Genomic DNA, 84,700 nt, shown 5'->3' on the forward strand with positions numbered 1-84,700 from the left:
CTGAAGCAACGGCAGAGAAACCTAAAAATTCAAACCGAAGCGGTGGAGCGCATAAATCAAGAAAATCAGAAGCTTCAAAGCAAAATAAAAAACGCTGGTACTAAACCTGTCATTCGTACAAGTATATTGTAAATAAACTCTGAACACGAATTTTACAAATTGCACAATATTTAATAATTAAATTAGTGGCAATTTGTGAAATTCGTTTTTTATTTTTTTATACTTAATTCGTTTTTTGATTCGTGTATTAAGTAACTTATAATTTTAAACAACTTAACAGGTTCAAACGGTTTGATGATAATATCATTTATTCCGGATGAAATTGCTTCATCTGTTATCTCATCCTTATCAAACGCAGTCAACGCAACAATAGGTGTTTTTACATCTTTTAAACGAATTCTTTTTGTGGTTTCAAATCCGTTCATTAACGGCATATTGATATCCATTAAAATAAGATCAAACTCTTCCTGCTCCAATATTGCCAAAGCAGCAAAACCATCATCAACTACTTTACAGCTATAATTATTTTTTTCGATAATTTTCTTTGTCACTAATTGGTTGATCAGATTATCCTCGACTATCAAAATTTTATAAACTTCACTCGACGTTAAATCAACCTCAATTTCGTTTATAATATTCTTTGTCTTTTGAGGATCATGCTCAAAAGGAATAACGAATTTAAATGAAGTTCCTTCACCAATATTACTTTCTAAAGAAATAGTGCTCCCAAAAAGCCCTAACAATCTTTTCACAATACTTAATCCCAATCCCGTTCCTTGATAATCCTCATCTTTACGACCTACCTGAACGAATTTTTCAAAGATTTTACCCTGATCTACAGTTGCTATTCCAACCCCGTTATCTTTGACCAGAAAATCCAGAAAATATATTTTCCCTTCTATTTTATTCAATTTTACAACAATTTCAACTTCACCGTTTTTAGTAAATTTCAAGCCATTACTTACTAAATTCATTAAAATTTGAGCCAGTCGTAGTTTGTCTCCAATCAAATATTCCGGAATATCAGCGTCGATAGAGACCGATATTTCATTCTTGTTTTTTTGACATAAAAAAGAAAGAGAATTCTTGATCATCGTAATTTCATCTGAAATATTAAATGTCAAATTCTCTAATACGACTTTATTTTCCTCGATTTTATTAATTTGTAAAATATCATTTACCAGCGATAATAAATATCTGGCCGAAAATTTTAAAGAACTCAAATGCAGGCTTCGGGATAATTCTTTATGTTCTTCAAGCAGCATATTAGTAATACCAACAACACCGTACAATGGAGTACGCAATTCGTGGCTTATAGTCGAAATAAATTGCGTTTTGAGCAAAGAGGCTTCTTCAGCAATTTCTTTTGCTTCTAAAAGCTCTAAATTGTGTTTTTTCTTAAATCTGATATTTTTAACTAAAGTGATAATCAGAAAAAGAAGAATCAGCGAAATCAGAACAAACAAAATGACAATAATTCTGGATTTTTTCAGACTTTGAAATTGGGAATCTTTTTCACTTTCGATTTTATCAATTTGCCTTTTATATTCATCTAATTCAAGATTAAATCCTGCGATAGAAGCTTTCTTAAGCTTTTCCTGATTGTATAATTCTTCGGTAATTTTATTATAAGATTCGAGATTATCATAAGCTTCTTTATATTTTTTAAATTTCTTGAGAAACTTAGAATATTCTAAATGAGCATATGACAAATCTGATTTTTCACCGGTGTTTTTTCCTTGTTCAATGGCTTTTATAAAAAATGCATTTGCCGCATCATATTCATTTATAGAACTCAAATACATTCCGTTAAGCATATTGACAACAATCTCCGTTGACTCATCGCCGTACTTTTTCCTGCTACTGTTAACAAATTTCAAAAAAGAATACCCTGCTTTATATTGCCCGATATCAAAATATGCCCATGCTAAATTTACGTTTGTAAAATAAACCTGGTTCATTTGATTCATTTTTAAACTATAAGCAATTGATTTTTTATAGTAATCAATTCCTTTGTCAAATTGTTTTTTTTCGAAACAATAAATATTGCCCAGATTATTATGGAGACTGTATTTTATAGAATCATTATTTGTTCGGTTTGCGTAGAATAAACCTCTATTGTAAAAAAAAATGGCTTTATCAAATTCTGATAATTCACTATAATTTCCTGCAATAATTTTATATGATTTAGCAATTAAAAAATCATTTTTTGAAGCTGTAGCAAGATTTAGAGCTTTGCGTGAAGTAATTAATGATTTTTCGAAGTTAGATTCTTTATAATCATTCCATGCCATTTTTATCATCGCAGCAATTTTCTCATCTGTCATATTTTCAGATTGCGCAATTGCCGAATTGGCAAAACAATTCAGTAAAAAAAGTAACAGTAAAAAAATCCGCATTTGGGGCATAAATCGGCTAATTTCATCAAATATACGTTTAAAAATAAAAAAAAGCCGTATTTCATATAAAAATACGGCTTTACTTACTTTATTTAAATTTTACTCAGAATTTGAACTTTTTAATCTGAAAAATATAGCATATTCTAATTATTCAGAAGCAATATCTTTAGTTTCAGGAAGAGTATCTAAATCGTTATCATTTTCCCATTGCCCAACTACAGAAGTTGCCAATGCATTTCCTAATACATTTGTAGCACTCCTGAACATGTCACAAAAGTGGTCAATTGGTAAAATCAAAGCAATTCCCTCAATCGGAATTTTAAACATTCCGCAAGTTGCCGCTACAACAACTAAACTTGCTCTTGGTACTCCGGCAATTCCTTTACTGGTTAACATTAAAACCAATAACATGACCATTTGCGTTCCTAAATCCAGGTGAACGCCATAAAACTGAGCAATAAAAATACTGGCAAAAGTCATGTACATCATACTTCCGTCAAGATTAAACGAATAACCAAGAGGCAACATGAACGATACAATTTTATTTTTTACGCCAAATTCTTCTAATTCTTCTGTTAATTTAGGAAAAACAGCTTCACTGCTTGTTGTTCCAAAAGCAATTGCTAATGGTCCAATAATACGTTTTAATAACTCAGTCATTCTTCCTTTAAGGAAAATATATCCAACTGTAATTAACACAAACCACAAGGTACTTATCCCTATTAAAAATGATCCGAAGAATTTGAAATATGTAATTACTAATTCTTCTGCATCTCTAATGGCAAATACTCCCGCAATAGCTCCAAAAACTCCAATTGGAGCGAAGTTCATTACATAATTAACCATTTTTAAAACAATATGCGATACTTTATCCAATGCATTTATAACCGGTTTTACAGTAGATCCTAATGATGCAGCCGCTAACCCAAAAAAGATAGAGAATACCACAATTTGTAAAATCTCATTGGTTGCCATTGCCTCAAAAATACTTTTAGGAACAATGTGTTCAACAAAATTCTCAAATGATAATGTGGTTGTTTTAGCTGTAACTTCAGATGCCGCTGCCATATCAACATGTTCCAATTTCAAACCAACTCCCGGTTCTAAAACATTGACATAAAATAAACCAATTAATAAGGATATAAACGAAGCTGTAAAAAACCATCCAAGTGCCTTACCACCAATTCTTCCTACGGTTTTAATATCTCCTAATTTTGCAATTCCCACTACTAATGTGGTGAATACTAAAGGAGAAATAATCATTTGTACCAATCTGATAAAAATGGTTGCAAGCATTTTTATTTTATTACTAAAAGATACCGCTGCTTCTTGCGAAACCGAATTGTGCAATATAATTCCTAAAGTTGCTCCAAGCACCATTGCAATTATAATTTGCCCTGTTAATCCTGAAAGAAATGATTTTTTTTTGGTTTCTGTAACTTGCATTAATTTGTTTTGTTTTAGAATTAAAATACTAAGACCCTCACTGTCTTAATTTTTATTAATATGTTTTGTTGATTAAGTAAAAATCAGCCAAAACAATTGCCGCCATTGCCTCAACAATAGGCACAGCACGCGGAACCACACATGGATCATGACGTCCTTTTCCGGTCATGGGTGTAATGTTTCCTTTATTATCTAATGAATCCTGAGTTTGCATAATCGTTGCAACGGGTTTAAAAGCCACTCTGAAATAAATGTCCATTCCGTTACTGATTCCGCCCTGGATTCCGCCTGAAAGATTCGTTTTTGTCGTTCCATCAGGATTGTATAAATCGTTATGTTCGCTTCCTTTCATTTCAGAACCAGAAAATCCGCTTCCGTATTCAAAACCTTTTACTGCGTTTATAGAAAGCATTGCTTTTCCTAATTCGGCGTGTAATTTATCAAAAACCGGCTCTCCTAAACCAACAGGAACATTCTGGATCACACACGATACAACTCCGCCAACAGTATCTCCCTGTTTACGGATATCACGTATATATTCTTCCATAATTGCTGCTGATTTTTCGTCAGGACAACGAACAGGATTACTTTCTATTTTAGAAAAATCCAAATCCTGATAAGGTGTATCTAAATGAATTGGACCAACAGATGAAACGTATGCATTAATTTTAATTTCAGGTAACATTTGCTTTGCAATTGCTCCTGCTACTACTCTGCTCGCAGTTTCTCTGGCAGAACTTCTTCCGCCACCGCGGTAATCACGAAAACCATATTTTTGGTCGTACACATAATCGGCATGACTTGGTCTGTAATTGTCTTTTATATGCGAGTAATCGTCTGATTTTTGATTGGTATTCGGGATAATAAAACCTATTGGAGTTCCTGTAGTTTTTCCCTCAAAAATTCCGGATAAAAACTGAACTGCATCCGGTTCTTTACGTTGCGTTACAATTGCTGATTGCCCTGGTTTTCTGCGAGACATTTCAACTTCAATTGCTTCTAAATCAAGTTCAATTCCTGATGGACAACCATCTATAATTCCGCCTAAAGCTTCACCATGAGATTCTCCAAATGTTGTAACTTTATATAGGGTGCCGTAGCTATTTCCTGCCATTGTAATTTGTTTTGAGCAAATGTAAGTTTTATGAATTAAATTAAAAAATTTTACATTAGTATTATTAAATAAAGGTTGCGCCCTTTAAAAATCACAATTTATTAAAATTGTAGCCAAATTGATAACCTTTTGATAAAACAAATCGACTTGAAGTTTCTTTTATTTGTGGAACTTCAAAAAAAGAAAAATTGAAAAAACGAAATGTTGAATTGGTCATTCTTTCAGATGTCCATTTAGGAACTTACGGAAGTCACGCTAAAGAACTAAACAACTATTTATCAAGTATTAAACCCAAAACATTAGTCTTAAACGGCGATATTATTGATGCCTGGCAATTTAGAAAATCATATTTTCCAAAGGCACATTTAAGAGTCATTCAGCGTATTATCGGGATGGCTTCTAAAGGCACAAAAGTGTATTATATCACTGGAAATCACGATGAAATTCTTAGAAAGTTTAGCGACATGAACATGGGGAATTTTTCTTTGGTCGATAAATTAGTTTTAGAATTAGACGATAAAAAAGCATGGATTTTTCACGGAGACGTTTTTGACGCTTCGGTTCAGCATTCAAAATGGATTGCAAAACTAGGCGGATTAGGCTATGATTATTTGATTTTAAGCAACCGATTTGCAAATTGGTGTCTGGCAAAATTAGGACGTGAACCGTATTCATTTTCTAAAAAAATAAAAGCAAGCGTAAAAAAAGCAGTTAAATTTATTTCGGATTTTGAAACTACTGCAACTGATTTAGCCATCGAAAAAAAATACGATTATGTAATTTGCGGACATATCCATGAACCAAAAATAATCAATATAGAAAACAAATACGGATCTACATTATACCTAAATTCCGGTGATTGGGTTGAAAATTTAACAGCATTGGAATACCATAAAAAACGCTGGAAATTATACTCTTACGCCGAAAGCAATTTTACTGAAGAAGAAAATCTTTTTGAAATGGAAGATATCTTAACTTCACAACTAATCTCTTCAATAATCCTAAAAAAATAATTTCTTTCTTTATTCATTTGAGTATGATAATGCATGTTATACTTTAACCACAGCCTAAATGTGAATTATATAACAATTTTCAAAAATAGTATACGTTATGACTTTGTACACCAATGTACATTTGAAAAAAATTAATAACCATTTTTATGAAAAGAATTATTTTATCTGCCATTATGCTATTAGGATTAGCGTTTACGGCTCAATCACAAGAAATTTCAAAAAACGCTTTAGGTTTGCGTTTAGGAGACAATAACGGTTTTGGTGGTGAAGTATCATATCAATTAGGATTAAATCAAAAAAACAGACTTGAATTTGATTTAGGCTTTAGAAACAGTAGTGATGTAGATGCTATTAAAGCTGTTGCTCTTTACCAATGGGTTTGGAACATTGATGGAGGTTTTAACTGGTACGCTGGTGTAGGTGGTGGTATTGCTGCCTGGGATCATGACTACTATGCAAACAACAATAAATTTAACGACAGCGGAACATACGTGTTTGCTGCTGGAGATATCGGTATAGAATATAGATTTAGCGAAGCACCAATAACATTATCGTTAGATGCAAGACCAGAAGTTGGATCAGGATATTATGATGATGATAACTTTGGATTTGACGTAGGTTTAGGAGTTAAATTTAGATTCTAAATTAAAACTAAAAAATAATTGTAAAAGAAATCCTGTCGTTTAAAGCGACAGGATTTTTTTTGTTTGTAACATTGAGCGAAGTCGAAATGTAAACAAAGCTACACTAATGTCAAGCCAAGCAAATGCTATGTCAGGCTGAGCGGAGTATTGAAGTAGCAAGTTTTTTTTTTACCGCAAAGCACACTAATATTTTACCAATTGTATGTCTAAAAAACACAAAGTTCGCAAAGCTTTGTATTGATTTAGCTTTGCGAACTTTGTCTTTTCTGAGCAATTTATATAAAAAAAACTTTGTGCCCCTTGCGATTAAAACTGTTATTTGATAATAATCTCCTTTTTAGAATGTATTTTCACAACCGTGTAAGGATATGTAATGACCTGCATTGTCATTGCATCCGGCGCAGGACCATTTTCTTTTACTGTGATAATAATATTTTTGTCTGTTTCTTCGACTTTTTCAACGCTAATAGAATAACCTCCAGTACTTTTTTCTCCCATATTCAGGATAATGTAATTTGAATTACTAATATCATCCTGTTTCATTTTATCTTTCAAAAGCGGATCATTTTCCAGCATTTTGATTTCGTTAGGTTCCGTTAAAATTTCAAAAAACTTTATATTACCGCCACCATCAGATTGTTCCGTTAAAACTTCATATAAAATTTTCGAACCTGAACCTGAAGTTTTTTTTGCGCCACAAGAAACCAAAACAAAAACTATTAAAACCAGAATTGCTTTTTTCATCTACTATATTTTAAATTAAGTTTTTACTCTCTATAATCGTCAATTGCTCTTTGATATAAAGCTTCATATTTAGGCAGTATATTTATGATATCGAACTTTTTAGCTACTTCTAAAGCATTTGCTTTAAATTGTTTTAAAATAGTGTCGTCTTTAAGAATTTTAATAGCATTTGCAGCCATTTCATCTACATTTCCCACATCACTCAAATATCCTGAAAATCCATCAAAATTAACTTCCGGTAAACCTCCTGAATTACTCGAAATCACAGGAACTCCACAAGCCATTGCTTCTAAAGCAGCTAAACCAAAACTTTCTGTTTCTGACGGAAGTAAAAATAAATCAGTCAGACATAAAATTTTATCAATTTCATTACTATTTCCAAAGAAAATTACCTTTTCATAAATTCCCAATTCCATGCACAAAGCTTCTGCTTTTTCTTTTTCAGGACCATCACCAACCATCATTAATTTGGCAGGCATTTCTTTTTGGATATTATAAAAAATCTTAATAATATCCGGAATACGTTTCACCTTTCTAAAGTTACTGATATGCGTGATAATACGTTCGTTTTCCTTCGCCATTACAGAACGGTGACAAGGAGCCAGAGGATCTTTTCGCATTTTATCCAATTCAATAAAATTCGGAATCACTCTGATTTTATTCTTGATTTTGAACAATTTCAAAGTATCATCTTTCAAACTTTGAGAAACCGATGTCACATAATCTGATTTATTGATACTAAAAGTCACCGCAGGTTTATAAAACGGGTGATTTCCTACCAGTGTAATATCAGTTCCGTGAAGCGTTGTAATCATCGGAAGATTAATTCCTTCATTCTTAAGCATTTGCTTTGCCATGTAACCCGCATACGCGTGAGGAATTGCATAATGCACATGCAGCACTTCTATTTTATACAATTTCACCATATCAACCAATTTGCTTGACAAAGCCAATTCGTAAGGCTGATAATGGAAAAGAGGATATTCAGGAACGTTTACTTCGTGATAATGAACATTAGGATTCAAAAGTGCCAACCTAACGGGCTGACTATAAGTAATAAAGTGGATTTCGTGTCCGCGTCTGGCTAATTCAAGGCCTAGTTCTGTAGCAACTACACCACTTCCGCCAAATGTTGGATAACAAACTATTGCTATTTTCATGTATTAAATTTAATACTACGAAAGTACTCAAAAATAGCATTTAATCGAAGATTTACATTGTTAGATTTTTGTGAATATTAGATGTTACAGATTATTAGATTGTTAGATCGCAGACCAAATCTGATCTTTAGATTATCAGATTCTTAGATTTTTTTTATGCAGGATTTAATTTATAATCAGAGCGATCCAAAAGTTCAGCAAACAAAACAACTCAAAATTCATAACTAATAATTCATAATTTTTTATCAGTAGCAGAAAATTTATTTTCAAAATAAACATTCCACCCGCTGTCCGTTATATCTTTTATGGTGAACCCCACCATAAAAGGATATCACTCCCATCGGGGCTAAATTAGAGGTTTTTGTTTTCAAAAGACCCCCTCTTCAATAACCTTTGTCAAAGTAAAAAACTTTAACAAAGGTCTTTCGCAAAAGTTTTCGACAAAGCTGTCATTGCGAGAAACGAAGCAACCACATTAAGTTATTCTATAGTTTCTGTGTAGTCCCTACAGAACATTTGGGTTCGGTCGCTTTTTTTTCTACCAACATATAACTCCTAACGGAGTATAGTTTGTGTATATTTAAGTGTTTTGAAAATTGTCCAAAATTCATTTGCATCAAATCATTTGTATCAAATTCAATTCTATCAAAATATACCTCGTAGAGGTTAAATGTCGGTAGAAAAAAATATAACGCTCCGATGATAATTGTCGCGTAGGGACTACACATAATCCTATAATCTTAACTCAAAATAATGTTACATCTAGCAATAAGATTGCCTCGTTCCTCGCAACGACAAGTATGCTGAAAAAAGTAAACCCTACAGGTTTTAAAAACCTATAGGGTTAAATAGGTAAAAACAAAAAAAGCGCAAAATCTAAATTTTGCGCCTTTGATATTATATGAATTTCTCTTAGAAAAATCTGCTGTGCCAGCTATCGGCAGCAGGAACTTCCCAGGATTCGTTGTATTCTTCGATATTATTTACAAGATTATTAAAAACAATCGTATTCTCCGAAACCGATTTATCCTTAACCATTTTCTTAAAATCAATTAATGGCTTGTGAGCGATATGTTCACCAAGTTTAAAAGTAACGTTCATTTTATCTAACAAATCAACGTTATATTTTTTCTCTAAACTCTGAATAAATTCCACCGAACTATCTATGGAACATCCTGTAGCTGCTTGCACATCCTGATTTACAGCCAAAATAATGAATCGGTTGTATTTAAGTTCGTACGAAGCTTCTAAACTTGTTCCGTGGGCTGCCCAACCTTCAACAAAAGCTTTCAGGTCAGTTTCTATTTCAGAAAATTCTTCCTCAGAAAATTTTCTGTTTGATTGATAAATCCAAATTTTGGACTCACCAGGTAAATCTTCAAAAGGTATATACATTTTTAATTGTTGATTTTAGATTGTTGATTTTAGATTTGGAAGAGTTTAGGTTTCAACCTCTGTACCTCTGTACCTCTGAACCTTTGTAACTTTGAACCTTTGTAACTTTTGAACCTCAGATTAAAGATCCTGCGCATTAGCAATTAACTCAGCAATATCCATCACCTTCACTTGTCCTTCTTTTTCCTGATGTTTAATTCCATCGGTTAGCATTGTATTACAAAACGGACAACCCGCTGCAATAATATCCGGTTGAACTTCAAGTGCATCTTCTGTACGCAATACATTTACTTCTTTGTTTCCCGGTTCAGCATCTTTAAACATTTGTGCTCCACCTGCTCCACAGCATAAACCATTTGCTTTTGAGCGTTTCATTTCGACTAATTCAACATCTAGTTTCTGAATTAAATCTCTTGGCGCTTCATATACTTTATTGGCTCTTCCTAAATAGCATGGATCGTGAAAAGTTATTTTTTTTCCTTTAAACTGACCTCCTTCAACGGTTAATCTTCCATCATCAATTAATGACTTCAAAAATTCAGTATGGTGAATTACATCATACTGACCTCCTAATTCAGGATATTCATTTTTTAAAGTATTAAAACAATGCGGACAAGCGGTTACGATTTTTTTAGCTTCATATGCATTTAAAACCTCGATATTCATCATGGCCTGCATTTGAAACAAAAATTCATTTCCGGCGCGTTTTGCAGGATCTCCGGTACAACTCTCTTCTGTACCAAGAACTGCAAAAGAAACATTAGTACGATTTAATATTCGCACAAATGCTTTTGTAATTTTTTTTGCTCTATCATCAAAACTTCCCGCACAACCCACCCAAAACAAAACTTCTGGTTGTTTTCCTTCGGCCAGCATTTCTGCCATTGTTGGTACTACTAAACTTTCTGACATCTTCTTTTGTTGTTAAATCGGTTAATTGTTTATTTGGTTAATCGCTCTCATGAAGAACCTTTTTTTCTAAACCGTAATTTTATTGTTAAATCGGTTAATTCTTTATTTGGTTAATCGGTATTGAAAACAACTAATAAGACCAATAATTTAAAAAACCGAACTTTTTATTTTTTACAATCGGACAAACGGTTAAACAAATAACCAGTTAAACCATATTATTGTTCAATCGGTATTGAAACACACGAATAAACGATTAAACAAACAGCCAATTAAACTATCTTAATTCTCATTTTTCCAATTCAATCTGTCTTGCTGATTGTATTGCCAAGGTGCTCCATTATTTTCAATATTTGTCATCATTGCATTTAGTGACATTGGAGCAGCACTTTGTTCCATCACTAAATAACGACGCATGTCCATAATAATTGATAATGGACTAATATTTACGGGACATTCTTCAACACAAGCATTACATGAAGTACATGCCCATAATTCTTCGGGAGTAATATAATCGTTTAATAATGTCTTATTATCAGGAACAAAAACACCTTTATTAGCATCAATGTTTTTCCCTACTTCCTGCAAACGATCTCTTGTATCCATCATAATTTTACGAGGAGACAATTTTTTACCTGTTTGATTTGCCGGACATGCTGATGTACAACGACCACATTCTGTACAAGTGTAAGCATTTAGCAATTGAACCCAGTTTAAATCCTGAACATCACTTGCTCCAAATTTAGCCGGTGCAGCATTTGCATCAACCGGAGCCGCTGCAAATGGATCTGCATTTGGATCCATCATTAATTTTACCTCTTGTGTTACCGATGCTAAATTATCAAACTTCCCTTGCGGGTTTAAGTTTGCAAAATAGGTATTTGGGAAAGCTAAAAGAATATGTAAATGTTTAGAGAAGTACAAATAGTTCATAAAAACTAAAATACCTGCAATGTGCAACCACCAGAATACTTCAAACAATATTACGACCAATTCATTCGACATTCCGTTAAATATTGGTGCAATAAACTGACTTACAGGAAAACTTCCTGCCGTATGAAAGACTTTACCAGGAACGTTTTGCAAATGAAAATCAGCTGCATTCATCAGTAAAAACAATGTCATTAAAACCATCTCAAAATACAAGATGTAATTTGCATCACTTTTAGGAAAACCTTTTAAATCAGGATTAATAAAACGTTTTAATCGTATAATATTTCTTCTGATCCAAAAAACTGAAACAGCTACCAGAACCAAAAGTGCCAATATTTCAAATGAAGCAATTAAAATATCGTAAACTACGCCCAAATAAGGCGCAAAAATTCTGTGTGTACCAAATAAACCATCAATGATGATTTCAAGTAATTCAATATTTATGATTATAAAACCCAGGTAAACGACAATATGTAATACGCCCGCTACGGGACGTTTCACCATTTTAGATTGTCCAAGCGCAATCAAAGCCATATTTGCCCAACGTGCCTTTGGATTGTCTTTTCGATCTACATCGACTCCTAAATTAATGTTTCGGATAATTTTTTTTACACTCGTCGCAAAAAAACCAAAACCAGCTATCAGAAGTATAGCGAATAAAATATTGTCTAAATAACTCATTCTATAATATTAATTATTTTTTGTCAGTAGTTGAACTTGCATCTTCTGCCGGTGCAACGTATGGTTTATTTTTCTTTCCGAAAAGAGAAACATTTACATAACGCGTTGGATAAAGGCGAACATCCTGTAATAATAACTCCAGCTCTTTTGAAGTTTTAGAAAGGTTATTGTACAAGGCATCATCGTTTAATAATTTACCCGCAGTACCTTTTCCTGAGTTTAAGTTGCTCATAATACCATCTACTTTAGCCAAAGTTTTGTTCAGGTTTCTGACTGTTTTACCTAAATCAGCTTTGTTTAAAGAGTCCGATATTTTATTGAAATTGCTTGACATTTTATTAAAGTTTGTCACAACTCCATTAATTTGACCTTTATTAGTATCTAAAATAGAGTTTAAACTTCCTGAAGCTCTGTGAAATTGCTCCATTGTCTGGCTTAATTCTGCTAATGATTTTTTTAGATTTTCCTGTCCTTGCTTGTCCAAAACATTATTTAAGCCGGCAACCAGCGTATTAATGTTAAGAAGCATTAGATCTAATTTTTGCTGAATTGGCTCAATTTTACCTCCAAGAGATTCTGTTAATCCTAATTCTACGGCAGATTCAAGAGTCTGCCCGTCAACAGCAGGATCTTTATCTTCCAGATTAGGTAAAATCTTAATCTGTTTTCCGCCAATTAAACTTGGAGAATATAAAGATGCTTTACTTGTTTTTGAGATTGGAAAATCTGTTTTTAACTGAAGTTCAACTAATAATTTACCAGTTACTTCATTAATTGTGATTTTAGTCACTTTACCTACTGTAAGACCATTTATAGTTACAGGTGCAGATTGTGACAAATCCTCAACATTATTATATTCAACATATAATGTTTTATAATTTGTAAAAAGGTCCTTGCCTTTTAAAAAGCTATAGCCCCAAATAAATAATAAAATAGACGCAATGACTAATATAGCCGTTTTAATTTCTCTTGTTAGTTTCAAAATTCTAAGTGTTTGTACAAAATTAATATAAATATTCGAACTAAAAGCTATTATTTAATAGCGTCTTGAATATTGATTTTCTCTCCATCTTTATTTGCAATTAGAAAAGCAGCTCCATATCCTTTATTTTTAGCTTCTTCCAAATATTTTTTAGCAGTTTCATAATTGGAAGTTTCCTGATAGAAATATTTGTAAATATTGTTTTCATACAACATTGTTACATTTTTCAGGCCTTTAAAGTTTTTAGGTTCGAGTGGTGTTTTTTTAATACTGGCAATAAGCTGAACTTTGAAGAAGATTCCTTTTGGAGCATTTTTAGCCGCTGCAGCACTTTCTACCACCTTTGCTTTTACCGGAGTAGAGGTGTCTTTTGCTGGTCTTGCATCTGGCACTTCTGAAGCTCCTGAACCAAAATACTCTTTTTTATAACTAATAATAGCTTCGGCAATAGCTTTTGCGATATCGTCTTGCCCTTCTTCAGAATTTAAAATATTTCCTTCGGTAGGATTGGAAACAAATCCGGTTTCAATTAAAACTCTCGGCATATACGCTTTATGAAGTACCATAAAAGGAGCTTGCTTTACTCCGCCTTGTCTTAATTTTTTTCCAAGTTTTTCAAAATTATCTTCCACTTTGCTTGCCAGTGAGATACTATTATCTAAATATTCTTCCTGCATCAAAGTCATTCCAATCATTGATTCAGGCGAATTAGGATCGTAACCTTCATATTTACGTTTATAATCTTTCTCTAATGTAATTACCGAGTTCTCTTTTTTCGCAGCTTCAAGATTCGATGCTACTTTACTTAAACCCATTACGTAGGTTTCAGTTCCGTCAGCAGCCGTATTTTTGTTTGCGTTACAGTGAATTGAAACAAAAATATTAGAATTTGCTCTGTTCGCAATATTGGCTCTTTCGACCAAATCAATAAAAACATCTGTTTTACGAGTGTAGATAACATTGATATTTGGGGTGGCTTCTAAAATTTTACCAACTTTTAAAACAATAGCCAAAGCAATATTTTTTTCGATCCGTCCGCTATAAACAGCTCCAAAGTCATGATCACCGTGTCCGGCATCCAGTGTTACCTTAAAAACATTTGACTGGCTATAGGCACAAAAAGACAATATCGTTAGAAAAAAAGTAAATATTACTTTAATTTTGTTAAATATATTCATAAATCTAAAAGTTAATTTTAATAAAACGTAACACCTATAATTTTTACAATTGATTATTTTTGACAAAAAATTATATGTAAGTTTGACATGTCAAAAAACAAGCCATAATTATACAAAAATAGCATTTAAACCTTTGCATACAAACTTATTTAATATCGTTTTATTATCATTTTTCCTATCATTAGGATGTGGTAATTTATATTCGCAAGAGATAAAAAACAAAAAAAAGCCGTTACCTGCTGCAAAACAAACAGATAAACCTAAAATTACTGTTGCAGATAAAGCGCCGGCTCCAATTCTTGATACCATAAAGTTAGATACCGTTAAGCCTAAAAAGAATTTTTTAGATGCTGTTACGAAGTATAAAGCTAAGGATTATGCTAAATATGACAAGAAAGCAAGAACGCTGACTTTATATAATGAAGCGGAATTATACTATAAAGATGTCGAATTAAAATCCGGAATCATTGTATTAAATCTGGAAAAAGATGAAGTTTATGCAGGACGTATAAGAGATTCGGCAGGAGTTTTAACACAATATCCAAATTTTAAACAAGGGGCGAGTGAAGTTCAGCCGGATTCTATCCGATTTAATTTTAAAACTAAAAAAGCATTAATTTACAATTCAAGAACGGAACAAGGCGAATTTAAAATCAAAGCCGCGGTTACTAAAAAAGAAAATGATTCTGTTTACTTTTTAAAAGACGCGCGTTTTACCACTGCAAAAGATATTGACGATCCCGAATATTATTTCAGAACAAACAAAGTAAAATTTGTTCCTAATAAAAAAGTTGTTGTGGGTACCACTCAAATGGTTATTGCAGATGTACCTACTCCATTAATATTGCCTTTTGCCTTTTTCCCAATGACTAAGGAAAAAAGTATTTCAGGAATTATAATACCTAGTTACAACGACTCGAATACCAGAGGTTTTTCATTACAGAACGGAGGTTATTATTTCGCTTTAAGCGACAATTATGACTTAACGGTTTTAGGAGATTATTACACAAATGGTAGTTACGCCATGCGATTTGAATCAGCATATGCAACAAGGTACAAGTATAGGGGAAACATTAATATTCGTTACGAAAATCTTATTAACAGTGAACGCGGTTATCCTGATTATAGTAAAGAAAAGATTTATAATATTCAGTGGTCACATTCAAAAGATACAAAATCAAATCCTAATTCAAGTTTTTCTGCTTCTGTCAACATGGGTAGTAGTAAATACTTTAAACGATCTATTAATCAGGCAAACGTGGGATCGAATTTAAATAATACTTTAAATTCGTCTATCTCCTATAATAAAACTTTTAACACCATTCCACAGGCGCGTTTTTCATTAACCGCGACACATTCACAAAATACGCAGACAGAGCAAATTCAAATGACTTTGCCGGCTTTGCAAGCGAGTGTGGATCGTGTATACCCGTTTGTAGGGAAAGATGGCGTTAAAAAAGGTTTCATAAAAAATATCAACTTACAATATAATTTAAGCGGAAAAAATAATTTCACCACAACCGATTCATTATTTTTTAAGCCACAAATGTTTAAAGATGCACAAATAGGTATGCAACACAGTATCCCTATTAGTACGAATTTTAAAATATTTAAATATTTTAGTGCGGGAGCATCCACAAACTTTCAGGAAACCTGGGTTACAAAAACTATTGACCGAAATTATGATATAGATCAAAGTAAGGTTGTTGACAAGACCGTAAATGGATTTGACGCATACAGAACTTATAATTTCAGTACGAATTTAGGAACTACTATTTATGGTACTTTTAACTTTGGAGATGATAAAAGAATCCAGTCGATTCGTCACGTCATGAGACCCACAATTACGTATTCATATACGCCTAGTTTTGACCAATATTACAACAATTATACGGTTGATGCTTCCGGAAGAATTTCTAATTATTCACGATTTGACGGTGGTATTTTTGGTGCTCCCGGAAAAAGTAATTCAAATATTGTATCATTTGCTTTAAGCAACACTTTTGAAGCTAAAGTAAGAGACAGGGACAGCACAAAAACAGAACCTAAAAAGATCATGCTGCTGAACAATTTAAACTTCAGCACAAGTTATAATTTTGATGCTGACGGAAAAGAAACTTTAGCGTGGCAACCAGTTCTTGTAAGTGGTGGAACTCAGCTTTTTGATAATAAGATGAATGTGAATTTTGGCGCAACATTAGATCCATACGCGATTGATAATGGCGGAGCCAGAATTAACACTTATAATATTGACAATGGCGGAAGTTTATTTAGAATGACTAGTGCTAATATGACTTTAAATTATTCATTCTCCAATAAAGGCGGAAAGGAAGAAAATAAACAGAGTGAACGGAATGGTGGTCGTAAAGATGATTTATTTGGAACAAATACGGATTTAAATGACAGCAGGAACAGTCAGTTTGCAAACGAAAAAGACGAGGATAAAGAGGATGTGATTACAGAATTTTTTAATTCTAAAATTCCATGGGATATGACAATGGCTTATTCATTAACATATTCGAATGTAAACCGGGAAAATAAGATCACAGGAAACTCTATTATGGTATCGGCAAATATGGACATTACGCCAAAATGGAAAGGCGGGGTTTCTACCGGTTATGATTTTGTGCAAAAAGGTGTTACGTTTACTCAATTCCGTTTTGAAAGAGATTTATTAAGCTGGAGAATGGCTTTTAACTGGACTCCACTTGGTGTTAACTCTAACTGGAATTTCTTTATTGGGATCAAATCCGGAATGCTTAGTGACATTAAATGGAATAAACGAAGCACTTCAAACCGATAAAAACATCATTTAAACCTTTAATTTTTTATCGTTATTATGGAATTAGATTTTCCAGATTTAATCTTAATTTCATGATTTCTATTAAATTATAATGCTTAAAGTTAATATTTCAAATCACTATTATTATGAAAAAAATCATTTTTACAGACAAAGCACCAGCTCCTATTGGTCCATATAACCAGGCTGTACTATCAGGAAATACGCTTTATGCTTCTGGTCAGATTGCTATAAATCCAGCTTCGGGAGAACTTATTACAGATAATATCAATGATGAAACTACTCAGGTAATGCAAAACATTGCTGCCATTTTAGAAGCTGCAAATATGACTTTTGAAAATGTTGTAAAAGCAACCATTTTTATTATGGACATGAATAATTTTGGAGCAATAAACACTATTTACGGTTCTTATTTTGACGAAAAAACCGCTCCTGCACGTGAAACTGTTCAGGTTGCCTGCTTGCCTAAAAACGTAAACGTTGAAATTTCTATAATCGCTGTACAATAGCGTTTAAAAATAATTGTGCCGTTGCCTCATTTGTAGCCAGCGGCACATTATGAACATCACATATCCTGACGAGCATTTTAATATCAACTTCATGAGCGTTTGTTACTAAAGGATCTGTGAACATAAAGACGATATTAATTTTTCCTTCTGCTACTTTTGAAGCAATCTGAGCATCGCCACCCATAGAACACGGAAGCATCTTTTTTACTTTAAATCCGGATTTTTCCGCATTTCTTCCTAGTATTCCTGTTGCAATAAGTTTTACTTTATCATGTTGAAGCGTGATTCCGTTTTTGATTAAAAACTGAATCATATCTGCTTTTTTATTATCATGAGCAATAATTGCAATTAAAGTTTGTTTTTTCATGATTCAGCGATAAATATTACATCAAATTTACATTAAAAAATGAAAGAATATAATTACAAGTAAATCAAAATCAAATATTTACCAATACAACAATAAAACCACTTCAATTCTATTTTTATAGTAAATTAATAAGCAATAAAAAACCGTTTCAATAATGAAACGGTTCTTAATATATTTAAAAATGTGAAAATCTATAATTGCAATGCGACAGCATTTAGTAATAACTGAGCCGAAGCTTCGTTTGTTGCTAAAGGTACATTGTGTACGTCACAAACACGAATAAGCATATTAATATCGACTTCGTGGGCATGGCTTGCAAGTGGATCTTTAAAAAAGAAAACCATTTGTGTTTTACCTTCGGCTACACGCGCAGCAATTTGCGCATCACCTCCCATTGGTCCTGAAAGCATTCTTTTTACTTTAAATCCGGCATTTACTGCTTTACTTCCGGTGGTTCCTGTTGCAATCAGCCTAATATTTTCCTGAAGCAATAAGGTTTTGTTTTTGTTTAAAAACTGAACCATATCTGCCTTTTTACCATCGTGAGCAATAATAGCAATTTCCATATTTACTTTTATTTATTGATTAGCAACATGATAAGCAATCAATCCGTCAATAGGTCTTCTTAAAACATTTCCTAATTGAAGTTCGTATTTATCAAATGTTTCCTGTAATTCATCTTTCAGATAAAAAGCAATAGAACCTACAAAATGAACTGGAACTTCTTTGCAATTATCAAACTGCTTGATATAGTTTTTCACGAAAGATTTCATCCCTTTAAAGATGATTTTTCTGCAAAACTCAGTGTCTTTATGTTTGATTAAAAACTTAGCGAAAGTGGCTAAATAAGCATTCGGATTTGGTTCTTTATATAACTTATTCTTGATAAAATCAGGATCTAAATCATATTCTTTTTCAAATTCAACTGCCAGTTCTTTAGGCATTTTATTGAAATAATATTTTCTGATTAATTCTTTTCCAAACACATTTCCACTACAGTCATCCATAACAATGTATCCTAATGACTGTACTTTTTGATGCAATACTTTTCCATCAAAATAACTACAATTAGAACCGGTTCCCAGGATGCTTACAATAGCTTCTTCTCCTTTTGGAGTAGTTGCATAAACTGCTGCGTACGTATCTTCGTGAACTTCAACAATAGCATTCACGAAATATTCCTGAAATATTTGCGAAAGCGCTGTTTTCATTCTGTCAGTTCCACAACCTGCTCCGTAGAAGAACAAATGTGTGGCATTTTTTTTATTTTGTAAGATATCAAAACGGTCGTTCAATCGTTCAAGAATATCCGGAGCGTCAAGAATTTCAGGATTTAATCCTAAAGTTTGTGTCGTGAATAATACTTTTCCATTATCATCAATTGCAATCCAATCGGCTTTAGTAGATCCACTATCAACTATTAATTTCATTTTATTTAGTTTTTGGATTAGTTTTCTTTAACTAAATAAAAAGTGTATTTTTTACATTAATTAAAGACGTAACAAAATAAGAAAATCCCGTTATTTTGAGATAACGGGATTTTGCAAATATATATACTATTATTTCAAACCTGCAATATGCACAGATAAATCAATTAATTTAGAAGAATATCCGTACTCATTATCGTACCAAGATACAAATTTGAAGAAAGTAGAGTTTAATCCAATTCCAGCAGTTGCATCAACGATTGAAGTTCTTTTATCAGAAATAAAATCTTGAGAAACAACAGCATCTTCAGTATATCCTAAGATACCTTTCATTGTAGTTTCAGAAGCCGTTTTCAAGACAGCAAGAATTTCCTCGTAAGTAGTTTCTTTTGCCACTTTTACAGTTAAATCTACTACAGAAACGTCAGCAGTAGGAACACGGAAAGACATTCCAGTTAATTTTCCATTCAAAGATGGGATTACTTTTCCAACAGCTTTTGCAGCTCCTGTAGAAGATGGGATGATGTTGATGCTTGCAGCACGTCCACCTCTCCAGTCTTTTCTTGAAGGACCATCAGCTGTCATTTGAGTTGAAGTTGTAGCGTGTACAGTTGTCATTAAAGCTTCTTCAATTCCGAAGTTATCGTGGATAACTTTAGCTAAAGGCGCTAAACAGTTTGTAGTACAAGAAGCGTTAGAAACTACTAAATCTGTAGCTTTTGCAGTTTCGTGGTTTACACCCATTACAAACATTGGAGCATCTGCAGACGGTGCAGAAATAATTACTTTTTTAGCACCACCTTTTATGTGCTCATTTGCAGTTTCGATAGTTGTGAAGATACCAGTACATTCTGCAACTACATCAACATCAACTTCGTTCCATTTTAAGTCAGCTGGATTTCTTTCAGCAGTAATACGGATATTTCTTCCGTTTACGTAAAGTTTTCCTTCTTTAACTTCTACAGTTCCGTTGAAACGACCGTGAACTGAATCATATTTTAATAAATAAGCTAAGTGATCTACATCTAACAAGTCATTGATTGCAACAACTTCTACATTATCTCTGTTGAAAGATTCTCTAAAAACGATTCTTCCGATACGTCCAAATCCGTTTATTCCTAATTTTACTTTTGACATTTTACTTAATTTTTTTGCTTTTGTTTTTATTACACTAATAATTAAAGTCTAATTTCCTCACAATAAACTTCTTTCCTTTTAAACTTTTTATTTATTATGTTGACATGATGTCAGACACTCTCAATAATTCTCTATCAATTTCTGATTTACCTTTAATTGCTTGTTCAAGAGGCGTTAAAGCCACTTTATCAGCCTGAAGACCTACCATATAATTTGATTTACCTTCAATTAAAGATTCTACTGCTTTTACACCTAGACGGCTTGCTAAAACACGATCAAAACAAGATGGAGAACCACCGCGCTGCATGTGTCCTAAAACTGATACTCTTACATCGTACTCCGGTAAATTAGCTTCAACGTAATCTTTTAATTCAAAAACGTTTTTACCAATTTTATCTCCTTCGGCAATAACTACTATACTGGATGATTTTCCTGAAGCTTTACTTTTTTGAAGAGAGTCAAGTAATCTGTCTAAACCTAAATCTTCTTCAGGAATAAGAATTTCTTCTGCACCAGCACCAATTCCCGCATTTAGGGCAATATGACCGGCATCTCTACCCATAACCTCTACAAAAAACAATCGGTTATGTGAACTTGCGGTATCTCTGATTTTATCAATACAATCCACAACAGTATTCAAAGCGGTGTCATAACCTAAAGTATGGCTTGTACCAAAAATATCATTATCAATTGTACCGGGAATTCCCATAATAGGAAAACCATATTCTGAATTAAAGATTAAACCTCCGGTAAAACTTCCGTCACCACCTATTACCACAAGAGCATCAACTCCGGCTTTAATAAGATTATCGTGTGCTTTTTTTCTACCTTCCGGGGTTCTAAACTCAACCGAACGAGCTGATTTTAAGATCGTTCCACCTTTGTTTACAATATTATTTACGCTTCGGGGACCCATTTCCTTGAAATCACCTTCGATCATTCCCTGATACCCTCTATAAATTCCTATGCATTCTATATTATGATAAGCGCATGTTCGAACAACTGATCGTATTGCGGCGTTCATTCCAGGTGAGTCTCCTCCCGATGTCAGAACACCAACTTTTTTTATTGTTTTTGGCATTATTTAAGTATTAAAGTGTAAAATTAGCAAACATTCACCACTTCTCAGGTTATGTTTGTAATAAATTAATAATATATGTTAAATTCAAACGTTTTCGTTAATAAGTTTTTCGATAGCAAAAAATTCATTTAAAATAATAAAAGGCACTTTTTTTAATTAAATCCTTAAAATTAACAATACTTAAATGAAGTGTTATAAAAATTTAGGTTTTTAATTTTTATCAAAAATTAACGAGCCGCTAAATTTAGCACAAAAAAAACCATTCGATGCAACGAATGGTTTCTTTTAAATATTTTTAACAAAATTGACTAAAAGTCATTGTCCGGAATTAATCCTTCATTATTATTTTGTGGCGGTGGTTTTTTCTCTTCTTCCTTTTTTTCAGGTACTTTTTTGTTTTTATCCGCATTCTTTTTATTAGAGAAATTCACAAAATCAGGATTTAGATAGGAGTCCTGCAAATCATCTGAAGAACTTTTTACTGCTTTTTCTAATTTATGGTTTTTAAATAATTTATTAACCAGTTCACTAAAAGTATCAAAATCCACTTCATACGAAATACCAACTCCTTGTGTATAACCAATTCCCTGACCTATATAATTGATATCATTTTCCTTATTAAATAAACGAAGATTCATTGATCCGTCTTCATTTACTCTGTATAATACTTCGATATCTCCCACAATAGCGGACTCGTTAACGCCTCCAATAGGAACTCCCAGTTTTCCGTTTATCGTAATTCTTTCATTCACCTGAGACGTTATATTTGCCACAAACTGACCATCAGCTTCCTGACCAATTCGTTTATCTGCAGATATAAAATTCAAATCAATATTTATTTTATCATTGTCAGATTTGATGATTCCGCCTAATAAACTTGCCGCAGTTTCTGCAAATGTTCCTGACAAATCACTTTGATTAAAACCATCCGGACTCATAAATGATCCTGTCGAAAGTAAATACAAAGCCTGAGTTTGTCGAACATCTTTATCATCTAACTTGTATTGAATCTCAGATTTTAAAACGTTACTTACAGATGGAAACTGAATATCAAAATTAGGTTCAGGACTTGTTAAATCTCCTCTTAAACCAATTACAACTTCTACCGGTACTTTTTTATTGAACGATGAATTTTGTAATAATACCGCAGGATTTGCAGATGTTTTATAAACAGCCTCAAGATTCAATTGCGCTTTCATTGGGTTTCCTTCCCAAATAATAGAACCCCCTTTTTTAACCGCGAATTTTTTATCAATTAAACCACCGTATTTAAAATTATAAGTTCCTTCGTATGCCTGGAAATCTCCCCACATATTAAATTTACCCAGCGTATTTATCTTAAATAATAATGATCCGTATCCTTTTCCTTTCATACCATGTCCGGAATTTCGATCTAAGATTACTTCAACCTCTGCATCTGGCGTGATATCAAAATCAAACTCTAATTCAAGACCGTTATAGTTTTTGGTTTTTTCAACAATTCCATTCGCTAAATTGTATTTCTCTTTTGGCGTAACAAAATGAATCCAACTGCTTTCACCCACACTTTGGGCATTATTAATTGGAATTTTAACCTCCGTTCCTTTCTCAGATTTGGCATCTACTTTAATAAACAAACTTTCCGTAGGACCTTTTATACTTGCTGTACCATTAATAAATGCTGTACCAAAATAAGCCGCATCTTCACTATCTTTTGTATCAAGCGCCAATAATCGTTTAGATGTAATGGTTAAATCCAGCTTCCAATCGCTAAAATTATGATGTTCAATACTTCCGTTAAGCAAGCCTTTGGTTCCGTATTTGGTATCTGTTAATTGATTGTTTCTGAATAAAAACTTTTCATCTGTTAAATCAATAACCGTTCGATCGCTTAATTCATAGTCAGTATTAAGATATGGAACTGTCATTCCGGCTTTTTCAACATATAACCTTCCGTTGATTTCCGGTTTTTTAAGATTCCCCACAACGGCGGCATTTCCGGAAACGGATCCTCTTACATTCGATAAAACATTACCTCCAATTGTTCCTAAAGTTGCCAGATTAAATCCTTCGAGTTTTAGATTTAAATCTAAAAAAGTCTCTTTGTTTTCGACAGCAAAAGTTCCGCTTGCCCTGAAGGATTCCGTAAAGCCGTTTTGAATAGACGAATTTATTGTGAATTTTTTAAAGCTTTCATCTCCCGAAATATCAAAATTCAGAGTTCCCAGATCTACTTTATTCAGGTTGAGATGATCAATCACAATAGACGCCGTGGGCTGGTAAACATCCTTATTCTGTTTGTAATTTATGTTTCCGTTCAGATTACCATTAAACACAAACTTGGAATTTAATGGCGTAATTTTATTAATATCTACATCTTCAAAATTGAGGACTATATCCTTATAATCGTTTCCTTTTATGACACCATTTAAATCGATTTTCTGATTTTCATGTGATAAAATAATATTGTCTATCGTGAAATTTTTAAAGAACTGGTCAAATACAATCTGATTATCTGCCTGATCATTTTCGTTTAAATACCATAAATAGTCTTTAAACTTCATTTCAGATTTCTTAATTCCAACTATATTATTTTTGTTTTTATCAATAGTATGATACAAATCCAGATTAAAATAATCTTCTCCTTTTTCTCCTCCTTTAAACTCAGAACGAACAAATAATGTATCTTTTGAAGTTACGTTGATTAAGTTAAAATCACGAATTTTATAATAAGGCGTTTTGATACTGTCTAACTCCACAAAAGCATTGTAAAGCGGATTTTTATTGTCAATACTAATTCTGATATTATCAAATGTATTTTTAGCCGCAGTAATTTTTTGAGATTTAAACCTGAATTTAAATTCCTGTAAATCAGAGTCTATTTTACCACGAACTACCGTGCTTGAATCTATATTAATTTCAGGATATAACATTTCGACCACTTTGTCATAAACATGAAAATTGAATCGTAAAAACTGTCCTTTATTAACTTTATAAGGTTTATAGTTAGTATAAAGACTTCCCACAGAATTCATTACCAATTTTTCTAATTGTGCAAATTGAAATTTACCAACTATTTTACCATTTACAACATCTTTAGAATTAATGGTGATCGTTCGTAATCTGTCAGCATCAAAATTTGAGTTTACTATGATTTCATCAAAAGCATAAGTTGCTTTTGGGTTTTGGTAAACCGCATCTCTAATGGAAACATTTCCCTGCAAATTTTCAATAGAATTTCCGGTAAGTTCCACAACGGCGTCACCTCTAAATGCTGCAATAGAATCTTTAACTAATTTCAGTTTTCTTAAATCGGCATTTTCTACATTAATATGAAAATCATATCGGCTTTCGCGTTTACTCAAATCTACTAATCCATCAAATGTCAAACTTAAATTAGGATCATTTATAGAAAGTTGTCCTTTATAATATGGCAATTTGAAATTTCCGTTTACAACAATATTATTATAGGTGTAATTATTATATTCTAATTTTGCAATGTCTCCTTTAATAATTGTATTCAGGTATTTCTCTGTAAAACCAACGCCATCAACATCTAAATTTAAGGTTGTTCTGCCAATATCCTTTCTATTTAATAAAGCTCCAACATTAAAATTATCTAAGATTACATTTCCTGAATACGATGCTTTATCGATAAAATCGATATTTTTCATATGCAAATCGGCCTGACCGTTACCTATATCAGTAATCATTTTAAAGTTGGCTTCTAATTCCGTTGTAGAAACTTTTGTTTTACCAACGATATTAAACTTTCCAATTCTTTTAAGTTCTTTCGGAAGTTTTTTACCTAAAATCCCAGGCAAAATCACCACTAAATTATCATAACTTGAAATCAGTTTATCAAATTTGCCTTCCATGGCAAATTTTTGAGTTTTGGTTCCAAGAAGGTTTTTGAAATTAAGTGTTCCGTTGATTTTTGAACCATTCATATCGCTCAATCTAAGATTTCTTAAATTAAGATTATTCAATGTTCCTTTTAATTTTGTTTTAATTTTAAAGTGTTGGTTTTTACCCAATCCGTCATAAAAAAAACGAACATCATTTGATGCAATTGAAGCAGAATCAAGCGCAACATCAAACTTTACTTTATCAGTAAAATGAAGAAAATCTTCAATCTTATAATTCAAGATAGCCTTACCGTAAATCCATGATCTTTTGGTTTTTATCGCTAAATTTTCAACTTTAATCTGCTTTTTAGTATATGTTAGTTTTCCGGCAAAATTAGACACATATAAACCACGATGATCTAAAAATGAAAACCTGTGAATTATAGTGCTAACATCTGGTCCGTATAATTTAAAATCACTTATATAAGCGTTCAGCTTTGTAAAATCAAGAAACTTGGGTGTAGTTTTGTTTTCATCAATAACAGTAAAAATACCTTTAGATATGTAAGCGTTTTTGGCTGTTAGTAAAAAGCGTTTGGTTGATTTCTTTTTTTTCCCGGTCTCAAACAATTTAATAAACTTATTAATATTGTTTTCATTTTCGTTTTTATAGGTTTTCAGATTAAAAATCATTCCTGTTAAACGAAGATCTCCAAAAATTAAATCACCATCCAGCAATCTTTTGATACTTAAAATATCTGTGGTAATAATATCTGAATAAATTAAGGTTTTCTTGTGGTGGTCTAAAATTAAAACTTTTTTCAGTTTTACACCGCCAAAAAGGTTGATGGCAACTCTGTCAACGCTAATATTTGTTTTAAAATCTGTGTTTAAAGAAACCGTGACATATTTTGCAATTTTTGTTTGTACAACAGGCAATGCCAATGTAATAGCAACTACTAACAAAAGTAAAATCAACCCAATTAGGGTTCTTGAAATTATTTTCTTTACTTTTTTGATAGCTGCTTTTATTTTAGTTTTCTTTTAAATTTATTTTGAACAGACAAAGAACGACTGTTTTTGATAAAAATTCTTTAATTTTGGCATCTCCTTAATATATAAGAAAATCAAAATATTTGATTCGTCAAATATAATTCAAAATTCGTGCCTTTATATGCAAAATTCAGAGGTTTTTATTCTTGCCATCGAAAGTTCCTGCGATGATACTGCCGCCGCGGTTTTACATAACGACAAAGTACTCTCAAATGTTGTGGCAAATCAGTTAATTCACAACCAATATGGTGGTGTAGTTCCAGAATTAGCTTCAAGAGCACATCAGCAAAATATTGTTCCCGTAATTGATGCCGCACTTCACAAAGCAAATGTACAAAAAGATCAACTAACCGCAATTGCTTTTACGCAAGGTCCGGGCTTAATGGGCTCTTTATTGGTAGGCAGTTCGTTTAGTAAATCATTATCATTAGCATTGAAAATTCCGTTAATTGCTGTTAATCATATGCATGCGCATATTTTAGCTCATTTTATTGACGAAGAAGGTTTTGATAAACCTGAATTTCCTTTTCTGGCGTTGACAATAAGTGGCGGACATACCCAAATTGTGAAAGTAAACGGTTTTTTTGACATGGAAATTATCGGTGAAACCACTGATGACGCTGTTGGAGAAGCCTTTGACAAAAGTGCAAAAATTTTAGGACTTCCCTATCCGGGCGGACCTTTGATTGATAAATATGCCCAATTAGGAAACCCGAAGGCATTTGCATTTACTAAACCAAAAGTTCCTGGATTAGATTTTAGTTTCTCCGGATTAAAAACGGCGATTTTATATTTTATTCAGAAGAAAAAACTGGAGAACCCCCATTTTATCGAAGAAAACCTGAATGATATTTGCGCTTCTATTCAATATACGATCATCGAAATTTTGATGGATAAATTGAAATTAGCCGTAAAAGAAACCGGAATCACACAAATTGCGATTGGCGGAGGAGTTTCGGCAAATTCAGGAATCAGATCAAGATTAAAGGAAACAGAAGGGAAATATGGTTGGAAAACTTTTATCCCAAAATTCGAATACACAACAGATAACGCTGCAATGATTGGCATTGTAGGATATCAAAAATATTTATCAAGTCGTTTTGAAACTTCAGCAGTAGTTTCAAAAGCGCGAATTCAATTTTAATTATGCAATTATTTTACAATCCCGATATTGACGAATCAACCGAAAATTTTTATTTTGACAAGGAAGAAAGCCGACATATTATAAAAGTTTTACGCAAGAAAGATTCGGATATTTTACACGTTACAAACGGTTTAGGTTTGTTGTTTGAAACCGAAATTACGCTGGCTTCTGACAATAAATGCATTGTCAATGTTCTTTCTATTACAAAAGCCGACGAACCGAAATACCGTTTGCATTTAGCCGTTGCGCCAACCAAAATGAACGATCGTTTTGAATGGTTTCTGGAAAAAGCTACCGAAATTGGGATTCAGGAAATTACGCCAATTATTTGTGATCGATCTGAACGAAAAGTAATTAACAGAGAGCGTTTTGAAAAGATTATTCTTTCGGCAATGAAACAATCTAACGAGACGTATTTGCCTAAATTAAACGAAGCAATTTCATTTAAGGAATTTGTAAAACAAAAAAATGACGGTTTACAGTTGATCGCGCATTGCGAGGAAACGGATAAAAAATCTTTGAAGGATATTTTGAAACCGAATGAAAGCGTTACAATGCTGATTGGTCCGGAAGGTGATTTTTCTGAAAAGGAAATTGCTCTGGCTTTAGAAAATAATTACCAGCCGGTTACGTTAGGAAACACACGTTTGCGTACTGAAACTGCTGCGATTGTAGCGTGTCATAGTGTTGTGTTTTTGAATGAAACACCAAATTAATTAAACTGTATTTTGTAATTTCGACGGAGGAGAAATCACCCGCGGAATTCGACAAAGATTGAAGATTTTCTGTGCGGAGTTTCTAGTGTGATTTCTCCTTTCGCCGAAATGACAAAAAAACAAAATGACAAGAAAACTAAAAAACTAATTGTCAATCTTTGCGGAGTTTTTTGCGGAGATTTCCTTCGTCGAAATGACAAACAGGAGGGGATTACAAACATATAAATTATTATGAAAAAAATATTTCTTTTGTTTTTATTGGTTTCAGTTTCTTCTTTTTCACAGGAAATTGCTTTGCTAAAATACAGCGGTGGCGGTGATTGGTATGCAAATCCTACATCTTTGCCTAACCTGATTAAGTTTTGTAATGGAAATATTAATACCCGAATAAAAGCAAAACCTTCAACGGTTGAGCCAAGTAATCCTGATTTGCTTTCGTATCCTTTTGTGCATATGACGGGTCACGGAAATGTCGTTTTTAGCGATGCTGATGTAAGTAATCTTAGAAATTATTTAAACGGCGGTGGCTTTCTTCATATCGATGATAATTACGGAATGGATCAATATATCAGAAAGGAAATTAAAAAAATATTCCCTAATAATAATTTAGTGGAGATTCCTGCGAATCATGCTATATTTCAAAAACCATATCCATTCCCTAACGGATTACCAAAAATTCACGAGCATGACGGAACGCGCGCTCAGGCTTTTGGAATTTTTGTAGAAAACAAACTGGTTTTATTATATACGTATGAATGTGATCTTGGCGATGGCTGGGAAGATCCTGAAGTGCATAATGATACGGCTTCTGCAAGGGACAAAGCCTTAAAAATGGGCGCCAACATTATCAATTATATTTTTACTAATTAAAACTTAAAAAGTGCAGCTTACTCACGAAGAAAATCAATTTCAAAGAAAAACTTTTCCGATAACATTAGTTTGTGATCACATTTATTTTCAACAGAATATTGGTTCTCTCTTTAGAATTAGTGAAGCTTTTGGGGTTGAAAATATTATCTTTTTAGGAAAAGATATTCCGCTAACGCCCCGTAAAATTAATAAAACTTCAAGAAGCACGCATCTTCATGTGCCTCATACTATAATTGAAGAAACAACTGAACTTGTTGACTATTTAATTAAGAACAACTTTGAAATTATTGCGCTGGAAATTGCAAGCAATAGTAAACCCCTAAAAGAAGTTGTAATTCCTGATAATCAAAAAATTGCACTTTTAATAGGAAGTGAGATCGATGGAATATCAGATGAACTTTTGAAAATTTCGAACCAAATTGTGCACATAAATATGTTCGGAAATAACTCCAGTATGAACGTTGTACAAGCTGCAAGTATCGCTTTGTACGAATTTACTTCTTAATAAATAAACGTTAAATTTTTGTAAGAACGAGACAGCATAAGGGATTGTAAAATTCTCACAAAATAATTATTGTAAAAATTTTGTTACAATAATATTTTTGTTATAAAATTGCGGTATAAATAACCAAATTTAATATTTTATAACAAAAACCCAAATTATTATGAAAAATGTTCTTATTACCGCATTCGCAGCGTTAGTGCTGTTTTCTTGTCAAAATGAATCTACAGAATCATCTGATTCAAATGTAAGTGCAATTGCGCATCGCGGATGTGCATCACAGGAAGTTTTAGAAGCTCAATTAAAAGCTGATCCCACTTTAGCAATCAGAATGAATGAAATTGATGCTTTTACAGAGAAAGCCATATTAAGTGGTAAACTTGTTAACGGAAAAGTTCAAATTCCTGTTGTAGTTAATGTATTGTACAGAACAACTGCAGAAAACATTTCTAATGCTCAAATTCAAACCCAAATTGATGTCTTGAATAAAGATTTCAATGCATTAAACTCTGATTTTAATAGTGTCCCTGCCCTATTTTCTGGTGTTAAAGCAAATGTTGGAATTTCATTTGTTTTAGATCAGGTGATCAGAAAATCTACTACAAAAACATCATGGGGAACTAATGATGCTGTTAAAAAAGTGGCTCAGGGAGGTTTAGCGCCAACTACGCCTACAACAAAACTTAATTTATGGTCATGTACAATTGGTGGCGGAATATTAGGATATGCGCAATTTCCTGGAGGAGCTTCTGCTACTGACGGAGTTGTAATTGATTCTAAATATTTTGGATTATCCGGTGCTGCAAATGCTCCGTTTAACTTAGGAAGAACCGGAACTCACGAAGTTGGTCACTGGATGAATTTACGTCACATTTGGGGAGATGCAACTTGCGGAAGCGATTTAGTATCTGATACTCCTACACACAATACTGCAAATTATGGTGTACCGGCTTATCCACATTATAGCACTTGCTCAGGAACTCCTGTAGAAATGACTATGAACTACATGGATTATACTGATGATAATGGTATGTATATGTTCTCTAACGGACAAAAAAGCAGAATGGCTGCAATCTTCGTTACCGGAGGTGCAAGAGCAGCTTTTGGAATCTAAAAAAACAGATTAATAGAATAAATGGAAAGGCGGGATGATATCATCTCGCTTTTTTTTGTTTACGCTCAAATTTCAAAAAGCTTTTTCCTATATTTATATTCTAAAATTAAATCATGATCACATCAAAAATTATTTCTAACGGAATATTAAGGGCTTTAGCAACAATACTAATTGTTGGCGCTATTTTATTTTTTTTATACGAAATACAAACTGTTATTGTTTACTTATGCATCTCATTGTTATTGTGTTTAATAGCAAATCCGTTAGTGCAATTTTTAAAGACCAGATTAAAATTTGGTAATGGGCTCGCAGCGACCACAACTTTAATTGTGTTTATTTTAATGTTAGTAGGATTCATATTTTTATTTGTTCCTTTGATTATATCGCAGGCTAATAATTTATCTTTATTGGATACTCATAGTTTACAATTGCAATTTATGGAAGCGGAGCGCAATGTGGAAGCCTATTTTAATGTTCAGCATTTAGATTTTAATAAAGTATTAAAGGATTCTAAAATTACTTCAATAATAGATTTTAGTTATTTTACCGTTTTTTTAAATTCAATTTTAGGATTTTTGGCTAATATGGGTATGGGATTGGTTTCTGTATTCTTTATTACTTTTTTCTTTATTAAAGATCAGGATTCTTTTAAATTAAGTGCACGTAAAATTTTACCGGATAATAATGAAGATAAAATTATCAACTCAATCACTAAAATAAATCACTTTTTAACCCGATACTTTATAGGTTTGCTGCTTCAATTAACGGTTGTATTTATTTTGTATTTAATTGTTTTAGTGATTTTTGGAAATAAAAATGCTTTTGTAATTGCTTTTTTATGTGCCATTTTAAACATCATTCCATATATAGGACCAATAATAGGAACTGTTTTAGCGGGTATTTTAACGATGATTAGCATGATTGGAAGTGATTTTCAAACTGAAATCCTGCCAAGAACTATTTATGTAATTATAGGCTTTTTAGTAGTTCAGGCAATTGATAATAATATAAGTCAGCCCATAATTTCATCAAAAAGTGTAAATTCGCACCCGCTGGAAATATTCCTGATTACTTTAATCAGTGGAATTACTTTTGGGATTGTAGGGATGATTATTGCAATTCCTGTTTTTACAATGCTGAAAGTAATCCTGAAAGAATTTTTTCCTGAAAACAAAATTGTCTCCGTATTAACCGAAAGAATTTAGCATTGAACACTTCTATTTTAGACAAAAATATACAGGAATTTATTACTCAAAATAGTGGTGCATCAATTACAAAATTAGCGCTTCAAAAAAATCCGTTTCCTGAAATGGACTGGATTTTAATCTTAAATCAGATTGAAGCAAAGTCTAAGGCAAAAGAAAAATTACCAACCTGGTTCGCAACCGAAAACATTATTTATCCAAGTAAAATTTCGGTGGAGCAAACCTCATCTGAAAAAACAGCTGTTTATAAAGCTTCATTAATTTCAGGAGAAACTTTAATAGATCTTACAGGAGGTTTTGGCGTTGATGATTATTACTTTTCAAAGAAATTTAAAAGTATTGCGCATTGCGAAATCAACGAAGATTTATCGGCAATTGTAAAACATAATTTTGAACAGATTAAAGTGAACAATTGTACTTTTTATGCTGATGATTCTACGAATGTTTTAACCGAATCAAATCAAAAATGGGATTGGATTTATATTGATCCTTCGAGAAGAAATGATGCTAAAGGCAAAGTTTTCATGCTGAAGGATTGTTTGCCGAATGTGCCTGATTTGCTGGATTTTTATTTTGAAAAAGCTTCTTCAATTTTAATAAAAACAGCTCCGTTACTGGATATTTCGGCAGGATTATCCGAACTTAAATTTGTAAAAAACATTCATATTATCGCGCTTGAAAATGAAGTTAAGGAACTACTTTTTGAAATTCACAATCATTATTCTGGCGATATCACGATTAAAACGGCTAATATAGTAAAGGATAAAACTGAAACATTCGAATTTGTTTTGGGTGATGATTCCCTTTTTGCTTCGTATCATTTACCTCAGCGTTATGTTTATGAGCCCAATTCGGCTATTATGAAATCAGGCGGGTTTGATGAAGTCAGTGCTGTTTTTGATGTCAACAAACTGCATAAACATTCTCATTTATATACTTCTGATGAATTAATTGATTTTCCCGGGCGCAGTTTTGAAATAATAAAAGTGATTCCGTACAGTAAAAATGAGATGAAAACGGAACTCGCTAATCAACAGGCAAATGTCACTACGAGAAATTTTCCTGACACTGTGGAAAACATCCGAAAAAAATGGAAAATAAAAAATGGCGGAAATTTGTATTGTTTTTTTACAACTGATAAAAATGAGAGTAAAATAGTTTTAATTTGCAGAAAAATTATTTAAAATGAAACAACTAATTACGCTAACCTTTTTTTTATTAACCTTTACCGCTTTTGCCCAAAAACCATGTGAATACAGTGCAAATGTAACCGACTCAATTGGTACTTATAAAGTTACGAATGAATACCTGATGAGTGAAAAATACTTTGGTGGAACATTTGATTATATTTTCTTTTCGTTAGCAAAAACGGACGGAATGCCTACTTTAAATTTACAGCTGATCCAGAAAAGCAAAGATTTTATAAAAGCGAATTGCTTTGATAAAAATTCAAAAGTTTTTTTACAATTAGAAAACGGAAAAATAGTGACGCTAATCCATATGGACAGGGAGAGTTGCGGAACGCTTATTCATGACGAGAAAGGTTTTGATAATCGTATTAATACGGGAATTTTTATGTTCATGAAAGAAAATTTTGAGGAACTTAAAAAATCTCCAATTTCGATTATGCGCATCAAATACCTGACTACTACTGAGGATTATATCGTAAAAAGGGAATTAACATCTGAGCTGAACACTAAGGTTTATAACCCGAATACGTATTTTATGGAAAACATCAGATGTGTTGAATAATTAATCACATTTCCATTTTTGGTTGGAAACATTATCTTTTAATCCCGCTTTTAAATTATAATGCCACCACTCTGAATCAAATGAATTAAACCCATTTTTGATCATTATGCTTTTAAGATATTTTCTATTTGATTTTACATCATTAGAAAGCATTGTATAATTATGACTGGCACGAATACCAAAAAAGTCAAAAGGAGTTCCCATATCAACTTCTTTTCCATTTATATCGACTATAGAAATATCAACGGCTCCTCCTCTATTGTGGATGGAGCCTTTTTTTGGATCGGCGACATATTTGGGATTCGATACAATCTCCCACATTTTTTGCTGAATCGCTAAAGGTCGGTAACAATCATACAATTTGATTTTAAAACCTTTTTGCATAAAAGCTTTATTGGCTTTTATCAATGCCTGAACGGTTTTGTAACGCAACACACATTCGGCACAATCATAAACTTTTGCTTTCAGGAAATTATCTTCGGTCGCGTACTTCATGTCGTAGATAAAATCATTGCTGTAATCTTTTAAATTTACAAATGTAGTATCTGCAACTACTTGTTTAACAGAACTTGTATAAACCTCATTTTGAGCGTTTGCAAAGCATGTAAATAAAGTGATTGTGAACAATAGTAAAAACTGAATGTGTGATGTTGTGTTTCTTTTCATGGAAAATGTAATTGTATCCTGTAAATATAAAGATAAAAATCCTTGCAGAAAAAAGTCATGTTCTTTACTCTATTTCATACTTTCAAAATTCTTCAGATCAAGTATTGGTTACAATTCTGGTAATTTTCAATAAAAATTCTTTCGTTTCGTTTATATCAAAATGATTTTGCTTCATCCATTCAATTTGAAATTGAGCCGGAAGATATATTCCCCATTTTGAAACTTTTAATAATTCTGTATTTTTTTCTAATTCTTCTGTTATCATTTTATCAATAAGCTGAACGTTAGCACTTAAAAAATTTAGCTTAGATAAAAAGTCATCTTTAGAAATGTAAATATTAAATGAACTTTCCTGATCTTCCAATGCGTTTTTTATGTCTAAAATATCAAAAAGAAATTCTAATGTTCTGTTTGTTTTTGTTCCTGTAAAAGTAGAGAATACAAGTTTTTTTTCGGAAACTAATAACGGTCTTTCTGATTCGGTATTTTTTATAGCAAAAGTGGAGAAATCGCTTCTCATTTCGTCTAATTCATCCGCAGATTCTTCATTGAGTTCAGGATAAATTTTATCCTGATAAAGGATCTCAAACATTTTTTGTCTAATTACAGCATGAACCATTCCGCCACCTCCGGAAAATAAAGGTTTTTTACCATCGTTTGTTCGTATAACCTCAATTTTTTTCGCCTTGACATCAACAAATACAATCTTCCATATTTTTGCCGCCAGTAAAATATTTTCATTTTCTATAATTTGTGAACTTAACGGAATTTCACCTATTTTAAGACCTGCATTTACTACTTTGAAATTGTCTTCAAGTGTAAATGCACTATAGAAATCCCTGTCATTTACGATTTTTTCGCCTTCAATTCCTATTATAACTTCGTCTCTCAATTTTTCTATCAAATCGATCTCGATCAAATGATTTAAGATTTTTTCTATATCAAAAATTTCAATGTCATTGAATGCAAAGTTTTTCTTTAAAAGTCTCACCAACTCCCTATATTGAATACCGGAATGTCCTTTTGTAATCGACAATGCCTGATGTAATAAAAGATCATAAGCAAAACTCATTGATTCTTTAGGTTCTATAAAACCTTCTTTATACAAATGCCAACAGGCAAGTGATTGCAGTAAACTCCATTTGTTTGTGGCATATAATAACAGAAAACTTTTGGCGCCATCTCTACGTCCGCTTCTTCCAATACGCTGGATTAAAGATGCAATACTGTATGTGGCATCGATTTGTACAACCTCATCAACAGCCCCGATATCAATACCAAGTTCTAAGGTTGAAGTACAGGAAATGCAAAAATTTTGTCGGTTATTACTTTTCGCAAAAGATTCTATATGTTCTCTAACTTCTTTATCTACAGATGAATGATGTGAGAAATAATTGACATGTCCTTTTTGCCTATCTGAAATTTTCTTTAATTCTACTGCAACAACTTCGGCAAGTCCACGGCTATTGGGAAAAACAAGTACTTTGCGATCTTTAGTTTCCTGGTATAAATCGTCTATAAGAGCTGAGGGCAAATCTTTGGCATCTTTTTGAAAATACCTAAAATTTGCTTCAATTTCTTTTGATGCGCTATCTCTTAAAACCATGGTTTCTATAGTATTACCCGCAAATTTTTTAACTTCGACGTAATCTCCTAAAGTTGCCGAAAGACCAATTATCCTAAAGTTATTTTCATTTACATCTTGTAATCTGGACAAAAGAGATTTTAATTGTACGCCTCTTCCTGATCCGATAAAAGAATGAATCTCGTCTATAATTACAAATTTAAGATTCGAAAAAATATGCTTTACATTATAAGGTTTATTGACAAACATGGCTTCCAGGGATTCCGGTGTCATTAAAACGATTCCTGTTGGATCTTTTACTAATTTTTCTTTTGAAGTTTTATTGGCTTCTCCGTGCCATTTGACAACATTGACTTCTAAATTTTTGCACAGTTCTTCAACACGAAAAAACTGATCGTTTATTAAGGCGATAAGTGGCGAAATATACAAAACCTGAACGCCTCTGTCGTTAAAATTAACCTGAGATAAAACGGGTAAAAAAGCGGCTTCGGTTTTTCCTGATGCTGTTCTCGATACCAGAATATAATGTTTGTCTGTGGTTAAAATTCTTGTAATTGCAGCATTTTGAATGGGACGCAATTGTTCCCATCGTTTATCACGAATGTATTTTCGGATGGGTTCTGATAATAGTTCATACGACATTATATTTCTTCAATGCTATCAATTAAAACATCATGAGGTCTTTCATCTGAAATTTCGATATCTCCGAATAATTTGGATTTATCTAAATTTGGATTTTGCCTTAGGATATTTAGAATATTTAAGAAATCCCTAATTACCTCGCGCGGAGTTAAAAACTCAGATGCGCCTGGTTTATTAAACATTTCTTCCATGAAATTTTGGATATCATCTTCAGAAATGTTTGTGGTAACTTTGTAATTGTAATCAAAAATTGATTTTAGTTTTATAAGTAATACGAAAACTTCATTATGATCGAGCGGCAATAATTTAATTACAGGTTGTGCAAAATCTCTAATTTCGGCGGTTTCAAACTTATTGCTTTCTAATCTTGATTTTAAAGCATGATAGCTGAATAATCCTCTTCGTTCGTTTTCTAGAACTTCTTTTGTTCCGGCAAAATTGAAAAATAAATGACTGACTTTTCCCTGAAAACAATCATTGTAAATGCTTAAAATTTTCTCGTAATTTTTCTCTCTCATTACAGATGTCGAAATTTTATAAAGATTTATCGCTTCATCAAGATTGATCATAAAACCGCTGTATCCCATGCTTACAAACAGCTTGCAAAAGTTTTTAAGCATGTCATAATAGTTCAGGTCGTTTATGATTTCCCTTACTCCCAGATCTTGTTTTGCTTCGGTTTTTGTATGGTATTCACCTTTGAGCCACTTTAAGGCATTTCGTCTTAATTGTTCGTCATCTTTAATGTAACCTTCGTAATATTTCATTACAACGGTTCCAAAATCAAAACCTCCAACTTCGGTAATTTCGTTGATGGTTTTCATGATGTTATTCTGAATGAGGCTTAAATATTTTTCATCCCTGATATTTTCAAGTGCAATAGTATTATCCTGGGCCGTTTTTGAAACCACTTGTTCTATCCATTTTTCCATTAAAGTTGGTAATGCTCCTCCTTCTGGTTTTGTCTGGATCGCAATATTATCCATAATAGCCGAATATAGCGCAACGCCTTTCCCGTCATTAGAATAAAGTCTGTTATCCGGAGTAAAATCAGCATTTGTCACTACAAATTTTTGTTTCAAAGCAACGGTATTTAGCAAATGAAGCATGAATGATTTTCCGGATCCAAAATCACCAATCCAAAATTTCACCATACTATGTCCGTTTTTTACATCTTCCAGCGCGTTTACAAATGCGCTTATTTCTTCAGATCTTCCTACGGTAATATGCTGAACGCCAATTTTGGGTACTACGCCTCCAATTAATGAATTGATAATTGCTGTGGCTTCTTTTGGTTTAATATTCTCTATCATTTTGCTAGTATTCGGTTAAAATAAGTTTCGTTTATAATGTAAAATTCTTCGTCTTCTTCAATTAAAACATCGTCTAATGTTTCATAACAAATTTCATTAATGCTTTCTATCAATTGGTTTTTAAACATTCCTTTTGATCTTGCTACTATTTCAAAATCTGCCTGAAGAACAGATAGATTTGCTTTTGAAAAAAGGTCCAGAATTTCTTCCTGAATTTTGGTGAAATTTATTGATTCTTCAAAAGAGCTTGTTTTGGTTTCTTGTAGTTGAGGGATTATTTGCAATACTATTTCATTGTTTACGTCAGGCGTTTGAACTTCTGGTATTTCATCTTCATCACGCAAATATTCATTAAGCAGTTCAACGGTTCCGGAATGTTTATTATGCACTTCCTGAATGGCATTTCTGTCTAATTGTATTTTTTTTCTTTTGGCAGCATATACACCTGGAATCGATTTTAATGCTTTTTCTAAATTTTTATCTTGTACAAACTCATTAATAATACGTTGAAAATCATTTAACTGCTCGCTGGTTTTAAACAGACTTTTTTGCGCTGTCGTATTCAATTGTTTATTATCAAATTTTACCGAATTAAGATCATAATAGATGTAGTAGATGTACAAAGTAAGCGCGGCTTCTTTATCATAGCTTGCAATAAACTTTGAACCTTCGTAAAAAATATTTTCAACGGATGGATTATTTTTGTTTTGATTTCCTAAAGTAATAATCTCCTGAATAAATGTTTTTGAATCGGTTTTATATTGAATCGACAATTGATCAAACTTGATTTTCCATCGTGTTGTGTTTTGAGTATTCAGTTCAAAATCAGCTTTTTGATCCGGCTCATTTATCGTGGGAAGATAAATTTGCATTATCTTTTTTAATTTTAAAATAACCCTGTTATTGTATTCTTCAATAATTTCATCTGATGTATATTGTAAATCAACATTCAGTTTTCTTTTATGTCCAAAATTCTCCCGAACAGCATTTTCGCAGTATTTAAAAATATTAGAGTGAAGCTCATTCACAATAGTTTCTATGGAATATTTGTAATTACTGCTTCCTTTTCTGTAATTATAATGTTTGTAAGCAATACTGTCAGCCAGTTTATTCAGTTCAGCACTTAAAGATGAAGATTCTTTTTCGTACTTTTCTTCGATCTTTTTAATTACGTATAAATAAAACTTAACAACTTCTAAACCGCAAAATTCAATACTGAAAAAGTTGTTTTCAGGATTCCATAATTTGTTTAGCAATGCTACATCCTGATCGCTTAAATCAAGTTTTGCTCTAAATTGTGCGCCTAATTTTAAATAATCGTATCCGGCATAATCATCATAATAATTTTCCTCTTTCCTGATTCTTTCAACATCTTTATGCAAGCCATGTTCGAGTAATTTTTTAACCAGATTTGAAACACAATACGATTTAGTTTTAGGATGATAAGCCCGTAATTCTTTTAGTTGTTTTTCAAGCCGAATTGTATTCTTGTGATTATCATATTCATTTAAAAGATCAAATAGCAAAATAAATGCATAGTTATTATTGCCGTCCAGATTTGTGTAAATGCTGTTTAGAAAATTAAATTTATAGGTTTTATAGAAAACACGCTGCTGACTCGACGCAGAATTAATTTCAGAATAGGAATATACATTTTGATGTCCCCAATAGGGAACGCTGGAGTTTCTTGATAAATTATTTGAAAGGCTGTACGATTCGCCGGTAACATCAATAATAGAATCATCCATATGTGCTAAAATTTTAAATAATTATAATAAGTCGTCAATTATATCCGAAAAATCGAATTCGTGAATGAGCATAATTGTATGTCCGTCTTTTCTAAGATTTATGGCTTTTTCAACCTTTCTTCCATAACATGAAAATGAATTTCTTACTTATCAATATTGACAAATGTGATTCTTTTCTTTTTGTTTTTTTTACGGAAAACCATAATTTGACAAATAGTCAATACTATTCAAAAATATCATTACCAAGTTACAATCCACTACGTATATATACCTGATTTAATAAAAAAAGCCATTTATCTTTCGACAAATGGCTTTTAAACAGCATTATATTTAATTAAAAAATCACTTTTCTCGTCTCACTTTGGTTATTATTGAGCACTACTTTAACTACTAAAACCTGATTAGAGGATCTTAAATTATCAATCGTCAATTTAGAGTCGGATACGTTTCCTTTTTCATAGAGTAAGGTTCCTGAAACATCAAAAATGTAGACTTTATCAATAATCTGATTAGGAGTTTCAACATTTATCACTTTGTTTAAAGCTGATACTGTAATTGGATTTTTTAGTGATTTTAAAATTTCTGTATCTGTTGATGCTATTTTAGCAGATGACGATGGAATAATCGTTATAGATACAGGATTAAATCCAAAACAGAAATCTTCTACATAATACATTATACCAGAGTAAGTTCCTGCCGGAACATTTGCTGGTATATCAATGGTGTTTATTACTCCTCCTGCTGATGAAAAAGCAAAAGACGTATAACGTTGATTTACCAATAAAGCTGCATTGGCTGCTGAATCCCAAATAATAGAATATCCCTGCGGACTACCGGTAATTCCGGAATATGCTAATGTTGAATTTTGTAAATTGGCACTTGTAAAAACCGGATCTATTATTCCGGTTGTGGTAACAGTAGGAGATGCTAATATGTTTACAGTAAATGTAGTTCCCAAACTGCTTATGCCGCTTGCATTTTTTACCGTTATTGTGCCGGTATATACTCCTGCGATTGCTGTCTCAGGAATAAAAATCTTAACATATTCCTCAGTTAATACTTCATCAATAACAGGTACAAAACTATTTGCAGGAGATGAATTCCAAACAATACTATATGTTACAGGTGACCCGGTTGTTTCACTATAAAATAAACGAGTAAAGTCATCATTAGCATTTGTACAAATGTCTGCTGCCGAATCTGAAGTTGTTATGGTTGGCAAATCTCCCACTGTGACAGTTGTTGGCTCAGAATTTACAGCATCACAAACCCCACTTTTAACAACAGCTCTAAATTGAGTAGTTTCTGTTAATGGTCCTGAAGTATAAGTCGTATTTGTATTCACAATATCCGTCCATGTAGTAAACGGGCTTACTGAAGATTGCCATTTAATTACTGAACCTGTATGACCTGACAGTGTTAATAAACCACTTGTGCTTCCAGAAGTAATTGTTGTTCCGCCAGTAACTGTCCCACCAACTGTTGCGGGTAATATTGTTATAGATATTACTTGGGTCTCAAAGCAGTCCCCAAGGCCAATACTAATTGAACCCGAGTAAGTCCCAGCTGGAACATTTGCAGGTATAACAATTGTATTTATAATACCTCCACTTGGTGAAAATGAAAATAATGTATCAGATTGATCTACTAATAAAAGATCGTTTGCCTCTTCTCCCCAAACAATAGAATAACTTGTAGGACTTCCCGTAGTAGCAGAGTAAACTAATGTTGCATTTTGTGAGCTAGAACTTGTACATAACGGAGCAATCGTTCCATTAGTAGTAATTGTAGGTGGTGCAACTATATTTGCGCCAAAAGTTATGGGACTACTTATACAACCGTCTGCATTTTTTACAGTCACGGTTCCTCCATAATTTCCCGCAGGTGCTCCAGCTGGAACTGAAATATCAAGATAACCAGAAGGCAATGCCTGATCAGTAACTGCAGGAAAATCATTAGCAGGAGAAGAATTCCAAACAATACTATATGTTACAGGATTTCCTATCGCTCCATCGTAATTTAAAGAGGTATGTTGTTCATATATATCTGTACAAAAATTTACTACAGGATCTGGTAATACTATAGTTGGCGGTGGATTCAATGTTACAGTTGTTGCTTCAGAATTCTCCTCATTACATTCACCGCTTTGAATAACAGCTCTAAATTGTGTAGTTTCTGTTAATGCATCCGAAGTATAAGTAGGTTCTGTATTATCTATATCGGTCCATGTCGTAAATGGGCTTACCGAAGATTGCCAGTTAATAATAAATCCTGTATATCGTGACAGCGTTAATTCACCACTTGTATTCCCGGAACAAACTGTAGTTCCTCCGGTTACTGCCCCTCCAACTGTTGTAGGCGAAACTGTTAGCTTTATTGATCTCGACTCGAGACAACCTCCGTTACTTAGTGTCAATGTACCTTGATAAATTCCTCCCGGAACATTTGCCGGTATAACAATTGTATCTATATTTCCTGATTCCTGAAACGCAAATGGAGTATCAGGCTGATCTGCTAATAAAGCAGCATTTGCAGCTGAATCCCAATTGATAGCATAACTTGTAGGATTACCAGAAGAAAAACTATACTCTAGTGATCCGGTTTGCGAGCTGGTACTGGTACAAACAGAATACATTACACCAAATGTACCAATGGAAGGAATATCGTTTACAGTTACAGTAAAAAGAATACCTGAACTTACACAACCATCTGCATTTTTGACAGTTAATGAACCGGTGTAGGTTCCAACAGCTGTTTCTGCAGGAACTAAAATTGTAATATTCGAGCCAGATAAAGCTGCATCATTAATTGCCTCAAAACTATTTTCAGGAGATGAACTCCAAACAATACTGTATGTAATTGGTGATCCTGTCGTTCCGCTATAACTTAACGTTGTGTTTTGTGCACTAGGGCTTATACAAACAGACTGTGCAGTAGCATCTACAGTTATAGTTGGCGCTGGACCAACGGTTACAGTTGTAGCTGCAGAATTTGCAGGATCACAAAGTCCACTTTTTACAACCGCTCTAAACTGAGTAGTTTGGGTTAAAGATCCTGAAGTATAAGTTGTCGTTGTATTAGCAATATCTGTCCATGTTGTAAAGGGACTTATAGAAGATTGCCATTTAACAACGGACCCTGTATGACCTGATAATGTCAATAAACTACTTGTATTTCCGGAGCAAATTGAAGTTCCGCCGCTTACCGTTCCGCCAACTGTTGCCGGGGATACTGTTATAGTAACTGTGTTATTAGTCGAAATATTTGACGAGCAAGATCCTGAATCAAGTTTAGTAATGGTTATAGTACTGGAACCTGCCGAAGTAAGTCCTACTGCTGTAAATGTTCCTGTTCCAGCAGTTGTAACCGTCATATTAGCTGTTAATGCTGTAGCACTTGGATTGCTTCTGTTATACGTTACAACATAACTGCCAACAGGTAATGATAAAGCGCCTGACGAAATTGTTACTGTCGATTGGGCATCACTGATACAAGTATTTGTGGCCGTTGTTCCGCTAATAGTATAAGTAGGACAAGGCGGAATTGTGTACGTAATAACCACTCTTCCTGCTCCTCCCGTTCCTCCTGCCTGAGCAGTTCCTAAAGCAGAGTTTATTGCTCCACTACCGCCACCACCCGGAACTGATCCGGAGTTTCCCGGTGCGGTTCCTAAAATTAAACTCCCCACGGCTGCACCTCCAGCACCTCCAAAATTAGCACCATTACCTCCGGCACCTGATGTTAATAATATTGATAAAAGTGACCATGTATTACCATTTACACCACTAAAACCAGGAAGTTTTATCGTTCCTGCAGATCCTGCGACTGTGCCTCCGTTTCCTCCAATTGGTGTACCTCCTGCATTATTTGCTGCGCCACCAGCGCCACCTGCTGCAAAAAGTAATGATTCAAAACCTGTAATGGTAGAATTTCCGCCAGCCGTTCCATTCGCACCGGATGTTCCTGATGCCTGACCTGCAACAACTACATTTAAAGTTGTGCCAGGTGTAACGGTTAATGTATTGCTGGCATAAGCTCCTCCGCCACCGCCGGCTGCTCCCCTACCAAAGAGTAATCCTGCTCCACTGGCTCCTCCTCCGGAACCTCCTCCTCCCCAAGCATCAACAGAGATGCTGGTTACACCTATGGGGACAGTAAATGTTCCGTTTGTTGTAAATGTTTGTATGGTCTGAGACCATGATAACGTAATAATAAAAACGAGTAATAAAGATAATTTTAGTCTCATAATAATAAATTTTTAAATGATTAAAAAATGAATTAATTCTTTACATAAATTATGAGGAGGGTACTAAAAAGAAATTTTTTATGATTGTAGGATTAATCGATAAAATTTCTTTTTCTTGAGGGAATACATTTTACAACGTATTGAAAGGCAGTTATTTACAATTATTTTTGTCAAATTTAAAAGAAAATATTGTAAGTATATAGCTATAATTAAATATTTTATAATGTACTTCAACAGATTAAAGATGATTTTTCTTATAAATTTAACGCATTATATATCAATGCTTTATAAATATCAATTTATTACAAAAAACATACGAAAAGGTATACTATTAAAGGTGGATTTGAAGCAAAAAGTATTTTGAAGAAAAAATCCATATTAATTATTACTTGTTTTTTAAATTAGCTTTTAAGAAATATAATAGGCTAATAAAAACAAAACCCCGGTTTAATGACCGGGGTTCTTAAAAAATATAAATTTGAACCCGTTTGGGTGTAATTAATAAAAGTTCAATTAAACAGATAGTCCGATAGCTATCGGGACTAAGTGTTAAAAATAATTACACCCAACGGTTAAATTTGAGTTTTGTTTAAAATTAATCTTGTTTGATAAACTTTAAATCCTGTTCATAATTTGCAATTGCAATCAAAGCAGTATAAATATACTTTGTTACCAAAGCTCCCCCTTCAGTATTAATCAAATCAATATCATCTTCGGGCGTATGATATTGCGGATGTCCGCCTGTATGGAATCCTATAACGGATATACCAGCTTTGTAAAATGAAATATGATCCGATCCTCCCACTTCTCCGGCATGAATCACAGGATTAAGTCCGCTGTTATCTCCTAATTTTTTCATGAGTTCAACACCATCCGGAAAAGTTCCCGCACCGCCCATATAAATTTGTTTCTCGGCATTTAGCCTTCCTACCATATCCATATTCAGCATTACTTTTACAGCTTCTTTTTTGACTGGCAAATGATTTACAAAATACTTAGAACCTAATAATCCTTGTTCTTCTCCGCTAAAAGAAACAAAAATGATACTTCGTTTGAGTTTAACTGCAGATTTCGATAATTCTTCTGCCATACAAAGTAAAGCCGAAACTCCCGAAGCGTTATCATCTGCTCCGTTATGAATGGCGATAACTTCCTTATTTTTACTGCTTGATCCTTTTCCGCCCCAACCCCAATGATCGTAATGCGCTCCTATTACAATAAATTCATTTTTAAGATTGTGATCTGATCCCTCAATATATCCTACAACATTTTGAGTCGTAACTGTATCTGATTTGACTTTGTTGATTCCTTCTTTCACAAAAAGTTTAAAAGACTGGTAATAATTTCCACTGAATTCTTTTAAACCATATTTCTTAAAATATTTTTTAATGTAATCTGCTGCGTTATTATTCCCTTTTGTGCCGGGAAAACGTCCTTCCATTTTATCAGATGAAAGATATTTGTCGTGTTTGTAAAATGTTTTGGCATCAATACTATTTTGTGCATTTACAGCAACACCTGAAAATAGTATACTGATGAAAAAGGTTTTGATTTTTAAATTCTGAAAAGATTGCATTTTTTATTCTGATGTATTTTATAGATTATTTAAGTTCAAATATTTTATTCATTACGATCCATTTTTCGCCGGGTTTTGATTCGGGTAAAGCTTTTTGAAATTCCCACATTAATGTTTCCCATTCCTGCACTTTAGGATTTTGAGCATCTAATTTTGCCTTTTTTTCAAACGAAAAATCAGCATTTGCTTCTATAATCATAAACAAACGATCTCCTAAATTGTAGATTTCAAGATTACTAATTCCTGAATCCTGAATACTATTTTTGATTTCAGGCCAAACGTTCTGGTGCAGGTTTATATATTGATCAATTAAATCAGGATCGTTTTTTAAATCTAAAGTAAGGCAGTGTCTTTGCATAATTTCCCTTTGTATTATTAAAGTTGGTTACACAAGTTAGGAATTATTTCAAAACTTACTTAATTCAAATGCTACATGTTTAATATATTTTCTATTATAAGTATATAGAATATGAATTTTATGATCTGATGTTTCAATAATTGCCGGATAACTAAATTCACCTTCTTTTTGGTTTTCAAGATCAAATAACTTTTCCCAATTAACACCATCTTTAGAATATTCAACATCCAGAACATTTCTTCCATTGAACCAGTCTTTTCCAATCTTCAGCGGATTGTTTACTAATAAAAATGATTTATTATTTAAAGTGACAGCATCAACTCCTGAATTTGAATTGACAACATTAGTACTATCGGTTTTCTGCCAGGTATTTCCGTTATCATTTGACCAACTTGAAATCAGTTTATTATGTTTGCTTCTGGATAAAATTTGAATTTCCTTATCAGAATGAACTAAAAATGTGGGCTGAATAATTTCAAATTGTTTTTTGTCATTGAGAGCAATTTTTTTCCACGAATCTGTAGATTCAGTATATTTTTCTAAATGAACTCTCCATTTATTATCAGCTACACTTTCAGTACTGCTTCCGCATAAAATAGTGCCTAAAATTGTTTCAATAGGTTTGTTTCTAATTGGTCCAAGGATTCCGTCAGGAAGATATTTAGGTTTAGTCCACGTATTTCCATTATCTTTTGAAATTATCATAGCACCAAACCATTCTCTTGGATTTTTACCGACTTTATAAAACAAATACAAATTCTGACTTTTGCTTTTAAATAAAACCGGATTCCAGCAAGGCAAAGTATCATTTTGCCTTATTAATGGTGCTACAAGATTCTTTGGCGCAGACCATTTATTCTTTTGATAAACCGAAAAATAAATCCCGACATCTTTCGCACCTTCATATTTCCCTCCAAACCATGCTGCCATCAATTTATGAGGTTCAAGCTCTACTAATGTTGCTGCATGACTATTTGTTGTAATGGGTTGATCTGTAATAAAATTTTGGGTGATATTTATTGCTTTTGGTACTTGTTTTACTGATGAACAAGAAAAACTTAGTACAATTAATACAAGTAACGGATAATTAAATTTTGAAATCATTTTGTAAAAGTTAAACTGTTGGGAATGCTGTTTTTTAACACATAGAAACATAGTTTTGGTTGGTGCACAAAAGGCGTTTCACTTGTCTAAACGCGCATAGCTTTGTGATAGTGAATGAATCATTTTATTTCTATTTCTTTACAATCATAAAAACCTACGTCTCTATGTGTTAAGATTTATACATCGTTTTTCCGTCACGAATTCATGAATTATTATTTTATAAATTCGTGAATTCTTGGCGGAATATTATTACTTATTATATTCCTTTTTTAAACCTGCTTTGTGTCCTATAATCGCGTAGTATAAAATAAAAGCATAGCAAGGAAGCAAAATCCAATATCCTTCGGTTGCGGCATTTGCGGTTGATGCAACTTCGCTCATTCCCTGAGACAGCATATCTGCTTTATTCATATCGACAAGTTTTCCGTATAACGGAGGAATAATTGCACCGCCGGAAATCGCCATAATCAATAATGCCGAAGCTGTTTTTGTAAATTTACCCAAACCTTTTAAAGTCAAAGGCCATATTGCAGGCCAAACCAAAGCATTTGCAATTCCTAAAGCAGCAACAAATATAATAGAGGTGAATCCGCTTGACGCTACAATGCAGAGCGAAAGCAGAATTCCTAAAACGGCACTCGCTCGTAATGCCAAAGCCTGACTAATATATTTTGGGATTAAAAAAGCTCCAACTCCGTAGGTTATTACCATAGCCAATAATGTAAATGTGGTGAAAAATTTAGCATCGCTCGCCGGAAAACCCAATGCAATACCATATGCGATAATCGTATCTCCGGCAATTACCTCAACACCCACGTACATAAAAAGCGTTAAAACACCCAGCCATAAATGCGGAAATTGAAAAATACTTGTCTTTGTGGTTTCTCCTTCTTTAGCTTCTTCAATAGGTTCAGCTTCAACGTCAGGCAAAGGAGCTTTTCTAATTAATATTCCTAAAATAAATAAAACTATTGCCATTGTTATATAAGGTGCAACAACGCTGTCTGCCATGGTATCCAGTAATTTGGCTTTTTCGACCGTATTTACTAAACTTAGTTTTTCTTTGATTTCATCTATTCCGGATAATAAAATGGATCCAAAAATTAGCGATCCCAATGCACCTGCTATTTTATTACAAATCCCCATAATTGAGATTCGTTTTGCGGCGCTGTCAATGGGTCCTAAAATAGTAATATAAGGATTTGATGCTGTTTGCAATAAGGTCATTCCCGCACCCTGAATAAATATTCCGGTTAAAAACATCCAATATGTTCTGGCTTCTGCGGCTGGAATGAATATTAAAGCGCCAAATCCCATGATGAATAATCCTAAGGACATTCCTTTTTTATATCCTATTTTACCTAAAATATACGAGGCCGGCAAAGCCATTACGACAAAAGAAATATAGGATGCTGATGCTACTAAAAGTGATTGAGCTGATGTTAACTCATTTATGGTTTTCATAAATGGAATCAAAGCTCCGTTGATCCAGGTTACAAATCCAAAAACAAAAAATAGACTGGCTATAATTAAAATTGGAACTAATGTGTTTTTCTTCTTTTCAGAAGAGGGTGAAATTGTATTGTTAACCATAATATAGTGTATTTGAAGATTAGGCAATTATTAAAAATCTACATTGCCGTCTCTGGTTAAATGTTGTTTTTGGTTCAAGTATTAAAAAAAATCGCCACGAATTTCACGAATCAGCACGAATTAATTAGCGAAAATTAGTGTAATTCGTGGCAACATTTTAATCAATTTAATCATTATAATCTGTGGCTATAAAAAAATAATCAGCACGAATTAATTAGTAAAAATTAGTGTAATTCGTGGCAACATTTTAATCAATTTAATAATTATAATCTGTAGCTATAAAAAAATAATCAGCACGAATTAATTAGTAAAAATTAGTGTAATTCGTGGCAACATTTTAATCAATTTAATTATTATAATCTGTAGCTATAAAAAATAATCAGCACGAATTAATTAGTGAAAATTAGTGTAATTCGTGGCAAACATTTTAATCAATTGAATCATTATAATGTGTGGCTATAAAAAAATAATCAGCACGAATTAAATCGAAATTATTGTATAAAACAAAAGGAGAGTTACCTCTCCTTTTGTCAATTTTAAGTAACGAATCTCTTTATCTTACTTATTTTATTTTGTATCCCACCAAAGTTTTGTTCCTCCGGTATCAGGTCCGTTTAGTTTAACGATTCCGTCTGTAACAGCATCTTTGTTTGAAGAATATTCATTAGTTGTATAAATAATTCTTTTCATCAAACTTTTACCAACTCCTGCATCATTATTATCTGTGTTAAGTGGCGCATAAATTATTTTAGCATCACTTCGACGTAAGTCTGCCCAAGATTCCCAGGATTCAGGGAAAATAGCCAAGTATTTTTGAACCGCAATTTGAGTACGTTGGCTTGCAGCTGCCGCAGACCATGCAACCGGTAATTTCACAGGTATATCCAGTAAATCTAAAGTTGGATAAATTGTCAGTACATTTGGCAAAGTTGGCAATGTGTTTCCTGCAATGTAAGCGTTTATTGCCGCAGCATCTGTAATTCCCCATTGTGCTAACGAAGCTCTGATACCTGCCTCATATAAATCTTGTGCAGTTCCGCCCATGTTCCATCCATTCAAAGCACCTTCAGCTCTGCTGAAATAATTTTCTGAAGCCATAAATACCTCAATATTTTTAGTTTCACTAAGATTTCCTGCTGCACCATTACCCATAATGTCATTGTTAAAAGCAGAGAATTTAGTGGTTCCAAACTGATCTTCTAAACCTCCAATAGGCTGACCACGATAAACACCAGAATCAATTTTAGAGAACCATTTTGCTAACCTTGGATCATTATATCCCACAAGAATACTTTCCATAGAAGCTGTCATAGTATAACCCCAGCTATTTACAATCATGTTTAAATTGTTTGGAGTAATATTACTTGCTTTAAAGAACGCACCTTGCCCATTAGTTTGCATAACACCGGCAGCTACAGCAGCTTCGGCTTGTGATTTTGCTTTAGCAGGCTGAATATCAGAGATTCTTAAAGCTAAACGCAATCTTAAACTGTTTCCAAATACTCTCCAATTTGCAACATTACCAGCATACAAACGATCGTTAGGCTGAAATGAAGCAACTGTTACCATAGAAGAACCGCTTAATGTAGCATTAGCTTCGTCAAGTAATTTAAAGAAATCTTCGTAGATAAATTCTACGCTGTCATAAGGCACTTTTTCTTTTTTGTTACCTGCCTCTGTGTAAGGAATTGGTCCGTAAGCATCTACCATTTGGTTGTACATGAAAACTTTCCATATTTTAAGAATTGCCAAAGCTTCGGCATTTCCTTCAGATGCTTTTATAGCATTGTTTAAAGCTGGAACAGCAACGGTGTAAAATCTTGTCCATCCACGTGATTCATAACCATTTACGAATGCATTTCTTTCTGTTCCGTATCCACAATTTAGATATTGAATAAAAGTCGAAGATAAAATTCCTGTTGCAATACCCCAGGTTCCCTGATCATCAACACCCGGCGATGAATAAGAACCGTTGTGAATTCCGGCATAAAGCGCAGATGCAAATGATGGTCCTGCCATTGTAGCATCTAACTGATCTTCGGTAAGCGAATTAGGATCGGTATTTATTTCATCAAAGTCGTTTGTACAACTTGAAAAAACAGAAACCAGTGCTAAAGCAACTCCTAATGTTTTTATTTTAAAACTATATTTCATGATGTCTCTTTTTTTAATTAAAATCCGAATTTAACATTTACCCCATAATCTCTCGTTGAAGGAATGTTGAAAGATTCGATACCTTGCAAGTTTCCTGTACCTGCACCCGCTTCAGGATCAAAATATTTAGCTTTGTTCACAAAGAAGAATAAATTTCTACCTACTAATGAAAAGTCAATATTTGTAAAACCTGAATTTGCTAACATACGTTTTGGTAAAGAGTATCCAAATACAAGTTCTCTTAATCTGATGTTTGTTGCATCATAAATAAAAGGTTCTGCGATAGGAGTTCTTTGCCCAATTGCTGTCCAGTATTGTTCTGCGTTAATGCTTGTAGTGTTTTGAACATAAGTTCCTCCGGCAGCTGCCACAACACCATCAACAACAATTCCGCCTTCTCTTCCGGCAAGAGTAACATCACTTACCCCTAAACCAGCTTGTCTTGCCTGAGTGTATGAAATAACTTCACCACCAATTCTAAAATCAACAAGGAAACTTAAAGAGAAATCTTTGTATTTAAAATTATTTTTTAAACCTGCTGTCCAGTCCGGGTTAAAGTTTCCGGCACGAACATCAAAACTATTTGTCGCAAGAGGAATACCTGCACTGTTTACAATAATTTTTCCGTCAGGAGATCTTTGGAAACCTTTAATATATAAATCTCCATATTCACCACCCTGAATAACTTTACTTCTTACTAAACGTCCTTCACCAAGCACTAATTCTTCTCTTCCTCCGTAAATAGATTTTACTTCAGATTTGTATTCAGCGTAATTTGCTGTAATATCCCAAGAGAAGTTTTCCGTTTGAACCGGAGTTGCAGTAAGTACAAGCTCGATACCATTATTTTGAATTTCTCCACCATTAACAACCGCTCTTGAAGTCGAAGAAGATTCCGGAGTATTGATATAGAAAATCTGATCTTTTGTATTTGTTTTGAAATAAGTAAAATCTAATCCCAAACGGTTTTTGAAAAATTTAACATCAGCACCAAATTCAACTGAACTTGACATCTCTGGTCTTAAATTAGGGTTTGCAGCTGTTGTTTGAGAATAAAGCATACCACCATTACCACCAATATAAGATAATCTTGAACTTGTTTGATAAGGATCTGTATCATTACCAACTTTTGCATAAGAACCTCTTACTTTTGCAAAACTAACCACTTCCGGTAAAGTTACCATATCTGAAATAACGCCTGAAAGACCTACAGATGGATAAAAGAAGGATCTGTTTGCTGCCGGTAAAGTAGATGACCAGTCATTTCTTGCTGTTAAATCAAGGAACAAATAATTTCTGAATCCAATTTGTGAGAAACCATAAACTGAGTTAATTTGTTTTTCTGAAGATGTAGAAGTCGACTGAACCGTTGCAACATTTGATAAGGCAAAAAAGTTTCTTTTACTTAAAACTCCTCCTGAATATAATGAAGAACTATTTTGTTGTAAAGTATTAGCACCCGCATTAATTCCGATAGAGAAATCACCAAATTTTTCGTTGTATGAAAGTAACGCATCCGTATTGAATTCGCTTACTGTTTCATAAGATTCACTGTATGAACCAAGATTGTTATTAAAAGCTATAGTAGCATATCTGTTTCTAACATTCTTGTTTGTCATTTGGTCTAAACCAGTTCTAACCTGCAAACTAATTGTATTTGTAAAATCATATTTAAGAGATGCAAGACCTATAAATCTGTTTCTTTTATCTTTACGTGAATCATCGCGCAAAGCAGACCAATATGGATTTCCTCCTGGAGCTCCGGCTTCGTCTAAGAAATAATTTTGTTGTAATTGTCCTGCTGCATCTCTGTATTCAAAATCTTTGTATTCACTAAATTTAATACTACGAGGCAATAAATAAGCTGATGTACCAATAGATTCTTCACCAGTTCTCAATAAATTATCGATATCCTGAACGATGTAGTTTGTTTTTACATCTAATGATAATTTATCAGATATTTTACTTGTCAATCTTAAATTAAGATTGTGTCTGTTCAATTGGTTTCCGCCTACGATACCTTCTGCAGTTGTATTTGTATATGAAAAATAACCCTGAGCTTTTTCATTTCCTGTAGTAACAGTCAATGAATTTGCTAAATTATAACCTGTTTTATAAAAATCAATTACGTTATCCGGTTGCGGACTGTAGTTTGTTGTTGCAGGTCCTGCATAATTAGGGTTACGAACTAATTGCCAAGCGGGAACCTGACTTCCGTCTAGTTTTCCTCCCCAGCTTGAGCTTGAAGTCTGGTTGTAAGCACCTAAAGTTCCTTGTCCGTACTCATTTTGTAAATTCATCAAATTGTAAGCAGATGAAGCCATGAAGTTAGACGATACCGAAACTGAAGTTTTTCCTGATTTACCTGATTTTGTAGTTATAACAATAACACCATTACTTGCTCTGGTCCCATAAAGTGCTGCTGCAGATGGTCCTTTAAGAACGGTCATCGAAGCAATATCTTCAGGATTAATATTCGAAATACCATCAGGCTGAGTGGTTCCTCCTGTATCGATATCCGGATTACCAGTCGTTGTACCATTACTAATAGACACACCATCAACCACATACATTGGCTGATTGTTTCCAGTAAGGGATCTGTTTCCTCTTAATGTAATTCTTGAAGAACTACCTACACCATTAGAAGTAGTCGAGAAGTTAAGACCCGCAACTTTACCTGAAAGTGAGTTGGCTACGTTTAATGATCTTGCTTCTGAAAGTTCTTCTACTGAAATGTTTTGTGCCGAATACGTAATGGCTTTTTTCTCCCTTTTAATACCAAGAGCGGTTACAACAACTTCCCCTAATTGTTGAGTCGCTGCGCCTAACGCTGCATTAATTGTAGTTTGCGTTCCTACCGAAATTTCTTTTGGAGCAGAACCAACATAAGTGAAAACCAAAACTGCTGATTGATTTGGAACTGAGATACTGTACTTTCCATCAAAATCTGATGATGCACTCGTCTTGGTTCCTTTAACAACAACATTTGCACCCGGAATTGGAATTCCCGTTGAAGCATCTGTTATCGTTCCTTTTACCGTTGTCTGTGCTTGTGAGCTTTGGAATGCAAACAAGCAAAGAACAAACAGTAATTTTAGTACGTTCTTAGTCATATTAGTTGTTTTTTTAGAGTTAATAACATGTTAAACTTAAGAATACATTTTGTTAACAGAATATTATTTCGACAAATGACAATTTTGAAAAGGTGTTGGGTAAACTTTAACATATAAACCCATAAAAAACTTATAATTTACAAACAAAAACCCGCCTGAAGAAGGCGGGTTTTATTAATTTAATCTAAACGATTTAGTTATATCTTAAAAGCATTCCTTGCTAAATACTTAAAATGCTGAACATAATTATTCATTTATTCTTTTTTATTGCAAAACCTTAAATTCTGTTTTTTGCAGGTCAATTGAGTTTCCGCCTACCATAACTTCAAAATCACCCGGTTCTACAACATTTTTCATATCACGGTTCCAAAGTGATAATTCATCTGCAGTTAATGTAAATTCGACTTTTTGAGTTTCTCCTTTTTTAATAAACAATCTCTTGAAACCTTTTAATGTTTTTCTTGGCGTTGTTACACTGCTGTAAACGTCATTAATATACAATTGCACCACTTCATCACCATCAAAATTTCCTGTATTTTTAACGTCTATGCTTACTTTTAATTCACCATTTGTTTTAATTTCTTTTGAACTGATGGCAAGATTTGAATAAGCAAAAGTTGTATAACTCAATCCGTAACCAAATGTGTACAACGGATTTTCACTTTCAGAAACATATTTGTGAATTGCAGATGGTTTTTGGTTATAATATATAGGTAGCTGTCCCACAGATTTAGGAACCGTAATTGGTAATCTTCCGCCTGGATTATAATTCCCAAATAATACATCGGCTACAGCCTTTCCTCCTGCTTCACCCGGAAACCAGGCTTCAACAAGTGCAGGAATATTCTCTGAGATCCAGTTTGTTGAAAGCGGACGACCGTTTAACAACACACAAACAACCGGAGTTCCTGTTTTCTGGATTGCTTCGATCAATTCCTGCTGCATTCCGTGTAAGTCTAAAGACGCTACATCTCTGTTTTCTTCCACCAATTCGTTTGATTCACCTAAAACCACAATCGCAACATCTGCTTTTTTAGCAATATCAATTGCCGGCTGAAAGTTTACTTTTTCAAGATTCCAACGCAAGTGCGCTCTGGCTCCCCAACCGCCTTCCCACATTTCTATGCGGACTTTGTATTTTTTACCTGCTTCAATATTTTTTGGAGTTGTCACCATGCTTGTCGCACCTTTTGTCCAGTTGTCAATTACTAATTGATCGTCGATCCACATCCTGATTCCGTCATCTGAACTTAAACCCAACCAACCGTCAAATGATTTTTCTGACTGAATATATCCTGTCCAGCGAATCGAGAAATCATCATCTGTAACGCCATCTCCAGGAGACCAAGGCCAGTCAAACTCTAACTGACTGTCAATACGGGTTAATGCCGGAGTTCCTTCAACATTTCTATTATTGAAATATTCGCCTTTTAGTCCGTTTTTAGATCCGTCTGGCGTGAATAAAAATTTCGATGGAATTATTTGTCCTTTTACAATTAACGAAACACCTTCTTCATAAAGTACATTTGTTTTTGCACCCACAACTTGTTTTACGCCTTCGAGTACTGTTGTTCCTACTTTATTTTTTACCGAATATCCTCCTAATCTCGAAGCATCAGCATTGGGTCCGATAACGGCAATGGTTTGAATATCCTTTTTTAAAGGCAAAATATTGTTGTCATTTTTCAGCAATACAATCGATTTATGTCCGGCTTCTAAAGCAATATCCTGATTTTCTTTAGAATGAAAACGTTCTTTAATCAGATTTTTATCCGTGTATGGATTTTCAAATAATCCCAATAAAAATTTCAATCTTAAAACCCCTCCGGCAGCACGGTCAATTTGTGCCATTGTTAGTTTTTTCTCGTTTACCAATTCAATAAGGCTTTGTTGCCAGAATTCATTTGTAAAATCATAAAATTGCATATCAACTCCCGCTGCAACTGCTTCTCTAATACTTTCTTTAGGCGAATCTGTAACATGATGCGTCGTTTGAAGGTATTTTATAGCACCTAAATCTGAAACTACAATTCCTTTAAAACCCCATTCTTTTCTCAAAACATCTGTCAATAACCAGTGATTTGCAGCACAGGGAATTCCGTCCAGTTCAGAGTAGGCACACATGGTTCCTAACGCGTTTCCTTTTGTAAATGCTTTTTGAAATGACGGCAAAAAATCTTCGCGCGCGCTGCGTTCTCCAACCAAAACCGGAGAAGAATTTCCTCCTGCCTGCGGAATCCCGTGCACGGCAAAATGTTTAGGTTCTGCAATTATCGAATGATCTGATTTGAAATCATCACCTTGCATTCCTTTAATCATCGAAGTTCCCAGTTCACCAACTAAATATACATCTTCACCAAAAGTTTCCGCAACTCTTCCCCAGCGTGGTTCGCGTCCAACGTCAAGATTGGGTCCTAAACCAAAATGAACTCCGTGCGCTCTGGCTTCTGTACCAATAACTTTTCCCACTTTATCCAGAAGATTGGTGTCCCAGGTTGCCCCTAAACCTATGTTCATTGGGAAAGCTGTACTTCCGTCATCTAAATAACCGTGAAGCATCTCGCACATAATAAGCGCGGGAATTCCCCATTTGTTCTTTTTAATCACCTCACTTTGAAGATCATTAATCATTTTTGCTGATCGCGGATAAATATCGTGAATGGCTCCAATGCCAAGATTTCCAATTTTTAAATCTGATTTTGATTTCGAAAAATCTTCCTTTTCCTTAAAAAATTCCCCTTTGTACATGTCCATCTGGCGCACTTTTTCCTCCAGGCTCATTCGGCTTAATAAATCGGTAAGCCTTTCCTCAACCGGTAATTTTGGATCTTGATACGGATATTTTTTTTGTGCGTAACCGTGGTTGTAAAAACCAACAGCCATTATGAAAATAATGGCTGTTTTTTTCATTCGTAATTGTAACATAGTAGTGTTGTTTTAATTTTGGATCACTTTCAGTAATTTTCCATTCACAAATTCATCGTGCGAAATAAAAAAGCTATTAAGTGTTTTTCCGTTTATTTCAATCGAATTGATTTTTCCATCATTATTGATTTGTCTTTCAATTACAATGCTTTCTTTTTTATAATATCTGGGATCTAATTTGATCGTTATTCTATGAAACATTGGTGCTGTAATGGTATAAATGGGATCTCCGGGCGATATTGGATAAATTCCCATCATAGAATACACCAACCATGCAGACATTGTTCCGGTATCATCATTTCCGGGTAATCCGTTTGGTTTGTTCTGAAAATATTCTGCCACCAGTTTTTTGACCATTTCCTGACTTTTCCATTCTTCGCCTTTTACATAATTAAATAAATAAGGATTTGAAATATCAGGTTCATTTGCCATATCAAATTGTTTGGTATCAAAAACTTTTTGCAATTGATCAGAAAATGCTTTTTCACCGCCCATCAATTTGATTAATCCTTTCATATCATGCGGTACCATAAAATTATATTGCCACGCATTGCCTTCGATAAAACCAACATTCTCTTCAAAATTTGCTCCGGAGGCAGGATCAAAAGGTTCATACCATTTTCCGTTTGCCAGTCTTGGGCGAAATAATTTTAAATCCTTGTCATATAATTTTTGGTAGGATAGTGAACGTTTCGTAAAACGCTTATAATCATCTTTTTTACCCAAGGCTTTCGCCAAAAGTGAAATCGCATAATCTGACGTATTGTATTCCTGCGTTGTAGAAACAGGACCACGATAATTAGTGGACAAATACCCTTTGTCAATATATTCTTTAAGTCCGGGACGCAAAGGATTATTCTCTGTATCATCTGCTCCTTTTAACATGGCAAAGTAGGCTTTGTAAATATCAAAATCCTGGATTCCTTTTAGGCACGCGTCGACAATAACGATACTTGCCGGATCTCCAACCATGGTAAATGTTTCTGTTGAATTTAATTCCCATTTGGGTAACCAACCGTTTTCATCATACATCTCTAACATGCTTTTTATCATATCAGATTGTTGTTTGGGATAAACCAAAGACGTTAACGGATGCATGTTTCGATACGTATCCCACAATGAAAACGTCGTATAACGCGTTCCATCGGTTTTAGCAATCTTGGTTCTTTTTATTACAGGATATTCTCCGTTGACATCATTTAAAATATTCGGATGAATTAAAGTGTGATACAATGCCGTGTAAAAAATCGTATTATCGTCTTTAGAACCGCCTTCGACTAAAATTTTAGAAAGTTCTTCGTTCCATTCGTTATAAGTTTCCTTGTAAACCGTTTCAAAAGATTTGTTTCCGGTTTCAGTTTCTAAGTTTTCACGCGCGTTTGCAATACTTACATACGAAACGCCAATTTTAACCTCAACAACTTCTTCTTTATTAAATTTATAGGTAAAATAAGTTCCAATGCTGTCGCCAATAACCGTTTTTATGGTATTATCCATCATTCTGGTTTTGTCGTTATAAGTCATCCATTGTGCTTCAACACCTTCATATTTTTTTGGTTTTTTCCAAACGCCAAATTTATCCGCGGGTTTAGAAAACTTAGCTACAAAATAAACCGGATAAGCATCTTCAGGACTATTGTAACAAAACGAACCCACGGAACGCATTCCTTCAATTTCTGTTGGCGAAACTACTTTTACCATCGCGCCTTCTTCATTTGTTAAACCTAAACCAAGATTCAGTAAAATATTAGATTGCCCTTTTGGGAAAGTAAATTTGCTTACGCCAACTCTTTTTGATGCTGTAAATTCAGCCTTGATCTTGTATTTATCAATATTTACGCTGTAATAAGCCGCTTTTGCAACTTCGTTAGAATAAGTTGAACCGTATTTTAAATGATTGGTTTCTACTTTTCCTGTTGTTGGCATTAATAACAAAACCCCTAATTCCGGACAACCAACACCGCTGATATTTACCTGACTGAATCCGGTTAAAAAAGTATTTTCGTTGACATAAGGATTTGACAACCACTGACTGTCTTTTTCTAACTTATTTTGATGTCCCGCCACATTAAACGGACTAATACTTGCCATTCCCCTTGGTGCAATTGGTCCCGGAAAAGTGGCTCCATAATTGGAAGTCCCAATAAACGGATTCACAAAATCTGCCGGTTCCTGTGCAAAAATACTTATGCTAAAAAACAGCATGTAAAAAAAACATGCTGTTTGTGGGGTTATCCTTCTATTAAAAATCATATTTAATTCTCTATCTGTTAATCGCTTCAATTTTTAAAGTCCACGCTTCTTTTGCCGGTAGATTATTTCTCAAACTTTCAGGAATTACAACTTTAAATCCTTCAGCTTCTTTCGTCCATTTCAAGGAAGATTTAGAACCTAACATCGTAATTTTTGTTCCTTTTTTAGGGTTGATTGATTTTACAACAACTTCTGCAGGGATTTTAGTTTCTCCTTCTTTGGCTAAATAAAACAAAAATACGTTTCCACCTTTATTTTGCGTCATACAAATGTTATTTTCTTTAAAAGGCTCAATAGGTTTTGTATCATAAATAGCTGTACCGTTTACTTTCATCCAGTCGCCGTAAGCCGCTAATAAATCATAAGCCCCTTGTTGCCATTCACCTTCTGGACTTGGCGCAACATTCAATAATAAGTTTCCGCCTTTTGCCACAATATCAACAAGCATATGAATTCCTTCTCTGCCTGTCATGTATTTCGCGTCCGGAGTATACGACCATCCACCGCCAGATGTAATACAAGATTCCCAAGGATAAGGCAATGTTTTAGCAGGAACGCGACCTTCAGGAGTTAAATAGTTTTGGTTTTTACCGTGAACGGCTCTGTCAACAACAATTAATCCCGGTTGTTTTTGTCTTGCTTTTACAACCAATTCATCCATTTTAGGATCCTGATCTACTACTCTGTGTTTGATGAAACCATTTTTTGCTTCGTTTTCAGCAAACTTTTCATCGTAGTTTTCTTTTATGTTTTGTTGGTCTCTTTTTCTAACCCATCCGCCATCTAACCATAAAATATCAATTTTACCGTAATCAGATAATAATTCTAAAATTTGATTGTGTGTGAAATCAACATATTTCTGCCATTTTTCAGGATATAAAGCCGGATCATAATTTACGTTTCTGTCAAAAGCAGGAAAATAAGGATCCCAGTAATTCTCATTATGCCAGTCAGGCTTAGAGAAATAAGCTCCTGTTGAAATATTTTCGGCTCTAAATGCATTAAAAATTTCCTTAGCAATATTTGCTTTTGGATTGGTACTAAAAGCGCATTCTTTATCGGTTACTTTATAATCAGAATATTTAGTATCGTACATATTAAATCCGTCATGGTGTTTTGTTGTAAAAACCATGTACTTCATTCCGGCATTTTTAGCGGCTTTTGCCCATTTTGCAGGATCAAATTTCACCGGATTGAATTTCTTTTTCAATCCTTCATATTCTTTTACATATTCATTATAATTTCCCGGATTACTTCCTTTTTTACGTTCACACCATCCATAATCTTCCGGACAAATTGACCATGATTCTACGATTCCCCATTCGCTGTAAGTTCCCCAGTGCATTAATAATCCAAATTTTTTGCCCTGCCATTCGTCCAGGTTTTTCAGTACTAACGGATCTGTTTCCGGCACGTAACGCTCATCTTCATAAATTGCCTGCGAAAACATTTGAACTGAAAATAATATTGCTATTATGAATATTCCTCTTTTCATCTTTACTCTATTTTATGGTTTTTTGTTTTTTTTTTTGTATTGGTGTGTTTGTTTGTGCGATTTTTTTAACACATAGAGACATAGTTTTTTCATAGCTTAAAAAAGGCGTTTCACTTGTAATAAAACACATCCCGATAGCTATCGGGACTATGTTTGAGAAACTAGTTTCTTTTTAATATTCTTTTTTTCAACGTATCAAATTAAATCTATGTTTCTATGTGTTGAAATATTGTGCGTAATCTAATCTTTGTCAAGTTTCTACTCATTTTTGTCATCCTGACGAAGGAAGGATCACACTAGAAATGCTACAATCTTTGTCACCAATCTTTGTCGAATTACGAATGTGATTTCTCCTTCGTCGAAATGACAAGATTGTGATTATGCTTCGTGATAATTCACTAATTCACTAAAATCTCATCTACAAAAAGCCATGAACTTTCTCCTTTCGGGCTTTTCTTTAAATTAGATGCAATTACTTTTACAAATCTCGTATTGAGTTTTACAAAATTGACTTTGAAATCTTTCAATTCTGAATTCACATTCGCCGCATACGGACGTGATATTTTCCCGACTTCTCTATATTTTAAACCATCATTTGATACCAGAACTTTTATTTGTGTTGGAAAATTAACTCCCGCACCCTGACTTTCCAGTGTGCCAATGATTACTTCCTCAATAGTTTCCTGTTTTTGAAAATCCAGCACAATTTCCATATCATTTACCAGCCATGCCTGCCATTGTCCGTCATGGAAATTTTTACTTCCCCTGATACTATTGACCATCCCAAAAGGTCCATCGCCTTTATAATTACTATTAAAAGGCGTTAAATACAGCACTTTAGTCCCAACAGCTTTATGAAATAGTATTGTATCGGTAAATGTTTTGCCAATAGGTTTGTCATTTTGAAATAAAGAAGCTTTTAAAATAGTCGTTCCGTTAAAAACAATTGGTGTTGTATATTTTATAGCATTATGATCTATATTTTTATCTCCTAAAACATATCGAATATCCGGATTTGGGAACTCGTTTTCCAACGTTACATTCACTTCTTTTTTAGCAATATTAGCCGTTGAAGAAGCTGTTACCAAATATGCACTTTTTGCATAAGTGATGCCTAAATAATCATAACGGTCTAATAAAACAGGCAATCTGGTTGTAAAATCACTCCAGTCGCGTTTTTCTTTCGGACTCCATAAAACCTCTGCCAAAGCAGCAAGTCTTGGGAAAATCATATATTCTGATGCTTTTGGGGTCGCTAAATGCTCCGCCCATAAATTTGCCTGTCCGCCTAAAACGTGTTTTGCCTGTTCCGGCGTCATTGTAGCTACCACAGGATCAAATTTGTAAACATCGCTTAACGGATTATAAGCATCAAAAGCTAATGGCTCTTCGTTTTGCGGTCCCTGATAAAAATTAAAATAGCAAGGAGATTCCGGTGTCATAATTACATCATGTCCCTGTTCTGCAGCGTCGGTTCCGCCTTTTGTTCCTCTCCAACTCATTACTGTTGCTTCCGGAGCTAAACCGCCTTCCAGAATTTCATCCCAGCCAATGATTTTTTTACCTTTAGAATTGATGTATTTCTCCATTCGCTTAACAAAATAACTTTGCAATTCATGGGTATTTTTCAAACCAAGATCTTTCATTCTTTTTTGACAATGCGGGCATTTTTCCCAATTGGTTTTTGTGGCTTCATCACCGCCAATATGAATGTATTTTGATGGGAAAACGGTAATAACTTCATCGATTACATTTTGTAAAAACTCAAAAGTCGTTTCTTTTCCTGCGCAATAAATATCTGTAATAGGCCATAATCCGCCTGACGGAACGCCAATTCTCTGATCAAAACAAGCCAGTTCAGGATACGATGCAATTGCTGAACTTACGTGCGCCGGCATTTCGATTTCAGGAATGATTTCGATGTTTTTGCCCGCTGCATATTTTACAATTTCTTTTAATTCTTCCTGAGTTAAAAATCCTCCGTATGTTCCTTTTTCATCCGGATTTGTGGTAAGCCTTGCATTCCAGGCTACATTTTCCTGATCGACTCTCCACGCTCCAACTTCGGTTAATTTAGGATATTTCTTAATTTCAATTCTCCACCCCTGATCGTCTACTAAATGCAAATGCAAAACGTTCATTTTAAGCATTGCAAGACGGTCAATAGTTGCCAATACATAACTTTTATCAAAGAAATGACGGGATAAATCCAGCATTAAACCTCTCCATTGAAAACGAGGTTCATCTGTAATTACCAAATTTGGAACCTGCCATTTTACGGTTGTAATCACAAATTTACTTTCGATAGCACTAGGCAATAATTGTCTGATACTTTCTAATCCGTAAATAAAACCTGCGTTTCCTTTTGCCGTAATGGTGATGCTTTTTGCATTTATTTCTAATTTATAAGCTTCTTTATTCAGGGTTTGATCGACCTTAAACTGTATAAAATTATTTTGTGGCAATGTTCCCGAAACTTCTGGACGAAATCCTGCTGATTTCTCGAATTTATCTGCTAAAGCATTAGATATCTCCTTTTGAAAATCATTTACAGCAAAAAACTTCGTGTTTTTAGAAAATTCAAATATTCCGGGCTGAATCAGCAATTGCGCTGGTTTTGGAATGATCTGAATGTCTTTTTCTGTATATATTTTTTGACTATATCCAGCACTTAAAACAGTTAAAAAAAATACGATAAGGAATGATTTTAAAATCCTCATAATGAATTATTTTATTGATAGTGTTATTTTAAATTGATACTGATAGGTTTTGCCTCTCAACAAATATTTCTCCATTGGCCAGGCTTGCCAGCTATCGATTCCGCCAACTCCCATTTGTTTTGAATCAATTTTTAGACTTGTTAAATCTCTCTCTTTCAGTTCAGCAGCGTGGCGTTGATCTTTTTGCAATCCGTCATCTAAATCTTCATTTAAAAAATGTAAAGCTGTAGTAGCCAGTAACTCATTTGATGTAACTGTTATTTTCATTTTATCATTTGACAATTCTAACCAGCGAACATCAGTTTTATTTCCGGTTTCTTGCGGACGGATGTATGGATAATATTGCTCTGAAACAGTTTGATTATAAAGCCCAACTTGTGCACTGTAATTTCTGTCGATGTAATTTTCGTGCGGTCCTCTTCCGTAATAACTAAGTGAACTGAAATCTTTTGGCAAAATTATTTCCATTCCAAATCTTGGCAATACCGGAGTTTCTTTTGTTTTATCAATACTCAATTCCTCTTTTACGCTCAATTCTCCGTTGCTGTTGATCTCGTAATTTAGTTCTAAAGCAGCAGCAACTGATGGTAAATTATAAGTCGCTTTTACCTGAATTTTATTGTCTTTTGTTACGGAATATGTCCAGTTTAAAAGTATTGGATTTTCTGTTGCTTCTTTCCATGCTTTTAAGTTTATCTGAAGATTTGCTCCAAAATCATTGTCGTTTGGCGCTCTCCAAAAATTGGGACGTAATTGATATCCATCTTTTAAAACAGGCTGATTATCGAATGAATATCCGCTGATAAATCCTGTTTTTTTATCGAAAGTTACAACTGCTTTATCGCTTTTAAATACCGTATTATTGGCGTTTTTCTCCACATTTATTTTAGCCGAACCTGCTACTTTTATATCATTTTTCCAAGTTCCTTTGTAAGCCAATTGATCTGTTGCAATTTCAAAACCTTTTGGCAAAAATGGCTCGTCTTGTTTCAATTGATACGTGACATTTACAAAAGCTTCCTGAAACTTTTTATCTCCTAATTTAATTGGTAAAGTATAGGTTTTAGACTGATTTGGGTCTATTGCTAAATAATCGATAACGCCGGAATCTTGTTTGATTCCGTCTAAAATTACTGACCAATGCAAAGTTACATTACTTAAATCCTTAAACGAAAATTCGTTGTAAACTTTAATCGTTGCCGTTTCCTGATTTTCCCATGAAGTCAGAATATTTTGCATCACATTTCGCATTTCAAAAGCATGAGGATTTGGCTTTCTTTCTACCGTAAAAACTCCATTATTTACAAAGTTATTATCGCTTTTTACATCTTTTGGTCCAAAATCTCCTCCATACGCCAGAATTCGGGTTCCGTCTGGTTGTGTTTTATAAACCGATTGATCGATCATATCCCAGATAAATCCTCCCTGAAAGTTGGGATATTTCCTGATTACGTCCCAATAATCTTTAAAATTTCCCATTGAATTTCCCATTGCGTGCGCATATTCACATTGAATATAAGGTCTTGACGGATTTGGGTTTGCCAGAATATATTCTTCCATTTTATTTGGCGAACTGTACATTGGATCGATAATATCAGAATCCCATTCAAACTTCAGATCTTTTCCGTCCCAAGCGCCGGCTGTCGCTCTTTCGTACTGAATGGGTCTTGATTTATCGCGATTTTTAATCCATAAATAACCCCTGTAAAAGTTATAACCGTTTCCGGCTTCGTTGCCCATACTCCAGATAATCACCGATGTATGGTTTTTATCCCGTTCGATCATACGTTGCATACGCTGAATGTGCGCCAATTCCCAATCTGGTTTATTGCCCAGTGTTTTGGTAATATCATAACCCATTCCGTGTGATTCTATGTTTGCTTCATCAACAACATAAATTCCGTATTTATCACATAACTCATAAAAATATTCATCGTTAGGATAATGCGACATTCTTACCGCATTGATATTAAATTCTTTCATGATTTTAATATCCTGTTCCATTCTTTCTCTTGAAATTGTTTGTCCGGTTACGGGATCAACTTCATGACGGTTTACTCCTTTTATATAAATCGCTTTTCCGTTTACTAAAAGTTGTCCGCCTTTAATTTCTACTTTTCTAAAACCAACATTTTGATGAATAACTTCTACGATAGTTCCTTTTTTATCTTTTAGAATAAAATCTATTTGATACAAATTTGGAATTTCTGCACTCCACTTCTTCGGATTATTTACAGCAAATTCAAAAGTTTGTTTTTCGCTTAAAGCGGAAATTGTTTTAGACGTAATAATTTTATCTCCGTCCTTTAACTGAACGTCTAAAGTATAAGTGTCTTTTTTATCTAAATCCGAAAATTCAGTTGAAATTTTTAAACTTCCGTTTACATAAGAAGCGTCTAAATCCGGAATGATTTCATAATCTTTTAAATGCGCTTTATTTCTGGCAACCAAGTAAGAATCTCTGGTGATTCCGCTCATTCTCCACATGTCCTGACATTCTAAATACGAACCGTCATTCCATTTCATGACTTGCAAAACGATGGTATTTTTACCTGTTTTTACATATTTATTCAGTTTGAATTCAGATGGTAATTTTCCATCTTCGCCATACCCTACATAAACGCCATTTACCCAAACCGTAAGATTTGATTTTGCAGTTCCAATATGAAGAAAAATGTCTTTTCCTTCCCACGATTTATCAATGGTGATTTCTCTTCTGTAAACTCCAGTCGGGTTATATTTTGTAGGTACAAATGGCGGATTTGGTGCCATTAAATAATCAAAATCATAAGTTGTATTCACATAAACCGGATATCCGTAACCGTTTACATCCCAACTCGCAGGTATTCTGAAATTATCCCAAGCGGTGTCATTAAAATTAGTTTTCTCAAAATCTTTAGGAAGTACGCCTGGATTATCTACATATTTAAATTTCCAAGCGCCGTTAATATCCAGATAATTTTTAGATTGTCTCCATTCATTTTTTGTCGCTAATGCTTCATTTTCAAAAACATAATACGAAGCGTGCATAGGTTCTCTATTCTCTTCGTTGATTTTCTCATTTTGCCAATACGGAACTTTTTCCTGCGCCTGACCAGAAAATATCGAAGTGATGATTAATGATACTATGGATATTGTTTTTTTCATTCTTTGTTTTTTTATTCTCTGTGTGCTGCTTGCTACTATATGTGTTTTTGTATTTTCGATTTCGAGCCTAAAGCTTTTTTTAGGAACTAATCCCGCTATCCGTTTTCAATCTTTTGTGGCAAACCCCGCCACAAAAGGATTTCCACTTCTCCCGATAGCTATCGGGACGGGGCTAGGACAATCGCTCCTCGAAATAACAAAAATGAGGGTAAAAGGCGCAACAAAAAAATACGTTTTTATCTGTTTAATCCGCGTCATCCGTGTGCAATACCTCAATACTATTTATCCCACGACATTTTAAACTTCGCATCTTCCATTCTGTGCCCTTTTTCATCATCAGAAACAGCATAATTAAATCCGGATCTTAAACTATAACCTGCATATTCTCCGTTTTTATTCAATGCAATAAAACCAACTTGCAGGTATTCCATGTCTTTGTGGTTTTTATGTTTGTTGTAAATACGTTCTGTAATTTCTTTACACGCATCATAAGGTGATTTTCCCTGACGCATTAATTCTACGACCATTGCGCTTCCTGCTGTTCTGATTACGGCTTCGCCTAACCCTGTTGCGGCTGCAGCACCCACTTCGTTATCCAGAAAAAGACCCGCGCCGATGATTGGGGAGTCACCGACGCGACCGTGCATTTTCCAGGCGGCTCCACTTGTCGTGCATCCACCGGAAAGATTACCGTCTTGATCTAACATTAGCATGCTTATGGTATCGTGATTTTCTATATTGATTACGGGCTTATATTTCGAGTCTTCCAGCCATTTTTTCCAGTCTTTTTCAGATTCGGCAGTTAAAAGATTTTCTTCTTTAAAACCTTCTGATAAGGCAAATTGCAAAGCACCTTGTCCGGCTAACATTACGTGAGGTGTTTTTTGAAGTACTAATTTGGCAACCGAAATAGGATGCATAATTCCTTGTAAAAAACAAACCGAACCACAATCACTATTGTGATCCATAATACAAGCGTCTAAGGTTACTTTTCCCTCGCGATCCGGATATCCACCATAACCAACACTGCGAACATTCGGATCTGCTTCGGGAATTTTCATTCCGGCTTCGATGGCATCAAGTGCCGGTTTTCCAGCTTTTAATTGTTTCCAGCTTTCCTGATTTGCAGGTAAACCGTGATTCCATGTCGAAATGATAACAGGCTTTTTTTGTTTGTTTCCAATTCCTGATTCATTCCCTTTTTCATCTTCTTTAGTTGCCGCAAATCCGCTATGCCCTAAAGCTGTGGTAATTGCAATTGCTCCTAAAGTTGATTTCTTTATAAAATCTCTTCTATTTGACATGGTTTTGATGTTTTACTTGAATATTTCGGATCATAAGTTATATATTTACTGCGAATTCCTCAAAGAAAAACACATAACAATTTCTCCGTTTTTTTATTTTAAACTGGCTTTAGTTGCTGCGATAGTTTTTAAGTTACTGTCAGACAAAGCATTTCCATCAAAAAAGGAAACTCCAGTCGCTCCGTTTTCTTTGGCAAGTAAAATAGCTTCTTTCAATTCTTTGTCAGATTTTAACCCGGGGATATAAATTCCGGTGTTGATTTTAGTTTTTTTATCTTCTAAATCAGCAACTCCTTGTTTTGTGGCGTAACCAACCCAGTCAATTTCTTCATCATAAAAACTATGGTAAATCATAGGATAAACTTCGTCAATATTCCATTTATCCCAACGCTGGCGCACCATATGATCTGCCATTTCAGGATAAGGAAATACTGCTGCGGTTAATTTTTTATTGTGTTTGTGGGCAATTTTATACGCATCATCAACTACTGCTTTTATGGCATTTAATCTGAAGTTTTTCCACTCCATATCTATTGATGTATTGTGGCTTGTTTTTGGATTTTTATGATGGATTTTTTCGAATGCTTTTACACATTCATCACAATAACAAAAATCAAACTGAGGCAACTCTACATCCTGAACTAAATTGTATTTTGGTAATAAACTAATTGGTAAAAAAATATCAGGAAATCGAATATAATCTAAATGTACACTTTCAACACCTTCAACTTCTGCCAATCCTTCTACTAATCCTAAAACGTGATCTCTTGAAGCTTTTCTGGTTGGACATAACCATTGGTAATAATCCACATAAGGGCGGTTATCAAAACATGATTTTCCTTCTTTACTAACCTGATACCAATCCGGATGCTGTAATGCGATTGAATCTCCGGGTCTGTTCATTGCCATAATCCAGGCATGTACTTTCAAGCCTTCTTTTGTGGCTAAAGGCACTAATCTTTTTAAGAGTTTTGGGTCTGTTCCGGTATTGATTAATACTTCGTCGATTCCGCCGTTTTTGTATTTTTTAAATTCTTTAGTAAAATCTGCGTCTGATTTTTTGGGATCTGCGGTTGTCCAGACTCCAAATTTAAAGGTGGTTTGTTCTTCTTTTTTGGCACAGGAAAAAATACTGAATGCCAATAAAATAAGTAGTAGTTTTGGTAGTTTCATAGTGGTTTATTTTGCTATTATTTTGCCATCTTCCTTTATGATGTATGTTGTATTGGAGAAAGGACTTTTTACTGAAATATTATATCCTTGTGAATGGTTTTCGAATATTGGTCTTAAAACTTTTCCATCAACGCTAATTGTTTCTTTGGTAAGACTTACTAAAGATATCGCCCAGGTTTTGTTTTTTCCATAGTATTCTTTTTGTGCTCTGTATAAATTATAAAGTTCCCATTTTACTTTTTCGTCCTGCGGAATTGTAAAATTGTCTTTGCCTTCTTTAGAAGAAAAATAAACATAACCCCATTTTTCCGGTTCGTGCATGTTGATGACGCCCATTGGCGACCAAACCCAATTGTACTCCGGCAGAAATTTTCCTTCAGGATCTTTTTTGCGTTCGTAATTTCCGTTTGTTATGGAATGCTGCCAGTTTACCCGAGAAAAATTGACTCTCCAGAATTTATCTGCAGGAACATTTTTGTCAAAAAAGGATGTTTTATAAGATGCCCAGGGAATCGCCATTTCTAATACCCAACCCTCATCAATATCATTTGGGTTGTTTAGCGTTCCTTTGATTTTTACCGCGGATTTCAGGCCCGGAATATTCCAGTCGTTTAAAACTACGTTGTCATTTTCTCTGTAAGGCTTTGACAAAAATAGATCCCAAGCTGTATTTAAAGCATTAATTTCTAATTCATAATAGTTAAAAGTGTCGCTGTCGGGATCTATAAAAACTTCAAAATCGTTGTTGTAAAAGATAATGGTATCACGTTGTTTTAAATTTGCCCAAACGTGCGGTTCATCAATTTTTGCCAGTATGTAAAAATTGGTTTCATCCCAGAGCATTTTTACTTTTGTTGCGTATTTTGGTTTTACATTATTTTCTATATCTTCAAAAAGATCAGTCCAATCTACTTTACTCCATGACGCATCAGATTCGTCTCCGTCAATTACTAGTGGAGTGGTTGTTTTTGATGCTACATACGTTTTAGGTATAATTGTTTTTTTCGATTGTGAATAACCCATTATCGATAGAAACCCTAAAGCGATTGTTAACCATTGAATTTTTAAACGCATGCTTTTTTTATAAACTGTTATCTTTTGTAAACTGAATTACCTCACTTAATTTTCCAAATGCTATTGCTACAACAGTATCTGCTGCACCATAATATACGGCTAATTTATCTTCTTCAATATCGTGTAAAGCAGCACAAGGAAAAACTACATTTCCTACATCTCCTACTTGTTCGTAAATTTCAGCAGGCCCTAATAAATAAGGCTGAGTTCTGTATTTTACCTGATCCGGTGCATCTGTATCTAATATTGCTGCTCCCATTGCATAACGGAAACCGTTGCAGGTATTGATAACACCGTGGTATAACATTAACCAGCCATCTTCGGTAAGGATTGGGATTGGTCCTGCTCCTACTTTGGTACATTGCCACGCGCTTTGTTCAAACGCAGATGGTTTCATTACTAAACGATGTTCTCCCCAAAACTTCATATCAGGACTGTAACTAATCCAGATATCTCCAAATGGTGTGTGTCCGTTATCACTTGGACGGCTTAACATGGCGTATTTTCCGTTTATTTTTTGTGGAAACAAAACGCCGTTTCTGTTAAAGGGCAAAAAGGCATTTTCGCACTGAAAAAATTCTTTAAAATCAAAAGTATATCCAATTCCAATTGTTGGTCCGTTGTAACCATTACACCACGTAATCCAGTAACGATCTTCGATCCAAACCACACGCGGATCATATTTATAAGCCGATTCGATCATGTCTGTATTTCCGGCTTGCATTACAATTGGTTCATGATTAATGTCCCAGTCGATTCCGTTTTTACTAAATCCGGCAAAAATATTCATTTGAACCGCTTTGTTATCACATCTAAAAACACCAGCAAATCCATCCTCAAAAGGAACAACTGCGCTGTTAAAAATACTGTTTGATGATGGGATTGCGTATCTGTCAATAATAGGATTTTCAGAATATCTCCACATTACGTCAGTGCTGTTTTCAGGTTTGTCTTGCCAAGGAATTGTACTCATGATATTTTTGTTTTTATTATAGTTTGTTTTTTTGTTTTTGTCTAAGCTTTGTCAATATTTAAACACATAGAAACATAGTTTTTGAAAACCTAAAAGGCGTTTCACTTGCATTAACAAACATAGCTATGTGCGAGAAACTAGTTTCTTTTGTATCCTTTTTCAACACATTTGAAATCTATGTTTCTATGTGTTTAAAACTTTCGTCCTGAGAGCTTTGTCAAAGTTTTGAACTTTGACAAAGCTGTTGATGCGTTAATCTTCTATTTTTCTAACTTTATCCAACCACGTGAATTTCAATATTGTTGTTGTTACTAAAAACACTAACAACGCCGTAATTGCTTTTGGATAATCTCTGATGATAAAAAATATCGGCAATAAAATCATACTCGACTGCCACACAATCCCGATAGCGCAATTGAGCATATCTTTCCAGAAATCATTATTTTTTTCAAAACTTTGATCTTCGATTTTTAATGTTTTATAAACCGGATTCCACCAACCCCAAGGTCTTACGTTTTTGTAGAAAGATCTTAGAACTTCCATATCTGTGGGTTTGCTTAGAAATGTTCCTAAAAGACAACCCAAGATGGAGAATCCAAATATTATTGGAAACAGATAAATGGCCTGTACTTGTGCTAAATCGTATAGAAATGATCCTTCGGATAAGCTTCCTTTGGCTTGACCTAAAGCAAATTGCAATGAAGCAACAACTAATCCGGCGAACATTCCCCAAAAATAACCCCAGCCGTTAAATCGCCACCAAATCCATTTTAAGAAATTTGCTGCGACATAACCTCCGTACAAAGCGCTTGTAATCCATAAGGTTAATGAATTGATTGAGTCGGCAAAAAATCCCATGAAAACTCCTAAACCAACGACAAGAAAAGATGAAATCTGGCTTACCTTAATATAATGTGCATTTGTAGCAACTGGTTTAAAGTATTTTTTATAGATATCATTTACAATATATGCCGGTCCTGCGTTTACAAAAGCGGAGAATCCAGACATAAAAGCTGCCAATAATCCTGCTAACAAAATTCCTTTTATCCCAACAGGAATATATAAGTTAACGACTTTTGGCATTAATAATTCTAAATCGGCTCCGGTTAAACCGGTATTTGCATTTAACTCCGGCGCAAGGTTTACCAATGCAATTACCACGATTCCGGTAATCAATAAATATCTTGGAATAAATAAAATCAAGTTGGTAAAACCACTCATATATGCGGCTTCTTTTACTGATTTTGTCGAAAGAATTCTTTGTAAATCATAACTTGGCGTAGGTCCTGCAATACTGGCAAAAAATCCTTTGAATAATGTCATTCCGATAAAAGCACCAAACATTTTATAACCTTCGGAATCTATTAAATTATTGAAGGTTTGGAATTTATCACTCCATTGGGTTTCAAATTGCCATCCGAAGAAAATATTTTTCCATTCATCGGTTATAACCGAATTTATCTGAAGATCTGTGTAATTGATAAAGGCGTAACCTGCAATTAAAACTCCGGCGATAATCATAATTAAATATTGAACAACTTCTGTAGCAACTACAGAAAACATTCCGCCTTTTACGGTGTATATAGTCGTTAAAAGTATAATAATCAAAGCGTAAGATCGTTCTGAAGTTAATATGATTAAATCTCCATATTGAAGCGTTAAATCCCAGGGAAGAATAATGGTTACAAATTTTCCGATTCCTTCAAAAAAGTAAGCGATGAAACCAATTGTTGAAATAATCGCAAAAACGGCGACAATAATATGCGATGCTTTTCCGGCTCTGTCACTTCCAAATCTTGTTAAAATCCACTCAGAACCTGTCATTACTTTTGATCTTCTGATCCAGACGGCAAGAAACATCATTACGAAAATCTGATTCCATATTGGCCAAAGCCACATGAACATGAAACTTTTTACGCCATATAAAAACAGTACGCCAATCATCCAGGAAGTTCCTGAAACATCAAACATTCCTGATCCGTTGCTTAATCCTAAAAAATACCATTTGATTGTTTTTCCTCCAAGGAAATAATCATCTAATCCTTTTGATGCTTTTCTTGAAATCCAAATTCCTATTCCTACCGAGAGTAGAATATAAGCTACGATGATTGATACGTCAATGATATCCATTAATTTACTTTTTATTTATTGGTTAGTTACTTTGGTTAGTTCTTTATTTTGTTCCTTATTTTGTTTCTTATTTTTTTAATCCCCAATTTTTATTTGGCTCAGCTCCCATTACAAAATGTAAAATTCCGCCTTGTATTATTTGTTTGTGTGAGATTGCTGTTTGGTTAAATTCAACTCCGTTTAAGGTTGCTGACTGGATATAAAAATTTTTATCAGAAACACTTTGTGCTTCGATTATAAAAGTTTTCCCTCCTTCGAGGTTGATGGTTGCTTTTTCGAAAATCGGGCTCCCGATTTCGTATTCACCAGAAGCAGGATTCATTGGATATAATCCCATTGAACTGAAAACATACCATGCCGACATTTGTCCGCAATCTTCGTTTCCGCTTAATCCGTTTGGAGTTGTATTGTATTGCGTATCAAGAATATGACGTACCCAATATTGTGTTCTCCACGGTTGTCTCGCATGATTGAACATATAGGCAATATGATGACTTGGTTCGTTTCCATGTGCATATTGACCAATTAATCCTGAAATATCTGCCGAAACATTACTTCCTGTTATCTCTGAACTTTCGGTAAACAATTGCTCTAATCGTTTGGTAAAGACCTCATTACTTCCGTGTAACGAAATGAAATCTTCGACATTTTGTGGAACAAACCAGCTGTGTTGCCACGCGTTTCCTTCGGTATAATCTGTGTGTTCTCTGTGATTGGAATGTTTTGCATCGAAGGGTTCGTTCCAAGATTTTCCATCCTCTGATTTTCCTCTCATGAATCCGGTTTTCGGATCAAATAAATAGCGATAAGCTTTTGATCTATTTAGAAAAAATTCATAATCTGCAGTTTTCCCTAACGCTTTTGCCATTTGCGCCACGCACCAATCGTCATATGCATATTCTAAAGTTATGGTAACGGATTCATCCAATAAATTATAAGGAATGTAACCGTATTTTTTGTAGAAATTCAATCCGCGTTCGTCCTGCATCATGGTAGTTTTCATGGCCTGGAATGCTTTTTCGGGATCAAAACCTTTAATCCCTTTTAAGTACGCATCGACAATTACAGGAATCGAGTGATATCCGGTCATTGTATTGGTTTCATTTGCCGAAAGTGTCCAGACGGGTAATATTTTTTTAATGTCATAATACGTTAACATTGAGTTTACAATGTCTGAAGTTTGCTTTGGAGCCAATAAAGTCAACAATGGATTTTCGGCTCTAAAAGTATCCCATAGTGATAAGGTCGAGTAAGCGGTATAATCTTTTGCGGTGGCAATTTGATCATCCTCTTGTCTAAACTGACCGTTTTTATCACTATAGGTTACAGGGGCAACTTGAGTGTGGAACAATGCGGTATAGAAAATTGTTTTTAATGAATCGATTGGGGTCTGAACTTCGATTTTGCTTAAAGCCGAATTCCAGATTTTTGTTGTTTCTGATTTTGTTGTATTGAAATCATCTTCTGCATCCAGATTCTCTTTTGCATTTGCAACACTTACAGATGATAAAGCGACTTTTACATCTAGTTCTTCACTATTTTTAGCATCAAAAAATAATTGTGCTGCGGTATTTTCTCCATCAGCTTTATTGCCTTTAATTACTTGTTTATTAGCAATTAATACCGATTCTGAAATAGGTTTTGAAAATTTAGCGACAAAAAATACTTTCTGATTTTTTGCCCATCCTGTACTAAAACGATAGCCGCTTATTGTATATTGATCTTCAATTGTGATTCCTGCTTTTAATGCTTTATCCCAATTTATGGCAAAGCCAAGATCAATAATTACCGATTGTTTGTCGTTTTTAGAATAGGTATATCTATGAAATGCTGTACGTTGTGACGACGTTAATTCTACATTGATTTTAGGAGTCTCAAGAAAAACTTGGTAATAACCCGGTGTTGCTTTTTCGTTAACATGGCTGTATTTTGATTTATAAGTTAATTGATCGCGAGAAGTTGTTTTTGTTGTTAAGTCCAGTTTTTTATTGGTGGGCATAAATAAGATGTCTGCCAAATCCCCAATTCCTGTTCCGCTAAGATGTAAATGACTGAAACCAGAAACAATAGAATCTGAATAATGATATCCCGAACACCAATCCCAGTTTGATATACCATTATCCGGACTTACCTGTAGCATCCCAAACGGAACTGTTGCTCCGGGATAAGTATGTCCGTGTCCACCTGTACCTATAAAAGGATCGGCATGGTTTGTAAAAAGTGTCTTTTGATGACTATTTTTGTGTTCATTTATTTTGCAACTTGCAACCAAAATGACAAACAAAAACAGAAGGGTGAAATTCTTCATATAAAACAATCTTAATTTAACTTTAAATTTATATAAATTAGACTTTTATTAAAACTAATTTAGACGGACGACGTATAAACTAAGATAAACATCATAAAAAGTCATAAAACATATCATTATTATGAATTTCAATTCCAGCAAGCTTTATCGAATACCATTGCATTATCACATCCTTTTTTGGCTTACTTACTTTTTATTTAATACATTTCGTTGGGGAAGCTATTTTAACGATTACCTCTATTCGTTTAAAACAAACTTATTGGGTTTCCCGATTCACATGACTTTATGTTATTTAAATATTTTGATCTTTATGCCGTATCTGGTGTATCGTAAAAAATATCTTTTGTATGTTTTGGCAATTTTGTCGTGTTTATTTATAATGGTGATTATTAAATTCAATCTTACCTATTTATTAATAACCCACAATGTCTGGCCTGAAGGACCTGAAACTATCGATAAATTAACGCTTAATTATACTATCGATATGATGATGGGTGAACTTTATGTGATTACTTTTGTAACAGCAATTAAGATTACGCTTGACTTTTTAAAAGAACAAAAAAGAGTTACGGATCTAGAAAAATCACAATTAGAAACAGAATTATTATTTCTGAAATCTCAAATTTCCCCGCATTTCTTCTTTAATACGCTGAACAATATTTATTCTTTATCAGTAGAGAAATCAGATAAAACTCCAAAAATTGTTCTTAAACTATCAGAGTTGATGCGTTATATGTTATATGACACAAAAAATAAAAAACAGACTTTAGAAAACGAGATACTTTGCATCCAGAACTATCTTGATTTAGAGCGCATTAGAAACGATCATCGCTTAGAAGTTAATATGTCTATTTCGGGCGATATTCATGATAAAGAAATATCTCCTATTATATTACTGACTTTTATTGAAAATGCATTTAAGCACGGAGTGAACAAAAACACGGGAAATGTGACTATTGATATTAACTTTAAGGTCAAAGGTGATTTTCTTCATTTTACGATTTCAAACCCAATGGCAGAAATTACGCATCATAAAGATAATTTTAACAAGTCAAGTGGCATAGGCATTGAGAATGTTAAGAAAAGATTAGAATTAGGTTATAATAAAAATGACTATAAGCTTTCATTTAAGAATAAAAAGAATATTTTTGTCGTAAAGCTTGTGATTAAAGTGACCTAACACAGCTTTTCTTCGTATATAGATTTACCTGCTAATTATTTCGCTCAAATAACATAAGATTATAGAAATGAAAATAAATTGTTTGATTATAGATGATGAACCATTGGCTATTAATGTTATAAAAAATTATTTAGAGCCAATTGAAAATTTTGAGGTAATAAATACATTCAGCAATCCGATAGAAGGTTTAAATTTTTTAAAAAATAATAAAGTTGATGCCGTTTTTCTTGATATAAATATGCCTGTTCTTGATGGTATTAATTTTATAAAAAGTTTAGAAAACCCTCCTATACTTATTATTACAAGTGCCTACAGTCAATTTGCAATTGAAACTTATGAATTAGATGTTTTAGATTATTTAGTAAAACCAATCGAGTTCCCAAGATTAATGAAAACGCTGAATAAGATTAGCAAAAGACTTGAAAATAAAAATAATTCTCCTCAGGAAATCAGTCAGGAAAGTCCATTTATCTTTGTGAAAATTGATAAAAAAAGAATGAAGAAGATTTTCTTTAATGAAATTCTGGTTATTGAAAGTTTAAAAGATTATTTAAAAATAAATACGCTAACAGGCAAATATATAATTCACAGCACATTATCTGATTTCACGGATTTACTGCCCGAAAGAAATTTTTTAAGAATACACCGTTCTTACACTATCGCAATTGATAAAATTGATGCCGTTGAAGGAAATAGTATCGAAATTGAAGGTCTGAGATATGTAATAGGAAGATCATATATCGATCATGTTAAGCAAAGGATTTTGAATTCCTCGATTTAATTTTTTTACGATTTATTACCGCGCTACTTTTGTCAAAGTTTTGAAAACTTTGACAAAGGTTTTTTTGATTTAATACACAGTTCATTTCGAGGTACGAGAAATCACACTAGAAACTCCAGCAAAATGGTCGCCAATCTTTGTCGATAAACTATTGTGATTTCTCCTTCGTCGAAATGACAAGATTGTGATGAAAAATAACATTGTGTAGCTACTTTTCGCCCTTCGACTGCGCTCAGGGTGACATGAAATAAGGATAAACTTTGTGTCCCGATAGCTATCGGGATTGCGAAATTTTTGCGCCTTTGCAGTTAATTTTTTTTCGGTTAAACTAAATATAAAACAAAAAAAATGCAGCCTAACCAGGGCTGCATTTTCAAGTTGGTAACTAACCAAATAAACCACATGAAATAGTCTATTATATTGTAAAAAGATTTTATAATCTAAAAATAATATCGTTTAAAAGCTTCAATAGCCGAATAATCTGCTAAACCTAAAGCGTGATATTTTTCTGCTGTTAATCTGTTTCTGTCTTCAACTCGTACCCAAAATTCACGGCTGTCATCTCCTTGAAACATCACTCCGTCTTTTTGAGATTGGTGGTAAAAAATGGCATGACGTTTTTTAAGAACCTGATCAGGGCTCATTGGAACTGCCATTTCAATTTGGTAGGATTCCCATTCATGCCAAGCTCCTCTGTAAAGCCAAACCCAGCAATCATCCATATAACTGTTGTGTTTTACTCTTTTTAAAGCTTCAAACAAGCTATCCAGACAAACTTTGTGAGTTCCATGCGGATCTGCTAAATCTCCCGCTGCATAAATTTGATGTGGTTTTATCCTTTCGATAATATCACACATAATTTGAATATCAGCTTCTCCAAGGTTATTTTTCTTAACTGTTCCAGTTTCATAAAATGGTAAATCTAAAAAGTTAACATTAGAATCCGGCACGCCTAAATATCTTGTCGCCGCTACAGATTCACTTCTTCTAATTAATCCTTTTAATTTTCTAACTTCTAGTGAATCAATATCGTTTGCTTTTTTACTCTTCAAAAAGTTAATAATATTTTCAGATTCCATAGAATTAGTATTTAATGCTTTAGAAATTTCAGCAAATTTTAAAGCTTCTTCATTAGAAACTGCAATATTTCCTGACGTTTGATACGCAATATGAACATCGTGCCCTTGCTCTACAAGTCGGTCAAAAGTTCCTCCCATAGATATCACATCATCATCCGGATGCGGACTAAAAATGATAATTCTTTTTCTTTCCGGAGTTGCACGTTCCGGTCTGTAAGTATCATCTGCATTCGGTTTTCCACCTGGCCAGCCAGTAATGGTCTGCTGCATTTTATTAAACATTTTTATGTTCAAATCATATGCAGTTCCTTCCTCCGTTAAAAGACTGGACATTCCGTTATCATTATAATCCTTATCAGTTAATTTAAGAAAAGGTTTTTTAGTCAATTCACTTAACCAAGCCACCGCTTTCAGTTTTAATTCTTCGGTCCAGATTACAGATTTAACCAACCAAGGCGTTTTTACTCTCGTTAATTCCGATGAAGCTTCAGTGTCTAAAACAAACGTTGTGTTGTTGTGCTGTTGTAAATACGTTGCCGGAACTCTTGAGGATATTTCGCCTTCGATTGTCTTTTTTATAATTTCTGCTTTACTGATTCCCCATCCCAAAAGCACAATTCTTTTAGCATTTTTAACAGTACCAATTCCCATTGTAATTGCTTTTCTGGGAACATTATCAATACCTAAAAATGATGATGCAGCATCAATACGTGTTAAGTGATCCAGCGTAATACTTCTTGTAGCCGAGTTAACATGCGATCCCGGTTCATTAAAACCTATATGTCCTGTTCTTCCAATTCCTAAAAGCTGAAAATCCAATCCGCCATAAGCTTTAATCTTCATTTCATAATCAATACAATATTGCTGTAAATCTTCACTGCTTACTCGTCCATCAGGAATATTAATATTTTGTCTGTCAATATCAACATGATTAAAAAGATGTTCATGCATAAAATGATAATAACTCTGGATATTGTTCTTATCCATTGGGTAATATTCATCTAAATTAAAGGTTACAACATTAGCAAAACTCAAGCCTTCCTCTTTATGTAATCTAACAAGTTCTTCGTAAACCTTTACTGGTGAAGATCCTGTTGCTAATCCTAAAACACATGGTTCGTTTAACTCTTCTTTTCTCTGAATTATATTGGCAATTTCCTGAGCTACTAAAACTGAAGCTTCCTGAGATGAATCAAAAATCACATTATGAATCTTCTCAAAACGGGTTTCTTCAAACTTTCCTGCTTCTTTAAAATTTATACTTTCTTTAATCATTTGTGTGTTGTTGTGATTATTTGATATAAAATTAAATATTACACTTTGTAAATAATCAAAAATTCGACTAATAACCTAAAACCTTCGCTAGAAAACATAATTAGAAACTCTAAGAAAAAAGAACCCAATTAAAAAGCTATCATAGTGTTTCAATCACATTTATTTCTGCAATCGAAACCGTGGAACCTTTCCCTACTGCCGACTTAGCAATGAAACGAATATACCTTGCTTTATCTTTTTTAAATGTCTTTACCTGCTCTATAGGATTATTTTTTATATTCGAAAATTCACCTTGAGATTGCAATGTCCATTTTACATTATCCAGACTTGTATAAAACTCATAATTTGAGATTAAATTTAGATTATTGCCCACTTGCTGCGGTAGATAAGTAAACCCGTTTATATTCAAAATGCTCCCCATATCAATAATTATCTCCTGCGGAAGTTTATTTGAATCCCCGCCAAAACTCCATTCGGTATTGGGATTTCCATCGATAATATGGTTTGCTGAATTCAAATCTCCACTAGATGCAGTAACTATTTTCCAGTTTTCTTTAGAAGCACCGTATTTTGCAGTTTTTACAGCGCTACTAATGTTTTCAGAAGTATTTATAGCAACTGCCTTAATTTCAACCGCTTTATCATATTGAAATATTCCATTATATAATGTACTTTTTATTGTTGGATTACTTCCGTCGATAGTATAATAAACAGAATTGCTTTCTTCAGATTTCATTGTAATATATCCGCTTTTATTTCTTTGAATTTCCGGCATACGCACAAAAGTTGGCGCATTAAAAGCCTGAATATTCGAAATAACAATACTCGCTTTAGAATCTGTAATGTTTATTTTTAAAGCCGAAGCTGTAACTTTGTCAATTCTTAAAATTCTTTTATATCCAATAGTAGTTTCGTTCGCAACATTTTTCCATTTTCCATCGATTTTAGCTTCAACATTAAATGCTTTCACGCGTTGTCCTAGCTTTATATATTCTTGCAGCACAATTCGATTTAACGTAGTTGGTTTATTAAATTCGAAAACTATCGAAGTCGTTTTTATATTATCATCGGTTGCCCAATAAGAGTTTCTATTTTGATCTGTCGCATTTTTAGCTGCAAATTCATTACTGTTTCCCCGAACATTATCAGCAGTAATATTTGTTCCGGCTAATAATTCTTTTTTAAAATCTTCCTTGATAGTTGAAACTAATTCTTTTAGTCTTGCTTGGTCATTTTCATGAATTAAACCTCTTCGATCTACAGGCAGATTCAATAATAAAGTAGCATTTCGCCCAATTGATTCATAATAAATATCAACCATTTCATCTAATGAACGTACTTTATCATCTTCGACAGCGTGATAAAACCATCCCGGTCTTATAGAAACATCAGCTTCTCCTGGAACCCATTTCTCTCCATCTTCATGTCCAGACATGAACTCAGTATAATGAACTTTACCCGCCAGTTCATCTTTTTGGCGTAAAAGACTCCAATTTGTTTTTCCCGCGCGACCTTCTTCATTCCCAATCCACCTTGCTTCTGATGGTCCAACTCCCCAAACTAATGTTTTAGGCGCTATTTTGTATATCAGTTTATAGGTTTCATCCCAATTATAATATTCTAATGTGTTGATTTTTCTGGTTTCATTTGCGCCTGCGTAATATCCGTCACCTCCATTAGCACCATCAAACCACATTTCGAAAACATCTCCGTAATTCGTTAGTAATTCTTTTAGTTGATTTCTAAAATAGGTAACATATTCTGGTTTACCGTAATCTGCACGATTTCTGTCCCAAGGGGAAAGGTATAATCCTAATTTCAGATTATATTCTTTACAAGCGGCAGCTAATTCTTTTATAAGATCGCCTTTACCATTTTTCCACGGAGAATTTTTAACGGAACGTTCTGTATAAGCAGATGGCCATAAGCAAAAACCATCATGGTGTTTGGCAACCAAAATAATCCCTTTCATACCTGATTCCTTAACCACTTTCGCCCATTGACGAACATCAAGATTTGTTGGATTAAAAAGTTCCGGAGATTCATCACCATAACCCCACTCTTTATTTGTAAATGTATTTAAGGAAAAATGAACAAAAGCATAGAACTCCATTTCCTGCCAGTCAATTTGTTTTTGTGTTGGTAAAGGACCAAATGGCTCTGGAGATTTCACCTTTTTTTGACCGCTAACAGATGTTATTATGCAAAAAAAACATAATAATAGAAGAGCTTTTTTCATAGCGATGTGATTAATATTATAATAGTAATACACAATATTAATCTAAAATATCAACTGAACTATAAAATTTCGACCAACAACAATATTTAAAGAGGTTTGGTAGTAATAAAAAAATTCTATACGTTTGATTAGAACAAAAAAACCACTCAAATTGTAGAGTGGTTTTATCTTTTTTAATTTACTTAATAACAGTGGCAAAAACTTCTTCAGGAAGTCGTACCTTTTTTAAGTTAGCATTCCAGTCATTTTTTTCATCTCGATATCCTAAAGCTAAAAGAACAACACTTTTTAATCCTTTTTCTTTCAATTTTAAAATTTCATCAAATTTATCCGCATCAAACCCTTCCATTGGTGTACTATCAATTTGAAGATTTGCTGCAGCTATTAATCCTGTTCCCAAACCTATGTAAGCTTGTTTAGTTGACCAGATAAAGTTTTCCTCATCTGTTCTGGCAAGAAGATGACTGCTTATTTTATCTTTAAAATCAGCTAAATCAGTTATTGGGGAGTTCCTTTCTTTGGCAACAAATTCTATATAATTGTCAATTGTTTCCTGAGAAATTGAATCAAACGCTGCAAATACTAATAAAAGCGGAGCTTCTGTAATTTGCAAATTAAAAGATCCATCTCCAAGTTCCTTTTTTATTTCAGGATTTTCTATGACAAAAAGCCTGTAAGTCTGCATTCCGATAGAAGATGCTGACAGATTGATTGCTTCAATAATTTTGTTTAAGTTACTTTCAGAAACTTCTTTTGAGCTAAATTTTTTTGTGGCGTATCTCCACTTAAGGTCGTCTATTAATTTCATTTATGAATGTTTAAAAATTTATTAAAACAAAACTATATTAAAATGGTTACTTTTGGTAACTTTGTGATAAAAAGTAATGGTGACATCCGAGTAACCATCGAATATTTATGAAAGAAACAAATCCAATAAAAGAGTGTAATCACAAAATACTGGCAATTCATCATGTAATGGACCTATTGAACGGAAAATGGAAAGTATCCATCATAGCTTGCTTATGTACTGAGAAAATGCGTTATTCTGAATTATTAAGGACAATAGAAGGAATCTCCGGCAAAATGTTAAGCAGGGATTTGAAAGAATTAGAAATTAATCAGCTCATAACAAGAAAAGTATTGGACACTAAACCTATAACAGTTGAATACGAAATTACTGAATATGGGGCTACACTTAAGAATTTAACCAGCGTGATATCTGATTGGGGGCTTAATCACCGAAGTAGAATAATAAACAGATGATTAGTTATAAAAAGAAAAACCGACTAAGCACATAAATACTTGGTCGGTTGTATAAAATTAATACAAAATTTTATTAGAAGATTTAAAGCAATTTTTTAAATTTAAAAAATTCCCATATTTTCAGGCTTAATAGTGAATCCTAAACGTATCATACTTTTATGCTCCTGATAATCAATCAAACTTTCTGTATATCCTACAAACCATTGTAGTGTGAGATAATAATTCTCACTTTTGTACGGTCGCCAATTTACCTGTGTCTGCAAAGATCCATAATTGATAAGTCCACTTCCTTTCCTGAAAAGAACGTCTGCACTCCATCGTCCCGGCTGTATCTGATAAGTTGCGCTTGCTTCACCGTAACCAACATATTTAGTAAGTCCAGGATTATCTTCTTTATCAACAAGCGGAATCCATCCTCTTAAACCAACAATCCACCTTGGAGAAATTTGTGATTTTAATGAAAAGGCAAGCATGTTCCACGTTCTTGAATAAATAGAATCTCTACCATTCGATTCATGTTCAAATGAGACTGATCCATAAGTTAACCTTCCGCCCTTCAAGTAAAACGGACGAACAAGGGCAACGCCAGGATTAAAATTAATTTCCGCAAATGGCTTTGAACTTGCATAAATATCCCAAAAGGCTTTTTGGGTATACATTAAATAAGGAAAAAAACCGCCCCACAAAGGTTTTGAGTTCAATCGTAACTTAAAACTTACCTGATATTTTACGTCTGCAGTATTTCTTGTAATATCAGTATTGATTGGTACGCCTGTTAAAAAATAATTATCCTTGTGAACTGAAAAACTAGGTTCTTTCAACAAAGAATCTGCCGCACGGAAATTTTTCTTATCTTCTACAAGTTGTGAATTTGCAGTAATTGAGAACAAAATACAGCAAATCAATAAATATTTTAAATACATTCTTATGTTTTAAATTGGAAATTATTAAATTTTGCACTAAAGTAAACCATTTTCATCACAGCTATTAACTCAATAAAATAAGATTGTAGCAATAAATAAAAATTATGTCTTTTTTTGAAAAAATTCTAAACAAAAAAAATCCTCATCAAATAATGATGAGGATTTTAAAAAGAAAGGCGACGACATACTCTCCCACATAACTGCAGTACCATCTGCGCAGGCGGGCTTAACTACTCTGTTCGGGATGGGAAGAGGTGA

58 protein-coding genes and 1 rRNA gene (1 of these 59 running past the window's edge) are annotated in these 84,700 nt (G+C 33.7%); 16 read left to right on the top strand and 43 right to left on the bottom strand.

Annotated elements, in window-relative coordinates:
- Nucleotides 1-104, top strand: the final stretch of a protein-coding gene (locus KHA90_RS09595) for a DEAD/DEAH box helicase (protein ID WP_213298454.1). The gene continues 1,147 nt to the left of window position 1, outside the view; 104 of the gene's 1,251 nt are visible here — the last part of the coding sequence; the start codon falls outside the window, past its left edge; it ends in the stop codon at nucleotides 102-104.
- Nucleotides 105-209: 105 nt separating this feature from the next.
- On the opposite strand, the gene KHA90_RS09600 is transcribed toward KHA90_RS09595, so the two are convergent.
- The 3 genes from KHA90_RS09600 to aroC form a co-directional block, all read right to left on the bottom strand.
- Nucleotides 210-2,327 carry a response regulator gene (locus KHA90_RS09600; protein WP_244860285.1) on the bottom strand — a complete coding sequence of 706 codons (2,118 nt, stop codon included), beginning with the start codon at nucleotides 2,325-2,327 and terminating at the stop codon, nucleotides 210-212.
- A 219-nt stretch (nucleotides 2,328-2,546) separates the two neighbouring features.
- Entirely contained in the window at nucleotides 2,547-3,845 is a 1,299-nt protein-coding gene (locus KHA90_RS09605; RefSeq protein WP_213298460.1) for a dicarboxylate/amino acid:cation symporter, read from the bottom strand.
- A 55-nt stretch (nucleotides 3,846-3,900) separates the two neighbouring features.
- Complete coding sequence (gene aroC, locus KHA90_RS09610; RefSeq protein ID WP_029273121.1) at nucleotides 3,901-4,959, bottom strand: chorismate synthase; 1,059 nt, start codon at nucleotides 4,957-4,959, stop codon at nucleotides 3,901-3,903.
- Between the two features lie 188 nt (nucleotides 4,960-5,147).
- On the opposite strand from aroC, the gene KHA90_RS09615 reads away from it, so the two are divergent.
- Nucleotides 5,148-5,972, top strand: coding sequence for a UDP-2,3-diacylglucosamine diphosphatase (locus tag KHA90_RS09615; protein WP_213298463.1), 825 nt, complete (start codon nucleotides 5,148-5,150; stop codon nucleotides 5,970-5,972).
- Nucleotides 5,973-6,118: 146 nt separating this feature from the next.
- Nucleotides 6,119-6,616, top strand: a complete 498-nt coding sequence (locus tag KHA90_RS09620) for a hypothetical protein (protein ID WP_213298466.1) — start codon at nucleotides 6,119-6,121, stop codon at nucleotides 6,614-6,616.
- A 315-nt stretch (nucleotides 6,617-6,931) separates the two neighbouring features.
- On the opposite strand, the gene KHA90_RS09625 is transcribed toward KHA90_RS09620, so the two are convergent.
- From KHA90_RS09625 to KHA90_RS09655, 7 genes are all read right to left on the bottom strand, one after another.
- Nucleotides 6,932-7,360 (bottom strand): protease complex subunit PrcB family protein, encoded by a 429-nt coding sequence (locus KHA90_RS09625; RefSeq protein ID WP_213298469.1) that lies wholly within the window; start codon nucleotides 7,358-7,360, stop codon nucleotides 6,932-6,934.
- A 23-nt stretch (nucleotides 7,361-7,383) separates the two neighbouring features.
- Nucleotides 7,384-8,520, bottom strand: coding sequence for an N-acetyl-alpha-D-glucosaminyl L-malate synthase BshA (gene bshA, locus KHA90_RS09630; RefSeq protein WP_213298471.1), 1,137 nt, complete (start codon nucleotides 8,518-8,520; stop codon nucleotides 7,384-7,386).
- A 912-nt stretch (nucleotides 8,521-9,432) separates the two neighbouring features.
- Complete coding sequence (locus KHA90_RS09635; RefSeq protein WP_083692817.1) at nucleotides 9,433-9,915, bottom strand: ABC transporter ATPase; 483 nt, start codon at nucleotides 9,913-9,915, stop codon at nucleotides 9,433-9,435.
- Between the two features lie 120 nt (nucleotides 9,916-10,035).
- Nucleotides 10,036-10,827: a (Fe-S)-binding protein gene (locus KHA90_RS09640; protein ID WP_213298474.1), complete on the bottom strand. Its 792-nt coding sequence runs from the start codon at nucleotides 10,825-10,827 to the stop codon at nucleotides 10,036-10,038.
- A gap of 279 nt (nucleotides 10,828-11,106) precedes the next feature.
- Nucleotides 11,107-12,438: a (Fe-S)-binding protein gene (locus tag KHA90_RS09645; protein ID WP_213298478.1), complete on the bottom strand. Its 1,332-nt coding sequence runs from the start codon at nucleotides 12,436-12,438 to the stop codon at nucleotides 11,107-11,109.
- Nucleotides 12,439-12,451: 13 nt separating this feature from the next.
- Nucleotides 12,452-13,420, bottom strand: a complete 969-nt coding sequence (locus KHA90_RS09650; RefSeq protein ID WP_213298481.1) for an MlaD family protein — start codon at nucleotides 13,418-13,420, stop codon at nucleotides 12,452-12,454.
- Nucleotides 13,421-13,470: 50 nt separating this feature from the next.
- Nucleotides 13,471-14,598 carry an N-acetylmuramoyl-L-alanine amidase family protein gene (locus tag KHA90_RS09655; RefSeq protein ID WP_213298484.1) on the bottom strand — a complete coding sequence of 376 codons (1,128 nt, stop codon included), beginning with the start codon at nucleotides 14,596-14,598 and terminating at the stop codon, nucleotides 13,471-13,473.
- Nucleotides 14,599-14,680: 82 nt separating this feature from the next.
- Here KHA90_RS09655 and KHA90_RS09660 point away from each other — a divergent pair, with 82 nt between their 5' ends.
- Together KHA90_RS09660 and KHA90_RS09665 are read left to right on the top strand one after the other, a co-directional pair.
- Nucleotides 14,681-17,401: a putative LPS assembly protein LptD gene (locus KHA90_RS09660; RefSeq protein WP_379785327.1), complete on the top strand. Its 2,721-nt coding sequence runs from the start codon at nucleotides 14,681-14,683 to the stop codon at nucleotides 17,399-17,401.
- Between the two features lie 125 nt (nucleotides 17,402-17,526).
- Nucleotides 17,527-17,907: a RidA family protein gene (locus tag KHA90_RS09665; protein ID WP_213298490.1), complete on the top strand. Its 381-nt coding sequence runs from the start codon at nucleotides 17,527-17,529 to the stop codon at nucleotides 17,905-17,907.
- Here the strand turns inward: KHA90_RS09665 and KHA90_RS09670 are convergent.
- From KHA90_RS09670 to KHA90_RS09695, 6 genes are all read right to left on the bottom strand, one after another.
- Nucleotides 17,888-18,274: a methylglyoxal synthase gene (locus KHA90_RS09670; protein ID WP_213298493.1), complete on the bottom strand. Its 387-nt coding sequence runs from the start codon at nucleotides 18,272-18,274 to the stop codon at nucleotides 17,888-17,890. The two genes, KHA90_RS09665 and KHA90_RS09670, sit on opposite strands and share 20 nt — an antisense overlap.
- Before the next feature lie 191 nt (nucleotides 18,275-18,465).
- Nucleotides 18,466-18,840 carry a methylglyoxal synthase gene (locus KHA90_RS09675; protein ID WP_213298496.1) on the bottom strand — a complete coding sequence of 125 codons (375 nt, stop codon included), beginning with the start codon at nucleotides 18,838-18,840 and terminating at the stop codon, nucleotides 18,466-18,468.
- 12 nt (nucleotides 18,841-18,852) lie between these two features.
- The gene (locus KHA90_RS09680) at nucleotides 18,853-19,704 is read right to left on the bottom strand and encodes an N-acetylglucosamine kinase (protein WP_213298499.1); all 852 of its coding nucleotides are present in this window, start codon (nucleotides 19,702-19,704) and stop codon (nucleotides 18,853-18,855) included.
- Between the two features lie 129 nt (nucleotides 19,705-19,833).
- Nucleotides 19,834-20,838 (bottom strand): type I glyceraldehyde-3-phosphate dehydrogenase, encoded by a 1,005-nt coding sequence (gene gap / locus KHA90_RS09685; protein ID WP_213298502.1) that lies wholly within the window; start codon nucleotides 20,836-20,838, stop codon nucleotides 19,834-19,836.
- 94 nt (nucleotides 20,839-20,932) lie between these two features.
- Nucleotides 20,933-21,919, bottom strand: a complete 987-nt coding sequence (gene pfkA / locus KHA90_RS09690; RefSeq protein WP_213298505.1) for a 6-phosphofructokinase — start codon at nucleotides 21,917-21,919, stop codon at nucleotides 20,933-20,935.
- A 308-nt stretch (nucleotides 21,920-22,227) separates the two neighbouring features.
- Nucleotides 22,228-26,724, bottom strand: a complete 4,497-nt coding sequence (locus KHA90_RS09695; protein ID WP_244860286.1) for a translocation/assembly module TamB domain-containing protein — start codon at nucleotides 26,722-26,724, stop codon at nucleotides 22,228-22,230.
- 196 nt (nucleotides 26,725-26,920) lie between these two features.
- Between KHA90_RS09695 and tsaD the strand changes: the two genes are divergently transcribed.
- The 8 genes from tsaD (at nucleotide 26,921) to KHA90_RS09735 (ending at nucleotide 34,102) form a co-directional block, all read left to right on the top strand.
- The gene (gene tsaD / locus KHA90_RS09700) at nucleotides 26,921-27,943 is read left to right on the top strand and encodes a tRNA (adenosine(37)-N6)-threonylcarbamoyltransferase complex transferase subunit TsaD (RefSeq protein ID WP_213298508.1); all 1,023 of its coding nucleotides are present in this window, start codon (nucleotides 26,921-26,923) and stop codon (nucleotides 27,941-27,943) included.
- 2 nt (nucleotides 27,944-27,945) lie between these two features.
- Complete coding sequence (locus KHA90_RS09705) at nucleotides 27,946-28,659, top strand: 16S rRNA (uracil(1498)-N(3))-methyltransferase (protein WP_213298509.1); 714 nt, start codon at nucleotides 27,946-27,948, stop codon at nucleotides 28,657-28,659.
- A 231-nt stretch (nucleotides 28,660-28,890) separates the two neighbouring features.
- The gene (locus tag KHA90_RS09710; protein WP_213298512.1) at nucleotides 28,891-29,529 is read left to right on the top strand and encodes a DUF4159 domain-containing protein; all 639 of its coding nucleotides are present in this window, start codon (nucleotides 28,891-28,893) and stop codon (nucleotides 29,527-29,529) included.
- 10 nt (nucleotides 29,530-29,539) lie between these two features.
- Nucleotides 29,540-30,034: a TrmH family RNA methyltransferase gene (locus KHA90_RS09715; RefSeq protein ID WP_213298515.1), complete on the top strand. Its 495-nt coding sequence runs from the start codon at nucleotides 29,540-29,542 to the stop codon at nucleotides 30,032-30,034.
- Between the two features lie 160 nt (nucleotides 30,035-30,194).
- Nucleotides 30,195-31,145 (top strand): zinc metalloprotease, encoded by a 951-nt coding sequence (locus tag KHA90_RS09720; protein WP_213298518.1) that lies wholly within the window; start codon nucleotides 30,195-30,197, stop codon nucleotides 31,143-31,145.
- A gap of 113 nt (nucleotides 31,146-31,258) precedes the next feature.
- Nucleotides 31,259-32,350, top strand: a complete 1,092-nt coding sequence (locus KHA90_RS09725) for an AI-2E family transporter (protein ID WP_213298521.1) — start codon at nucleotides 31,259-31,261, stop codon at nucleotides 32,348-32,350.
- A gap of 2 nt (nucleotides 32,351-32,352) precedes the next feature.
- On the top strand, nucleotides 32,353-33,534 hold the full coding sequence (locus KHA90_RS09730) for a THUMP-like domain-containing protein (RefSeq protein WP_213298523.1): 1,182 nt from the start codon (nucleotides 32,353-32,355) through the stop codon (nucleotides 33,532-33,534).
- Between the two features lies 1 nt (nucleotide 33,535).
- Nucleotides 33,536-34,102, top strand: a complete 567-nt coding sequence (locus KHA90_RS09735; protein WP_213298526.1) for a hypothetical protein — start codon at nucleotides 33,536-33,538, stop codon at nucleotides 34,100-34,102.
- Here the strand turns inward: KHA90_RS09735 and KHA90_RS09740 are convergent, their stop codons facing one another.
- The 22 genes from KHA90_RS09740 to KHA90_RS09845 form a co-directional block, all read right to left on the bottom strand.
- A complete protein-coding gene (locus KHA90_RS09740) occupies nucleotides 34,103-34,768 on the bottom strand; it encodes a M15 family metallopeptidase (RefSeq protein ID WP_213298529.1) in 666 nt (221 codons plus the stop codon).
- 97 nt (nucleotides 34,769-34,865) lie between these two features.
- A complete protein-coding gene (locus KHA90_RS09745; protein ID WP_213298532.1) occupies nucleotides 34,866-36,995 on the bottom strand; it encodes a DEAD/DEAH box helicase in 2,130 nt (709 codons plus the stop codon).
- Nucleotides 36,995-38,308 carry an ATP-binding protein gene (locus KHA90_RS09750; protein WP_213298535.1) on the bottom strand — a complete coding sequence of 438 codons (1,314 nt, stop codon included), beginning with the start codon at nucleotides 38,306-38,308 and terminating at the stop codon, nucleotides 36,995-36,997. The genes KHA90_RS09745 and KHA90_RS09750 overlap by 1 nt, the downstream gene beginning before the upstream one ends.
- Nucleotides 38,305-40,056, bottom strand: a complete 1,752-nt coding sequence (locus tag KHA90_RS09755) for a tellurite resistance TerB C-terminal domain-containing protein (RefSeq protein ID WP_213298537.1) — start codon at nucleotides 40,054-40,056, stop codon at nucleotides 38,305-38,307. The genes KHA90_RS09750 and KHA90_RS09755 overlap by 4 nt, the downstream gene beginning before the upstream one ends.
- Nucleotides 40,057-40,390: 334 nt before the next feature.
- Nucleotides 40,391-44,302, bottom strand: a complete 3,912-nt coding sequence (locus tag KHA90_RS09760; RefSeq protein ID WP_213298540.1) for a T9SS sorting signal type C domain-containing protein — start codon at nucleotides 44,300-44,302, stop codon at nucleotides 40,391-40,393.
- A gap of 595 nt (nucleotides 44,303-44,897) precedes the next feature.
- Nucleotides 44,898-45,878, bottom strand: coding sequence for a M20/M25/M40 family metallo-hydrolase (locus tag KHA90_RS09765; protein ID WP_213298543.1), 981 nt, complete (start codon nucleotides 45,876-45,878; stop codon nucleotides 44,898-44,900).
- A 25-nt stretch (nucleotides 45,879-45,903) separates the two neighbouring features.
- Complete coding sequence (locus KHA90_RS09770; protein WP_213298546.1) at nucleotides 45,904-46,236, bottom strand: L-rhamnose mutarotase; 333 nt, start codon at nucleotides 46,234-46,236, stop codon at nucleotides 45,904-45,906.
- A 48-nt stretch (nucleotides 46,237-46,284) separates the two neighbouring features.
- Nucleotides 46,285-47,340, bottom strand: a complete 1,056-nt coding sequence (locus tag KHA90_RS09775; protein ID WP_213298549.1) for a sialidase family protein — start codon at nucleotides 47,338-47,340, stop codon at nucleotides 46,285-46,287.
- Between the two features lie 249 nt (nucleotides 47,341-47,589).
- Nucleotides 47,590-48,933 (bottom strand): sugar MFS transporter, encoded by a 1,344-nt coding sequence (locus KHA90_RS09780; protein WP_213298553.1) that lies wholly within the window; start codon nucleotides 48,931-48,933, stop codon nucleotides 47,590-47,592.
- A 567-nt stretch (nucleotides 48,934-49,500) separates the two neighbouring features.
- On the bottom strand, nucleotides 49,501-51,087 hold the full coding sequence (locus KHA90_RS09785) for a SusD/RagB family nutrient-binding outer membrane lipoprotein (RefSeq protein WP_213298556.1): 1,587 nt from the start codon (nucleotides 51,085-51,087) through the stop codon (nucleotides 49,501-49,503).
- Nucleotides 51,088-51,104: 17 nt separating this feature from the next.
- Complete coding sequence (locus KHA90_RS09790) at nucleotides 51,105-54,200, bottom strand: SusC/RagA family TonB-linked outer membrane protein (protein WP_213298559.1); 3,096 nt, start codon at nucleotides 54,198-54,200, stop codon at nucleotides 51,105-51,107.
- Nucleotides 54,201-54,464: 264 nt separating this feature from the next.
- Nucleotides 54,465-57,125 carry a glycoside hydrolase family 3 protein gene (locus tag KHA90_RS09795; protein WP_213298562.1) on the bottom strand — a complete coding sequence of 887 codons (2,661 nt, stop codon included), beginning with the start codon at nucleotides 57,123-57,125 and terminating at the stop codon, nucleotides 54,465-54,467.
- Nucleotides 57,126-57,137: 12 nt separating this feature from the next.
- Nucleotides 57,138-59,330: a GH92 family glycosyl hydrolase gene (locus KHA90_RS09800; protein WP_244860287.1), complete on the bottom strand. Its 2,193-nt coding sequence runs from the start codon at nucleotides 59,328-59,330 to the stop codon at nucleotides 57,138-57,140.
- 58 nt (nucleotides 59,331-59,388) lie between these two features.
- Complete coding sequence (locus KHA90_RS09805; RefSeq protein WP_213298568.1) at nucleotides 59,389-60,873, bottom strand: alpha-L-fucosidase; 1,485 nt, start codon at nucleotides 60,871-60,873, stop codon at nucleotides 59,389-59,391.
- A gap of 398 nt (nucleotides 60,874-61,271) precedes the next feature.
- Nucleotides 61,272-63,593 (bottom strand): glycoside hydrolase family 20 protein, encoded by a 2,322-nt coding sequence (locus KHA90_RS09810; protein WP_213298573.1) that lies wholly within the window; start codon nucleotides 63,591-63,593, stop codon nucleotides 61,272-61,274.
- 6 nt (nucleotides 63,594-63,599) lie between these two features.
- Nucleotides 63,600-66,740 carry a glycoside hydrolase family 2 TIM barrel-domain containing protein gene (locus tag KHA90_RS09815; RefSeq protein ID WP_213298576.1) on the bottom strand — a complete coding sequence of 1,047 codons (3,141 nt, stop codon included), beginning with the start codon at nucleotides 66,738-66,740 and terminating at the stop codon, nucleotides 63,600-63,602.
- A 278-nt stretch (nucleotides 66,741-67,018) separates the two neighbouring features.
- Nucleotides 67,019-68,044 carry an isoaspartyl peptidase/L-asparaginase family protein gene (locus tag KHA90_RS09820; protein ID WP_213298578.1) on the bottom strand — a complete coding sequence of 342 codons (1,026 nt, stop codon included), beginning with the start codon at nucleotides 68,042-68,044 and terminating at the stop codon, nucleotides 67,019-67,021.
- Nucleotides 68,045-68,137: 93 nt separating this feature from the next.
- A complete protein-coding gene (locus tag KHA90_RS09825; protein ID WP_213298581.1) occupies nucleotides 68,138-69,217 on the bottom strand; it encodes a putative glycoside hydrolase in 1,080 nt (359 codons plus the stop codon).
- Nucleotides 69,218-69,223: 6 nt separating this feature from the next.
- Nucleotides 69,224-70,291 (bottom strand): carbohydrate-binding family 9-like protein, encoded by a 1,068-nt coding sequence (locus tag KHA90_RS09830; RefSeq protein WP_213298584.1) that lies wholly within the window; start codon nucleotides 70,289-70,291, stop codon nucleotides 69,224-69,226.
- Nucleotides 70,292-70,298: 7 nt separating this feature from the next.
- Complete coding sequence (locus tag KHA90_RS09835; protein WP_213298587.1) at nucleotides 70,299-71,264, bottom strand: glycoside hydrolase family 130 protein; 966 nt, start codon at nucleotides 71,262-71,264, stop codon at nucleotides 70,299-70,301.
- 252 nt (nucleotides 71,265-71,516) lie between these two features.
- Nucleotides 71,517-73,394: a sodium:solute symporter family protein gene (locus KHA90_RS09840; protein WP_213298590.1), complete on the bottom strand. Its 1,878-nt coding sequence runs from the start codon at nucleotides 73,392-73,394 to the stop codon at nucleotides 71,517-71,519.
- A 67-nt stretch (nucleotides 73,395-73,461) separates the two neighbouring features.
- The gene (locus KHA90_RS09845; RefSeq protein ID WP_213298593.1) at nucleotides 73,462-75,702 is read right to left on the bottom strand and encodes a GH92 family glycosyl hydrolase; all 2,241 of its coding nucleotides are present in this window, start codon (nucleotides 75,700-75,702) and stop codon (nucleotides 73,462-73,464) included.
- A gap of 121 nt (nucleotides 75,703-75,823) precedes the next feature.
- Between KHA90_RS09845 and KHA90_RS09850 the strand changes: the two genes are divergently transcribed.
- Both KHA90_RS09850 and KHA90_RS09855 read left to right on the top strand, forming a co-directional pair.
- Nucleotides 75,824-76,882: a sensor histidine kinase gene (locus tag KHA90_RS09850; RefSeq protein ID WP_213298596.1), complete on the top strand. Its 1,059-nt coding sequence runs from the start codon at nucleotides 75,824-75,826 to the stop codon at nucleotides 76,880-76,882.
- A gap of 67 nt (nucleotides 76,883-76,949) precedes the next feature.
- Nucleotides 76,950-77,663, top strand: a complete 714-nt coding sequence (locus KHA90_RS09855; RefSeq protein WP_213298599.1) for a LytR/AlgR family response regulator transcription factor — start codon at nucleotides 76,950-76,952, stop codon at nucleotides 77,661-77,663.
- A gap of 440 nt (nucleotides 77,664-78,103) precedes the next feature.
- Here the strand turns inward: KHA90_RS09855 and nagB are convergent, their stop codons facing one another.
- The 3 genes from nagB to KHA90_RS09870 all read right to left on the bottom strand — a co-directional run bounded on the left by nagB (nucleotide 78,104) and on the right by KHA90_RS09870 (nucleotide 83,064).
- Nucleotides 78,104-80,017, bottom strand: a complete 1,914-nt coding sequence (nagB, locus tag KHA90_RS09860; RefSeq protein WP_213298602.1) for a glucosamine-6-phosphate deaminase — start codon at nucleotides 80,015-80,017, stop codon at nucleotides 78,104-78,106.
- 139 nt (nucleotides 80,018-80,156) lie between these two features.
- Nucleotides 80,157-82,256 (bottom strand): alpha-L-fucosidase, encoded by a 2,100-nt coding sequence (locus KHA90_RS09865; RefSeq protein WP_213298605.1) that lies wholly within the window; start codon nucleotides 82,254-82,256, stop codon nucleotides 80,157-80,159.
- A 178-nt stretch (nucleotides 82,257-82,434) separates the two neighbouring features.
- On the bottom strand, nucleotides 82,435-83,064 hold the full coding sequence (locus KHA90_RS09870; RefSeq protein ID WP_213298608.1) for an NAD(P)H-dependent oxidoreductase: 630 nt from the start codon (nucleotides 83,062-83,064) through the stop codon (nucleotides 82,435-82,437).
- 107 nt (nucleotides 83,065-83,171) lie between these two features.
- On the opposite strand from KHA90_RS09870, the gene KHA90_RS09875 reads away from it, so the two are divergent.
- On the top strand, nucleotides 83,172-83,519 hold the full coding sequence (locus tag KHA90_RS09875; RefSeq protein WP_213298621.1) for a winged helix-turn-helix transcriptional regulator: 348 nt from the start codon (nucleotides 83,172-83,174) through the stop codon (nucleotides 83,517-83,519).
- Nucleotides 83,520-83,620: 101 nt separating this feature from the next.
- On the opposite strand, the gene KHA90_RS09880 is transcribed toward KHA90_RS09875, so the two are convergent.
- Nucleotides 83,621-84,442, bottom strand: a complete 822-nt coding sequence (locus KHA90_RS09880; RefSeq protein WP_213298624.1) for a phospholipase A — start codon at nucleotides 84,440-84,442, stop codon at nucleotides 83,621-83,623.
- Between the two features lie 171 nt (nucleotides 84,443-84,613).
- Nucleotides 84,614-84,700, bottom strand: a 5S ribosomal RNA gene (rrf, locus tag KHA90_RS09885); the annotation flags it as partial.

Origin of the sequence: Flavobacterium psychroterrae, from assembly GCF_018380615.1 — a bacterium.
Taxonomy (GTDB): Bacteria; Bacteroidota; Bacteroidia; order Flavobacteriales; family Flavobacteriaceae; genus Flavobacterium; species Flavobacterium psychroterrae.

What these genes read in the sequence shown, in the direction of transcription:
- KHA90_RS09600 (WP_244860285.1), bottom strand. Translation starts at nt 2,327, where the DNA reads ATGACAGATGAGAAAATTGCTGCGATGATAAAAATGGCATGGAATGAT.
- KHA90_RS09605 (WP_213298460.1), bottom strand. Translation starts at nt 3,845, where the DNA reads ATGCAAGTTACAGAAACCAAAAAAAAATCATTTCTTTCAGGATTAACA.
- aroC (WP_029273121.1), bottom strand. Translation starts at nt 4,959, where the DNA reads ATGGCAGGAAATAGCTACGGCACCCTATATAAAGTTACAACATTTGGA.
- KHA90_RS09620 (WP_213298466.1), top strand. Translation starts at nt 6,119, where the DNA reads ATGAAAAGAATTATTTTATCTGCCATTATGCTATTAGGATTAGCGTTT.
- KHA90_RS09625 (WP_213298469.1), bottom strand. Translation starts at nt 7,360, where the DNA reads ATGAAAAAAGCAATTCTGGTTTTAATAGTTTTTGTTTTGGTTTCTTGT.
- bshA (WP_213298471.1), bottom strand. Translation starts at nt 8,520, where the DNA reads ATGAAAATAGCAATAGTTTGTTATCCAACATTTGGCGGAAGTGGTGTA.
- KHA90_RS09635 (WP_083692817.1), bottom strand. Translation starts at nt 9,915, where the DNA reads ATGTATATACCTTTTGAAGATTTACCTGGTGAGTCCAAAATTTGGATT.
- KHA90_RS09640 (WP_213298474.1), bottom strand. Translation starts at nt 10,827, where the DNA reads ATGTCAGAAAGTTTAGTAGTACCAACAATGGCAGAAATGCTGGCCGAA.
- KHA90_RS09645 (WP_213298478.1), bottom strand. Translation starts at nt 12,438, where the DNA reads ATGAGTTATTTAGACAATATTTTATTCGCTATACTTCTGATAGCTGGT.
- KHA90_RS09655 (WP_213298484.1), bottom strand. Translation starts at nt 14,598, where the DNA reads ATGAATATATTTAACAAAATTAAAGTAATATTTACTTTTTTTCTAACG.
- KHA90_RS09665 (WP_213298490.1), top strand. Translation starts at nt 17,527, where the DNA reads ATGAAAAAAATCATTTTTACAGACAAAGCACCAGCTCCTATTGGTCCA.
- KHA90_RS09670 (WP_213298493.1), bottom strand. Translation starts at nt 18,274, where the DNA reads ATGAAAAAACAAACTTTAATTGCAATTATTGCTCATGATAATAAAAAA.
- KHA90_RS09675 (WP_213298496.1), bottom strand. Translation starts at nt 18,840, where the DNA reads ATGGAAATTGCTATTATTGCTCACGATGGTAAAAAGGCAGATATGGTT.
- KHA90_RS09680 (WP_213298499.1), bottom strand. Translation starts at nt 19,704, where the DNA reads ATGAAATTAATAGTTGATAGTGGATCTACTAAAGCCGATTGGATTGCA.
- gap (WP_213298502.1), bottom strand. Translation starts at nt 20,838, where the DNA reads ATGTCAAAAGTAAAATTAGGAATAAACGGATTTGGACGTATCGGAAGA.
- pfkA (WP_213298505.1), bottom strand. Translation starts at nt 21,919, where the DNA reads ATGCCAAAAACAATAAAAAAAGTTGGTGTTCTGACATCGGGAGGAGAC.
- tsaD (WP_213298508.1), top strand. Translation starts at nt 26,921, where the DNA reads ATGCAAAATTCAGAGGTTTTTATTCTTGCCATCGAAAGTTCCTGCGAT.
- KHA90_RS09705 (WP_213298509.1), top strand. Translation starts at nt 27,946, where the DNA reads ATGCAATTATTTTACAATCCCGATATTGACGAATCAACCGAAAATTTT.
- KHA90_RS09710 (WP_213298512.1), top strand. Translation starts at nt 28,891, where the DNA reads ATGAAAAAAATATTTCTTTTGTTTTTATTGGTTTCAGTTTCTTCTTTT.
- KHA90_RS09720 (WP_213298518.1), top strand. Translation starts at nt 30,195, where the DNA reads ATGAAAAATGTTCTTATTACCGCATTCGCAGCGTTAGTGCTGTTTTCT.
- KHA90_RS09725 (WP_213298521.1), top strand. Translation starts at nt 31,259, where the DNA reads ATGATCACATCAAAAATTATTTCTAACGGAATATTAAGGGCTTTAGCA.
- KHA90_RS09735 (WP_213298526.1), top strand. Translation starts at nt 33,536, where the DNA reads ATGAAACAACTAATTACGCTAACCTTTTTTTTATTAACCTTTACCGCT.
- KHA90_RS09740 (WP_213298529.1), bottom strand. Translation starts at nt 34,768, where the DNA reads ATGAAAAGAAACACAACATCACACATTCAGTTTTTACTATTGTTCACA.
- KHA90_RS09745 (WP_213298532.1), bottom strand. Translation starts at nt 36,995, where the DNA reads ATGTCGTATGAACTATTATCAGAACCCATCCGAAAATACATTCGTGAT.
- KHA90_RS09750 (WP_213298535.1), bottom strand. Translation starts at nt 38,308, where the DNA reads ATGATAGAGAATATTAAACCAAAAGAAGCCACAGCAATTATCAATTCA.
- KHA90_RS09755 (WP_213298537.1), bottom strand. Translation starts at nt 40,056, where the DNA reads ATGGATGATTCTATTATTGATGTTACCGGCGAATCGTACAGCCTTTCA.
- KHA90_RS09760 (WP_213298540.1), bottom strand. Translation starts at nt 44,302, where the DNA reads ATGAGACTAAAATTATCTTTATTACTCGTTTTTATTATTACGTTATCA.
- KHA90_RS09765 (WP_213298543.1), bottom strand. Translation starts at nt 45,878, where the DNA reads ATGCAATCTTTTCAGAATTTAAAAATCAAAACCTTTTTCATCAGTATA.
- KHA90_RS09770 (WP_213298546.1), bottom strand. Translation starts at nt 46,236, where the DNA reads ATGCAAAGACACTGCCTTACTTTAGATTTAAAAAACGATCCTGATTTA.
- KHA90_RS09775 (WP_213298549.1), bottom strand. Translation starts at nt 47,340, where the DNA reads ATGATTTCAAAATTTAATTATCCGTTACTTGTATTAATTGTACTAAGT.
- KHA90_RS09780 (WP_213298553.1), bottom strand. Translation starts at nt 48,933, where the DNA reads ATGGTTAACAATACAATTTCACCCTCTTCTGAAAAGAAGAAAAACACA.
- KHA90_RS09785 (WP_213298556.1), bottom strand. Translation starts at nt 51,087, where the DNA reads ATGAAATATAGTTTTAAAATAAAAACATTAGGAGTTGCTTTAGCACTG.
- KHA90_RS09790 (WP_213298559.1), bottom strand. Translation starts at nt 54,200, where the DNA reads ATGACTAAGAACGTACTAAAATTACTGTTTGTTCTTTGCTTGTTTGCA.
- KHA90_RS09795 (WP_213298562.1), bottom strand. Translation starts at nt 57,125, where the DNA reads ATGTTACAATTACGAATGAAAAAAACAGCCATTATTTTCATAATGGCT.
- KHA90_RS09800 (WP_244860287.1), bottom strand. Translation starts at nt 59,330, where the DNA reads ATGCTGTTTTTTAGCATAAGTATTTTTGCACAGGAACCGGCAGATTTT.
- KHA90_RS09805 (WP_213298568.1), bottom strand. Translation starts at nt 60,873, where the DNA reads ATGAAAAGAGGAATATTCATAATAGCAATATTATTTTCAGTTCAAATG.
- KHA90_RS09810 (WP_213298573.1), bottom strand. Translation starts at nt 63,593, where the DNA reads ATGAGGATTTTAAAATCATTCCTTATCGTATTTTTTTTAACTGTTTTA.
- KHA90_RS09815 (WP_213298576.1), bottom strand. Translation starts at nt 66,740, where the DNA reads ATGAAAAAAACAATATCCATAGTATCATTAATCATCACTTCGATATTT.
- KHA90_RS09820 (WP_213298578.1), bottom strand. Translation starts at nt 68,044, where the DNA reads ATGTCAAATAGAAGAGATTTTATAAAGAAATCAACTTTAGGAGCAATT.
- KHA90_RS09825 (WP_213298581.1), bottom strand. Translation starts at nt 69,217, where the DNA reads ATGAAACTACCAAAACTACTACTTATTTTATTGGCATTCAGTATTTTT.
- KHA90_RS09830 (WP_213298584.1), bottom strand. Translation starts at nt 70,291, where the DNA reads ATGCGTTTAAAAATTCAATGGTTAACAATCGCTTTAGGGTTTCTATCG.
- KHA90_RS09835 (WP_213298587.1), bottom strand. Translation starts at nt 71,264, where the DNA reads ATGAGTACAATTCCTTGGCAAGACAAACCTGAAAACAGCACTGACGTA.
- KHA90_RS09840 (WP_213298590.1), bottom strand. Translation starts at nt 73,394, where the DNA reads ATGGATATCATTGACGTATCAATCATCGTAGCTTATATTCTACTCTCG.
- KHA90_RS09845 (WP_213298593.1), bottom strand. Translation starts at nt 75,702, where the DNA reads ATGAAGAATTTCACCCTTCTGTTTTTGTTTGTCATTTTGGTTGCAAGT.
- KHA90_RS09850 (WP_213298596.1), top strand. Translation starts at nt 75,824, where the DNA reads ATGAATTTCAATTCCAGCAAGCTTTATCGAATACCATTGCATTATCAC.
- KHA90_RS09855 (WP_213298599.1), top strand. Translation starts at nt 76,950, where the DNA reads ATGAAAATAAATTGTTTGATTATAGATGATGAACCATTGGCTATTAAT.
- nagB (WP_213298602.1), bottom strand. Translation starts at nt 80,017, where the DNA reads ATGATTAAAGAAAGTATAAATTTTAAAGAAGCAGGAAAGTTTGAAGAA.
- KHA90_RS09865 (WP_213298605.1), bottom strand. Translation starts at nt 82,256, where the DNA reads ATGAAAAAAGCTCTTCTATTATTATGTTTTTTTTGCATAATAACATCT.
- KHA90_RS09870 (WP_213298608.1), bottom strand. Translation starts at nt 83,064, where the DNA reads ATGAAATTAATAGACGACCTTAAGTGGAGATACGCCACAAAAAAATTT.
- KHA90_RS09875 (WP_213298621.1), top strand. Translation starts at nt 83,172, where the DNA reads ATGAAAGAAACAAATCCAATAAAAGAGTGTAATCACAAAATACTGGCA.
- KHA90_RS09880 (WP_213298624.1), bottom strand. Translation starts at nt 84,442, where the DNA reads ATGTATTTAAAATATTTATTGATTTGCTGTATTTTGTTCTCAATTACT.